The sequence below is a fragment of the Mycolicibacter hiberniae genome (genome assembly GCF_010729485.1).
GTDB classification, from domain to species: Bacteria; Actinomycetota; Actinomycetes; order Mycobacteriales; family Mycobacteriaceae; genus Mycobacterium; species Mycobacterium hiberniae.
In genome coordinates, this window is sequence record NZ_AP022609.1 from 2113751 (window position 1) to 2227082 (window position 113332).

General features: G+C 69.0%; 109 protein-coding genes and 2 pseudogenes (2 of these 111 cut by a window edge). 31 read left to right on the plus strand and 80 right to left on the minus strand.

Annotated elements, in window-relative coordinates; all coding sequences use genetic code 11:
• On the minus strand, positions 1-845 hold the 5' portion of the coding sequence (locus G6N14_RS09950; protein ID WP_085137220.1) for a lipase family protein. Its footprint begins 427 nt before the window's first position; only the first 845 of its 1272 coding nucleotides appear in the window; it begins with the start codon at positions 843-845; its stop codon lies off the left edge, out of view.
• A gap of 618 nt (positions 846-1463) precedes the next feature.
• Between G6N14_RS09950 and G6N14_RS09955 the strand changes: the two genes are divergently transcribed.
• Genes G6N14_RS09955 through G6N14_RS09970 form a run of 4 tightly spaced genes read left to right on the plus strand, consistent with a single transcriptional unit; the run spans position 1464 to position 6163 of the window.
• Positions 1464-2678, plus strand: coding sequence for an acyl-CoA dehydrogenase family protein (locus G6N14_RS09955; protein ID WP_085137218.1), 1215 nt, complete (start codon positions 1464-1466; stop codon positions 2676-2678).
• The gene (locus G6N14_RS09960; protein ID WP_085137216.1) at positions 2678-3817 is read left to right on the plus strand and encodes an LLM class flavin-dependent oxidoreductase; all 1140 of its coding nucleotides are present in this window, start codon (positions 2678-2680) and stop codon (positions 3815-3817) included. The genes G6N14_RS09955 and G6N14_RS09960 overlap by 1 nt, the downstream gene beginning before the upstream one ends.
• Before the next feature lie 13 nt (positions 3818-3830).
• Positions 3831-4961, plus strand: a complete 1131-nt coding sequence (gene sfnG / locus G6N14_RS09965; RefSeq protein ID WP_085137214.1) for a dimethylsulfone monooxygenase SfnG — start codon at positions 3831-3833, stop codon at positions 4959-4961.
• Positions 4958-6163 carry an acyl-CoA dehydrogenase family protein gene (locus G6N14_RS09970; protein ID WP_085137213.1) on the plus strand — a complete coding sequence of 402 codons (1206 nt, stop codon included), beginning with the start codon at positions 4958-4960 and terminating at the stop codon, positions 6161-6163. The genes sfnG and G6N14_RS09970 overlap by 4 nt, the downstream gene beginning before the upstream one ends.
• A 13-nt stretch (positions 6164-6176) precedes the next feature.
• Here G6N14_RS09970 and G6N14_RS09975 read toward each other — a convergent pair whose 3' ends face one another.
• Positions 6177-6728 carry a DUF1802 family protein gene (locus tag G6N14_RS09975; protein ID WP_085137211.1) on the minus strand — a complete coding sequence of 184 codons (552 nt, stop codon included), beginning with the start codon at positions 6726-6728 and terminating at the stop codon, positions 6177-6179.
• A gap of 33 nt (positions 6729-6761) precedes the next feature.
• On the opposite strand from G6N14_RS09975, the gene G6N14_RS09980 reads away from it, so the two are divergent.
• A complete protein-coding gene (locus G6N14_RS09980; protein ID WP_085137209.1) occupies positions 6762-7517 on the plus strand; it encodes an enoyl-CoA hydratase in 756 nt (251 codons plus the stop codon).
• A gap of 16 nt (positions 7518-7533) precedes the next feature.
• Entirely contained in the window at positions 7534-7926 is a 393-nt protein-coding gene (locus tag G6N14_RS09985) for a hypothetical protein (RefSeq protein WP_133054954.1), read from the plus strand.
• Between the two features lie 51 nt (positions 7927-7977).
• Here the strand turns inward: G6N14_RS09985 and G6N14_RS09990 are convergent, their stop codons facing one another.
• From G6N14_RS09990 to rimP, 7 genes are all read right to left on the minus strand, one after another.
• A complete protein-coding gene (locus tag G6N14_RS09990) occupies positions 7978-9294 on the minus strand; it encodes an MATE family efflux transporter (RefSeq protein WP_085137206.1) in 1317 nt (438 codons plus the stop codon).
• A 45-nt stretch (positions 9295-9339) separates the two neighbouring features.
• Positions 9340-10338, minus strand: a complete 999-nt coding sequence (locus tag G6N14_RS09995; protein ID WP_085137204.1) for a DHH family phosphoesterase — start codon at positions 10336-10338, stop codon at positions 9340-9342.
• Entirely contained in the window at positions 10316-10795 is a 480-nt protein-coding gene (rbfA, locus tag G6N14_RS10000) for a 30S ribosome-binding factor RbfA (RefSeq protein WP_085137202.1), read from the minus strand. The genes G6N14_RS09995 and rbfA overlap by 23 nt, the downstream gene beginning before the upstream one ends.
• Before the next feature lie 2 nt (positions 10796-10797).
• Positions 10798-13581 carry a translation initiation factor IF-2 gene (gene infB / locus G6N14_RS10005; RefSeq protein ID WP_163787121.1) on the minus strand — a complete coding sequence of 928 codons (2784 nt, stop codon included), beginning with the start codon at positions 13579-13581 and terminating at the stop codon, positions 10798-10800.
• Positions 13582-13681: 100 nt separating this feature from the next.
• The gene (locus G6N14_RS10010; protein ID WP_234809041.1) at positions 13682-13939 is read right to left on the minus strand and encodes a YlxR family protein; all 258 of its coding nucleotides are present in this window, start codon (positions 13937-13939) and stop codon (positions 13682-13684) included.
• 160 nt (positions 13940-14099) lie between these two features.
• Positions 14100-15143, minus strand: a complete 1044-nt coding sequence (gene nusA / locus G6N14_RS10015; RefSeq protein ID WP_085137839.1) for a transcription termination factor NusA — start codon at positions 15141-15143, stop codon at positions 14100-14102.
• A 31-nt stretch (positions 15144-15174) separates the two neighbouring features.
• Positions 15175-15708 (minus strand): ribosome maturation factor RimP, encoded by a 534-nt coding sequence (rimP, locus tag G6N14_RS10020; protein ID WP_085137895.1) that lies wholly within the window; start codon positions 15706-15708, stop codon positions 15175-15177.
• Positions 15709-15901: 193 nt separating this feature from the next.
• Here rimP and G6N14_RS10025 point away from each other — a divergent pair, with 193 nt between their 5' ends.
• Together G6N14_RS10025 and G6N14_RS10030 are read left to right on the plus strand one after the other, a co-directional pair.
• Positions 15902-16402, plus strand: coding sequence for a hypothetical protein (locus G6N14_RS10025; RefSeq protein WP_109559937.1), 501 nt, complete (start codon positions 15902-15904; stop codon positions 16400-16402).
• Positions 16399-16857, plus strand: a complete 459-nt coding sequence (locus G6N14_RS10030) for a ferritin-like domain-containing protein (protein ID WP_085137838.1) — start codon at positions 16399-16401, stop codon at positions 16855-16857. Before G6N14_RS10025 ends, G6N14_RS10030 begins: the two co-directional genes overlap by 4 nt.
• Before the next feature lie 42 nt (positions 16858-16899).
• On the opposite strand, the gene G6N14_RS10035 is transcribed toward G6N14_RS10030, so the two are convergent.
• The 5 genes and pseudogenes from G6N14_RS10035 to mqo form a co-directional block, all read right to left on the minus strand.
• Positions 16900-18645 (minus strand): proline--tRNA ligase, encoded by a 1746-nt coding sequence (locus tag G6N14_RS10035; protein ID WP_085137836.1) that lies wholly within the window; start codon positions 18643-18645, stop codon positions 16900-16902.
• Positions 18646-18730: 85 nt separating this feature from the next.
• Positions 18731-20224: an MFS transporter gene (locus G6N14_RS10040; RefSeq protein WP_085137834.1), complete on the minus strand. Its 1494-nt coding sequence runs from the start codon at positions 20222-20224 to the stop codon at positions 18731-18733.
• A gap of 53 nt (positions 20225-20277) precedes the next feature.
• Positions 20278-21687: an MFS transporter gene (locus G6N14_RS10045; protein ID WP_407663165.1), complete on the minus strand. Its 1410-nt coding sequence runs from the start codon at positions 21685-21687 to the stop codon at positions 20278-20280.
• 193 nt (positions 21688-21880) lie between these two features.
• A pseudogene (cobA, locus tag G6N14_RS10050) lies at positions 21881-23106 on the minus strand (uroporphyrinogen-III C-methyltransferase).
• Positions 23107-23214: 108 nt separating this feature from the next.
• Complete coding sequence (gene mqo / locus G6N14_RS10055; RefSeq protein ID WP_085137829.1) at positions 23215-24684, minus strand: malate dehydrogenase (quinone); 1470 nt, start codon at positions 24682-24684, stop codon at positions 23215-23217.
• An 84-nt stretch (positions 24685-24768) separates the two neighbouring features.
• On the opposite strand from mqo, the gene mtr reads away from it, so the two are divergent.
• From mtr to G6N14_RS10070, 3 genes are all read left to right on the plus strand, one after another.
• Positions 24769-26148 (plus strand): mycothione reductase, encoded by a 1380-nt coding sequence (mtr, locus tag G6N14_RS10060; protein WP_085137827.1) that lies wholly within the window; start codon positions 24769-24771, stop codon positions 26146-26148.
• Positions 26149-26159: 11 nt separating this feature from the next.
• Positions 26160-27956 (plus strand): acyl-CoA dehydrogenase, encoded by a 1797-nt coding sequence (locus G6N14_RS10065; RefSeq protein ID WP_085137893.1) that lies wholly within the window; start codon positions 26160-26162, stop codon positions 27954-27956.
• A 143-nt stretch (positions 27957-28099) separates the two neighbouring features.
• Positions 28100-29365, plus strand: a complete 1266-nt coding sequence (locus G6N14_RS10070) for a cytochrome P450 (protein ID WP_085137825.1) — start codon at positions 28100-28102, stop codon at positions 29363-29365.
• 117 nt (positions 29366-29482) lie between these two features.
• Here G6N14_RS10070 and G6N14_RS10075 read toward each other — a convergent pair whose 3' ends face one another.
• The 15 genes from G6N14_RS10075 to G6N14_RS10145 all read right to left on the minus strand — a co-directional run bounded on the left by G6N14_RS10075 (position 29483) and on the right by G6N14_RS10145 (position 45444).
• A complete protein-coding gene (locus G6N14_RS10075) occupies positions 29483-30259 on the minus strand; it encodes a 3-oxoacyl-ACP reductase (RefSeq protein ID WP_085137823.1) in 777 nt (258 codons plus the stop codon).
• Positions 30256-31620, minus strand: coding sequence for an aldehyde dehydrogenase family protein (locus tag G6N14_RS10080; protein ID WP_085137821.1), 1365 nt, complete (start codon positions 31618-31620; stop codon positions 30256-30258). The genes G6N14_RS10075 and G6N14_RS10080 overlap by 4 nt, the downstream gene beginning before the upstream one ends.
• Positions 31617-32366, minus strand: a complete 750-nt coding sequence (locus tag G6N14_RS10085; protein ID WP_234809054.1) for a gamma-glutamyl-gamma-aminobutyrate hydrolase family protein — start codon at positions 32364-32366, stop codon at positions 31617-31619. The genes G6N14_RS10080 and G6N14_RS10085 overlap by 4 nt, the downstream gene beginning before the upstream one ends.
• A 97-nt stretch (positions 32367-32463) precedes the next feature.
• On the minus strand, positions 32464-33828 hold the full coding sequence (locus tag G6N14_RS10090) for a glutamine synthetase family protein (protein ID WP_085137819.1): 1365 nt from the start codon (positions 33826-33828) through the stop codon (positions 32464-32466).
• Positions 33829-33889: 61 nt separating this feature from the next.
• Complete coding sequence (locus G6N14_RS10095) at positions 33890-35626, minus strand: AMP-binding protein (RefSeq protein WP_085137817.1); 1737 nt, start codon at positions 35624-35626, stop codon at positions 33890-33892.
• 90 nt (positions 35627-35716) lie between these two features.
• Positions 35717-36280: an alpha/beta fold hydrolase gene (locus G6N14_RS10100; protein ID WP_085137815.1), complete on the minus strand. Its 564-nt coding sequence runs from the start codon at positions 36278-36280 to the stop codon at positions 35717-35719.
• A gap of 80 nt (positions 36281-36360) precedes the next feature.
• On the minus strand, positions 36361-37218 hold the full coding sequence (gene map / locus G6N14_RS10105) for a type I methionyl aminopeptidase (RefSeq protein WP_085137813.1): 858 nt from the start codon (positions 37216-37218) through the stop codon (positions 36361-36363).
• Positions 37219-37240: 22 nt separating this feature from the next.
• The gene (locus G6N14_RS10110) at positions 37241-37822 is read right to left on the minus strand and encodes a DUF1707 SHOCT-like domain-containing protein (protein WP_085137811.1); all 582 of its coding nucleotides are present in this window, start codon (positions 37820-37822) and stop codon (positions 37241-37243) included.
• Positions 37823-37883: 61 nt separating this feature from the next.
• The gene (locus G6N14_RS10115) at positions 37884-39704 is read right to left on the minus strand and encodes a penicillin-binding transpeptidase domain-containing protein (protein WP_085137810.1); all 1821 of its coding nucleotides are present in this window, start codon (positions 39702-39704) and stop codon (positions 37884-37886) included.
• Between the two features lie 95 nt (positions 39705-39799).
• On the minus strand, positions 39800-40651 hold the full coding sequence (locus G6N14_RS10120; RefSeq protein ID WP_085137808.1) for a GNAT family N-acetyltransferase: 852 nt from the start codon (positions 40649-40651) through the stop codon (positions 39800-39802).
• A gap of 45 nt (positions 40652-40696) precedes the next feature.
• Positions 40697-41848: a flavodoxin-dependent (E)-4-hydroxy-3-methylbut-2-enyl-diphosphate synthase gene (gene ispG, locus G6N14_RS10125; protein WP_085137806.1), complete on the minus strand. Its 1152-nt coding sequence runs from the start codon at positions 41846-41848 to the stop codon at positions 40697-40699.
• Positions 41849-41861: 13 nt separating this feature from the next.
• On the minus strand, positions 41862-43079 hold the full coding sequence (locus G6N14_RS10130; RefSeq protein WP_085137804.1) for a M50 family metallopeptidase: 1218 nt from the start codon (positions 43077-43079) through the stop codon (positions 41862-41864).
• Positions 43076-44251 (minus strand): 1-deoxy-D-xylulose-5-phosphate reductoisomerase, encoded by a 1176-nt coding sequence (gene dxr / locus G6N14_RS10135; RefSeq protein ID WP_085137802.1) that lies wholly within the window; start codon positions 44249-44251, stop codon positions 43076-43078. The genes G6N14_RS10130 and dxr overlap by 4 nt, the downstream gene beginning before the upstream one ends.
• 4 nt (positions 44252-44255) lie before the next feature.
• Positions 44256-44651, minus strand: a complete 396-nt coding sequence (locus G6N14_RS10140) for a VOC family protein (RefSeq protein ID WP_085137801.1) — start codon at positions 44649-44651, stop codon at positions 44256-44258.
• Complete coding sequence (locus tag G6N14_RS10145) at positions 44605-45444, minus strand: helix-turn-helix transcriptional regulator (protein ID WP_085137889.1); 840 nt, start codon at positions 45442-45444, stop codon at positions 44605-44607. The genes G6N14_RS10140 and G6N14_RS10145 overlap by 47 nt, the downstream gene beginning before the upstream one ends.
• Before the next feature lie 161 nt (positions 45445-45605).
• Here G6N14_RS10145 and G6N14_RS10150 point away from each other — a divergent pair, with 161 nt between their 5' ends.
• Complete coding sequence (locus G6N14_RS10150) at positions 45606-45860, plus strand: DUF2631 domain-containing protein (protein ID WP_085137799.1); 255 nt, start codon at positions 45606-45608, stop codon at positions 45858-45860.
• Positions 45861-45956: 96 nt separating this feature from the next.
• Here the strand turns inward: G6N14_RS10150 and rlmN are convergent, their stop codons facing one another.
• From rlmN to pyrH, 4 genes are all read right to left on the minus strand, one after another.
• Positions 45957-47066, minus strand: a complete 1110-nt coding sequence (gene rlmN / locus G6N14_RS10155) for a dual-specificity RNA methyltransferase RlmN (RefSeq protein WP_085137797.1) — start codon at positions 47064-47066, stop codon at positions 45957-45959.
• A gap of 24 nt (positions 47067-47090) precedes the next feature.
• Positions 47091-47957: a phosphatidate cytidylyltransferase gene (locus G6N14_RS10160; protein WP_085137795.1), complete on the minus strand. Its 867-nt coding sequence runs from the start codon at positions 47955-47957 to the stop codon at positions 47091-47093.
• A gap of 22 nt (positions 47958-47979) precedes the next feature.
• Entirely contained in the window at positions 47980-48537 is a 558-nt protein-coding gene (gene frr, locus G6N14_RS10165; protein WP_085137793.1) for a ribosome recycling factor, read from the minus strand.
• 65 nt (positions 48538-48602) lie between these two features.
• The gene (gene pyrH / locus G6N14_RS10170) at positions 48603-49352 is read right to left on the minus strand and encodes a UMP kinase (protein ID WP_085137791.1); all 750 of its coding nucleotides are present in this window, start codon (positions 49350-49352) and stop codon (positions 48603-48605) included.
• Between the two features lie 165 nt (positions 49353-49517).
• Here pyrH and G6N14_RS10175 point away from each other — a divergent pair, with 165 nt between their 5' ends.
• Genes G6N14_RS10175 through G6N14_RS10210 form a run of 8 tightly spaced genes read left to right on the plus strand, consistent with a single transcriptional unit; the run spans position 49518 to position 57317 of the window.
• Positions 49518-49859 (plus strand): ArsR/SmtB family transcription factor, encoded by a 342-nt coding sequence (locus G6N14_RS10175; protein ID WP_085137790.1) that lies wholly within the window; start codon positions 49518-49520, stop codon positions 49857-49859.
• Positions 49856-50335, plus strand: coding sequence for an NADH-quinone oxidoreductase subunit B family protein (locus G6N14_RS10180; protein ID WP_085137788.1), 480 nt, complete (start codon positions 49856-49858; stop codon positions 50333-50335). The genes G6N14_RS10175 and G6N14_RS10180 overlap by 4 nt, the downstream gene beginning before the upstream one ends.
• Positions 50332-52284, plus strand: coding sequence for a proton-conducting transporter transmembrane domain-containing protein (locus tag G6N14_RS10185; protein WP_407663097.1), 1953 nt, complete (start codon positions 50332-50334; stop codon positions 52282-52284). Before G6N14_RS10180 ends, G6N14_RS10185 begins: the two co-directional genes overlap by 4 nt.
• Positions 52285-52289: 5 nt before the next feature.
• Positions 52290-53243 (plus strand): respiratory chain complex I subunit 1 family protein, encoded by a 954-nt coding sequence (locus tag G6N14_RS10190; RefSeq protein WP_109559944.1) that lies wholly within the window; start codon positions 52290-52292, stop codon positions 53241-53243.
• Positions 53240-53902: a hypothetical protein gene (locus tag G6N14_RS10195; RefSeq protein ID WP_085137782.1), complete on the plus strand. Its 663-nt coding sequence runs from the start codon at positions 53240-53242 to the stop codon at positions 53900-53902. The genes G6N14_RS10190 and G6N14_RS10195 overlap by 4 nt, the downstream gene beginning before the upstream one ends.
• Positions 53902-55368, plus strand: coding sequence for a proton-conducting transporter transmembrane domain-containing protein (locus G6N14_RS10200; protein ID WP_085137780.1), 1467 nt, complete (start codon positions 53902-53904; stop codon positions 55366-55368). The genes G6N14_RS10195 and G6N14_RS10200 overlap by 1 nt, the downstream gene beginning before the upstream one ends.
• The gene (locus G6N14_RS10205; RefSeq protein WP_085137778.1) at positions 55368-56846 is read left to right on the plus strand and encodes a hydrogenase large subunit; all 1479 of its coding nucleotides are present in this window, start codon (positions 55368-55370) and stop codon (positions 56844-56846) included. Before G6N14_RS10200 ends, G6N14_RS10205 begins: the two co-directional genes overlap by 1 nt.
• Positions 56847-56885: 39 nt before the next feature.
• Positions 56886-57317, plus strand: a complete 432-nt coding sequence (locus G6N14_RS10210) for a MarR family winged helix-turn-helix transcriptional regulator (protein WP_085137776.1) — start codon at positions 56886-56888, stop codon at positions 57315-57317.
• A gap of 30 nt (positions 57318-57347) precedes the next feature.
• On the opposite strand, the gene G6N14_RS10215 is transcribed toward G6N14_RS10210, so the two are convergent.
• The 3 genes from G6N14_RS10215 to rpsB form a co-directional block, all read right to left on the minus strand.
• On the minus strand, positions 57348-58760 hold the full coding sequence (locus G6N14_RS10215; RefSeq protein WP_085137774.1) for an amidase: 1413 nt from the start codon (positions 58758-58760) through the stop codon (positions 57348-57350).
• Positions 58761-58905: 145 nt separating this feature from the next.
• Positions 58906-59721, minus strand: a complete 816-nt coding sequence (tsf, locus tag G6N14_RS10220; RefSeq protein ID WP_085137772.1) for a translation elongation factor Ts — start codon at positions 59719-59721, stop codon at positions 58906-58908.
• Between the two features lie 15 nt (positions 59722-59736).
• On the minus strand, positions 59737-60564 hold the full coding sequence (gene rpsB, locus G6N14_RS10225; RefSeq protein ID WP_046320154.1) for a 30S ribosomal protein S2: 828 nt from the start codon (positions 60562-60564) through the stop codon (positions 59737-59739).
• Between the two features lie 237 nt (positions 60565-60801).
• Between rpsB and G6N14_RS10230 the strand changes: the two genes are divergently transcribed.
• Positions 60802-61296 carry a M23 family metallopeptidase gene (locus G6N14_RS10230; RefSeq protein ID WP_085137771.1) on the plus strand — a complete coding sequence of 165 codons (495 nt, stop codon included), beginning with the start codon at positions 60802-60804 and terminating at the stop codon, positions 61294-61296.
• Here G6N14_RS10230 and G6N14_RS10235 read toward each other — a convergent pair.
• From G6N14_RS10235 to rplS, 12 genes are all read right to left on the minus strand, one after another.
• The gene (locus tag G6N14_RS10235; protein ID WP_085137769.1) at positions 61293-62159 is read right to left on the minus strand and encodes an alpha/beta fold hydrolase; all 867 of its coding nucleotides are present in this window, start codon (positions 62157-62159) and stop codon (positions 61293-61295) included. The two genes, G6N14_RS10230 and G6N14_RS10235, sit on opposite strands and share 4 nt — an antisense overlap.
• Positions 62156-63055, minus strand: coding sequence for a tyrosine recombinase XerC (locus G6N14_RS10240; RefSeq protein ID WP_085137767.1), 900 nt, complete (start codon positions 63053-63055; stop codon positions 62156-62158). The genes G6N14_RS10235 and G6N14_RS10240 overlap by 4 nt, the downstream gene beginning before the upstream one ends.
• 33 nt (positions 63056-63088) lie before the next feature.
• Positions 63089-64249: an alpha-hydroxy-acid oxidizing protein gene (locus G6N14_RS10245; RefSeq protein WP_085130621.1), complete on the minus strand. Its 1161-nt coding sequence runs from the start codon at positions 64247-64249 to the stop codon at positions 63089-63091.
• A gap of 4 nt (positions 64250-64253) precedes the next feature.
• Positions 64254-65123: a siderophore-interacting protein gene (locus tag G6N14_RS10250; RefSeq protein ID WP_085137887.1), complete on the minus strand. Its 870-nt coding sequence runs from the start codon at positions 65121-65123 to the stop codon at positions 64254-64256.
• A gap of 41 nt (positions 65124-65164) precedes the next feature.
• Positions 65165-66301, minus strand: coding sequence for a DNA-processing protein DprA (gene dprA / locus G6N14_RS10255; RefSeq protein ID WP_085137765.1), 1137 nt, complete (start codon positions 66299-66301; stop codon positions 65165-65167).
• On the minus strand, positions 66298-67809 hold the full coding sequence (locus G6N14_RS10260) for a YifB family Mg chelatase-like AAA ATPase (RefSeq protein WP_085137763.1): 1512 nt from the start codon (positions 67807-67809) through the stop codon (positions 66298-66300). Before G6N14_RS10260 ends, dprA begins: the two co-directional genes overlap by 4 nt.
• Positions 67810-68178 (minus strand): YraN family protein, encoded by a 369-nt coding sequence (locus tag G6N14_RS10265; RefSeq protein ID WP_085137761.1) that lies wholly within the window; start codon positions 68176-68178, stop codon positions 67810-67812. It abuts the gene before it with no gap.
• A gap of 151 nt (positions 68179-68329) precedes the next feature.
• On the minus strand, positions 68330-68992 hold the full coding sequence (locus tag G6N14_RS10270) for a GNAT family N-acetyltransferase (protein ID WP_085137759.1): 663 nt from the start codon (positions 68990-68992) through the stop codon (positions 68330-68332).
• A gap of 42 nt (positions 68993-69034) precedes the next feature.
• Entirely contained in the window at positions 69035-69340 is a 306-nt protein-coding gene (locus tag G6N14_RS10275; protein WP_012393608.1) for a DUF2469 domain-containing protein, read from the minus strand.
• Positions 69337-70050: a ribonuclease HII gene (locus G6N14_RS10280; protein ID WP_085130611.1), complete on the minus strand. Its 714-nt coding sequence runs from the start codon at positions 70048-70050 to the stop codon at positions 69337-69339. The genes G6N14_RS10275 and G6N14_RS10280 overlap by 4 nt, the downstream gene beginning before the upstream one ends.
• A gap of 2 nt (positions 70051-70052) precedes the next feature.
• Positions 70053-70859, minus strand: a complete 807-nt coding sequence (gene lepB, locus G6N14_RS10285; protein ID WP_085137758.1) for a signal peptidase I — start codon at positions 70857-70859, stop codon at positions 70053-70055.
• 67 nt (positions 70860-70926) lie between these two features.
• Entirely contained in the window at positions 70927-71268 is a 342-nt protein-coding gene (gene rplS, locus G6N14_RS10290; protein ID WP_046320174.1) for a 50S ribosomal protein L19, read from the minus strand.
• A 382-nt stretch (positions 71269-71650) separates the two neighbouring features.
• Between rplS and G6N14_RS10295 the strand changes: the two genes are divergently transcribed.
• Positions 71651-72547: a serine hydrolase gene (locus G6N14_RS10295; RefSeq protein ID WP_085137756.1), complete on the plus strand. Its 897-nt coding sequence runs from the start codon at positions 71651-71653 to the stop codon at positions 72545-72547.
• Here G6N14_RS10295 and G6N14_RS21470 read toward each other — a convergent pair.
• The 6 genes and pseudogenes from G6N14_RS21470 to G6N14_RS10325 form a co-directional block, all read right to left on the minus strand.
• Positions 72482-72715, minus strand: a pseudogene (locus tag G6N14_RS21470) (gamma-glutamyl-gamma-aminobutyrate hydrolase family protein); the annotation flags it as partial. The gene G6N14_RS10295 and the pseudogene G6N14_RS21470 overlap by 66 nt on opposite strands.
• A gap of 50 nt (positions 72716-72765) precedes the next feature.
• On the minus strand, positions 72766-73455 hold the full coding sequence (gene trmD, locus G6N14_RS10305; RefSeq protein WP_085137754.1) for a tRNA (guanosine(37)-N1)-methyltransferase TrmD: 690 nt from the start codon (positions 73453-73455) through the stop codon (positions 72766-72768).
• 7 nt (positions 73456-73462) lie between these two features.
• Positions 73463-73984 (minus strand): ribosome maturation factor RimM, encoded by a 522-nt coding sequence (gene rimM, locus G6N14_RS10310; RefSeq protein ID WP_085137752.1) that lies wholly within the window; start codon positions 73982-73984, stop codon positions 73463-73465.
• Between the two features lie 11 nt (positions 73985-73995).
• Entirely contained in the window at positions 73996-74238 is a 243-nt protein-coding gene (locus tag G6N14_RS10315; protein ID WP_019736217.1) for an RNA-binding protein, read from the minus strand.
• An 8-nt stretch (positions 74239-74246) separates the two neighbouring features.
• On the minus strand, positions 74247-74738 hold the full coding sequence (gene rpsP / locus G6N14_RS10320) for a 30S ribosomal protein S16 (RefSeq protein WP_046319466.1): 492 nt from the start codon (positions 74736-74738) through the stop codon (positions 74247-74249).
• A 169-nt stretch (positions 74739-74907) separates the two neighbouring features.
• Positions 74908-75327 carry a nuclear transport factor 2 family protein gene (locus G6N14_RS10325; protein ID WP_085130601.1) on the minus strand — a complete coding sequence of 140 codons (420 nt, stop codon included), beginning with the start codon at positions 75325-75327 and terminating at the stop codon, positions 74908-74910.
• 48 nt (positions 75328-75375) lie between these two features.
• Here G6N14_RS10325 and G6N14_RS10330 point away from each other — a divergent pair, with 48 nt between their 5' ends.
• Entirely contained in the window at positions 75376-76245 is an 870-nt protein-coding gene (locus tag G6N14_RS10330; protein WP_085137750.1) for a D-alanyl-D-alanine carboxypeptidase family protein, read from the plus strand.
• 12 nt (positions 76246-76257) lie between these two features.
• Here the strand turns inward: G6N14_RS10330 and G6N14_RS10335 are convergent, their stop codons facing one another.
• Both G6N14_RS10335 and ffh read right to left on the minus strand, forming a co-directional pair.
• Positions 76258-77325: an amidohydrolase family protein gene (locus G6N14_RS10335; RefSeq protein WP_085137748.1), complete on the minus strand. Its 1068-nt coding sequence runs from the start codon at positions 77323-77325 to the stop codon at positions 76258-76260.
• Position 77326: 1 nt separating this feature from the next.
• Positions 77327-78895: a signal recognition particle protein gene (gene ffh, locus G6N14_RS10340; protein ID WP_085137746.1), complete on the minus strand. Its 1569-nt coding sequence runs from the start codon at positions 78893-78895 to the stop codon at positions 77327-77329.
• A 329-nt stretch (positions 78896-79224) separates the two neighbouring features.
• On the opposite strand from ffh, the gene G6N14_RS10345 reads away from it, so the two are divergent.
• Together G6N14_RS10345 and G6N14_RS10350 are read left to right on the plus strand one after the other, a co-directional pair.
• Entirely contained in the window at positions 79225-80070 is an 846-nt protein-coding gene (locus G6N14_RS10345; RefSeq protein ID WP_085137744.1) for a PE family protein, read from the plus strand.
• A 36-nt stretch (positions 80071-80106) separates the two neighbouring features.
• Positions 80107-81303 (plus strand): PPE family protein, encoded by a 1197-nt coding sequence (locus G6N14_RS10350; protein ID WP_085137742.1) that lies wholly within the window; start codon positions 80107-80109, stop codon positions 81301-81303.
• A gap of 956 nt (positions 81304-82259) precedes the next feature.
• Here G6N14_RS10350 and G6N14_RS10355 read toward each other — a convergent pair.
• From G6N14_RS10355 to G6N14_RS10375, 5 genes are all read right to left on the minus strand, one after another.
• Positions 82260-83135, minus strand: coding sequence for a DUF294 nucleotidyltransferase-like domain-containing protein (locus G6N14_RS10355; protein WP_163787123.1), 876 nt, complete (start codon positions 83133-83135; stop codon positions 82260-82262).
• Positions 83136-83253: 118 nt separating this feature from the next.
• Positions 83254-83592, minus strand: coding sequence for a P-II family nitrogen regulator (locus G6N14_RS10360; protein ID WP_046319478.1), 339 nt, complete (start codon positions 83590-83592; stop codon positions 83254-83256).
• A complete protein-coding gene (locus tag G6N14_RS10365; protein WP_085137738.1) occupies positions 83498-84970 on the minus strand; it encodes an ammonium transporter in 1473 nt (490 codons plus the stop codon). The genes G6N14_RS10360 and G6N14_RS10365 overlap by 95 nt, the downstream gene beginning before the upstream one ends.
• A gap of 235 nt (positions 84971-85205) precedes the next feature.
• Positions 85206-86678 carry a hypothetical protein gene (locus tag G6N14_RS21205; protein ID WP_163787125.1) on the minus strand — a complete coding sequence of 491 codons (1473 nt, stop codon included), beginning with the start codon at positions 86676-86678 and terminating at the stop codon, positions 85206-85208.
• A gap of 150 nt (positions 86679-86828) precedes the next feature.
• The gene (locus G6N14_RS10375; RefSeq protein ID WP_234809040.1) at positions 86829-88097 is read right to left on the minus strand and encodes a PE-PPE domain-containing protein; all 1269 of its coding nucleotides are present in this window, start codon (positions 88095-88097) and stop codon (positions 86829-86831) included.
• Between the two features lie 274 nt (positions 88098-88371).
• Between G6N14_RS10375 and G6N14_RS10380 the strand changes: the two genes are divergently transcribed.
• Complete coding sequence (locus G6N14_RS10380; RefSeq protein WP_085137885.1) at positions 88372-89148, plus strand: SDR family NAD(P)-dependent oxidoreductase; 777 nt, start codon at positions 88372-88374, stop codon at positions 89146-89148.
• A gap of 60 nt (positions 89149-89208) precedes the next feature.
• On the opposite strand, the gene G6N14_RS10385 is transcribed toward G6N14_RS10380, so the two are convergent.
• The 6 genes from G6N14_RS10385 to G6N14_RS10410 all read right to left on the minus strand — a co-directional run bounded on the left by G6N14_RS10385 (position 89209) and on the right by G6N14_RS10410 (position 96529).
• Positions 89209-89577: a SpoIIAA family protein gene (locus G6N14_RS10385; protein ID WP_085137734.1), complete on the minus strand. Its 369-nt coding sequence runs from the start codon at positions 89575-89577 to the stop codon at positions 89209-89211.
• Positions 89578-89685: 108 nt separating this feature from the next.
• On the minus strand, positions 89686-90657 hold the full coding sequence (locus tag G6N14_RS10390; RefSeq protein ID WP_085137732.1) for a glycoside hydrolase family 6 protein: 972 nt from the start codon (positions 90655-90657) through the stop codon (positions 89686-89688).
• Between the two features lie 60 nt (positions 90658-90717).
• The gene (gene ftsY / locus G6N14_RS10395) at positions 90718-91971 is read right to left on the minus strand and encodes a signal recognition particle-docking protein FtsY (RefSeq protein ID WP_234809039.1); all 1254 of its coding nucleotides are present in this window, start codon (positions 91969-91971) and stop codon (positions 90718-90720) included.
• 263 nt (positions 91972-92234) lie between these two features.
• Positions 92235-95825 (minus strand): chromosome segregation protein SMC, encoded by a 3591-nt coding sequence (gene smc, locus G6N14_RS10400; RefSeq protein WP_085137728.1) that lies wholly within the window; start codon positions 95823-95825, stop codon positions 92235-92237.
• 19 nt (positions 95826-95844) lie between these two features.
• On the minus strand, positions 95845-96126 hold the full coding sequence (locus G6N14_RS10405) for an acylphosphatase (RefSeq protein WP_085130573.1): 282 nt from the start codon (positions 96124-96126) through the stop codon (positions 95845-95847).
• Positions 96113-96529 (minus strand): OsmC family protein, encoded by a 417-nt coding sequence (locus tag G6N14_RS10410; protein WP_085137726.1) that lies wholly within the window; start codon positions 96527-96529, stop codon positions 96113-96115. Before G6N14_RS10410 ends, G6N14_RS10405 begins: the two co-directional genes overlap by 14 nt.
• Positions 96530-96655: 126 nt before the next feature.
• Here G6N14_RS10410 and G6N14_RS10415 point away from each other — a divergent pair, with 126 nt between their 5' ends.
• Together G6N14_RS10415 and G6N14_RS10420 are read left to right on the plus strand one after the other, a co-directional pair.
• Entirely contained in the window at positions 96656-97285 is a 630-nt protein-coding gene (locus G6N14_RS10415) for a DJ-1/PfpI family protein (protein ID WP_085137724.1), read from the plus strand.
• 18 nt (positions 97286-97303) lie between these two features.
• Positions 97304-98077 (plus strand): PIG-L deacetylase family protein, encoded by a 774-nt coding sequence (locus G6N14_RS10420; protein ID WP_085137722.1) that lies wholly within the window; start codon positions 97304-97306, stop codon positions 98075-98077.
• 22 nt (positions 98078-98099) lie between these two features.
• Here G6N14_RS10420 and mutM read toward each other — a convergent pair whose 3' ends face one another.
• The 4 genes from mutM to sepIVA are packed head-to-tail and all read right to left on the minus strand — an operon-like array spanning position 98100 to position 101057.
• The gene (gene mutM, locus G6N14_RS10425) at positions 98100-98945 is read right to left on the minus strand and encodes a bifunctional DNA-formamidopyrimidine glycosylase/DNA-(apurinic or apyrimidinic site) lyase (RefSeq protein ID WP_085137720.1); all 846 of its coding nucleotides are present in this window, start codon (positions 98943-98945) and stop codon (positions 98100-98102) included.
• A 2-nt stretch (positions 98946-98947) separates the two neighbouring features.
• Positions 98948-99676: a ribonuclease III gene (gene rnc, locus G6N14_RS10430; protein ID WP_085137718.1), complete on the minus strand. Its 729-nt coding sequence runs from the start codon at positions 99674-99676 to the stop codon at positions 98948-98950.
• Positions 99673-100281 carry a YceD family protein gene (locus G6N14_RS10435; RefSeq protein WP_085137716.1) on the minus strand — a complete coding sequence of 203 codons (609 nt, stop codon included), beginning with the start codon at positions 100279-100281 and terminating at the stop codon, positions 99673-99675. The genes rnc and G6N14_RS10435 overlap by 4 nt, the downstream gene beginning before the upstream one ends.
• Before the next feature lie 38 nt (positions 100282-100319).
• Complete coding sequence (gene sepIVA, locus G6N14_RS10440) at positions 100320-101057, minus strand: cell division protein SepIVA (RefSeq protein ID WP_085130559.1); 738 nt, start codon at positions 101055-101057, stop codon at positions 100320-100322.
• Between the two features lie 140 nt (positions 101058-101197).
• Here sepIVA and purU point away from each other — a divergent pair, with 140 nt between their 5' ends.
• The gene (purU, locus tag G6N14_RS10445; protein WP_234809038.1) at positions 101198-102139 is read left to right on the plus strand and encodes a formyltetrahydrofolate deformylase; all 942 of its coding nucleotides are present in this window, start codon (positions 101198-101200) and stop codon (positions 102137-102139) included.
• Between the two features lie 36 nt (positions 102140-102175).
• Complete coding sequence (locus G6N14_RS10450) at positions 102176-102730, plus strand: DUF4334 domain-containing protein (RefSeq protein WP_085137714.1); 555 nt, start codon at positions 102176-102178, stop codon at positions 102728-102730.
• Here the strand turns inward: G6N14_RS10450 and G6N14_RS10455 are convergent.
• From G6N14_RS10455 to G6N14_RS10465, 3 genes are read right to left on the minus strand one after another with little or no spacing between them, the layout of a single operon-like run.
• On the minus strand, positions 102727-104712 hold the full coding sequence (locus tag G6N14_RS10455; protein ID WP_085137712.1) for a 5-oxoprolinase/urea amidolyase family protein: 1986 nt from the start codon (positions 104710-104712) through the stop codon (positions 102727-102729). The two genes, G6N14_RS10450 and G6N14_RS10455, sit on opposite strands and share 4 nt — an antisense overlap.
• Positions 104709-105326, minus strand: coding sequence for an urea amidolyase associated protein UAAP2 (locus G6N14_RS10460; protein ID WP_085137710.1), 618 nt, complete (start codon positions 105324-105326; stop codon positions 104709-104711). The genes G6N14_RS10455 and G6N14_RS10460 overlap by 4 nt, the downstream gene beginning before the upstream one ends.
• Positions 105323-106081, minus strand: coding sequence for a DUF1989 domain-containing protein (locus G6N14_RS10465; RefSeq protein WP_085137708.1), 759 nt, complete (start codon positions 106079-106081; stop codon positions 105323-105325). The genes G6N14_RS10460 and G6N14_RS10465 overlap by 4 nt, the downstream gene beginning before the upstream one ends.
• A 104-nt stretch (positions 106082-106185) precedes the next feature.
• On the opposite strand from G6N14_RS10465, the gene G6N14_RS10470 reads away from it, so the two are divergent.
• Positions 106186-106845 carry a TetR/AcrR family transcriptional regulator gene (locus G6N14_RS10470; RefSeq protein WP_085137706.1) on the plus strand — a complete coding sequence of 220 codons (660 nt, stop codon included), beginning with the start codon at positions 106186-106188 and terminating at the stop codon, positions 106843-106845.
• Between the two features lie 12 nt (positions 106846-106857).
• Here the strand turns inward: G6N14_RS10470 and coaD are convergent, their stop codons facing one another.
• The 6 genes from coaD to G6N14_RS10500 all read right to left on the minus strand — a co-directional run.
• Positions 106858-107337: a pantetheine-phosphate adenylyltransferase gene (gene coaD / locus G6N14_RS10475; protein ID WP_046317394.1), complete on the minus strand. Its 480-nt coding sequence runs from the start codon at positions 107335-107337 to the stop codon at positions 106858-106860.
• Positions 107338-107383: 46 nt separating this feature from the next.
• Positions 107384-107947 (minus strand): 16S rRNA (guanine(966)-N(2))-methyltransferase RsmD, encoded by a 564-nt coding sequence (gene rsmD / locus G6N14_RS10480; RefSeq protein ID WP_264079977.1) that lies wholly within the window; start codon positions 107945-107947, stop codon positions 107384-107386.
• 37 nt (positions 107948-107984) lie between these two features.
• Positions 107985-111368, minus strand: a complete 3384-nt coding sequence (locus G6N14_RS10485) for a pyruvate carboxylase (RefSeq protein WP_085137879.1) — start codon at positions 111366-111368, stop codon at positions 107985-107987.
• An 8-nt stretch (positions 111369-111376) separates the two neighbouring features.
• A complete protein-coding gene (locus G6N14_RS10490; RefSeq protein WP_234809052.1) occupies positions 111377-111985 on the minus strand; it encodes a vitamin K epoxide reductase family protein in 609 nt (202 codons plus the stop codon).
• A gap of 2 nt (positions 111986-111987) precedes the next feature.
• Positions 111988-112746, minus strand: a complete 759-nt coding sequence (locus G6N14_RS10495) for a DsbA family protein (protein ID WP_085137702.1) — start codon at positions 112744-112746, stop codon at positions 111988-111990.
• Between the two features lie 63 nt (positions 112747-112809).
• Positions 112810-113332 carry the 3' end of an alpha/beta hydrolase gene (locus G6N14_RS10500; RefSeq protein WP_085137700.1) on the minus strand. It continues 581 nt past the right edge of the window, so the window shows 523 of its 1104 coding nt (coding positions 582-1104); its start codon lies off the right edge, out of view; it ends in the stop codon at positions 112810-112812.

Sequence of the window (113332 nt, forward strand, 5' to 3'; positions counted from 1 at the left end):
CCGCGCGGGGTCAGCGCATCCCAAATGGCTTGCTCGGTCTCGGGATACGACGCCTGGATGCCGCGGAGCAGATACCCGGCCAGCACGGCCAGGAAGTTGCCGTCGACGGAGGGAATCGCCTCGACCACGTTGGTCAGCGGTGCGTTGGCGTAGCTGCCCACGACATCGAGCTCAGGCGCATAGGTCGACGCCAGCTCGGCAGCCGACAGCGACGCCTGCCCGCCCGACGCCCAACCCCAGAACGCGACCGGACCGTGGGGGTCCAGCGACGTCCCGGGCAGCTTCTGGGCTGCACGGGCCGCGTCGATCAGCGCCGTTCCGGCGGCGACCCGGTTCAAGAACTGGGGCGACTGGGGTCCGTGGGTGCCCAGTCCGACCCCGTCGGTCACCACGATGGCGAAGCCGCGGGCCAGAAGCGTCGCGATGAAGCCCTCTTCGTAGTTGAACGTCAGGTCGAACCCCTGCGAGAAGTGGATGCCCTGGTCGAACAGTCGCGACGGGGCGCACTGCTCACCGACTCCGTACGGGCCGGTGGCATAGGCGATCAGTGGCCGCGGTCCGCTTCCCGGCCAGGGCACGTCGGGCTCGATGTAGGCCCCGGTGACCGCAACCGGATGCGCCTGAGCATCAGTGCTGCGGTACATGATTCGCGTTCCGTTTCCGACGAAGGCGCCCAGCTGGCCAGACGGCTCCAGCACGAGCCGCAGCGGTTCGGTGCGGATCAGATCACCCGGCTTCCCCGCCGGAAGCGGGGCCGGAGGCGTGTAGAAGGCCTCGTATTTGATGTCGTCGGCCTGCGCCACCGGTTCGGCCACCAGGGTGAGTGAACCGGCGGTCAGCGCCATCGCCGCTACAGCCGCCACCGTCCGACGGCCGGATCGCCGACCGGCGGCCGGCGTGCCTGCTGAGCCGGCGGTGTTGCAGTCGGTACGCGCCCGCCGTCGATGTATCACCCTGGACAAGTCACCACGACTAATCGAAAACCTCATTGACTCTTCCTCTTTGGATGCTCGGACTGGCGGCACACCAGGACGCGCTCGATCACCGTGCGTCGGACGGCGATTCAGGACGGAATGAAATGTCACTCCACGACGATTGGCAACAGGCTGCCCACTAGTGATCACAGGTCACAAAGCTGTGAACAGCGGCTTAGCGTTTGATAACAATTAGCTCCACGGCGAGCGGAAATTGTCGCATCGGCAAGATCGTGAGCGGCGCGGTCCACCGTCGCTCTTCCCGCCGCCTGGAAAGGTGCACATCGCGGGGCGGGCTGCCGCGGAGCCAGGCGCGCTTTGGAATCACCTTGCGTTTTAGCGGGCTGGAACGGCATCTGCCCTGCTCAACGCCGATTCATAGGAGTCCTGGCGATCGGCCGTCATGTTGTCTGCGGCAGAGTCCCCCGCGTTGTATCTCGTGGCAGCGCCAGACATCCGGTGCGCCACTTCATCTCCCAAGGAGCCCCCATGACCGTCGTCACGGAGCGACCGGCCGCCAGCAGCCAGGTCCTCGCCAACGTGCTCGCCACCGCTGACCGAGTCGCCGAAGAGTTGCGCGAGACCGCCGCGGAGCGTGACCGGGCGAACGGCACGCCGCGCGCCGAGATAGAGCTGCTGCGCGCCAACGATCTGCTCCAGATCCAGGAGCCGGTCGAATACGGCGGATCCGGGCTGAACTACGCGCAGGCCTCGCAGGTCACCAGGCGAATCGCACGCGGCGACACCTCCATCTCCCACCTGCTGGGCTACCACTACGCCCAGACCCGGGTCGCCAGGCTGTTCGGCACGCCGGAGCAGGCCGACGCCCAGTCGCGTCGCAACGCCGCCGAAAAGCTCTTCTGGGGCGGTATCCAAAACCCGCGTGGCAGCACCGGATTGGTGCTGACCCGCGACGGCGACGGCTTCCGGCTCAACGGCAGCCGCACCTTCGCCAGCGGCGCCAGCACCGGTGACCAGCTCTCGGTCACCGCGCTGCTGGACGGGTCTCAGGTGTTCCTGTCGCTGGACGCCCGCGGCGGCCGGCAGGGTTTCACCTTCCTGGACGACTGGGACAACATCGGCCAGCGCCTCACGGACTCCGGCGGCGTCCGTGTCGTCGACGCCCGGATCGAACATCACGAGGTGCTCGGTGAGGAACCGTTCACCGGAGGCACCCTGAGCCCGTACCAGACCCTGATCACCCCGCACTGGCAGTTGGCGTTCGTGAACTTCTATGTCGGGACCGCCGAGGGCGCGCTCACCGAGGCGCTGAACTGGGCCAAAACCAAGGCCACCCCCTGGGAGTCCTCGGGTGTCGAGCGGGCGACCGACGATCCCTACATTCTGCAGATCGTCGGCGAAGTGGTCAGCCAGGTGCGCGCCGCCGCCCTGCTGGCCGACCGGGCCGGCGAGGCGCTGCAGGAAGCCATCGACATCGGCCCCGCACTGACCGAGGATCAGCGCGCCGACGCCGCGATCGCCGTCTACGAAGCGAAGTACTTCACCACCGAGGTCGGCCTGCAGGCCGCCAGCCGGCTGTTCGAGATCCAGGGCGCCCGTGCCACCACCAGCGCGTACGGCTTCGACCGGCACTGGCGCAACCTGCGCACGCACACCCTGCACGACCCGGTCGCCTACAAGGCGCGGGAAGTCGGTGACTGGGTGCTCAACCACCGGCACCCCGAGTTCTCGCTGTACCGCTGATGGCCATCACCCTGCATTGGTTCCTGCCCACCAACGGCGACTCCCGCAGCGACCTGAGTCTCGGCAACGCCGTTGGTGCGGCAGGCAGCCGCGTGAACCCCTACGGCGCCGACCGCGCACCAGACCTGGACTATCTGCGCCTGGTCGCCGGAGCGGCGGAGAAGCTGGGGTTCGCCGGGGCGCTGACCCCGACCAGCAGCTGGTGTGAGGACGCGTGGGTGTTCACCGCGGCGCTGAGCCAACTCACCAGCCGGTTCAAGTTCTTGGTGGCCTTCCGTCCGGGACTTCAGGCACCGACGCTGGTCGCCCAGGCGGCGGCGACCTTCCAGCGGGTCTCCGGGGGCCGGCTGTTGCTCAACGTCGTCACCGGCGGTGACGACGTCGAGCAACGGCGGTTCGGCGACGACCTGGACAAGGACGCGCGTTACCGGCGCGCCGGGGAGTTCCTGACCGTGTTCCGGCAGTTGTGGTCCGGCGACCCCGTGACGTTCCACGGCGATCACCTGTTCGTCGAGGACGCGACCATCGTGCCCGCATCCACCTGGCCCGAGATCTACCTCGGCGGGTCCTCGGCGGCCGCGGTCGACGTGGCGGCCGAGCACGCCGACGTCTACCTGACCTGGGGCGAGCCGCCGGCGCAGGTCGCCGACAAGCTCGACACGGTGCGCCGGCGGGTCAAGGACCTGGGCTCTGACCGCAAGGCCGCCGGCGATCCGCGGTTCGGGATCCGACTGCACGTCATCAGCCGGCCGACCGCGGCCGAGGCGTGGGCTCAAGCCGATCGGCTGCTGGCCGGGCTGAGCCCCGAGCAGATTCAGCGGGCCCAGCAGATCCAGCGCAGCTCCGGATCCGAAGGCCAGCGGCGGATGACCGAACTGCACGGCGGCCGGACCGACAACCTGGAAGTGTCGCCGAACCTCTGGGCCGGCGTCGGCTTGGTCCGGGGTGGAGCCGGCACCGCCCTGGTGGGCAGCCACGAAGAGGTCGCCGATCGCATCGAGGAGTACTACCGCTTAGGGCTGGACGAGTTCGTGCTGTCCGGTTATCCCCACCTGGAGGAGGCGTTCTCGTTCGGGGAGGGTGTCCTGCCGATTCTGGCCGAACGGGGTCTGCTCGGCCACCCCACACCGACTACCTAAAGGAAGACAGGCAATGCCGACCTACCCCCCCACGCCGCTGAGCTTAGCCTACTGGGTCCCCAATGTCAGTGGTGGACTGGTCACCTCGACGATCGAGCAGCGCACCGACTGGAGCTACGACTACAACGTCGCCCTGGCCCGGATCGCCGAGGAAGCCGGATTCGAGTACGCCCTGACCCAAGTCCGTTACACGGCCAGCTACAGCGCCGAGTACCAGCACGAATCGACAAGTTTCAGCTTGGCGCTGCTGCTGGCCACCCAGCGGCTCAAGGTGATCGCCGCGGTGCACCCCGGGATGTGGCAGCCCGGCGTACTGGCCAAATGGCTGGCGACCGCCGACCACCTGTCGAACGGGCGCGTCGCGGTCAACATCGTCAGCGGCTGGCTCAAAGACGAGTTCACCAAGCTCGGCGAGCCCTGGCTCGAACACGACGAACGCTACCGGCGCAGTGCTGAGTTCATTCAGGCGCTCCGGGCGATCTGGACCGAGAGTCCGGCCAACCTGGCCGGCGACTTCTACCGGATCCGCGACTTCAACCTGGCGCCCAAACCGCTGTCGTGGGAAGGCCGGCCCCACCCGGAGATCTTCCAGGGGGGCAACTCCACCGCGGCCCGCGCCAACGGCGGCCGTTATTCCGACTGGTATTTCTCCAATGGCAACGACTTCGACGGTGTCACAGCCCAACTGGCCGATCTTCGCCGGATCGCGGCCGATTCCGGCCGTGCCGAACCCCCTCGCTTCGGCCTGAACGGTTTCGTCATCGTGCGCGACACCGAGGCCGAGGCCAAGGAGGTGCTGCGGGAGATCATCGCCAAGGCCGATGTACCCGCGGTCGAGGGATTCGGCGCGGCGGTGCGGCAGGCCGGCGCCGCGACCGCAGACCAGCGGGGCATGTGGGCGGACTCCAGCTTCGAGGACTTGGTGCAGTACAACGACGGCTTCCGCACGCAGTTGATCGGTACCGCCGAACAGGTCGCCGAGCGCATCGTCGCCTACCGGAAACTGGGCGTGAACCTGATCCTGGCCGGATTCCTGCACTTCCAGGAGGAGGTCGAGGCCTTCGGCCGCAACGTGCTGCCCTTGGTGCGCGAACTGGAGGCACAAGCCGGCCTGGCGCCCGCACCCGTGCCGGCACTGTCGTGACCGCCGGAACCGCGGTGCGGCTGGCCAACCACGCCGAGGCGGTCGCCGCGGCACAGGCATTCGCCGACGCCGTGCGTCCCGGGGCGGCCGACCGGGACCGGGCCGGAAGCGTTCCGCGTGCCGAGCTGGCCGACTTCGACCGCTCCGGTCTGCCGGCGATCACCGTTGCGGTGGCCGACGGCGGGTCCGGGTTGGGACCGGGAACCCTCGCCGAGGTGATCCGCACGATCGCCGCCGCCGACCCGGCGTTGGCGCAGATCCCGCAGGGCCATTTCCTGGCCGTCGACATCCTGCGTCTGCTGGGCACGCCGGAGCAGCGCAGCCGGCTCCTGCCGGCGGTGACCCAAGGCGGCCGTATCGCCCCGGTCCTGGCCGAACGCGGGGGCACGCACGCCCTCGATCTGAAAACCCGCCTCGTCGCCGACGGCCCGGGATGGCGCTTGGAGGGGGTCAAGTACTACAGCACGGGTGCCATCACGTCGCACTGGCTGGCCGTCAGCGCCCTGGACCCCGATGACCAGCTGGTCCTGGCGTTCGTCGAACGCGAGCGCGCCGGGGTGCGCATCGACGAGGACTGGTCGGCGATGGGACAGCGGTCCACGGTCAGCGGCACAACGACTTTGGACGGCGTCCGCGTCGATGCCGGGCTCGTCCTGCCGTACGGGACGGTGTTCGCCGAACCCCAGTTGCTCGGGGCGCGGGCGCAGTTGGTGCACGCGGCAATCGAGGCCGGGATCGCCGAGGGGGCACTGGCCGACGCCGCGGAGTTCGTCCGCACGCGCAGCCGGCCGTTTTCCGAGGCCTACCGAACCGCCCAGGCGCCGACCGCCGCGGAGGATCCCAACATCCGGTTGCGGATCGGCCGGCTGGCCACCCGCACGCGGGCCGCGGTGCAACTGCTGCGCTGGGCAGCCGCCGTCCTCGACGAGTCGGGTCTGATCCCGGCCGGCCCGGACACCGCGGCGCAGGGGTCGATCGCGGTGGCCCAGGCCAAGGCGTTCGCCAGTGAGGTGGCCGTCGATGTGGCCAGCGAGCTGTTCGCGTTGACCGGTGCCAGCGGGACCGACCTCAAACACGGACTGGATCGGCATTGGCGCAATGCCCGCACGCACAGCGTGCACGACCCCGTGGATTGGAAGTACCACCACATCGGCGCATGGGAGCTGACCGGGGTCCGGCCGCCCAATCACGCGCAGATCTGACCCGGCGGGCTCGTCAGCCGACGCTGTCACGGACCCTGGCGGTCGCCGCGGCGAGCTCGTCGGCGGTGTACACGGGGTCGCCCAGCTCGGGGTCGGCAATCGGCAGCTGAACCCAGCTGGAGCACCCGGCATACTCAGGGCAGCGCGCCAGCCGCACCGGGACCGACAGCGGCAACACCTGGACCACCAGCGCCGTCAGCCGGTGCTTGGGCCGGAAATCCAGCCGGTCGGCACGCACCGATTCCGCGGTCCAGATGTGCAGGTCAGCGATGTCCTCCAGCGCGTCGGGCCGGTCGACCGGCAGCGCCGCAACGACTTTCGCCGCCGCCCGCACCAGTATCTGCTCGGCGGTGGAGTCTTCGGCCGCCGGCGCGAGCAGGTCACGGTGTTCGGGACGGACGCGCTCGGCGTGGCTGTGCACCGAGGTGGGGAACAGCAGGAACTCGTCGGCGCTGACTTCGAATCGCTTCTCGTGAATGCCGCCTTTGCGCAGCAGGATTCGTTGCCTACCGGCCAGCAGCGCCGCCACGACAGCGCTCCACTCCTTCAAGGCCATACCGTGCATTCCCCTGAGCCTAGCCCCGGCTACGGTGAACTGGTGAGCGACGACATTCTCCTGGTCCACACGCAGGACCGCATCCGAACCCTGACCCTCAACCGCCCGCAGGCCCGCAATGCGCTGTCGGCGGCCTTGCGCGACGCCATCTTCAGCGCGCTGGGCGCCACCGATGCCGACGCCGACGTCGACGTGGTGATCCTCACCGGAGCCGACCCGGTCTTCTGCGCGGGTCTGGACCTCAAAGAGTTCAGCGAATCCACGGCGCTGCCCGACATCTCCCCGCAGTGGCCGCCGATGACCAAGCCGGTGATCGGTGCCATCAACGGCGCGGCGGTCACCGGTGGGCTGGAATTGGCCCTGTACTGCGATGTCCTGATCGCATCGGACCAGGCCCGGTTCGCCGACACGCACGCCCGCGTGGGCCTGCTGCCGTCCTGGGGCCTCAGTGTTCGCCTCCCCCAGAAGGTCGGGGTCGGTCTGGCCCGGCGGATGAGCCTGACCGGCGATTACCTGTCGGCGGCCGACGCGCTGCGGGCCGGCCTGGTCACCGAAGTGGTTCCCCACGATGAACTGCTTGCGACCGCACGCGCCGTGGCCGGCTCGATCGTCGGCAACAACCAGGCCGCGGTGCGTGCGCTGCTGGCCTCCTACCACCGCATCGACGAGTCGCAGACGGCCACCGGACTGTGGATCGAGGCGATGGCGGCCAAGCAGTGGCTGCACACCGTGAGTGGCGCCGACGTCGCCGCCAACCGGGCAGCCGTGCTCGAGCGCGGGCGCGCCCAGGTGCAGTGATCGTGGCGCGCCCACGTTGACCCCCAACGGCCCCCCGTACCCCGCAAGTCCGCACGGCGACTTCCGGGCGCCACCACCGCGGCGCCGGCTCCTCGACGTGATCGGCGCGTCGTTGCTTGCCGTGTTGCTGCTCCTGGCGTGCGGCCTGGGCTGGGTGTATTCGATGTTCGCCGGGATGGTGACCACCCAGTGCACGGATGCCCACCAATGCAGTGACAGCCTGATCGGTGCCGCCTACCTGGTGTCTTGGGGCGGTATGGCGGTCGCGATCGTCACCACGTTGGTGGGCATGAGCTACTGCGCGCGGACCCGGCGCACCATGCTCACCTGGCCGGCGCTGGGCTGGGCGATCTTCCTCGTCACCTTCGTCGGCGGTGGTTTCCTGCTGGACGCCGGCGTCGGCGGCTAGGGCCCGCGCCGGCCATCCGGGTGCTGGTCGCCGGCGCGCACCACCGCGCGCCTACGGCTGTCCGGCTCGCACCCACCGACCGGACAGGGCCCGCCACCCGACGAACAGCAGGCGCAGCACGATGAACGTGGTCAATCCGGACCAGATCCCGGCCAGCCCCCAGTTGAGCACCAGGGCCAGCCAGGTCAGCGGAAGGAAGCCGATCAGGGCACTGACCACCGTGGCGGTCCGCATGAACGCTGCGTCTCCGGCCCCCAGCAGCACGCCGTCGAGCGCGAAGACAATTCCGGCAAGGGGCAATTGGGCCACCAGGAACCACCACGGCACGCCGATGGCCGCCAGCACCGCGGCGTCGCCGGTGAACAGCTCCGGCAACACGGCCCGGCCCGCGGCGAACGCCGCGGCCAGCACACCGGCCGCGATCGCCGAGAACGCCGTGACGCGGGCCGCCACCGACCGCGCCTGGCGCGCGTGCCCGGCCCCGAGTGCCGCGCCCACCAGGGCCTGAGCCGCGATCGCCAGCGAATCGAGCACCAGCGCCAGAAACGTCCACAGCTGCAGCACGATCTGGTGGGCAGCCAGGGCCGCCGCGCCGAACCGGGCCGCCACCGCGGCTGCCGAGACGAAGCAGGCTTGAAAAGCCAGCGACCGCACTATCAGGTCCCGGCCCAGCACCAGTTGCCTGCGCAGCACCGCAGCGTCGAGCCGCAGCGACACCTGCTCGGTTCCCAGGGCACGCAGAAACAGCAGCGCCGCAAGCCATTGGCCGGCACAGTTGGCCACCGCCGAACCGGCCAGCCCCCACCGCGGCAGGCCCAGTGCCCCGAACACCAGCAGCGGGCACAGCACCGCCGACAACGCAAACCCGGCCACCACGTAGCGCGGCGAACGCGAGGTGTCCTGCACGCCCCGCAGCCATCCGTTTCCGGCCAGCGACACCAGGATCGCAGGTACCCCCAGGATCGCGATCCGCAGCCAGGGCAACGCGGCCTGGGCAATACTGTCGCGCCCGGCCACCGCCGCGACCAACGGCACCGCGGCGGCCTGCACCACCACCACGACCAGCACCCCCAAACCCAGTGCCAGCCAAGTCGCCTGAACCCCCTCGGCGACCGCCGCAGGTCGGTCGCCGGCGCCGTAGTGGCGCGCCGCACGCGCCGTGGTGCCATAGGACAGAAACGTCGCCTGCGAGCCCACCAGGCCCAGAATCAGCCCGCCGATCGCCAGCCCCGCCAGGCCGAGCGCCCCGAGCCGGCCGACCACCGCGGTGTCGAACAGCAGATAGAGCGGCTCGGCTGCCAGCACCACCAGCGCCGGCATTGCCAGCGCCGCGATCTGACGGCCACCGGCGGCAGTGCTGTCGTGCATAGCCACCATCTTGGGGCAGATCGGGACGGCTCCCGACCTCGGGGACTAGCCCAGGGCGGTGACCAGGGACCCGACCACGCCGTCGATGTCCCCGGTCGCGGTGTAGCCGGCTGCCAGCCGGTGTCCGCCACCACCGAACCCGCACGCCACCGCCGAGAGGTCCACCGTCGCCTTGGCCCGCAAAGACACCGCCCAGCGCCCCGGTTCGGTCTCCTTGAACACCGCGGCCACCTCGGCTTCTGCGGTGGTGCGGACGATGTCGACGATGCTCTCCACTTCCTCGGGCCGGGCCGTGGTCCACTCGGGATGGTCGACAACTGCATAGACCAGCCCGCGCCCGCCCGCGGCATCTCCGAGCAGCCGGGCTTTGGCCAGCACCCGCGACAGCATCGTCAGCCAGCCGAACGGATGGGTGTCCATCACCGCGCGGGTGATCGCCGCATTGTCCACTCCGGCATCCACCAGTCGCGCCGCCAGCCGGTGCGCGCGAGCACTGGCCCACCGGAACGATCCCGTGTCGGTGGCCAGCCCGGCATACAGGCAATGCGCCACGTCCACATCGATCGGCTCGCCCCAGGCATCGATCAGTTCCGCGACCATCATGGTCGTCGAATCCGCAGTCGGGTCAACGAAATTGGCGGTTCCGAACAGCTGATTCGAGGCATGGTGGTCGATCACCAGCAGTTCGGGCGCGGCAGCGGCCGGCTCCTGTAGATCTCCGAGCCGATCAGCACTGGAGACATCGACGGTGACCACCAGATCGGCGTCGCGGCGCAGCGCATCCGGGCTGACCAGCAACTCCCCACCCGGCAAGGACTGCAGCGACTGCGGCAGCGTGGCGGGGCGGGCGAAACTGACCTGGACAGTCTTGCCGCGCCGGCGCAGGACCGTCGCCAGCGCCAGCCCGGCACCGATGGTGTCGGCATCGGGGTGCACATGACAGATCACCGTCAGCGTGCTCGCGCCCGACAGCAGTTCCACGGCTGCAGCGGCATCCACCCGCCGACCCGTGGGCAGCGGATCAGTCGCCCGACTGCTCACCATCACCGCTGTCGTCGGCGCCCGCTGATCCGGGCACCTCCCGATACGGGTTCGGGTCTCCGACCGGTTGCTTACCCTCCCGGATCCGGGCCAGGTCGGCGTCGGCGGCCTGTGCTGCGGCCAACAGTTCCGCCATCCGGTGCGCCGCATCGGGCACGGTGTCCCGGACAAACGTCAGGGTGGGGGTGAACCGCACCCCGGTTCCTGCGCCGACCTTGGACCGCAGCACGCCCTTGGCCCCCTCCAAGGCGGCTGCCGCGCCGCCGTAGTTGGGGTCGTCGTCCAAGGAGCGGCCGAGCACCGTGTAGTACAGGGTCGCGTCGTGCAGGTCGGCGGTGACCTTCGCGTCGGTGATCGTCACGCCGGCCAGCCGCGGATCCTTGATCTCGTACTCGATAGCCGAGGCGACGATCGTCGAGATCCGCTTGGCCAGCCGGCGTGCGCGTGCCGGGTCAGCCATGGTTAGGTCCGTGCCTTCTCGACGAGCTCGTAGGCCTGGATGACGTCGCCTTCCTTGATGTCGTTGTAGGTCAGCGTCAGACCACACTCGTAGCCGTCGCGGACCTCGGTGACATCGTCCTTCTCCCGCCGCAGCGAGGAGATGGTGACGGTCTCGGCGACCACCACGTTGTCACGCAGCAACCGCGCCTTGGCGTTGCGGCGGATGAGACCGGAGGTGACCAGACAACCCGCGATGTTGCCCACCTTGGAGGAGCGGAACATGGCGCGAATCTCGGCACGCCCCAGCTCCTTCTCCTCGTAGATCGGCTTGAGCATGCCCTTGAGCGCGCTCTCGATCTCTTCGATGGCCTGGTAGATGACCGAGTAGTACCGGATCTCCACACCCTCGCGGGTGGCCAGCTCGGTGGCCTTGCCCTCCGCACGCACGTTGAACCCGATGATGATCGCGTCCGACGCCGATGCCAGGTTGACGTTGGTCTCGGTGATGCCACCGACACCGCGGTCGATCACCCGCAGCTGCACCTCGTCGTCGATCTGGATTCCCATCAAGGCCTCTTCCAGCGCCTCGACGGTACCGGCGTTGTCGCCCTTGAGGATCAGGTTCAGCTGGCTGGTTTCCTTCAGCGCCGAGTCCAGGTCCTCCAGCGAGATCCGCTTGCGCGAGCGAGCCGCCAGCGCGTTGCGCTTACGCGCGCTGCGCTTGTCGGCGATCTGGCGAGCAATGCGGTCCTCGTCGACCACCAGCAGATTGTCGCCGGCGCCCGGCACCGAGGTGAACCCGATGACCTGGACGGGCCGCGACGGCAGCGCCTCTTCCACGTCGTCGCCGTGCTCGTCGACCATGCGCCGCACCCGGCCGTAGGCGTCGCCGGCGACGATCGAGTCGCCGACCCGCAGCGTGCCGCGCTGGATCAGCACGGTGGCCACCGGACCGCGACCGCGGTCCAAGTGAGCCTCGATCGCCACACCCTGAGCCTCCATGTCGGGGTTGGCCCGCAGGTCCAGAGCGGCGTCAGCGGTCAACAGCACCGCCTCTTCCAGGGCCGCGATGTTGGTGCCCTGCTTGGCGGAGATGTCGACGAACATGGTGTCGCCGCCGAAGTCCTCGGCAACCAGTCCGTACTCGGTGAGCTGCCCCCGGATCTTGGCCGGGTCCGCACCTTCCTTGTCGATCTTGTTGACCGCCACCACGATCGGCACGTCAGCAGCCTGGGCGTGGTTGATCGCCTCCACCGTCTGAGGCATCACACCGTCGTCGGCGGCCACCACCAGGATCGCGATGTCGGTGGCCTTGGCACCACGGGCACGCATGGCGGTGAACGCCTCGTGACCCGGGGTGTCGATGAACGTGATCAGACGTTCGGAACCGTCGAAGTCGACCGACACCTGGTATGCGCCGATGTGCTGGGTGATGCCACCGGCCTCGCCCTCACGGACGTTGGCCTTACGGATGGTGTCCAACAGTCGGGTCTTGCCGTGGTCGACGTGACCCATGACGGTCACCACCGGCGGCCGGCTCTGCAGGTCTTCCTCGCCGCCCTCGTCCTCGCCATAGGTCAGGTCGAAGGACTCCAGCAGCTCGCGGTCCTCGTCCTCAGGGGAGACGACCTGCACCACGAAGTTCATCTCGCTGCCCAGCAGCTCCAGCGTCTCGTCGCCCACCGACTGGGTGGCGGTGACCATCTCACCGAGGTTGAACAGCGCCTGCACCAGGGCAGCCGGGTTCGCATCGATCTTCTCGGCGAAGTCGCTCAGCGATGCGCCGCGTGCCAGCCGGATGGTCTCACCGTTGCCGTGCGGCAACCGCACACCACCGACGACCGGCGCCTGCATGTTCTCGTACTCGGCGCGTTTCGCCCGCTTCGACTTGCGACCCCGCTTGGGTGCGCCGCCGGGACGGCCGAAGGCACCGGCCGCGCCGCCGCGCTGACCCGGACGACCGCCACCGCCACCGCCACCGCCGGGACGGCCGCGGAAACCTCCAGCTGCGGCGCCCGCGGGACCGCCACCGCCACCGGGACCGCCGGCCCCGCCGGCCCCGCCGCCGCGGTAGTTACCACCGGGACCACCGCCGGGACCACCCGGACGGCCACCGGGCGCACCCGGACGGCCGCCGCCGCCGGGACGTGGCGGACCACCGGGACGCGCCGGGCGTCCCTGCGCGCCGAAATTGCTGGAGCGTCCGGGCATATTGCCCGGTGTCGCGCCGCCGCCAGGCCGGGGCATGCCGGGCCGGGGTGCTCCGCCCGGGCGGGGTGCCTGCGGGTGCGGACGCGGAATGGCGCGCTCGACCGGCTGCGCCGAGGAGAACGGGTTGTTGCCGACACGCGGTGGACGCGGAGCACCGGGCTTGGGCCCCGGGGTTGCCGGGCGCGGGCCGGGAGCGGGCGGTGCCGCCGGTGCGGGTACCGCGGCTGCCGGCGGGGGCGTCTCGGCGACGGGCGCTGCCGGAGCAGCCGGTGCCGCCGGCTTGGCCGGGGCGGGTGCGGCGGGCTTGGGGGCCTCGCCGTTGCCGGTGGCCGCCGGTGCCGCCGGCTTCGCCGGGCCGGGAGTCGCCGCGGGGGCTGGGGCGGCGGCCTTGGGGGCCGCCGGGGCAGCGGGTGCCTCGGCCTGCGGCGCGGGCTTGCCACCGCCGAAGGACTCGCGCAGCCGGCGCGCGACGGGGGCTTCCACGGTTGAGGATGCCGACTTGACGAATTCGCCCTGTTCGCTCAGGCGGGCGAGAACTTCCTTACTGGTGACACCGAGTTCCTTGGCCAACTCGTGTACGCGGGCCTTTGCCACTACTTCTCCTGTCTATGAGGCGACAGCGGTGGTGGGCCGCGCCTCGGGTTTAGCTATGACGCATTGTCATCGGGACTTCACGGTTTGCTCATGTTCTTCGCTACCTGTTCTGTTGACCGGAGTGGTTGAGCTGGTCTTCCAATCCCTCGAAGTACTCCTCCACCCCGGATACATCCGGAGAACCGCTGATCCGCAGCGCCCGCACGAAAGCCCGTCTCCGAATCGCCGCGTGCAAGCACTCCGGTGCGGGATGCAGCCATGCCCCCCGCCCCGGCTGGTTGCCCGCCTGGTCAACGATCACGGCGCCATTGCCGTTCTCGGTTGACACCGCGACCATCCGAAGCAATTCGACGGTCAACGCCCGTGTCCGGCACCCGACACACGTGCGCACCGGTCCGTCTGGGCAACGGTGCGTCCGCGAGGCGGCTGTCGAAGTCTCGCGCTGGATCACGGCTCAGTCTACCCATAGAACGGCGATCACCCGAACCAATGGAATTCGAACCCGGTGCTGCGCTTTCTCAGGTCTCCCGCGCCACACCCTGACCTGCTGCGCGCTCGGCTTCCTCGGCACCGGGTTCCGGGGTGTCGCTACGGATATCGATGCGCCAGCCCGTGAGCCGGGCCGCCAGCCGGGCGTTCTGGCCTTCCTTGCCGATGGCCAGGGACAACTGAAAGTCCGGGACCACCACGCGCGCCGCCCGGGCGACCGGGTCAATCACCGTGACCGAGACCACCTTGGCCGGCGACAGGGCGTTGCCCACGAAGCGGGCCGGGTCCTCGTCGTAGTCGATGATGTCGATCTTCTCGCCGGCCAGTTCGCTCATCACATTGCGCACCCGTTGCCCCATCGGACCGATGCAGGCGCCCTTCGCGTTGAGCCCGGGGACCTTCGAGGCCACCGCGATCTTGGATCGGTGCCCGGCTTCGCGGGCGACCGCGACGATCTCCACCGAACCGTCGGCGATCTCGGGAACCTCCAGGGCGAACAGCTTGCGCACCAGGTTCGGGTGGGTGCGCGACAGTTCGATCCGTGGCTCGCGCAGTCCGCGGGTCACCCCGATGACGTAGCAGCGCAGGCGGTCGCCGTGCTCGTACGCCTCGCCGGGGGCCTGCTCCGCGGGCCGGATCACCCCGTCGAAACCCTTGGCCTCGGTCCCCAACCGCACCACGATGACACCGCGGGCGTTCTCCCGGGCGTCGCGCTGCACGACGCCGGCGACGATGTCGCCCTCGCGGGCGGAGAACTCGCCATAGGCCTTCTCGTTCTCGGCGTCGCGCAGCCGCTGCAGGATCACCTGACGCGCCGTCGTGGCCGCGATCCGGCCGAACCCCTCCGGAGTGTCGTCGTATTCGCTGATCACGTTGCCGTCGGCGTCGGTCTCGCGCGCCAGCACCCGCACCACACCGGTTCTGCGGTCGATGTCGATCACCGCGTCGGCCTGGTGACCTTGGGTGTGGCGGTAGGCGGTGAGCAGAGCCGACTTGATCGTGTCCACGACCACATCGACCGAGATGCCCTTGTCGGCCTCGATCGCGTGCAGCGCCGCCATGTCGATGTTCATAAGCGCCACTCCTCTTCGTCGCCGGCGCGGGTCATGCGCCGGCCTCCGTTCCGGTGTCCCGGGCCTGCAGGCCCGCTAACTCCAACTCACGCGCGCTCGGCGGCGAGAACTCGACTTGTACCACCGCCCGGCTGATGTCACTCAACGGCAGGCGGCGCAGGTTCCAGTCCCGGCCGGCGCGCACGACCAGCGTCACGACGGCATCGGCGACCACGCCCATCCGGCCGGTCAGGGTGCTCCCGTCGGACAGCGTCAGCTCAACTTTGCGGCCATGTGCCCGACGGAAATGTTTCGGGGTGGTCAGCGGCCGGCCCACCCCGGGCGAGCTGATCTCCAGCACGTACTGGCCGTCGAAGCCCAAAGCGTCGAGCAGGGCCGAGGCCGAACGCGACAGCGCGGCGGCGGTGTCCAGATCCAGCGGGGTGTCGCCGTCGGCCACGACGGTGATGCGCGGCAGCGGATCGCGCTCGTCGACGAGGACCTCTTCGATCTCATACCCGGCACGGCTGAACTCAGCATCGAGCAGCTCGATCACCTGTGTCTGGGAAGGTAGCCCGGTGGGCACGGCGAGCTCCTCATCTTGAGTTGTCCAGTCGGCGCGTTCCCACGCGCCGGGCGCGGCCAGGAACCAGTCATCAACGATACGCCGTGGGAAACACAGCCACAGCAAACCGGCAAAAGCGCGAGTCAGAGTATCGCGGGCCGTTGGCGGCCACGTCACGTCCCCCGGATACGGGCGTGGTGGCAGGATGTCTTAAATGCCCAGCCCCCCATCCGCCATCGGCCGACGGCGCGTGCTGACCGGGGCCGGAATGCTTGCCCTGCTGGCGGTCGTGACGCCGGCCTGCGGTTCGGCCCCGACCCCGCCCGCCATCGGCGAGCTGGAGGCGCAACGCCAGCTCGCGCTGCGCGACAGTGCGCTGGCGGCCGCTGCGGCCGCGGCGCTGACCGACCCGGACGCCAAGGCGCTGAACGCCGCACTGGATCAGGTCTCGCAGGAGCGTGCCGAGCACGCCCGCTCGCTGGCCGCCGAGATCACCCGCACCACCGGAAAGCCCATCCCCGACGACTCGCAGGCCACCACGGCGCCGGATGGCTCCGGTCCGACGGTTTCGCAGGTGACCAGCGCTTTGCGGGAGGCGGCCGAGGGTGCCGGCGCGCTGGCCGTCGCGTCGTCGGGGTACCGGGCGGGACTGTTGGCCTCGATCGCCGCCGCCTGCACCGCCTCCTACGCTGTCGCCTTGGTGACGCAGGCATGACATCTCCCGAACCCGGCCCGGTCTCCGGGCCCGATGCCGCGCTGCGAGCTGCGCTGACGACCGAATACGGCGTCGTCTACGGCTACGGCCTGGTGTCGGCGTACTCGCTGCCGGAGTTCAACGGCCTGGTGGTCACCGCCATCCGCCGCCACCGCGAACGCCGGGACCGCACCATCGCGCTGTTGACCGGCCGCGGCGTTGCGGTGCCGCCCGCCGCCGCCGGCTATCAGGCGCCCACTCCGGTGACCACCTCCGATGACGCGTTGCGGCTGGCGGTCCGCATGGAAAACGACACCGCGACAGCCTGGCGTGCGGTGGTCGAGCAGGCCCACGAGGCCGGCGATCGGGAGTTCGCGGCGACCGCGCTGGGCCAGAGCGCGGTGCTGGCCGCACACTGGAGCCGCGCACTGGGAGACTGGCCGATCACCCAGGCCTTCCCCGGCGGCGCGGACTAGCCGACGGCGGGCGGCCTGCTGGGTCCGCGGACCCAGTCCCGGTCAGCGCCCGAGCGCCGCCAAGACCTGCTGGGCCAAGTCCGCACCCGCGGCCAGCTCTCGGGCCTGCCCGGAGAAGCGGTCCCGCAACTCGACGACACCGTCGGCCCAGCCGCGTCCGACAACCACGATCCACGGCACGCCGAGCAACTCGGCGTCCTTGAACTTCACCCCCGGTGAGGCCTGCCGGTCGTCGAAGAGCACCTCCAGACCGAGACGGTCCAGCCCGGCAGCCAGCTCGGTCGCACCGGCACGCGCCGCGTCGTCTTTGTTCGCGATCACCACGTGCACATCGAAGGGGGCCACCTGCGACGGCCAGCGCAGGCCCAGTTCGTCGTGCTGCTGTTCGGCGATCACCGCGACCAGCCGCGACACCCCGACACCGTAGGAGCCCATCGTGAGCCGCACCGGGCGGCCGTCCTCGCCGAGGACGTCGACGCCGAAGGCGTCGGTGTACTTGCGGCCCAGCTGGAAGATATGGGCGATCTCGATGCCCCGCGCGCTGACCAGCGGACCCGCCCCGTCCGGCGAGGGATCGCCGTCGCGGACCTCGGCCGCCTCAATGGTGCCGTCGGCGACGAAGTCGCGCCCGGCCACCAGCCCCACCACGTGCCTACCGGGCGCGTCGGCACCGGTGATCCAGCTGGTGCCGTCCACCACTCGTGGGTCGACCAGGTAGCGGACACCGTTGTCCAACAATGCCTTCGGCCCGATATAGCCCTTCACCAGGAACGGGTGCTCGGCGAAATCCTTGTCATCGAGCAGGGTGTACTCGGCGGGTTCGAGGGCTGCCCCGAGCCGCTTGTCGTCGATCTCGCGGTCCCCGGGCACCCCGATGCCCAACAGTTCCCAGTCGCCGTCGGGTTGGCGGACCTTGAGCAGGACGTTCTTGAGGGTGTCGGCGGCGGTGACGGTGCGGTCGAGGGCCCCGTTGGCCCAGTCCACCAGGGTGGCGATGGTCGGTGTGTCGCCCGTGTCGTGAATCTGCGGCTCGGCCAAGCCGTCCAGCGGCAGCGGCTCGGGGCGGGCGGTGATCACCGCTTCGACGTTGGCGGCGTAGCCCGACTCCACACAGCGCACGAAGGTGTCTTCACCGACGGCGCTCTCGGCGAGGAACTCCTCGGAGGCCGATCCGCCCATGGCACCGGATACCGCCGAGACGATCACATAGCGCACGCCGAGCCGGTCGAAGATCCGCTGGTATGCCGCGCGGTGCGCGTCGTAGGCGGCGGCCAGGCCCGCTTCGTCGACGTCGAAGGAGTAGGAGTCCTTCATCACGAACTCGCGGCCGCGCAGAATCCCGGCCCGGGGCCGCGCCTCGTCACGGTATTTCGGCTGGATCTGGTACAGCACGACCGGTAAGTCCTTGTACGAGCTGCACTCCCCCTTGACCGTCAGGGTGAACAGTTCCTCGTGGGTGGGGCCGAGCAGGTAGTCGTTGTCGCGTCGGTCCTTCAACCGGAACAGGCCGTCGCCGTATTCGGTCCAGCGGTTGGTCGTCTCGTACGGCGCGCGCGGCAACAGCGCCGGGAACAGGATCTCCTGGCCGCCGATGGCGTTCATCTCCTCGCGCACCACCCGCTCGATGTTGCGCAGCACCCGCAGTCCCAGGGGCAGCCAGCTGTACAGACCGGGGGCGATCGGCCGGATGTAGCCGGCCCGCACCAGCAGCTTGTGGCTGGGAACCTCGGCATCGGCGGGGTCGTCGCGCAGGGTGCGCAGGAACAGTTCGGACATCCGGGTGATCACAGCGGGAGAGCCTATCTTTTGCGACGGGCGGACGCCGACTCGCACCGTGGAGCCCGCCGGGGCTGCCGGTGCCGCCACCGGCCGGCTACAGCTTTCCGGCCTCCACCGCCTCAAGGGTGTGCTGGGCGCGGGCGATCTGACCGGCGGAGAACCCGATGAGCAGCGCCGCACCGCCCACCAGCAGGGCGATCGCGGCCACCCACAGTAATGAATAGGTGTAGCCGTGCCCCAGCGCATCCAGCTGGGCGGGTGTCATGTTCTTCACCGGACCGCCGGTGCCGCCGAGGTAGAGCGTGCGCGAGGTTTGCACGGCCTGGATGACGACCAGCACCACCGGACCGCCGAGGTTGTAGACCATCAGGGTGATCGCCGAGACGGGACCGATCTCGCGGGGACCGACCTCGGCCAGGGCGCACAGCGGCAGAATCACCGCGATCATCCCGATGCCCAGGCCGCCCACCACGATGGGCATGAACAGATCCGGGAAGTACGGAATGTCGCGGGTCAGCGTGGACCCGTACAGCATGGCACCCAAGACAAGCGCTCCGCCGCCGATGACCAGCCAGCGTGGTGCGATCAGCGGCGCCATCCGGGCCGCCAGCACGGTGCCGAGGCCGAATGCCACCGCGAACGGGATAAAGCAGATGCCGGCCCGCAACGCCGAGTAGCCCAGCACGTCCTGCACCAGGAGCGCGATCATCACCGTCAACGTCAGCATCACCCCGCCGGCCATAAACAGCGCGACGAACGTCATCACCCGATTGCGGTTGTCGAACACCGCCGCGGGAACCAGCGGGTTGACCGCGACACGTTCGACCAGAAAGAACCCCGCGAAGAACACCACCGCAGCCGCTGCCGAGCCGAAAACCAGGGGGCCGGTCCAGCCCTGCGGCGGGCCCTGCGTGAACACCAGCACCGCGGCACTGCACCCGGCGGTGGCCAACAGCGCCCCGGGCAGGTCGAGGCGTAACCGCTCGCGGTAGGTCTCGCTCACCCGCGCCGCCGCGACCGCGATGATCGCGATCCCGATCGGGATGTTGATCAGGAAGGCCAACCGCCACGACACCACGGTCAACGCCCCGCCGAGCACCAGGCCCAGCACCGACCCCGCGCCCTGCATGGCGGCCGAAACCGCCAGCGCCTGATTACGAGCGCGCCCGGGGGCGTAGGTGGTGGCGATCAGCGCCAGGCCGGTCGGTGCGGCGACTGCGGCACCGATGCCCTGGACAGCCCGCGCGGCGATCAGGGTGGCGGTGTCGGTGGCCAACCCGCAGACCAGCGAGGCGAGCGTGAACAGGCCAACCCCGGAGATGAACGCTCGCTTCTGCCCGATGGCGTCGCCCACCCGGCCGCCGAGCAGCAACAGGCCGCCGAAGCTCAGGACGTAAGCGGTGATGACCCAGCTCTTGGCGGCATCGGACAGGTTGAGGTCGGCCTGCATCCGCGGCAACGCCACCACGACGATGGTGCCGTCCAGCGTCGACATCAACTGCATGCCGGTGATCGCCAGCACGGCGATCCCGAGCACGCTCGTCGACAGTGAGCGGCCAGCCGACTGGGCATCCCCCCGCGCCGCCATAGCTGGCCAGCTTAGCGACAGCGGACCCGCTCAGCCGGGCATTCGGGGTGAAGTCAGAGAGTGCCGGCGCCGAAAGCGTCCTGCACGTCCTGGGCGTGCGCCACCTGCTTGGCGGTGTACCCGATCAGCAGGGAGATCGCGCCGACCAGGACCGCCACCGCGGCAATCCACAGCAGTCCGTAGGTGTAGCCGGAATCCAACGCGGCGATCTGCGCGGGGTTCATGGTTTTGACCGGCATGTTGGTGCCGCCGAGGTACAGGGTGCGCGAGGTGATGACGGCCTGGACGACCGCCAGCACGATCGGTCCGCCCAGGCTTTGCAGCATCAGGGCGATTGCCGAGGTGGGGCCGATCTGGTCGAAGCCCACGCCGGTGATCGCCGACAGGGTCAGCGGCACCACGATCACGCCGATCCCGAGCCCACCGAGCACGATCAACGTGACGAAGTTCGGGAAGTACGGGAGGTTCCGGTTGATCGTCGAGCCGTAGATCATCGCGCCCAGCAACACGACGCCACCGGCGATCACCAGCACCCGGGGCGGGAACCGGCGCACCAGCTGCGAGGATGCCGCCAGGCCCACCCCCAGGCCGATCACGAACGGGATGAATCCGACGCCGGCGCGCAGCGCCGAATAGCCCATCAGATCCTGCACGTACAGACCGATGGTCACGGTCAAGGTGAACAGCACGCCGCCGGCGAGGAAGATCGCCGCGAAGGTCAGCAACCGGTTGCGCTCCTTGAACAGGCTGAACGGCACCACCGGGTTCTCGGCGGTGCGTTCCACCACGGCGAACGCGAGCAATGCCACGATCGCCAGCGCGCCCGAGCCGATGGTGACGACCGAGACCCAGCCCTTCTCCGGACCGATCGTGAAGGCGAACACCGCCGCCGTGCAGCCCAGCGTCGCCAGCAGCGCGCCGGCGGCATCCAGCTTCATCCGCTCCCGGTGGGTCTCGGTCAGCGCGGTACGGGCCAGGTAGATCATCAGCAGGCCGATGGGCACGTTGATCCCGAACGCCAGGCGCCACGACACCTCGGTCAGCGCGCCGCCGATCACCAGGCCCATCACCGACCCGATAGCGGTCATCGCGCCGAATATCGCGGTGGCGGCATTGCGGGCCGGCCCCTTGGGGAAGGTGGTGGCAATCAGCGCCAGTGCGGTCGGCGAGGCGATGGCCGAGCCGACGCCCTGCAGGAGCCGCGCGATCACCAGCGTGGGGGCATCCCAGGCCACGGCACACAAGACAGACGCGATGGTGAACAGCGCCACCCCGCTGATGAAGGTGCGCTTCCGCCCGATGGTGTCCCCGAGTCGGCCGCCGAGCAGCATCAGGCCGCCGAACGTCAGAACGTAGGCGCTGATCACCCAGCCCCGGCCCGCATCCGACAGGCCCAGGTCATCCTGGATCCTCGGAAGCGCGACGATCGCGACGGTGCTGTCCATGGTGGCGAGCAGTTGCATGCCACCGATGGCGATCACGGCGTAGATGAAGCGACGAGACGGCAGCCGGGAGGCGACATATTTGCTGGTCCAGCTCACAAGATCAGAGCCGGACCGCCCCGCGGGAACCGATCCGCCAGCGTCTTCGGACCGCTGTGAGGTCGCCCGCCCTGCATCATCGAGTGCAGTCATAACCGGCTACCCTACAGTAATATTAAGAGCTGTTTAAACCCCGAAGTCCGCGACCGCCCCGATAATCACGATCGCTGGAGGTCGGATGCCCTCCGCACGGATTTTCTCGGGCGCGTCGGCCAAGGTCGCACGCAGCGTGTGCTGGGCGGGCGTGGTGCCGTGTTGCACTACCAGAACCGGAGTATCCGCAGGTCGACCACCCTTTTGCAGCACCGCGCTGAACTGTTCGATACGTTCGATCGCCATCAGCAGCACGATGGTTCCGCGCATCGCAGCCAGGGCGTCCCAATTCACTAACGATTCGGGATCGTCGGGGGCAACGTGGCCGCTGACCACCACAAACTCGTGGTTCACGGCGCGATGAGTGACGGGCACACCGGCCAGGGCCGGCACCGCTATGGCACTGGTCACACCCGGCACAACCGTCACCGGAATACCGGCCTCGACGCAGGCCTGAACCTCTTCGTATCCGCGGGCGAAGACGAACGGGTCGCCCCCTTTGAGCCGCACCACGAATTTGCCGGCCTTGGCGCGGTCGATCAGCAGCGCGTTGATGGCGTCCTGGGCCATCGCCCGGCCGTAGGGGATCTTGGCCGCGTCGATGACTTCGACGTTCGGCGACAGTTCGGCGAGCAGCTCGGGTGGGGCCAGCCGGTCGGCCACCACCACGTCGGCGTGGAAGAGCATGCGGCGCCCGCGCACCGTGATCAGCTCCGGATCGCCGGGGCCACCGCCCACCAATGCCACGCCGCCGCGCACCACATCGGCGGCGGCCTGCGCCTCGGTGATGGTGCCGTCCTGCAGCGCCTCCCGGATGGCCGAGCGAATAGCCGCCGACCGGTTGTGCTCGCCCCCGGCCAGCACGCCCACCGACAAACCTGAGTACCCGAAGGTGGCCGGGGTGACCGCGGACCCGTCGACGGCCCGATCGGCACGCACACAAAAGATCTGACGCCGGTCGGCCTCGGCCACGACAGCCACGTTGACCTCCGGGTCGTCGGTGGCGGCGATCGCGTACCACGCCCCGGCCAGATCCCCGTCGCGGTAGGTGCGCGAGACCAGCGTGATGCCGGGCCGGCGCCCGTCCAGCGCTTCGACGGCCGGGGTGGCGTTGGGTGCGATCACCGTCACCTCGGCACCGCTGTCCACCAACAGCGGCAGCCGGCGTTGCGCAACGCTGCCCGCGCCCACGATGACGACTTTGCGGCCGGCCAGCCGCAAACCGGCCAGGTAGGGGTTCTCGGTCACCCGGTAACTCTAGTGGCGACCGCGAGCGCGGCGAAGCCGGGCACAGCGGGTCGCCACCAGCGAAACCCGCGGCGACCGCGAGCGCGGCGAAGCCGGGCACAGCGGGTGTCAGGTGAGCTGAAGCTGTCGGCTGCCCCACTCCCACACCTGCTCGAACAGCGCGGGCTGGTCGGCGAGCCGGGTCCCCAGCGAGGGCACCATCTCGGTGAGCACCGTCCGCCAGGCGGGGAATTTCGCGGGGAAGCAGCGCTGCAGGACCTCGAGCATCGCCGGCACCGCGGTCGAGGCACCGGGCGAAGCGCCGAGCAACCCGGCGAGGCTGCCATCGGCGGCGCTGACGATCGTGGTGTCGAATTCCAGACGCCCAGCACGGATCACCTGCACCCGTTGGCCTGCCCGGATCTCCTGCCAGTCCGCGTCCTGGGCGTGGGGCAGGAACTCTCGCAGCGCATCGACCCGGGCGCCATGCGTGCGCCGAAGCTGGCCGAGCAGGTAGCCGACCAGTGCGCGCTCCCGGAAGCCAGCGCTCACCAGCGATCTCGCGTTGCCGGCGCGGACCGACCGCGGCAAGTCCGTGAGTCGACCGTGCTTGAGAAACCTCGGCGACCAACCGGCAAAAGGGCCGAACAGCAGCGAAGCGGCGCCGTTGACCGTCCGGGCGTCCAGGTGCGGGGCGGTCGTCGACGGCGCGCCAGCGGCCGGGGCGCCGTACACCTTGGCGCGGTGTCCAGCGGTGAGCCGGTCGGCCCCGCTGCGCAGGAAGACCCCGCTGATCGGGAAACCGCCATAGCCGCGGGCTTCGGGGATCCCCGAGCGCTGCAGCAGTCCCAGCGTCGCTCCCCCGGCGCCGAGAAAGACGAAGGCCGCCTTGAGCCTTCGCGTCTCGCCGGTGCGGCGGTTGCGAAGATCCAATATCCAGCCGCCGTCTGACGCTCGGTGCAGCGAGCGCACCTCGTGGCCGAACAGCGCAGCGCTGCCGTGGCGCGTCCCGTAGTCGATCAGCTGGCCGGTCAGCGCCCCGAAGTCGACGTCGGTGCCATGCTGAGCCCAGTCGAGGGCCACCGGGATGGCGGGATTTCGGCCTGCGGCCATCGCCGGCAGGCGTGCGGCGAACTCCCCGAATTCGGTGATGAACTCCATCCCCCCGAACATCGGATTGCCGGCCAGTGCCTGGTGCCGCCGTCGCAAGTAGTCCACGCCGGCGGCGCCGCGCACAAAGCTGACGTGCGGAATCGGATGCACGAAATCCCGCGGCCGCCGCAGAAGGCCGTTCTGCACCGCGTACGCCCAGAACTGGCGGCTCACCTGGAACTGCTCGTTGACCCGAATCGCCTTGGCGACGTCGATCGAACCGTCGGGCAGCTGGGGGGTGTAGAAAAGCTCGCACAGCCCGGCGTGGCCGGTGCCCGCGTTGTTCCATGGGCCGCTGCTCTCGCCCGCGGCGTCCTCCAGCCGTTCGACCACGGTGATCGAGGCGTCCGGCTCCAAACGCCGAAGTATCGCCCCCAAAGTGGCGCTCATGATCCCCGCGCCGATCAGCGCTACGTCGGTCAGCTCGGTCCGAACCGATGTGGCCACGCCGTCAGACTATCCAGGACTGCACCGACCCGCCCCGCCTAGCCCCACCTGCCGTTAGGCGTCCATACCGTCTAGTCTTTCGCAATGGAGAGCTATGACCTCGCGATCATCGGAACAGGTTCTGGCAACAGCATTCTCGATGAGCGCTACGCCGATATGCGGGTGGCCATCTGCGAGCAGCAAACTTTCGGCGGCACCTGCCTCAACGTGGGCTGCATTCCGACCAAGATGTTCGTCTATGCCGCCGAGGTGGCCAACACCGTAGCCCGGTCCTCTCGCTACGGGGTGGACGCCCACATCGATCAAGTCCGCTGGAGCGACATCGTCTCGCGGGTGTTCGGCCGGATCGACCCCATCGCCGCCGGCGGTGAGGAGTATCGCCGCAGCCTGCCCGGTGTCGATGTCTACAGCGAACACACCCGGTTCGGCCCGGTCGGCTCCGACGGACGTTACGTGCTGATCACAGCGAGCGGTGAACAGTTCAGCGCCGAGCAGGTGGTGATCGCGGCAGGGGCACGCTCGGCTATCCCGCCCGCCATCGCCGAAAGCGGCGCGCGTTACTACACCAGCGATGACGTGATGCGCATCCCGGAGCTGCCCGAGCACCTGGTGATCGTCGGCGGTGGTTTCATCGCCGCCGAGTTCGCCCATGTGTTCTCCGCGCTGGGATCGCGGGTCACCATTGTCATCCGCGGGTCGACAATGCTCAGGCACTGCGACGAGACCGTTTCCGAACGCTTCACCCGGATCGCCGCGGCCAAGTGGGAGGTACGCACCCACCGCAACGTCGTCGCGGCACGCGACGACGGGCCAGGCGTCGTGGTGCAACTCGACGACGGCTCCGTGCTGCACGCCGACGCCATGCTGGTGGCAACCGGACGGGTACCCAATGGCGACCTGCTCGACGCCGGGCAGGCCGGAGTCACCGTCGCCGGCGGCCGGGTGAGCGTCGACAAGTACCAGCGAACCACTGCGCGAGGCGTTTTCGCACTCGGCGATGTCTCCTCGCCCTATGAGCTCAAGCACGTCGCCAACCACGAGGCCCGGGTGGTGCGACACAACCTGCTGTGCGACTGGGACGACGTCGACGCGATGCGGACCACCGACCACCGCTACGTGCCATCCGCGGTGTTCACCGATCCACAGATCGCGTCGGTCGGGCTGACCGAAACACAAGCGCGGGCCAAGGGTCTCGACATCTCGGTGAAGATTCAGGATTATCGCGACGTCGCCTACGGCTGGGCCATGGAGGACGAGACCGGATTCGCCAAACTCATCGCCGAACGCGGCACCGGACGGCTGCTCGGTGCACACATCATGGGCTACCAGGCCTCATCGATCATCCAGCCGTTGATCGGTGCGATGAGCTTCGGCGTCACCGCACCGGAGATGGCCCGCGGCCAGTACTGGATCCATCCGGCGCTGCCGGAGGTCGTTGAGAACGCCCTGCTCGGGCTCCAGTGAAAGGATCGGAGATGAAGTCCGCCCTGCTGTCCCGGCAAGACCTCGATTTCCTGCTGTTCGACTGGCTGCGGGTTGAGGAACTGACCGGACGAGACCGGTTCGCCGAGCATTCCCGGGAGACCTTCTCCGACACACTGGATCTGTGCGAACAGCTGGCGACCCGCTATTTCGCTCCGCACAACAAGAAGAGCGACGCCCAGGAGCCCACCTTCGACGGGACGAAAGTCACGATCATTCCCGAAGTGAAGGAGGCACTGGCGGCCTGCGCCGAAGCTGAGCTGACGGGCATGGCCATGGATTACAGCCTCGGCGGCTCACAGCTCCCGGCGACGGTGGCCCAGGCCGGGTTCGCATGGCTGATGGCCGCCAACGTCAGCACCGCCGGATACGCCATGCTGACCATGGCGAATGCGAACCTGCTCGCCAAGTTCGGCAGTGACGAGCAGATCGCCGCCTTCGTCAAACCCATGATCGCCGGCCGCTTCACCGGGACCATGTGCCTGTCGGAAACCCAGGCCGGATCATCGTTGGCCGACATCACCACCCGCGCGGAGCCGCGGGCCGACGGCACCTTCCGGTTGTTCGGGTCCAAAATGTGGATCTCCGGTGGCGAACACGAACTGACCGACAACATCGTCCATCTGGTACTGGCCAAGATCCCCGGCGGTCCAGCCGGCACCAAAGGGATCTCGCTGTTCATCGTGCCGAAGTACCTGGTGAACTCCGATGGCACGCTGGGTGCGCGCAACGACGTCGTGCTGGCTGGACTCAACCACAAGATGGGCTATCGCGGCATCACCAACACCGTGCTCAACTTCGGAGAGGGCATCCACCAGCCCGACGGCGAGCCGGGTGCCGTCGGCTATCTCGTGGGCGACGAGCACCGTGGCTTGAACTACATGTTCCACATGATGAACGAAGCCCGTCTGGGTGTGGGTATGGGCGCGATCGCGCTCGGCTACACCGGCTATCTCAAGTCGCTGGAGTACGCCCGCACCCGGCCACAGGGCCGACCACCGACCGCGAAAGACCCTGCGGCGCCCCAGGTTACGATCATCGAGCACGCGGACGTCAAGCGAATGCTGCTGGCGCAGAAGTCCTATGTCGAGGGGGCGCTCGCCTTGGCCCTGTACTGCGCGCGGCTCGTCGACATCACCCACACCGCCGAATCCGACGAGGAACTCGAACACGCAACGGCCCTGCTGGACATCCTCACCCCGATAGCCAAGAGCTGGCCGTCGCAGTGGTGCCTGGCCGCCAACGACCTGGCGATCCAGGTGCACGGCGGCTACGGCTACACCCGCGAGTACGACGTGGAACAGCACTATCGGGATAACCGCCTCAACCCGATCCACGAAGGCACCCACGGCATCCAGAGCCTGGACCTGCTGGGCCGCAAGGTGGTGCAGCGCAACGGGGCCAGCCTGGCCGCACTGCACGCCGCGATAGCCGAGAGCACCGCGGCGGCCCATCGGGCCGGGGGCGAAGTGGCCGGGTTCGCAACTCAGCTCGACGCGGTGGCCCAGCGGCTGGTGGCGGTGACCGCGGGCATGTTCGCCGCCGGCGACATCGATGCCGCACTGGCCAACAGTGCGATCTACCTGGAAGCCTTCGGTCATGTGGTGATCGCCTGGATCTGGCTGGAGCAGACATTGGCTGCTGAGGGGCGCAGCGGGGACTTCTTCGACGGCAAGCGCCAGGCGGCCCGCTACTTCTTCCGCTACGAGTTGCCGAAGACCGGACCACAGCTGGATCTGCTGGAGAGCCTGGACCGAACGACTCTGGAGATGCGGCCCGAGTGGTTCTGACCCGCATCCACAGGAGGCCTGACCACGGTATTCACCCCCGGGGACCAAAGTCCCCTGGTACCCCGATGTGCACCCACTCCACCGCCTGGTCCAGACTGTGACCTGACACCTGTCAAGTTTTCGATGACCGCGAGGAGTCCTAAGTGAGCGCGCCGACCACCCACCGCAACTCCAGCGAGCACGGCCGAGTACTCGCCGACCCCCAGGCCTACACCGATAATGAGCGCCTGCACAGCTCACTGGCCTGGCTGCGCGCCAACCAGCCGGTGTCGTGGGTGGACGCCCCGCCGTATCGGCCGTTCTGGGCAGTCACCAAGCACGCCGACATCATGGACATCGAGCGCGACAACGAACTCTGGATCAGTGAACCGCGTCCACTGCTGCTGCAGGCCGCGGTCGAGGACCGGGTCAAGGCCGACCAGGAGGCCGGCATCGGACTGCGCACGCTGATCCACATGGACGACCCGCACCACCGGGACATCCGCAAGATCGGTGCGGACTGGTTCCGCCCCAAGGCCATGCGCGACCTCAAGGTCCGCGTCGACGAACTGGCCAAGCGCTACGTCGACCGGATGGCCGAGATCGGCCCGGAGTGCGACTTCGTCACCGAGATCGCCATCAACTTCCCGCTGTACGTGATCCTGTCACTGCTGGGCCTGCCCGAGGAGGACTTCCCGCGCATGCTCAAGCTGACGCAGGAGATGTTCGGCGGCGAGGACGCCGAGCACCAGCGCGGCCAGGGCGGCGCAGACGAGATCATGGCCGTGCTGCTGGACTTCTTCAATTACTTCTCGGCCCTGACCGCCTCGCGGCGGGCCAACCCCACCGGGGACTTGGCCTCGGCCATCGCCAACGGCCGTATCAACGGCGAACTCATGTCCGACATGGACACGCTGTCCTACTACGTCATCGTCGCCAGCGCCGGCCACGACACCACCAAGGACGCCATCTCGGGCGGCCTGTGCGCGCTGGTCGAGCACCAGGATCAGCTCGAGCGTCTCAAGAACGACATGAGCCTGATGCCGCTGGCCGTCGAGGAGATGATCCGCTGGTCCACGCCGGTCAAGCAGTTCACGCGCACCGCCATCCGCGACACCGAGGTGCGGGGCGTGCCGATCGCCAAGGGTGAGGCGGTCCTGCTGTCCTACGTCTCGGCCAACCGCGACGAGGACATCTTCGACAACCCATTCACGTTCGACATCGCCCGCGACCCCAACAAGCACCTGTCATTCGGCTACGGCGTCCACTTCTGCCTGGGCGCGGCTCTGGCCCGCCTGGAGCTCAACAGCCTGTTCACCGAACTGGTGCCGCGCCTGGAGTCCATCGAGTTCGCCGGCACGCCCGAACTGTCGGCGACCACGTTCGTCGGCGGCCTCAAGCGCCTTCCGGTGCGGTACTCGATGCGCTGACACCGGCCGGTAAGTCGGAGTCGGTTGGGGGCTTCCTGCCGTAGACGTGCAGGAAGCCCTCGACCGTGGCGCACACATTCGTCGTAGTCGGCGTCACCAGGGTGCTGAGCTTGGTGTTTACAGCGGCGTGACGTATGCCGAGCTGATTCCGCCGTCCACCAGGAACGTCGACCCGGTGATGAAGGAGGCGTCATCGCTGGCCAGGAACGCTACCGCGGCCGCGATCTCTTCCGGCTCGGCGAACCGGCCCACCGGTACGTGCACCAGCCGGCGCGCGGCGCGCTCCGGGTCGGCGGCGAACAGCTCCTGCAGCAGCGGGGTGTTCACCGGCCCGGGGCACAGCGCGTTGACCCGAATGCCCTGGCGGGCGTACTGGACCCCGAGCTCGCGCGACATCGCCAGCACGCCGCCCTTGGAGGCGGTGTAGGAGATCTGGGAGGTGGCCGAACCCATCACCGCCACGAACGACGCGGTGTTGATGATCGATCCCCGGCCGGCGGGCGCCATGTGCCTCAGCGCCGCCCGGCAGCACAGGTACACCGACTTGAGGTTGACGTCCTGAACCCGTTGCCAGGCAGGCAGTTCGGTGGTTTCGATCAGATCGTCGTCGGGAGGCGAGATGCCGGCGTTGTTGAAGGCGATGTCCACCGAGCCGAAAGTCTGGGCCGCAGTGTCGAACAACGCATCGACCTGGTCCTGATCGGAGACGTCGACCTGAACGAACAGGCCGTCGAGCTCATCGGCGACCGCGGTGCCCGCCGCCTGGTCGAGGTCAGCGACCACGATCTGGGCACCCTCGGCGCGCATCCGGCGCGCAGATGCCAAGCCGATTCCACCACCGGCACCGGTCACCACGGCCACCCGTCCGGACAGGCGTTGGGTCAGGTCGGTCACTGCGTCTCCTTCACTGCGATGAATACGTTCTTGGTCTCGGTGAATGCCAGCGGCGCGTCCGCACCCAATTCCCGGCCCAATCCCGACTGTTTGAAGCCCCCGAACGGCGTGTTGAAACGCACCGAGGAATGCGAATTCACCGACAGATTACCGGCTTCCACAGCCCGCGACACCCGCAGCGCCCGGGACAAGTCGTTGGTCCAGATCGAACCGGACAACCCATAGACGGTGTCGTTGGCCAGGGCGATGGCGTCAGCCTCATCATCGAACGGCAGCACCGTAACCACCGGGCCGAAGATCTCCTCGGTGACGCATCGGTCGGTGGCCGCGGGAGTCAGAACCGTCGGCGGGAACCAGAAGCCGGAGCCGGTTGGTGCTTGGCCACGAAAGGCGACCGGGGCATCGTCGGGAACGTAGGAGGCCACCTTCTCCCAGTGCGGGCGCGACACCAGCGGGCCCATCTCGGTGTCGCGTGATGTGGGGTCGCCGACCACGACACCGGCCACCGCGGGTTCCAGCAACTCCATGAACCGGTCGTAGACGCTCGCCTGCACCAGGATTCGGCTGCGGGCGCAGCAGTCTTGCCCGGCATTGTCGAACACGCCGTAAGGCGCCGTCGCCGCCGCCTGCTCCAGGTCGCAGTCGGCGAACACGATGTTGGCACTCTTGCCGCCGAGTTCCAGTGTTATCCGCTTCACCCCGGCGGCGCCGGCCTGCAGCACCCGGGTGCCGGTGGTCGTGGAACCGGTGAAGACGATCTTGGCCACGTCCGGGTGGGTGACCAGGCGCTCCCCCACGTCGGCGCCACGGCCCGGCAGCACCTGCAGCAGGTCGCGATCGAGCCCCGACTCCACGGCCAGCTCCGCCAGTCGCAGCGTGGTCAGCGGGGTCCACTCGGCAGGCTTGATCAGCACCGCGTTTCCGGCGGCCAGTGCCGGAGCGAAGCCCCATGCGGCGATCGGCATGGGGAAGTTCCACGGGGTGATGATCCCGACGACGCCCATCGGCTCGTGAAAGGTGATATCGAGCCCGCCGGCGACCGGGATCTGCTTGCCGGACAACCGTTCCGGGCTGGCTGCATAGAACTGCAGTACGTCGCGGACGTGCCCGGCCTCCCATTCGGCAGCCGAGATCGGATGGCCGGAGTTGGTGACCTCGATCGCTGCCAGCTCATCGATGTGGTCGCCGACCACGGCGGCGAAGTCCCGCAGCGCGGCGGCCCGCTCGGCCGGGGCACGTTTGGCCCATCGCTTCTGGGCAGCCTGTGCCCGGCGCACGGCGTCGTCGACCGCCGCGGCTTCCAGGTGCTCGACGGTGTCGAACACCGTCCCGGTAGCCGGGTTGATGAGTTCGTGGATCACTTGCTCACCCGCGCCAGCTCGTAGGTGCCCGCCGCCGCCACCAGTGCGGCGAACAGGCGCAGATCCTCTGGGGATTCCTCGGGATGCCACTGAACCGCGAGCACGAAGTCCTCCCCGGGAAGCTCGATCGCCTCGATGACCCCGTCGTCATCGCGCGCACTGACGACAAGTTTCGCACCCACCTCGGCGATGGCCTGATGGTGGTAGCACTGCACCTGGCAGGTCTGGCCCACCAGCCCGGCCAGTCGGGTTCCGGCGACGGTGTGCACCGCCATCGGCGTGAAGACTCCGTTGCCGGCTCGGTGCCCGCTGTTGCCGATCACGTCGGGCAGATGCTGGTGCAGCGTGCCGCCGAGCGCGACGTTGAGCACCTGGGCGCCACGGCAGATGCCCAGCACCGGCATGCCCCGGCGCATCGCCTCGGCCAACAAGGCGAATTCCCATGCGTCCCGGGTCGTGTCGGGCCGATCCGTCTCGGCGTGGGGCTCCTGGCCGTACCCGTCGGGATCGAGGTCCCGGCCGCCGGTGATCACCAGGCCGGCCACGCCGTCGAGCACCCGCGCTGCGATCTGCGGGTTCACCGGTTGCGGCGGCAGCAGCACAGCGGTCCCACCGGCGGCGGTGATGCTCTGGATGTACTGAGCGGGCAGCAGTCCCGCCCGGGCATCCCACACACCGAACTTCGCGCGGTCCAGATAGGTCGTCAAGGCGACTACCGGTCCGCCCTGCTCCTGCGACGGTCCCAGCTTCGCCTCTCCTGCGTCGAGCCTCGCTGAACCGCCCTGCCCCTGCGACGGTCCCAGCTTCGCCTCTCCTGCGTCGAGCCTCGCTGAACCGCCGGGTTCAGAACCGCTCAAAACCCCGGACCCTCTCCCAATCGGTCACCGCGGTGTTGAAGGCATCCAGCTCCACCCGGGCGCTGTGCAGGTAATGCTCGACGACCTCGTCTCCGAAAGCCTTGCGCGCCACCGCTGATTCGGCGAACAGCTCTACCGCACCGGCGAGCGTGGTGGGCAGGCGCGGAAGCGCGGCCCGGTAGGCGTCGCCGTCGACCGGATCGGGCAGCGCCACGTCGTTGTCGATGCCGTACAGCCCCGCGGCGATCAACGCGGCCACGGCCAGATAGGGGTTCACGTCGCCGCCGGGAACCCGGCACTCCACCCGCATCGAGTCACCGTGGCCGAGCACCCGCAGCGCGCAGGTGCGATTGTCCAAGCCCCACGCGATCGCCGTGGGCGCGAAGCTACCGCCGACGAATCTCTTGTAGGAGTTGATGTTCGGCGCGTAGCACAAGGTCAGCTCGGGCAGCGTGGCCAGCACCCCGGCCAGGAAGGCGCGGAACAACGCGGACATGCCGTGCGGTGCGGCCGGGTCGGCGAGCACTGCCGAACCTTCGGTGCTGCGCAGCGACAGATGCACGTGGCAGCTGTTGCCTTCGCGTTGGTCGAACTTCGCCATGAAGGTCAGGCTCTTGCCGTGCTGGTCGGCGATCTCCTTCGCGCCGCTCTTGTAGACGCTGTGGTTGTCGCAGGTCCTCAGCGCATCTTCGTAGCGGAAGGTGATCTCTTGCTGGCCGGTGTTGCACTCACCCTTGACGCCTTCGCAACGCAGGCCGGCGCCGGTCATCCCCCGCCGGATGTCGCGCAGCAGCGGTTCCAGCCGCGTCCCGGCGACCAGGCCGTAGTCGGCGTTGTAGTCCGTTCCCGGGGTCAGGCCCCGGTAGCCGTCCGCCCACGCCTGCCGGTAGCTCTCCTCGAACACCAGAAACTCCAGTTCCGTGGCGGCGTAGGCAACCAGGCCCCGCTCGGCCAGCCGGGCACATTGGGCCGCCAGAATCTGGCGGGGTGCCACCGCGACCGGGCCGCCGTCCGGCCAATGCGCGTCGGCGAGCACGTGGGCGGTGCCGGGCAGCCACGGAATGCGGCGCAGGGTGGCGAAGTCCGGTTTGAGCACCATGTCGCCGTAGCCGGTCCCCCAGTCCGCGATCGAGTAACCGGGGACGGTGTTCATCTCCACGTCGACGGCCAGCAGGTAGCTGCAGACCTCGACGCCGTGTTCGGCGACCTCGGCGATGAAGTGCTCGGCCGCCACCCTCTTGCCGACCAGCCGGCCCTGCATGTCGGCGAAAGCCACCACGACGGTGTCGATCTCGCCGGAGGCGACCAGTTGCCGAAGCTCTTCGGAGGACAGCATCGCAGGCCGGGTCATTGCACTCCTTCGCCGACGATTCCCCTGACATTGAGAGTGCTGTCAGGCTACCCGCCCGCGATCAGTCGTTGACCTCCAGCCGACGGAATTGCGCCGAGCGGTAGCAGTCCGCGCAGGTGGAACGGCGGATCTTGCCGCTGGTGGTGATGGGCAGCGAGCCGGGAGCCACAAGCACCAGGTCAGCGACCCGGACGCCGTGCGACTGGGATACCGAAGCCGCCACGTCTTTCTTCAGGGCGGCCAGCCGGTGCAGCTCCTCCTCGACGGTGCTGCCCCGGGTCTTGACCTCGGCGATCACCACCAGCTTCTCGCCATCGTCGCCGTTCACCGGTACCGCGGCGACGCGGCCGCCGGTGAGCTCCTGCACGGTGGCCTCGATGTCGTCGGGGTAGTGATTGCGGCCGTCCACGATCAGGAGGTCTTTGATGCGGCCGACCACCACCATCTCGCCCTCGTGGATGACGCCCAGGTCTCCGGTGCGCAACCACGGCCCCACCGGTGTGCCGGCAGACGGCGACCGCAGCTGTCCGCCGAAAGTGCGTTCGGTGGCCTCCGCGTTGTGCCAGTACCCGCCGGCGACGTTGGGCCCGTGCAGCCAGATCTCCCCGACCCGCCCGTCGGGCTGCTCGGTGTGCAAGTCGGGGTCGACGATGCGCACCGTGCACGCGCGAGGCGCTCCGATGCTGACCAGTTCGGATCCGCCCGGCACGGCCTCCGCGGTCCCGGCGACCAGGTTCTCGTAGTCGAGCCGCAGGGTCACGGGGCGGTTCGCGCGCGGCGCCGAGGCGACGTAGACCACGGCCTCGGCAAGCCCGTAGGACGGCGCCAGCGCGTTGGCCGGCAGGTTGAACCGCGCGAAGCGTTCGGTGAAGCGGCGGATCGTTGCGGCGTGGATGCGCTCACTGCCGGACAGGATCGTGTGCACGTTGCCCAGGTCGAGACCGGCCATGTCCTCGTCGCGGGTGCGGCGCGCGGCGAGTTCGAACGCGAAATTCGGCCCCGCCGTGAAGGTGCAAGAGTTGACGGCGAGCTGCTCTATCCACCGAAAGGGCTTCTGCAGGAACGCCATCGGGCTCATCAGCACCGTCTGGCGGTCGAGCAGGACAGGTCCCATCACGCCCATCAACAGGCCCATATCGTGGTAGAAGGGCAGCCAGGAGACCAACGTGGTGTCCGGCGGCGGCGCCGCACCGTCGTCGCCGAAATAATCGGCCATCACCTGCTCGATGTTGGCGAACACGTTGCGGTGCGAGACCACGACGCCCCTCGGGGAGCCGGTCGAGCCGGAGGTGTATTGCAGCAGGGCGGTCTTGGTCGTCATCGCGCCGGTACCGGCCCAGCAGACTGGGGCGTCGAGATCGATGAGATCCACTTCGACGACCGTGGGAGACCCACCACCGCTGATGCACCCCCCCATGTCGCCGGCGACGGCCGATGTGGTGAGCACAGCGGCCGGTGCACAGTCCTGCAGCGCCGCGGTGACCCGCTCGTCGCGGCTGCCGAAGGCCGGTACCGGCAGCGGGACCACGATGCAGCCGGCTTCCATCGCACCGAGGAACCCGGCGATGTACTCCAGACCTTGCGGCGCGAGCAGCGCCACGCGATCGCCGGGCGCCGCGACCGCGGCCACCTCGGCCGCGACCGCCTCGGTGCGAGCCAGGATCTGAGACCAGGTCAGGGTCTCGGAATAGCCGCCGGGATCCAGCTCGTAGTCGATGAAGGTGTACGCCGGCCGGTCAGGCCTCTGGCGAGCCCGTTCGCGCAGCAACGCCGGTATCGATTGCCCCCATGACGACATGCCATTCCCCCACGGATATTCGGCCTTTGCCCCCCGCCGACGCTCCCCCGAGCGCCGGCTAGCCGGGAAACTACACCCCGCGGCTTGGCATCACCAGGTGCTGGCGCGCAGCACGATCTCCATCGCCAGTTGTGCGGTGAACTCCTGGGCGCTGCGCCGCCCGGGCAGCGTCACCAGGCGGTGCTCGCCGTAGACGAACCGCTGGCTGTCGCTGGCCACCGACGCCGTGGCCCGGGAACTGACCAGAACGGTGGTGTTGACCTCGACCGGGGGGCAGCGCTCGTCGCGGATCAGCCCGCTCAGGTCCGGTGCGCGCGGATGGCCCCGATCGAGCACCACCAGGCCGGTGAAGCGGTCCGGGCGGGTCGCCGCGAGTTCCCAGGCGTTGTCCGCGCCGGTCCGGTCGCCCACCAGCACACCGCACTGCACGCCCAAGGAGTCGAGGATGCCGATCACCGACTTGGCCGTCAGTCGGGGGTCGGCGCCGATCACGATGGTCCGCAGCGAGGCGGTGTGCAGCCGCTGGCAGAGCGCATCGTAGGCGGTCAGCGGGTGCTGCGCGGCGGCGAGCACCACGACCACGGTGCCGTTTGGCGGGCCTGCGGAATCGACGGGGATCGGGAACCCCTCGATGGTCATCATCGTGCCCGGCATCTAGGCCACGCTACCGCCAATCGGACGGTGCGGGGGCGGTTTTGGGCGCCGTGCGGTGCGCTGCGGACACGGCGCTGCGGTCAGGGCAGCGTGAGAATCTCGGCGCCGGCGTCGGTGACCACGAGGGTGTGTTCGAACTGCGCACTCCATTGGCCGTCGCTGGTGACCACGGTCCAGTCGTCGTCCCAGATGTCGTAGTCCAGACCGCCGAGGTTGATCATCGGCTCGATGGTGAAGGTCATGCCGGGCTCGATGACGGTGTCGACTTCGGGCTGGTCGTAGTGCAGGATCACCAAACCGTTGTGGAACGTCGGCCCGATCCCGTGGCCGGTGAAGTCGCGGACCACGGTGTAGCCGAACCGGTTCGCATACGCCTCGATCACCCGCCCGATCACCGACAGGGCCCGGCCCGGCTTGACGGCCTTGATGGCCCGCATGGTGGCCTCGTGGGTGCGCTCGACCAGGAGGCGGTGTTCCTGCGAGACGTCACCGGCAAAGAAGGTGGCGTTGGTGTCGCCGTGTACTCCGTCGATGTAGGCGGTGACATCGATGTTGACGATGTCGCCGTCGGCGATCACGGTCGAGTCCGGGATGCCGTGACAGATGACCTCGTTGAGCGATGTGCAGCAGGACTTGGGAAAGCCCTTGTAGCCCAGCGTCGAGGGATAGGCGCCGTGGTCGACCATGTACTCGTGGGCGATCCGGTCGAGCTCGTCGGTGGTCACGCCCGGGGCGACGGCCTTGCCCGCCTCGGCCAGCGCGCCAGCTGCGATCCGGCCGGCCACCCGCATCTTCTCAATCACCTCGGGCGTCTGCACCCACGGCTCGGTGCCTTCGGCGGCCGTGGCGCGGCCGACGTACTCCGGTCGTGGGATGGACCGGGGCACCGGCAGCGTGGGCGATATCACGCCGGGGGAAAGCGGGGCTCGAACTGGCATTGGCCCAGCTTAACGGAGCTGGTCAGCGCCGCCAGCGCAGCTTGCGCCGGGGACCCCGGATGTCCACCGAGCCGCACACCACGCGTCCGGTCAGCACCAGGTGCGGAGTTCCCTCGGCAGGCGGGTCGCTCCGGCGGTCGCGGGCACTGCCGCCGTAGACCTCGACGTCGTCGATGGAGGCACTGGCGCCCTCGGGCAATCGGATGTCGACGGAGCCGAAGCGCATGTCGAGTTCGATGACCACCACCGGCCCGGCGAAGCGCGCCTTGGTGAGGTCGAGGTCGACCGAGCCCAGGCGCCGCACCAGGGCCAGCCGGGTCGGCACCACCCACTCGCCGTGGCGTTTGAGCGAACCGGCCCAGCCGCGCAGCTCGACCCGGTCGGCGGCCGAGGTGACGATGGCCCCCGGTCCGGGCAGGTCCCCGATCAGGTTGTCGAGGTCCGAGCGCATCCTGGCCTGCGAGACCTGCGCGGCGCGTTCCTCGAACTCTCCGATGTCGATCAGACCCAGCGAGACGGCGTTGTGCAGACGGCGCAGCGTGCCATTGCGGTCCGCATCCGAGATGCGCAGCAAAGCGGCCACGTTGTCATCGAGACCGGTCATGGTTTCCCAATTTACCGGCGCCGGCCAGGCTGCGCAGTCCACGAACGACGGCGCGCGGCCGCTACAGCAGGAAGTTGTCCGGCAGCGAGTCGAACATCACCTTGGTCATCCGGACGGCGTATTGCGAGCTGCCGCCACCGACGATCAGGGAGGCGAAGGCGAGGTCGCCCCGGTATCCGGCGAACCAGGAGTGCGAGCCCCCGGCGAATTCGGCTTCCCCGGTCTTGCCGAAGACCGGGCCACAGCCCGCGATGTCGCGTGCGGTGCCGTCGGTCACCACCAACCGCATCATCTGGCGCAGGCCGTCGAGGATCTCCGGGTCCACCGGGGCACCGACCGGTCCGTTGACCGTCGTCGGCCGGCCCTCGATCAGTCGGGGCACCGGTGTTCGGCCGGCGGCCACCGTCGCCGCGGCCAGGGCGACACCGAACGGGCTGGCCAGCACCTTGCCCTGACCGAATCCGTCCTCGGTGCGTTCGGCCAGGTCGACGGTCGGCGGCACCGAGCCGGTGACCGTGGTGATGCCGTCGACCAGGTAGTCCACCCCTATCCCGTAGCGGCTGGCCGCCTGCGACAGCGCCCGCGGCGGCATTCTGCTGGCCAGCTCGGCGAAAGTGGTGTTGCAGGAATCGGCGAAGGCGCGCGACATCGGCACCAGTCCGAGGTCGAACCCGCCGTAGTTGGGGATGGTGCGCTGGCCGATGTCGAGTTCGCCGGGGCAGCCCACGATGGAGTTCGGGGTCGCCATGTCCCGTTCGATCGCCGCGCCGGCGGTGACCATCTTGAACGTCGATCCGGGCGGGTACAGGCCGGTGGTGGCGATAAGGCCGTCGGAGTCGGCGGCCGCGTTCTGGGCGACGGCCAGCAGATCGCCGGTCGAGGGCCGGATCACCACGATCATGGCCTTATCGCCGCGGCTGTTGACCGCGTTCTGGGCGGCACGCTGCACCGCGCGGTCCACGCTGATGGTCAGCGACGGCGCCGGCGCCGGGTCCACCTCGTGCAGCACCGCGACGTCGACGCCGTTCTGGTTCTCGCTGACCACTCGCCAGCCCGCGGCGCCCTCCAGTTGGGTTGCGACGGCTTTCTTGACCTCGCTGATGAGCATCGGCGCGAAGTGGTCGTCGGTGGGCAGCAGTTCGGCGTGCGGCGTGACCACCACCCCGGGCAGGGCACCGATGGCCGCCTCAACCCGGTCGTGCTCGGCTTTGCGCAGGGTGATCAGGTCGAGCGGGGTCACCGAGGAACTGGCCTGCTCAGCCAGTCGCTGCGGGTCGCTCAGGTCCGCGTCGTAGCCGCGCAGCGTCTCGACCACCGCCAGCGCGGTCCGCATCAGATTTCTGCCGGCCCGGCTGGCGTCGAGCTGGTAGTTGTACACGTAGCCGGGCACCAGCACGTCGGTGCCGCCCGCCTCGTTGACGGCGGCGCGGCGCGGGGGGTCGGCCCGCAGCGCGAAAGTCTGGTGCTCCCCCAGCTTGGGGTGCAGGTCGGTGGCCGTCCAGCGCACCGTCCAGTGGCCTTCGTTGCGGACCATTTTGAGCTGGCCGTCGTAAGCCCAGCTCCGGCCCTTGGGCAGCGTCCAGGTGTAGCGGTAGGCCACGCTGCCGGTGTCGTCGTTGTAGCGCGAGCTGAGCACCTGGGCGTCCAGGTGCTCAGCCTGCAAGCCCGCCCAGGCGGCGTTGAGCGCGCTGCGCGCCGCGGACGGGTCGTCGCTGAGTTCCGCGGCGGCCCCGGTGTCCCCGGAAGCCAGGGCGGCGAAGAAGCGCTCGGCGACGGGCCCGGGGCCGTCGGGGCGCGGGGTGCAGGCGGCCAGGCCCGCGGCGGTGAGCAGCACGGTCACCAATCCCGTGACGCGTGTGACGAATGAGCTTGCAGTTGTCATTGGGGCTGATGTTAAAGACCGAGACAGTCACGGGCGTGGAGGCGCACCGAGATCAGTTCGTGTCCGCACCGAGATGTGCGTGCAGCATGAGCGTGTCAGTCGAGCAACACGGTCGCGAAGGTGCCGACTTGGGCGAAACCCACCCGCTCATAGGTGGACCGGGCCACCTCGTTGAAGTCGTTGACGTACAGGCTGGCGATGCGCCCGGTGCCCACGATCACCCCGGCCAGCATGGCGGTGCCGCCGGTCCCCAGCCCGCATCCGCGCCGGTCGGGGTGCACCCAGACACCCTGGATCTGCGCCACCGTCGGCGACTGCGAGCCCACCTCGGCTTTGAACACCACCTCGCCGTGGTCGAAGCGCGCCCAGGCCCGCCCGGCCGCGATCAGGTTGGCCACCCGCCGCCGGTAGGCGCGGCCTCCGTCACCGGCGCGCGGATCCACGCCCACCTCACCGATGAACATGTCGACGGCCGCCACCAGGTAGGCGTCGAGTTCCTCAGGACGCACCTGGCGCACTTCCGGGTCCATCGGGCACGCCGGCATGCTCTGCAGCGCCATCAGCGGTTGACTCTCGCGCACGTCGCGTGCGGGACCCCAGGATTCGGCGAGCCGCTGCCACATCGGCAGCACCAGCTCAGCGCGGCCGACCAACGACGAGCAGCGCCGGATCGCACTCGCCGCCTTGTCGGCAAAAGCGGTGAGATCGGCGGGCGTTCCCCGCAGCGGAATCAGGTTGGCCCCGGCGTAGCACAGCGATTCGCCCACACCGCCGCGCGTCCACAGCTCCCCGCCGATCAGCCGCGGATCGACACCGTGGTCGGCCACCCGGGCCGCGACCATGCACGAACCGACCGGATCCTCCGCCAGCACCTGCCAGACCGCTGCGGCGTCACTCACCACAGCCACCCGCCGCTGGGCGAGACGGAAATCGGGTGGAGCCGACATGGTGACTCTTTCTGGCGTACTCAACGGCCGGCGAATCGGCTGTGATCAGCTTACGGCGACGGTGGGCGAACCGCCCGAAGATCCCTCACCCATCTCCGCCGCAAGGCGCATGGCCTCCTCGATCAGCGTCTCGACGATCTGCGCCTCGGGCACGGTCTTGATCACCTCGCCCTTGACGAAGATCTGGCCCTTGCCGTTGCCGGACGCCACACCCAGATCCGCCTCACGGGCCTCACCCGGGCCGTTGACCACACAACCCATCACCGCCACGCGCAGCGGGACGTCGATGCCCTCAAGCCCGGCGGTGACCTCGTTGGCCAAGCGGTAGACGTCGACCTGCGCCCGCCCGCACGAGGGACACGACACGATCTCCAGACCCCGGGGCCGCAGGTTGAGCGACTCCAGGATCTGGTTGCCTACTTTGACCTCCTCCACCGGAGGTGCCGACAACGAAACCCGGATGGTGTCGCCGATCCCGCGCGACAACAACGCACCGAAGGCCACCGCGGACTTGATGGTGCCCTGGAACGCCGGGCCGGCCTCGGTGACGCCCAGGTGCAGCGGGTAGTCGCACTGCTCGGCCAGCAGCTGGTAGGCGGCCACCATCACGACCGGGTCATTGTGCTTGACGCTGATCTTGATGTCGCCGAAGCCGTGTTCCTCGAACAACGACGCTTCCCACAGAGCGGACTCCACCAGCGCTTCCGGGGTTGCCTTGCCGTACTTGGCCAGGAAGCGCTGGTCCAGCGATCCGGCGTTGACGCCGATCCGGATCGGGATACCGGCGGCACCTGCCGCCTTGGCCACCTCGCCGACCCGGCCGTCGAACTCCTTGATGTTGCCCGGGTTCACCCGGACCGCGGCGCAGCCGGCGTCGATGGCGGCGAAGATGTACTTGGGCTGGAAGTGGATGTCGGCGATCACCGGGATCTGGCTGTGCCGGGCGATCTCGGCCAGCGCGTCGGCGTCCTCCTGCCGTGGGCAGGCGACCCGCACGATGTCGCAACCCGAGGCGGTCAACTCCGCGATCTGCTGCAACGTCGCATTGACGTCGTGGGTCTTGGTGGTGCACATCGACTGCACCGCGACCGGATGGTCGCTGCCCACCCCGACTCCGCCCACCATCAACTGGCGGGTCTTGCGCCGCGGGGCCAACGTGGGCGCAGGGGCGGCCGGCATTCCGAGGCCGACGCTCATGTGAGCTCTCCTGTCAAAACAGCCTGATCGGGTTGACCAAGTCAGCGGTCACGGTGAGCAGCATGTAACCGGCCACCACCGCCAAGACTACGTATGTGGCCGGCATCAGCTTGAGATAGTTCACCGGCGCCGCGGCCACCTTGCCGCGGGCGGCTCGAACCATGTTGCGCAGCTTTTCGAACAACGCGATCGCGATGTGCCCGCCGTCGAACGGCAGCAGCGGCACCAGGTTCAGCACGCCCAGGATGAAGTTCAGCTGGGCCAGGAAGAACCAGAACGCCACCCACAGCCCGTGATCGACGGTGTCGCCGCCGATGATCGACGCTCCCACCACGCTGATCGGGGTTTCGGGGTCACGCGGCCCGCTCGGGTGGCCGATGGCGTTCACCAGCGCGCCGACCTTGGAGGGGATGTTGGCCAGCGACTTGCCCAGCAGCACCGCCAGGTCGCCGCTGAAGGTGAACGTCGCCGGGACCGCGGTGACCGGGTTGTACTGCGCGGGCCCGAACTGGGCGGCCCCGACGCCGATCGCGCCGACGGTGCTGGGCACGGCCTCACGATCGGGGCCGTCGGCGATCCAGCGCTGGGTGGGCGCCACGTCGACGTACTTGGTCAGCTCGGCGCCGTTGCGCTCGACGACGAACGGGGTCCGGCCGTGCTGTTTGCGTACCGCCGCGGCCATCTCCTCGAACGTCGACACCGGCGTGTCCCCGACCTTGACCACCACGTCACCGGGCTCGATTCCAGCAAGTGCGGCCGGGCCGGGACCCTCGCAGGCACCCAGTTCTCCCTTGACGACTTCCGGTGCTACACAGTCCGTTTTCCCGATGACGGCGGTGGTGGGTGCGTGCAGGTTCGGCAGGCCCCAGATCACCGCGATGACGTAGACCAGCGCCAGACCGATGACAAAGTTCATGCCGGGACCGGCGGCCAGCACGGCGACCCGCTTCCAGGTCTTCTGCTTGTACATGGCACGGTCGGTTTCGTCGGGCGCCAGTTCTTCCACGGCGGTCATCCCGGCGATGTCGCAGAAGCCGCCGGCCGGGATCGCCTTGAGGCCGTATTCGGTCTCGCCTCGCCGTGTCGCCCACAGCGTGGGTCCGAAGCCGACGAAGTAGCGGCGCACCTTCATGCCAGTGGCCCGCGCCACCCACATGTGGCCGCATTCATGCAAAGCCACCGAAACCAGGATGGCCAGCGCGAACAGCGCGATGCCGACCGCGAACATCATCGAGTGCTTCCGACCTTTCTCGTAGCTGCAGCCTCGACGGCGCGAGCCGCACGCTCCCTGGCCCAGCGCTGCGCGTCGAGTACCTCATCCACGGTAGCGGGTTGCGCGGCCCACTGGTCGGCGGCGCCCAGAACCTCGGCGATGGTGCCCACGATCGCCGGGAAGCCGATCCGGCCGGCGAGGAAGGCCTCTGCCGCCTCTTCGTTGGCGGCGTTGTAGACCGCGGTCATGCAGCCACCGGTCTGCCCGGCGTGGCGGGCCAGCTGCACCGCGGGGAAGACGGCGTCGTCGAGCGGTTCGAACTCCCACGCGGCGGCGGTGGAGAAGTCACAGGCCGCCGCCGCGCCGGGGACCCGGGCGGGCCAGCCCAGGGCCAGGGCGATGGGGAGCCGCATGTCCGGCGGGCTGGCCTGGGCGATCGTCGACCCATCGGTGAACGTGACCATGGAATGCACGATCGACTGCGGGTGCACCACCACGTCGATGCAGTCGTAAGGAACGCCGAACAGCAAGTGGGTCTCGATGAGCTCGAGACCCTTGTTCACCAGGGACGCCGAGTTCAACGTATTCATCGGGCCCATCGACCACGTCGGGTGGGCGCCGGCCTGCTCGGGGGTCACGTGCTCCAACTCGGCGGCGGTGTAGCCCCGAAACGGCCCACCCGAGGCCGTGAGCACCAGTTTGGCCACCTCGTCGGGGGTGCCGCCCCGAAGACACTGCGCCAGCGCGGAGTGCTCGGAATCCACCGGCACGATCTGGCCGGGCTCGGCCGCCCGCATCACCAGCGGGCCGCCGGCGATCAGCGACTCCTTGTTGGCCAGGGCCAGCCGCGCACCGGTCTCGAGCGCGGCCAGGGTGGGCCGCAACCCGAGCGCGCCGACCAGCGCGTTGAGCACCACATCGGCCTCGGTGTCGTACACCAGGCTGGTGACGGCGTCGGGCCCGCGGTAGGGGGCGTCGAGTGCTTCGCCGACCTGCGCGTCGGCGACGGCGATGTTGGCGACCCCGGTCTCGGCCCGCTGCGCTGCGAGCAGCGCCGGGTTACCGCCGCCGGCCGCCAGTCCGACGATCTCGAATCGGTCCGGGTTCGCCGCGACGACCTGCAACGCCTGGGTTCCGATCGAGCCGGTGGAGCCCAACAGCAGAACTTTGATGCGGCGGCCCGTACTCACGCACCTATTGTGCTCCCGCGTAGTTGCCGAAGCTCCAGAGGTTGCCCTCCGGGTCGCGGACCGCGAACTCACGCGCGCCGTAGTCGGTGTCGCTCAGCGGCATGACTACCTCGGCGTTGTGCTCCAGGACCCGTTGGTAGAGGGCGTCGGGATCGCTGGTGACGACGTAGCCGCCCGCGGTGCCCGGTTCGCGGCACCAGTCGTTACCGGGCTTGTGACTGCCGAGCATGATGGCGCCGACGCCCTCCGGCCAGCGCAGTTCGGCGTGCGCGACGGTATCGCCGGTCTCGCCGTAGCGGGCCGTGACGACGAAGCCGAAGGTCTCGACGTAGTAGTCGATGAGCTTCGCGGCGTCATGCGCTTGCAGGGTCAGCCAGACGGTCGGATTCGAAGGTGTCATGCCCCCACTGTGACCGCTGGGCGTGGCCGCCGTCTTGAATGTTTTGGAACTCTTCGGTCAGCCAGGCTCCCGGGGACACGCCGGCGTACCGAACGAACTCGCGGGTCAGATGCGCCTGATCGGCGTACCCGGCCGCGGCCGCGACTCCGGCCAGGTCGACACTGCCGTGCCGGCGGGCCTCGTCGGCCAGTCGGGCGGTCGCGTATTCGAAGCGCATCAGTATGGCCACCGCTTTGGGACTGTGACCGACCTCGCGGCGAAACAGGGTGGCCAGATGCCGCTGACTGATTCCGGTCTGCTCCGCGACCCGTGCCACCGGCATCCTGCCCCGGCTGCGCGCCAACAGCTGCCAGGCGAAGATCAGCTCGGGGCGCACGGCGGCGTCCCGCCGGCGATACTGCTCCGCCAGATAGCCCGAGACGACCCCGAACACCTCCGGCCAGGACTGCACGGCGGCCAGTTGCTCGTGCAGGCGCAGCGCCCGCCGGCCCAGCATCGGTGCGCCGTCGAAGTCGCTGACGCTCAGTTCGGCGGCCGGTACACCGAACAGCGCGCGCGACGCCAGCGGATGCACCGCCAGCTGGACCCCGGCCTGCCCGCTGGTCTGCGCCACCCGGGCCGCGTGGGTCTGCAGCCCGCCGAGTAACACCGGAGCGGGCCGTGCGGCTGCCAAGGCGTCGAGCGACGCGGCAGCGCGCACCCCCTCGTCGAGGCTGACGATGAAGGTCAGCGTCGATGAGGGCATTCCGCGGTGGACGCCGTCGGGGACATCGAACGCGCGATAGCCGACCATCGACGCCACGCCGGGGGCGATGCGGGGCGGGGCAGTCGCGAAATCCCAGATCCGCGGGGCGCGTGCGGAGCGCTCGGCCATGGTGTCCACGGTAGATCGGCTGAATGGGGGTATGCCAGAATGGCGCGCAGTAGTTGCACAGGCGAACTGAAGGAGTCGAAGTGGCCAGTACCGAGGTGGAGCGCCACACCGGGGTCGACCCCGTCGAGGTGCCGTCTGCGGCGTGGGGTTGGAGCGCGATCAACTACCGCACCTGGCACATCGTGGGTTTTGTCATCGTCGGCTTCCTGCTGCTCATGCTGCGCGGAAACCACATCGGCCACGTCGAGGACTACTTCCTGCTGGGATTCGCCGCGCTGACGCTGTTCGTCGTCGTGCGCGACATCATCGGCCGCAACCGCGGCCGGCTGCGCTGAGCGCATCCGCCTGAGCGTCGGTTTCGACTCGGATTACCGCTAGTCGTTCTCGGCCGCCAGCTGGCCGCACGCGGTACTGATTCGCCTGCGCTCCAGCTACCGACCTTCGGCCGCCAGCTGGCCGCACGCGGCAGCAATCTCGCGGCCGCGGGTGTCGCGGACCGTACATTCCACGCCCTGAGCCCGCACGCGTCGCACGAACTCCCGCTCCGCCGGCTTGGGACTGGCGTCCCATTCGCTGCCCGGCGTGGGATTGAGCGGAATCAGGTTGACGTGCACCAGCTGCCCCAGCGCCTTCTGCAGCTTCTTCCCTAACAGGTCGGCCCGCCAGGGCTGGTCGTTGACGTCGCGGATCAGCGCGTATTCCACCGACACCCGCCGACCGGTCACGTCCGCGTAGTAGCGTGCGGCGTCAAGAACTTCGGCGACCTTCCACCGGTTGTTGACCGGCACCAGGGTGTCGCGCAGCTCGTCGTCGGGGGTGTGCAGCGACAGCGCGAGCGTCACCCCGAGGCGCTCGTCGGCGAGCTTGCGGATCGCCGGCGCCAGTCCGACGGTGGACACCGTCACCGATCGTGCCGAGATCCCGAAGCCGTTCGGCGGCGGCTCGGTGATCCGCCGCACGGCTGCCACCACCCGGGCGTAGTTGGCCAGCGGCTCCCCCATGCCCATGAACACGATGTTGGACAGCCGGTCCCCCGCGGGCCGAGTGGCACCCTGTTCCCGTAATGCCACTGCCGCAGCCCGCACCTGCTCGAGAATCTCGGCGGTGGACAGGTTGCGCGTGAGGCCGGCTTGGCCGGTGGCGCAGAACGGGCACGCCATGCCGCAGCCGGCCTGCGAGGAGATGCACACGGTATTGCGGCGCGGATAGCGCATCAGCACCGACTCGAACTTCGTCTGGTCGTGCGCCCGCCACAACGTCTTTTGGGTCTGGCCCGAATCACACTCGATGTGGCTGGCAGCGGTCAGCAGCGTGGGAAACAGGGCCTCTGCCACCGCAGAACGCACCGCGGCGGGCAGGTCGGTCATCTGCTGCGGGTCGGCGATGTGCCTGCCGTAATACTGCTGGGCGAGCTGATTGGCCCGAAACGCCGGCAATCCCAGATCCGCGACGGCCGCTGCCCGACCGGCCGAATCCAAGTCGGCCAGATGGCGCGGCGGCAGGGCTCGTTTGGGCGCGGTGAACACCAACTGTTGCGTCATGATCGGTTCCAGTATGCCGGTGAATCAGGGCAGAACGGCCAGGACGATCCAGGTGACCACCGCCGCCGGCAACAGCGCGTCCAGCCGGTCCATGATGCCGCCGTGACCGGGCAGCAGACGGCCCATGTCCTTGATGCCCAGATCCCGTTTGACCTGAGATTCGATGAGGTCGCCGAAGACCCCGGTGAAGACCAGCAGCAGTCCCAGCGGCAGACCCACCCACCACGGCCGGTCGAGGAACATCGTCACCGCGAACACGGCCGCGGCAGTGCCGGCAACCAGTGAGCCGGCCAGCCCCTCCCACGATTTCTTCGGGCTGATCGCCGGCGCCATCGGGTGCTTGCCGAACAGCACACCGACGGCGTACCCGCCGACGTCGGAGAAGACCACCGGAAACAGCAGGCACAGCACCCGGCCCGGTCCGTTGTCGCGGAAGACCAGCAGGGCCGCGAAGCTCATGCACAGCGGCACCCACACGGCGATCAGGATCATCGCCGACATGTCCCGCAGATAGTTGACCGGGGTGTGGTTGAGCCCGCGATGCACCAGCCGCCAGATCATGCAGATCACGACGGTGGCGCCGAATGCGCCGAGCACTCCCCTGGCCCCGAACGGCAGCGACAGCCACAGCATCGCCTGGCCGCCGAGGGCCAACGGTATGAACGGCACGTCGTAGCCGGCCTCGCGCAGCCGCCTGGTGATCTCGTGCGTGCCGACCGGCGCGGCCACCGCAAGAATCAGCACCCAGAAGCGCGGGGCGAACAGCAGCGTGTAGACCAGTGTCCCGGCCAGCAGCACGCCTACGGCGATGGCCGCCGGAAGGTTGCGTCCGGCTCGGGATTGCTTCGGTTGCGGAACCGCGGCGTCTACGCCGGTCTCATGGTTGGCCACGGTTGTGCCTGCTGGACGGTCCCTAGACCTCCAGCAGCTCGCCTTCCTTGTGCTTGACCAGTTCGTCGATCTGCGTCACGAACTGGTGGGTGGACCTGTCCAGATCCTTCTCCGCCCGGCCGACCTCGTCCTCGCCGGCGTCGCCGTCTTTGCGGATACGGTGCAGCTCCTCCATCGCCTTACGGCGGATGTTGCGCACCGAGACCTTGGCGTCCTCGCCCTTGGCCTTGGCCTGCTTGACCAGCTCCCTGCGGCGCTCCTCGGTGAGCTGCGGCACGGCCACCCGGATCACCGAGCCGTCGTTGCCCGGGTTCAGGCCGAGGTCGGAGTTGCGGATCGCGTTTTCGATGGGGCCCAGCTGCGACGCCTCGTAGGGCTTGATCACCACCAGGCGCGCCTCGGGCACGTTGATGCTGCACAGCTGGGTGATGGGGGTCATCGACCCGTAGTAGTCGATGGCTATCCGCGAGAACATGCCCGGGTTGGCCCGGCCGGTCCGGATGGTCGAGAGATCGTCACGGGCCACCGACACGGCCTTCTCCATTTTCTCCTCGGCATCGAAGAGAGCCTCGTCGATCATGTACCCCGCTCCTCGTTAGCTTCGCTGTGGCACGGCCGCTGCGGGGGCATCCCCCATCGCGCCCGTCAGCTGGTGACCAGTGTCCCGATCTTCTCACCCGCGACCGCCCGCGCGATATTTCCGTCGGTCAACAGGTTGAACACCAGGATCGGCATGCCATTGTCCATGCACAGGCTGAAGGCAGTGGCATCGGCCACCTTCAGTCCCTGCTCGAGCGCCTGGCGATGGGTGATCGAGGTGAGCAGCTCGGCGTCGGGGTGTGTCCGCGGGTCGGCGGTGAACACCCCGTCGACCGCCTTGGCCATCAGCACCACCTGAGCGCCGATCTCCAGCGCCCGCTGCGCCGCGGTGGTGTCGGTGGAGAAATACGGCAGCCCCATGCCGGCCCCGAAGATCACCACCCGGCCCTTCTCCAGGTGCCGCTGTGCCCGCAACGGAATGTAGGGCTCGGCGACCTGGCCCATGGTGATCGCGGTCTGCACCCGGGTGTCGATACCTTCCTTTTCCAGGAAGTCCTGCAACGCAAGGCTGTTCATCACAGTGCCGAGCATGCCCATGTAGTCCGAGCGCATCCGCTCCATGCCGCGCTGCTGCAACTGGGCGCCACGGAAGAAGTTGCCGCCGCCGATCACGACAGCGACCTGCACACCGCCCCGGACCACTTCGGCGATCTGGCGTGCGACCTGGGCAACCACGTCGGGGTCGAGCCCCACCTGGCCGCCGCCGAACATCTCGCCACCGAGCTTGAGCAACACCCGCGAATAGCGGGGGCGACCGTCCTGGTGGCCTTCGTCGGTACTCGTCGACTCCGTCATCAGGCTCCTCCGGGCTGCGCGGATATGACAGCGCCATCGCGGTAAACGTCCGCGACGGCACCCTCATCCTGCCCTACCGGGCAGGTCAAACACAGCGCGGGGTCGCGACACCCGCATCCACCCCTACAGCATATGAAGAACTTTTCAATTGATGCTTTGGTTGGTATGGTTTCGGCTGTGCCGAACTCGCTGCATCAGGTCAAGGCCGAGTTCTTCAAGACCCTCGGGCACCCCGCCCGGATCCGGATCCTGGAGCTGCTGGCCGAACGCGACCACACCGTCGGCGAGCTGCTGCCCGAGATCGAGATCGAGGCCTCGAATCTGTCGCAGCAGCTCGGCGTGCTGCGCCGCGCCGGCGTGGTGACGGCGGTCAAGGACGGCAGCGCAGTGGTCTATTCCATCGCCTCGCCCGTACTCACCGAGCTGCTCGCCGTGGCACGCAAGGCCCTGACCGGACTTCTCTCCGACCAGGTCGCCATCCTCGATGACCTGCGGGCCGGCCAATGAGCTGGCTGACCCGGATCCGTGCACTGGGCCGCATCACCGAACCGGCCGGCGCCCGCCCCCCTGCGGCCACCGACCCGCCGGCCGGCGTCGCGGGATCGTGCCAGGTTCGCCACGTCGACGCCGGATCCTGCAACGGTTGCGAGATCGAGATCGCCGGGGCGTTCGGCCCGGTGTACGACGCCGAACGGTTCGGCGCCCGACTGGTCGCCTCGCCACGGCACGCCGACGCCCTTTTGGTCACCGGGGTGGTCACCCGCAACATGGCCGAACCGCTGCGCAACACGCTGGCGGCCACACCACAGCCCCGCAAGGTCATCGCCTGCGGCGACTGCGCGCTCAACCGGGGCGTCTTCGCGCAGGCCTACGGCACGGTGGGCGCCGTCGGTGAGGTGGTCGACGTCGATGTCGAAATCCCCGGATGCCCCCCGCGGCCCGAACAGATCGTCGCCGCCCTGCGGTCGGTGACCGGCCGGTGAGCACCCCGGCGCCCACCGTGGCCGCACCGCACCGCCAGGCGCTTCCGGCAACCATCAGCGGTGCGGCAACAGCCGGGATCGGCGCCGCCGGAGTCGCGCTCGGCCTGGCAGGCGCCTTCGCCACCGTGCCCGCCATCGGTATCGACTGGCTGGTTCCGCTGCTGGGCGTGCAACTGCGCATCGACGCCCTCGGCGGCTTCTTCATGGCGCTGACCGGCGCGGTGGCCGTGGCGGTCGGCCTGTATTGGATCGGGTATGCGCGTCACGAGCGCTACGGCGCGGTCCCGCTGCTGGGCCTGCCGACCTTCGTCGCCACGCTGCTGGCGGTACCGGCGGCAGGCTCGGTGACCACTTTCCTGCTGGCGTGGGAACTGATGGCACTCACGTCCCTGGTGTTGGTGCTCACCGAACAACAGCGCGCCGAGGTCCGCTCGGCCGCGCTGACCTACGCGGTGATGACACAGTTGGGCTTTGCGTCGCTGCTGGTGGGCATGGTGGTGCTGGCCGCCTATGCCGGTGACTCCTTCACCAACACCGGCGGGTTGCCCGAGCAGGCGCGCAACACCGTGTTCGTGCTGACACTGCTGGGCTTCGGCTCCAAAGCCGGGCTGCTCCCGCTGCACGCCTGGTTGCCCAGAGCGCACCCGGAGGCACCCAGCCCGGTCTCGGCGCTGCTCAGTGCCGCCATGGTCAGCCTCGGCATCTACGGGATCATCCGTGTCGACGTCGTACTGCTCGGGCCCGGCCCGCGTTGGTGGGGTCTGACGCTGTTGATCGCCGGGGGCGCCTCGGCGCTGTACGGCGTGCTGCAGGCGTCGGTGGCGACCGACCTCAAACGGCTGCTTGCCTACTCGACGACGGAGAACGTCGGGTTGATCACCCTGGCCCTGGGCGCGGCCCTGTTGTTCTCCGGTGCGGGAGCGCGTGATGCCGCTGCCGTCGCCGCGGTCGCGGCATTGCTGCACCTGCTCGCCCACAGTGCGTTCAAAAGCCTCGGCTTTCTGGCGGCCGGGTCGGTGCTGGCGGCCACCGGCCTGCGCGACCTGGACCGGCTTGGCGGACTGGCCTCCCGAATGCCGGGCACCACAATGCTCTTCGGGGTGGCCGCGCTCGGCGCCGCCGGCCTGCCCCTGGGCGCCGGATTCGTCAGCGAATGGCTGCTGATCCAGTCGCTGATGCATGCCCGGGCCGCCGACGACGTCACGCTGACCCTGGTGACCCCGCTGGCGGTGGGTGCGGTCGCACTGACGGCCGGCCTGGGGGTGGCCGCCATGGTCAAAGCCTTCGGCATCGGGTTCCTGGCCCGTCCGCGCAGCGATGCGGCGGCAGCGGCCACCGAAGCACCCGCCACGATGCTGGCAGGGATGACGCTTGCCGCCCTGCCCTGCCTGATGCTGGCCGTCGCGCCGGGCACCGTCGGGCCACTGCTGCGCGCGGCGCTCGACACGCTGCCCCTCCCCGGCGCGGCCCCGGACGTCGGAACATTCCTGCGCCTGCCCGGTCTGGACGCCTCGATGTCCCCGGGGCTGCTGGCCACCGCGCTGGCCGCCGCCGCCGTCGTGGTCCTGATCGCTTCCCGCTGGCGTGCGAGCACCCGCCCGAACACCGCCACAGTGCCGCTGTGGGCCTGCGGCGCAGACGAACTGAGCCCGCGTATGCAATACACCGCGACATCCTTCGCCCAGCCGCTGCAGCAGGTCTTCGATGATGTGCTGCGCACCGACACCGCAGTAGAAGTGACCCGCCAAGCTCCGTCGAGCTACTACGTGGACCGCATCGCCTACCGGGCGCGGGTGGCCGATGTCGTCGAAGACCGCTGGTATGCCCCGGTGCTGAGGGGCGTGGCCGCCGCCGCGCAGCTGGTGCGCCGCGCCCACACCGGCAGCGTGCACCTCTACCTGGCCTACGGCGCTGCGGGAGTGCTGATCGCCATGCTGGTGGCGCGATGAACGTCATGGCTTACCTGGCGGGAATCGTCCAGGTCACCGGCGTGATCTTCGGCGCCCCCCTGGTGGTCGGTCTGATGCGCCAGGTCCGGGCCCGCGCCGAGGGTCGCACCGGAGCCGGTATGTGGCAACCGTGGCGTGACCTGCGCAAGCTGCTGGGCAAGCAGAATCTCAAGCCGCTGGGCACCACCTGGGTTTTCGCCGCGGCGCCGGCCGCACTGGCGGCGACCACGCTGGTTATCGCCGCAACCGCTCCACTGGTGGCGACCGGGTCGCCACTGGACCCGGTCGCCGATCTGATTACCGTTGTGGGCCTGCTGTTTTTGGGCACCGTGGCGTTGACCCTGGCCGGTATCGACACCGCGACAGCCTTCGGCGGAATGGGCGCCAGCCGCGAGATCACCATCGCCGCCCTGGTGGAACCGACCATCCTGCTGGCGGTGTTCGCGTTGTCGATCCCGGCGAACTCAGCCAACCTGGGGGCCATCGTCGGCTACACCAGCGCGCATCCGGGTCAGGTGATCTCCCTGGCGAGCGCACTGGCCTTCGTCGCGTTGGTCATCGTGATCGTCGCCGAGACCGGCCGGCTGCCGGTGGACAACCCGTCGACACATCTTGAGCTGACGATGGTGCATGAGGCCATGGTGCTCGAATATGCCGGCCCGAAGCTGGCGATGGTCGAATGGGCGAGCGGCATGCGGCTGACCGTGCTGCTGGCGCTGCTGGCAAACCTGTTCTTTCCGTGGGGCATCGCGGGCGCGGACCCCGCTGCGCTCGACGTCGTCCTCGGGGCGGCGGCGATCGCGCTCAAGGTGGCCGTCCTGGCCGCAGCCATGGCCGGCGTCGAAGTGTTCCTCGCCAAGCTACGGCTGTTCCGGGTACCCGAACTGCTCGCCGGCTCCTTCGTGTTGGCGCTGCTGGCGGTGACGGCGGCGAACTTCTTCACCGAGGCGGCCGGATGAACGACGCGTGGATCGACTACGTCAACATGCTGGACCTGGCTGCCGGTGGCGTGCTGCTGGCCGCGGTGCTGGCCGTCTGGCACCGGGACCTGTCGGTGGTGGTGCGCCGCTTGCTGGTTGCCCAAGGCATCGCGTTGGCCGCCATCCCGGTGATTCGCGGTGTGCACGAGCATGATCGGGCGCTGCTGATGGTGGGTATCGGCGTGCTGGCGGTGCGGGCGGTTGTGCTGCCGGGATTGCTGCACCGAGCGTTGGGGGCCGAACGCCGGGAATCGGCGCCGCTGGTCGGTACCACCGCCGCGCTGCTGATGGTCACCGCGCTGGTGGTGGCGGGCTTCACCATCGCCCAACCGGTGGTCGCGCTCGCGCCCAGCACCTCGACCAACGCCGCCCCGGCGGCCATCGCCACGGTGCTGATCGCACTGTTCATCATGGCGACCCGCCGCCACGCCATCTCCCAGGCGGTCGGGCTGCTGATGCTCGACAACGGGATCGCCGCGACCGCTTTCCTGCTCACGGCCGGCGTCCCCCTGATCGTGGAGCTCGGCGCCTCGCTGGACGTGCTGTTCGTCGTGATCGTCCTGGGCGTGCTGACCGGAGCGCTGCGCAAAGCCTTCGGCGGCGTGGATCTGGACCTGCTGCGGGAGTTGCGCGACTGATGACTGCTCTGATCCTGCTTCCCCTGCTGGCACCGGCGCTGGCGACGCTGTGTGCGGCGACGCTCGGCTGGCGCAGGCTGACCGCCGCCGCCACCGTGGTATCGGCTCTGACCATCCTCGGATGCGGTGCCGCGCTGGGCTTTCAGGTCGGCGACCGGGTCCATATAGCAGTGGACGGCCTGCTGCGCGCCGACGCGCTATCGGCGACCATGCTGATCGTCATCGGCGTCGTCGGCAGCCTGGCCACCTGGGCGAGCATCGGCTACATCGACACCGAGCTGGCGAACGGGCACACCGATGCGCGCGGGGCGCGCCTGTACGGCATTCTGACCCCGGCATTCCTGGCGGCGATGGCTCTTGCGGTGTCGGCCAACAACATCGGCGTGGTGTGGATCGCGGTGGAGGCCACCACGGTGGTCACCGCGTTTCTGGTCGGCCACCAGCGCAGCCGGGCCGCCCTGGAAGCCACCTGGAAATACGTCATGGTGTGCTCGGTGGGCATCACCATCGCCTTCCTGGGAACGGTGCTGCTGCACTTCGCCGCGTTGCACGCCGGGGCAGGCAGCGAGGACGCGTTGAATCTCGACGTGCTGGCCGCCCATGCCGGGTCGCTCGACCCGGCGGTGACCCGACTGGCCGGCGCACTGCTGCTGATCGGCTACGGCGCGAAGATGGGCCTGGTGCCGTTTCACACCTGGCTCGCCGATGCGCACAGTCAGGCCCCGGCGCCGGTGTCGGCGTTGATGAGCGGGGTGTTGCTCTCCGTCGCGTTCTCGGTGCTGATCCGGATCAAGCCGATCATCGATGTCGCCGTGGGGCCCGGCTATCTGCGGACCGCACTGCTGGCCACGGGTTTGGCGACGCTGCTGATCGCAGCCCTGATGCTCACCGTCACAGGTGATCTCAAGCGGATGCTTGCCTACTCATCAATGGAGACGATGGGTCTGATCGCGGTTGCCGCGGCTGCGGGCACGCAGCTGGCCATTACCGCACTGCTGCTGCACGTCGCGGCTCACGGTGTCGGCAAGACCGTGCTGTTCCTAGCCGGCGGGCAGCTGCAGGCCGCCCACGGCACCACGGCCATCAGCGAGATCACCGCTGTACTGGGCCGGTCACGGCTGGTCGGCGGCGCGTTCGCCGCCGGGATGGTGATCCTGCTCGGCCTGCCGCCGTTCGCGATGTTCGCCAGCGAGGTGGCGATCGCGACCTCGCTGGCCGACGCCCGGCTGGCCTGGGCGCTGGGCCTGGCCATGGTGGCGCTGGTAGTGGCGTTCGCCGCGCTGGTGCGCAACACCGGCCGGATGTTGCTGGGCAGCCCATACGCCGGCAGTCCGGCGATCCGGGTGCCGGTGACGGTCGCCGGTGCACTGGTCGCCGGTGTCCTGCTGTCGCTGGCACTCGGGGTGACCGCCGGCCCGCTGTCCGGCCTGTTCGAGACCGCCGCAACCCAACTCGGAGTCCGCTGATGGCACCGATCACCCGCAGGCAGGCGATCACCGCCGACCAGCTTGTCGGTGCGGCGACCGGTCTGCTGGTCGAGGGCTTCCGGCTCGCCCTGATGGCCGCCCACGACGACGGCGACACCCTGCGGGTGGTGTACCTGTTCCTCGCCGGCCGCCCAGACCGCCGTACCGAGCTGACCCTGACCGTGCCCGCGACGGACCCGGGGATCCCTTCACTGGCGCGGCTGTCGTTCCAGGCCGGCCGCTTCGAACGCGAGATACTCGATCTGTACGGGATCACCCCGCTGGGTCATCCCCAACCGCGCCGGCTGGTCCGGCACGCGCATTGGCCTCCGGATTGGCATCCGATGCGCAACGACGCCGGGAACCCGGGCGATTTTGTTGCCGCGGATCACTTTCCCTTCCTGACGGTCGAGGGTGCCGGCGTCTACGAGATTCCGGTCGGTCCGGTGCACGCCGGCCTGATCGAGCCGGGCCACTTCCGGTTCTCGGTTGTCGGGGAGTCGGTGCTGCGACTCAAAGCGCGCCTGTGGTTCGTGCACCGCGGAATCGAGCGACTGTTCCAGGGCCGTACCGCCGGCGCGGCAGTCGATCTGGCCGAACGGATCAGTGGCGATACCTCCGCCGGCCACGCCCTCGCGCACAGCCTGGCCGTCGAGGATGCCCTCGGCGTCGAATTGCCCGATGCCGCGCACGTGCTGCGCGCTCTGCTGATCGAACTCGAGCGTCTCTACAACCATGCGGCCGATCTGGGTGCGCTGGCCAACGATGTGGGTTTCGGACTGGCCAACTCCCACGCCCTGCGGGTCCGCGAACTGGTGCTGCGCATCAACGACCAGGTGAGCGGCCACCGGCTGCTGCGCGGCGCGATCAGCCCCGGAGGCGTTGCGCTACAGGCGCTCCCCGATCCGGATCGGCTGCAGGAGCTGGCCGACGACATCGCGGAGATCGCCGAGCTGACGCTGGGCAACTCGACCATCTACGACCGGTTCGCCGGGACCTCGGTGTTGCACCGGGAAGACGCCCTGGCGATGGGCACCCTCGGGTACGTGGCGCGGGCCAGCGGACTTGTCACCGACGCCCGCCTGGACCACCCCACCACCGAGCTTCCGATCACCGAGGTAACGGCGACCGGCGGCGACGTACTGGCCCGCTACACCGTTCGCCGCGATGAATTCGCGGCGTCAGTGGCGCTGTGCCGAACACTGATCGACAACCACACCGGCCCGATCGTGGTGCGCGAACCCCTTCCCCCGGTGACGGGCACCGGCAGCGGGATCGGCATCGTCGAGGGCTGGCGCGGCAGCATTGTGCACCGCGTGGAGGTCGGGTCCGACGGCCTCATCCGCCGCGCGAAAATCGTGGACCCGTCCTGGTTCAACTGGCCCGCACTGCCGGTGGCAATGGCGGACACCATCGTCCCGGACTTCCCGCTGACGAACAAGAGCTTCAACCTGTCCTATGCCGGAAACGATTTATAGCTGCTGGGCGCAGAGCCCCTGTATGTCAGGATATTTGACATGATCGACGTGGACAGCGCCCCGCTGGGATACCTGCTGTATCGGGCCAGCTCAGCGCTGCGCCCGCAGGTGACCGCAGTACTGGGACCGCTGGGGCTCACGCTGCCGGAGTTCGCCTGCATGCGGATGTTGTCGCTGCGCCCCGGGCTGTCCAGTGCCGAACTGGCCCGCCACGCCGGAGTCACCCCACAGGCGATGAACACCGTGCTGCATCGGTTGGAGAACCGGGGAGCGGTGAGCCGCCCGGATTCGGTGCCTTTCGGTCGCGCGCTGCCGGCGACGCTGACCGAGGCCGGCCAAGATTTGCTGACCGAGGCACAACAAGCCGTGCGCGTCGCCGACGGCCGGGTTCTGGCCGCGTTGAGCACATCCGAGCAGCACCGGCTGCGGGAGATGCTGGAGCGGATCGGCGCGGAGTGCTCGCCGGGTTGATGGCGGCGCCCCCGCGCTTGCGGTCGCCGCTCAGGCGCGTTCGGCGATCGTGTGCCAGGGTTTGGCGGCCTCGAGCTCATAGGCCAGCTCCAGCAGGCGCGCGTCCTGCCCGACCGGGGCACTGAACATCATGCCCACCGGCAACCCGGCAGCGGACTCGGCCAGCGGCAAGGAGATCGCCGGCTCACCGGTCACGTTCTGCAGCGGAGTGAACGTCACCCAGGCCATCAGCCGGTCGATGATCTGCTCGTAGTCCGCGGTGGGGTCCAGGTGCCCCACCCTCGGTGTTTCATGGGCGAGCGTCGGGGTGAGCGCAACGTCGTAGTCGCCGTACAGCCGCGAGGTGTGCCGCCGGCGTACCGAGGCCAACCGGGCGACCGCCAGGGGCAGCCGGTACAGCTGGCGGGTGGCATGGCGATCCAGTCCCAGCGTCAAATTGTCCAGCCGGGTGCGGTCGAAGCTGGGGCCGAACATCCGTCGGCCGCCCTTGACCAGGGCCGTGGACAGGAATGCCCAGTAGAGCAGGAAGTCATCGGCGAAGCTCGCCGGGACCGGCGGCTGGTCCAGGTATTCGACATGGTGGCCGAGTTCCTCGAGCAGCGCGGCGGTCTTCAAGGTGAGCTCGCGCATCTCCGGCGACGTCTCCCGGGCGATCGACTGGGCGGTCACCGCGACCCTCAGACGCTGGGTGCTCGGCCCCCGGACGTCACCGATCGGCGCCAGCCCGGTGTTGCGCGAGATCCGTTCGGCCTCTGCGTAAAAGGCTGCCGTGTCCCGAACCGAACGCGTCACCACCCCGTTGAAGACGATCCGCAGCGGCATGGCGCGCAGGTCCTTGTCCAGCGGCAGCCGGCCCCGCGACGGCTTGAGCCCGACCAGGCCGTTGCAGGCCGCCGGGATGCGGATGGACCCGCCGCCGTCGTTGGCATGGGCGATCGGCACCACGCCGGCGGCGACGAATGCCGCCGACCCCGATGACGATGCCCCGGCCGTGTAGTCGGTGTTCCACGGGTTGCGTACCGCGCCGAGCCGGGGATGCTCGGCCGAGGCGCTGAATCCGAACTCGCTCAGCTGTGTTTTGCCCAGGGCGATCAGACCGGTGTTGCGGTACAGCTTGGCGAAGTCGCCGTCGGCTGCGGCGGGGTGCGGCTGCCAGGCGTCGGTGCCCTGCATGGTCGGCATTCCGGCGACGTCGACGTTGTCCTTGACGAACGTCGGCACACCCTGGAAGCGCCCCGAACCACCCCGTTTGGCGGCATCGCGGGCCTGGTCGAACGCCCGGTAGGCCAATGCGTTGAGTTCGGGATTGACCGCTTCGGCGCGCGCGATAGCGGCCTCGGCGAGTTCGACGGGCGATACCTCGCCCGATTGGAGTCGTTCGACCAGACCGAGCGCGTCGGAGTTGCCGAGCGCGTCGTCGCCGAAGGCGTGCACAAGTTGCATGCCGGTGACACTAGCCGACGGGCCGGGCGACGCTGTGCCGACTCGGCACTCCCCCGGCTCCGGCGGCCGGATGTGCTTATGCCCCAACGAAAATCGCCGCCATGCCCGGAAACGGGCGTGGCGGCGATTTTCCTACGGCCGAAAATCAGGCCTGGCCGACCTCGAACCGCACGAAGCGGGTCACGGTCACGCCTGCCTCTTCCAGCAGCGCCTTGACGCTCTTCTTGGAGTCCGACACCGAGGACTGCTCCAGCAGCACGACGTCCTTGAAGAAGCCGGTGACCCGGCCCTCGACGATCTTGGGCAGGGCAGCCTCGGGCTTGCCCTCCTCCTTTGCCGTCTCCTCGGCGATCCGGCGCTCGTTGGCGACCAGGTCGGCGGGAACGTCGTCACGCGTGAGGTACTTGGCCTTGAGCGCGGCGATCTGCAGCGCCACGGCGTGTGCCGCCTCGGTGTTGGAGCCCTCGTACTCGACCAGGACGCCCACGGCCGGCGGCAGGTCGGAGGCCCGCTTGTGCAGGTAGGTCTCCACGTTGCCGTCGAAGTAGGCGACCCGGCGCAGCTCGAGCTTCTCGCCGATCTTGGCCGACAGCGCCTCGATCGCCTCGCCGACGGTGCGGTCGCCGGCCTTGGCGGCCTTGAGCACCTCGACGTCGTCGGTCTTGGCCGCGGCGGCCGCGGTCACGACCTCCTCGGCCAGCGCCTGGAACTCGGCGTTCTTGGCGACGAAATCGGTCTCGGAGTTCAACTCGATCAGGGCGCCGTCCTTGGCGGCGACCAGGCCTTCGGCGGTGGCGCGCTCAGCGCGCTTGCCGACGTCCTTGGCGCCCTTGATGCGCAGCACCTCGACGGCCTTGTCGAAGTCGCCGTCGCTCTCGGCCAGCGCATTCTTGCAGTCCATCATGCCTGAGCCGGTGAGTTCCCGAAGCCGCTTGACGTCGGCAGCGGTGTAGTTCGCCACTGTGGTGTGCCTTTCCTACGATGCGTCGGTGGTGGTGTCGGCGCCGGCGGCGGCGTCGGGTGCAGAGGTGGTGGCGCCGGCCAGCAACTCCTGCTCCCACTCGGCCAGCGGCTCAACCGCGTCGGCCTCAGCCTTGCCCGCACCGTTGCCCTGACCTGCCCGGGCCTGCAGCCCCTCGGCCACCGCGGAAGCGATGACCTTGGTCAGCAGAGCCGCCGAGCGGATCGCGTCGTCATTGCCCGGGATCGGGTAGTCGACGAGGTCGGGGTCGCAGTTGGTGTCCAGGATCGCGATGACCGGGATGCCCAGCTTGCGGGCCTCGCCGACGGCGATGTGCTCCTTGTTGGTGTCGACGACCCAGATGGCCGAGGGCACCTTGGCCATGTCGCGGATACCGCCGAGGCTGCGCTCCAGCTTGTTCTTCTCGCGGGTCAGCATCAAGATTTCCTTCTTGGTGCGTCCCTCGAAACCGCCGGTCTGCTCCATGGCCTCGAGCTCCTTGAGGCGCTGCAGACGCTTGTGCACGGTGGAGAAGTTGGTGAGCATGCCGCCCAGCCAGCGCTGGTTGACGTAGGGCATCCCGACCCGGGTGGCCTCGGCCGCGACCGACTCCTGCGCCTGCTTCTTGGTGCCGACGAACATTATCGAACCGCCGTGGGCGACGGTCTCCTTGACGAACTCGTACGCCTTGTCGATGTACGTCAGCGTCTGCTGCAAGTCGATGATGTAGATGCCGTTGCGGTCGGTGAAGATGAACCGCTTCATCTTGGGGTTCCAACGACGGGTCTGATGCCCGAAGTGGGCGCCGCTGTCGAGCAGCTGCTTCATGGTCACTACGGCCATGGCTGTATCCAGCTTTCTTAGTGTCGGTTGTCGCCCGGCGTCGGGTGAGGCCGGGCCCTGGTGCCTGCTGAGATACCGGACCCCTGTCGGGGACCATCCGGCATCCGATTGTGGTGCAGACACGCGAAGTCAGTCCGCTTGACGCGAACTGCGTAGCCGAGTTTACACCGTCCCAACAGGTGCTTTGTCCACAGCGGTGACTGGCCGGTTTCGGGGCCGCCGGAGTGCACTGGGGGCATGCGATTTGCGGCGTTGTTACTGGCCGCCAGCTTACTGCTCGCCCCGCCGGCTGTGGGCAGCCCGATCCGGCTGGATTGGCCGCTGCGACCGCGCCCGGCGGTGGCGCGGCCGTTCGACGCACCTCGCCCGGACTGGCGGCGCGGTCACCGGGGCGTGGACCTGGCCGCCGAGCCGGGCCAGCCGGTGTACGCCCCGGGGGCCGCGACAGTGGTGTTCGCCGGGCGGTCCGGTGGACAGCCGGTGGTGTCGCTGGACCATCCCGGCGGGCTGCGCACCAGCTACCAGCCGGTTTCGGCAAAGGTGCGGGCCGGGCAGCTGCTGGCCGCGGGATCGGTGCTCGGCACGGTGGAGCCCGGCCATCCGGGCTGCGCCGCGCCGGCCTGCCTGCATTGGGGCGCGATGTGGGGTCCGGCGTCGCGCGCCGACTACGTCGACCCGCTGGGGTTGCTGGCCTCGACGCCGATTCGGCTCAAGCCGCTGTCGAGCGGCTAGGACGCCAGCACCCGGCGCAGAAAATCGGTCATCACGGCAACGACGGCCTCGGGCTGGTCCCGTTGGACCCAATGGCCGGCACCGGCGATGACTTTCAACTCGGCGTGCGGGATCAGCGCAGCGGCCGCGCGCGCACGCGCCACCGGCACGCCGACATCCCGGTCGCCGTGCACGATCAGCACCGGCCGCGCGATGTCCGCCAGTCGCTTGGTGTAGTCGGTTCTCAACCGGTTCCACAACATCTCATTGCGCTGCCATTGCTCGAAAGCGGTGAACCCGGGCTGGCGGGCTGCCGCGACGATCTCCGCGACCAGCTCCGGGGTGCGTTGCGCCGGGTCGCGGATCAGGGATTTGAGGCTCCAGGCCAAGGCCGCACTGTTGGTCGCCATCGCGCGGGTGGCCAGGTCGAGCGCACCGGTGCGCTGCATCGCCCAAGCCAGCACCTGTCGCCCGCCGGGCAGCCGCGGCATCAACCCATAACTGTCCAGCAGCACCGCCCCGGCGACGCGTTGCGGCCGTGCCAGCACATGGCCGATGGTCAGTCCCCCGCCCAGCGACAGGCCGCCGATGGCGTAGCGGTCCAGGCCGAGCGCGTCGACGAACTCCCCGACGTAGGCCACCAGCCGTTGCTGCGTCACCCGCCAGTCGGGCAGCGGACTGGCACCGCAACCCGGATGATCGGGCGCGACGACCCGAAAGCCGCCGGCGGCCAGCCGCGGTCCGACAGCACCCCAGGACAGCGCCGCGTTGTCGGTCCCGCCGCCGTGCAGCAGCACCACGGTGCCGGCCGGCGGGTCGTCGGGGCGGAAGTCGAGGTAGGAGACCCGCGCTGAGGGGAGGTCGACGAATTCCCGCACGGTCACGCTCGCGGATGGGCCTGATCGTGCACGGCACGCAGCCGGGCAACCGTGACATGGGTGTAGAGCTGGGTGGTGGCCAGGCTGGAGTGCCCGAGCAGTTCCTGCACGATCCGCAGGTCTGCCCCGCCCTCCAGCAGGTGCGTGGCCGCGGTATGGCGCAGGCCGTGGGGACCCATGTCTGGTGTGCCACCCACCGCGGCGACGGTCTGGTGCACCACGGTGCGGGCCTGGCGGGGATCAAGGCGCCCGCCGCGGGCGCCGAGCAGCAGCGCCGGGCCGGATTCGGCGGTCGCCAGCGGCGGTCGCCCGCGCCCGAGCCACGCCTGCAGGGCTTCGGCGGCGGGCTCCCCGAACGGAACGGTCCGTTGCTTGTTGCCTTTGCCCACGACCCGCAGCACCCGACGGGAGCTGTCCACGTCATCGATGTCGAGTCCGCACAGTTCGCTGACCCGTACCGCTGTGGCGTAGAGCAACTCGGTGATCAATCTGTCCCGTAACGCTAGCGGATCTTCTTGTTGTGCACCGGATTTCGCGGCATCCATCACTTCTTGAGCCTGGTCGCGGCGCAGCACCGCCGGCAGTGTGCGGTGGGATTTCGGCAGCTGCAGACGAGCCCCGGGATCCGATGTCAGCAGTCCGCGGCGCGCCGCCCAGGCGGTGAAGGTCTTGACCGTCGACGTGCGCCGTGCCAGCGTGCTGCGGGCGGCGCCGGCGCCGGCCTGCGTGGCCAGCCAGCTGCGCAGCAGCGGAAGGCTCAGCTCATCGATGCGACTATGTCCGCGTTCGGCGAGAAACCCGAACAGCGATCGCAGGTCGCCGAGGTAGGCGCGCCGGGTGTGGTCCGACCGGCCCCGCTCCAAAGCCAGGTACTGGTCGAACTCATCGAGAATCGCGTCCACCGGGCCACGCTCTCAGACCGGTTGCCCGCAGCCTCAGGTGACGCGCCGCAACGTTTCCGGGGTGAGATCAACCCGTGACGGATACCCGTCCACCGCCATGATGAGGTCGGCCTCGGCCAGCAGCGAGCGCAGCACGTGCACGATTCCGGCGGTCCCGCCCAGCGCCAGTCCATAGGCATAGGGCCGGCCGATGCCGACCGCGGTCGCCCCCAGCGCCAGGGCCTTGATGATGTCGGCGCCGGTTCGGACGCCCGAATCGAAGAGCACCGGCATCCCGTCGGCGGCCGCCACCACATCGGGCAGGCAGTCCAGGGCGGGTAGTCCCCCGTTGGCCTGACGACCGCCGTGCGTGGAGCAGTACACGCCGTCCACACCGCCGTCGCGGGCGCGCCGCACGTCGTCTGGGTGACAGATGCCCTTGACGATCAGCGGCAGGTCGGTCAAGGACCGCAGCCACGGCAGGTCAGCCCAGGTCAGCGGATTGCCGAAGGTCTGCACCCAGGACAGGATCGCGGCTTGCGGGTTCTCCTCCGGCGGCTGGGCCAGGCTTGCGCGGAACACCGGGTCGGAGAAGTAGTTGGCCAGGCAGTGACCCCGCAGCTGCGGGAAGTTCGAGGTGGCCAGATCCCGCGGTCGCCAGCCCGGAACCCACGTATCAAGGGTGACGACGATCGCCCGGTAGCCCGCGCCCTGAGCGCGCTGCACCAGACTGGCGGCCAGCTCCCGGTCCTTGGGGGTATACAGCTGGAAAAAACCCGGGGTATCCCCGAATTCGGCGGCGACGTCCTCAAGCGGGTCGGCGGTCAGGGTGGACACCATCATCGGCACGCCGGTAGCGGCCGCCGCGCGCGCACTGGCCAGGTCACCGTGTCCGTCCTGGGCACAGATGCCGATGACGCCGATCGGAGCCATGAAGACCGGCGCCGGCAACCGCAGTCCGAACATCTCGACGGACAAGTCCCGCTCGGCGGCGCCGACGAACATCCGCGGTATGAGCCCCCACTTGTCGAAAGCCGCGACGTTGGCTCGCTGAGTGCGCTCGTCACCAGCGCCCCCGGCCACATAGGACCACACCGAGGGGGAAAGTGCAGCAGCAGCTTTGGCCTCCAACTCGGTGTAGGTCATCGGAAGCGACGGCAACACCCCGGCCAGGCCCTGCAGGTAGATCTCGAACTGGTAGTCCCCGAATGCCATGGCCTCAGGCCCTGCGCTCTGCGCCGGCGGCCTCGGCAGCTTCTGCGGCGGCGAGTTCCTTCTTCCACTGCCGGAAGGTCTCCTCGGTGCGCCCACGCCGCCAGTAACCGGAGATCGACGCCCACTTGGCGTCGACCCCGCGCTCCTTGCGGATATAGGGCCGAAGGTTGTGCATGACCGCCTGGGCCTCGCCGTGGATGAAGACCTGAACCCGGCCCGGCAGCCACGCGGCGGTGGTGACCGCCTCGATCAGCGGGTCGTTGTCCCCGGCCCGTTCCTGGCCCACCAGGTCGGCACGTGCGCCCCGGTGCAGCCAGATGAGCTCGACTCCTTCCGGCGCATCCAACACGATCTCGTCTTCGGGGCCGGCCACTTCGATGAACGCCTTGCCGACCGCACCGGCCGGCAGGGCCTCCAGCGCCGCGGAGATCGCCGGCAGAGCACTCTCGTCACCGGCCAGCAGGTGCCAGTCGGCGCTGGGGTCGGGCGCGTAGGCGCCATTGGGACCCATCAGGTACACCGCATCGCCGGGCTGCGCACTGCGGGCCCACGGGCCGACCACACCGTGGTCACCGTGCACCGAGACATCGATGGCGATTTCCCGGCTCAGCGAATCGGCCCGCCGCACCGTCAGGGTGCGGATCACGGGGCGGTGCTCCTCGGGCAGGCGGTCGAAGCTGTCCAGCGTCAACGGGCGCGGGAGCGCGTCCACGTCGACCTCATGGCGCACAAAGAGCACCTTGACGTACGAATCTGTGAAAACGCTGGGCGTAAATGTGTCAAACCCACTGCCGCCCAAAACCACTCGAATCATGTGTGCCGAAGCATGTTCGGTTCGGACAACTTCGAAAGTGTGAACCGGTCGCCCCGCCACGCTGCCTCCGTTCATCGGCCTGCCCCAGCCGACTATACGAGCTACCGGCGGCCGCGGACGATCCCCCAGCTGCCGTCGCGCCGTTGCACCAGACCGGCGAGCTCCAGCATCGCCAGCGGCGCGAGCACCTGCGCCGGGGCCAGCCCGGCTGTTTTGGCGACCTGATCGACGGTGACCACACCGCGGCCGGGCAACGCCTCATAGACCTGACGCTGGTCGGCGCTGAGGCCGTCCAGCGGCGTGACCGGCCGGGGCGGATCCTCGGCCAGCTCGCCGACGCGGCCCGCCAGCTCGATCACGTCACCGGCCCGGGTCACCACCTCGGCACCGCCGCGCAGCAGCACGTGACAGCCTGCTGAGGCCCCGCTCGTGACCGGCCCGGGAACCGCGGCAACCGGCCGGCCCAGCCGCCGTGCCCACGCGGCGGTATTGGCCGCGCCGCTGCGTATCCCGGCCTCCACCACCACCGTCGGTCCGGCCAGAGCCGCCACCAGGCGGTTACGGGTCAGAAACCGGTAGCGGGCAGGGCGGACCCCGGGTGGGTATTCGGTGACCAGCAGACCGGCCGCACCGATCCGCTGCAGCAACGCGGAATGACCTGCCGGATAGGCGATGTCGACTCCCCCGGCCAGTACCGCCAGCGTCGTTCCGTCCGCGGCCAGCGCGGCGCGGTGGGCTGCCCCGTCGATTCCATACGCGCCGCCGGACACCACCGCGACGCCGCGTTCGGCCATTCCGGCGGCCAGGTCCGCGGCCACCGCTTCCCCATAGGACGTTGCCGCTCGGGTTCCGACGATCGCCACGGCCCGCTCCGCGACGGTCTCGAGGCGGGCCGGGCCCACCGCCCACAGCACCAGCGGCGACCGGCAGTCCGGGGTAGCCGGGACGCCGGCGCCGCGGAATGCGGCAAACGCGAGCGTCGGCCACTCGTCGTCGTCCGGGGTGATCAGGCGGCCTCCGCGCCGGGCCAGCACCTCCAGATCCTCGGAGGCGATATCGAGATCACGCCGGAACTCGCTGTGCCGGGCCAGTTCCGGTTCGACCGCGCCACGACGGATCCGCTCTGCCGCCTCGACCGGGCCGACCCGGCCGACCAATGCCGCCAGGTCCGCGCGCGGTGGCTCAGCGACCCGGGACAGGTATGCCCAGGCCCGCGGCACGGCGCCCGCGGTGCTCATCGGCCCCGGCCCGGCTGACGAAAGCTCAGGGCGGCGCAGACCTCGTTGGGCCCGGGCACGGTCCGCCCCGCCAGATCGCTCAGGGTCCACGCGACCCGCAGGGTGCGGTTTGCCCCCCGGATCGACAGCAGCCCGCGGTCGAGCGCCGTGCGCAACGGCTCCATCGCCTGGCTGCTGAGCCGAAACCTGCGTCGCAGCAACGCCCCACTGACCTCGGCGTTGGTGCGAAAGCCGTGCGGTCCCCAGCGCTGGGCGGCCGCGGCACGCGCGTGGGCCACCCGCGCCCGCACCGCCGCCGTCGACTCCCCGTCGTCGGCCGAGAACGCACCCGCCCGGACCGGATGCATCTCCACCCGCAGATCGACCCGATCCAGCAGCGGACCCGACAACCGGCCGAGGTAGCGCCGCTTCTCCATCGCCTTGCAGGTGCAGTCCCGGGGATCGGCCGGTGCGCACGGGCACGGATTGGCCGCCATGACCAATTGGAAGCGAGCCGGATAGCAGGCCACTCCGTCGCGCCGGGCGAGCCTGATCTCGCCGTCTTCCAACGGTGTTCGCAGCGCTTCCAAAGCGCTGACCCGGATCTCGGCACACTCGTCGAGGAACAGCACCCCTCGATGCGCACGGCTCACCGCGCCGGGCCGAGCCATGCCGGAGCCCCCTCCCACCAGTGCCGCGACGCTTGAGCTGTGGTGCGGCGCGATGAAGGGCGGCCGGGTGATCAGCGGTGCGCTGTCCGACAGCATGCCTGCAACTGAGTGGACGGCGGTGACCTCCAGCGACTCGCTTTCGGTCAAAGGTGGCAGCAGGCCGGGAAGACGTTGGGCCAGCATGGTTTTCCCGACTCCGGGCGGCCCGGTCAGCAGCAGATGATGCGAGCCGGCGGCAGCCACCTCGACGGCGAACCGGGCCTGGGCCTGACCGACCACGTCGGCGAGGTCGGCGGCCGGCTCGGCCACCGGAGTCGCCGTGGCGACGCGTTCCCGCAGCCGTGCCGCCCCCCGCAGCCAGCCGTAGAGTTGGCGCAGCGTCGCCACGCCGTAGACATCGATGCCGTCCACCAGGCTGGCTTCGGCGAGGTTGTCCACCGGGACCACCGCAGCAGCCCAGCCGTCGTTTTTGGCGGCCAGCACCGCCGGCAGCACCCCGTGGACCGGCCGCACTCGCCCGTCGAGCGCGAGTTCCCCGAGAAGTACGGTCTTGTCCAGCAGTGACCACGATGTTTTGCGTTCCGCGGCGAGCACCGCCGCGGCCAGCGCGACGTCGTAGACGGAGCCCATCTTGGGCAGCGTCGCCGGCGAGAGCGCCAGGGTGAGCCGGGCCGCGGGCCAACGCTGGCCGCTGTTGGTGATCGCCGCCCGCACGCGATCGCGTGACTCCTGCAGCGCGGCGTCGGGCAGGCCCACCAGGTGCACCCCGGGCAGCCCCGAGGTGATGTCCGCTTCGATCTCCACGATCAGCCCGTGCAGGCCGCGCACCGCGACCGAGAACGCCCGTCCCAGCGCCATTCAGCACACCCCCTGCAGATGGGTGATCTGCGCTCCGTTGCCCGGCCCGACCCGCACCCTGATCACGTCGAGGCGGACCGCTTCCCACCGGTATGGCTGGCCCACCATCCAGACGCCGGCCAGCCGGCGCAGCCTGCGCACCTTCTCCGGCGGCACGGCGTAGGCCAGCCCGCCGAAGCCGTCACCGCTGCGGGTTTTCACCTCGATGAAGACCACAGCGCGCGCCGCAGGATGGTGTGCGACGATATCGAGTTCGCCATACCTGCAGCGCCAGTTGCGGGCCAGAATCGACCACCCCTGGCCGATCAGGTAGTCGACGGCAGCTTGTTCTCCGAGCGCCCCCAGCGCGGCGCGAGTTCTGGTTGTCATGGCGGTCAGGGTGGGTCGACACCCCGACAGCGTCGAGCCCGCCGGATGCCAAATCCGCTGTCTCAGCCGCGGTTATCCCCAGTGCCGGCTTCATCCACAGCGACGAGCAGGGCCCTCGTCGGTAGGGCGACCGGGCGGCGCATCGGCCGGCTTATCCGGCGTGGGCTCCCGGTGCGCGCACGATCAGCGGTACGCCGGGAAAGTAGGCGGCCATCTCGCTGCGGGCACGGCGCAACGCGGCGGTGCCGTAACCCTTCTTGCGATGCTCGGGGTGGATCCAGATCCGCACATTGACCTCGTTGTGGTGCAGGTCGCCGAAGACCATGCCCACCTTCTGCCCACCGGCGACGGCGACGAGCCAGGCGGCGTCCTCGTCGTCGACCCGCGACAAGCCCGAGTTGATCTCGTCGTCCAGACCGCCGGCCGGACCGCCGAACCCGTCTCCGCTGGCGCCGACGTCGGCGGTGCGCAAGGCGAAGATGTCGCGATCGTCGCCACCGAACGGCCGCAGCTGGAGGGAGTCCGAAGAACTCGCCGGCCGGTCTCCGAGGATGAACGTCAGCTCGTTGTTGAGGTCGTCGAGTTCGTCGGCGATCCGGCTCCGCGAGTCCTTGGTCAGCTGGTCCAAGCACATGCCGATGACCGCTTCGCAGCCCAGCGGCGAGACGCCGAGCAGCTCCGCGATGGCCTGCACGGCCGAACTGCGGTCGTCGGATTCGACGATCACATCGAGCACTTCGTGGCGGCGCTCCATCGCCTTGAGCAGGGCGTCTGTGATTTCGCGGCGGGAGACGGCACGGTCGACAGCGGTCATGCGAGTCAGCGTAGACCCAACTCGGCGGGACCGCTGCGGTGTTTACTCCGGAAGCCGCAGCTCGGGCTTTTCGACCTCTTCGATGTTGACGTCTTTGAAGGTGACCACCCGCACCTGCTTGACGAACCGGGCGGGCCGGTACATGTCCCAGACCCAGGCGTCGGCCAGTCGAAGCTCGAAATACACCTCGCCGTCGGCGTTGCGCGGCACCATCTCGACGCTGTTGGCCAGGTAGAAGCGCCGTTCGGTCTCCACGACGTAACTGAACTGCCCCACGATGTCCTTGTATTCGCGGTACAGCGAGAGTTCCATCTCGGTTTCGTACTTTTCGAGATCTTCGGCACTCATCTGCTCAGCCGTCCTTCTGCTCGGTTCGTCCCCATTGTCCCAGTCGCCGCTGCGCCGGCCATCGCCACGTTCCGCACGTTGACGTACGAGAAACGATGCTGGCTACACGGTCCCAACGCTGCCAGCGCCGCGGTGTGCGCCGCAGTGGAATACCCCTTGTGCTCGGCGAATCCATAACCGGGATGGTCGGCATCCAGGGTGGCCATGTACCGGTCCCGGCTGACCTTGGCCAGCACGCTCGCCGCAGCGATGCACGCCGCGGCACCGTCGCCCCCGATCACCGGAAGCGAGGGCATCGGCAGCCCCGGCACCCGGAACCCGTCGGAGAGCACATAGCCCGGTCGCAACGCCAGGCCCGCCACCGCGCGGCGCATTCCCTCGATATTGGCCACATGCACCCCACGCGCGTCGACGTCGGCGGGTTCGATGAACACCACGTGGTAGGCCAGCGCGTACCTGCAGATCAGCGGAAACAGCTGTTCGCGGGCCTTTTCGGTGAGCTTCTTGGAGTCGTCGAGCGCTGCCAGTGCCGCAGGCTTGCCCGGCCCGAGCACGCAGGCGGCCACCACCAGCGGACCGGCACAGGCGCCCCGACCCACCTCATCGACACCGGCGACCGGACCGAGCCCACTGCGGTACAGCGCCGACTCCAGTGTGCGCAGCCCCGGCGAGCGACGGATCACCGGGCGCGGTGGCCAGGCCGGAGCCATGGTTAGGGATCCTGCTGCGGGTTCGTCGCTCGGACCAGTCCCCAGCGCGACGGCGGCCAGGCGATGAACCTGGTCTTACCGATCACGTTGGCCACTGGCACGGTGCCGGCATCGACGTCGTCTCCGGTGCACAGGATCCGGCGCTGCATGTCGGGCTGCGCCTGCACGGAGTCACAGTGCGCACGCGAGTCCGACGAATGGGTGCGGTTGTCACCCATCACCCACAACCGCCCCTCGGGAACGGTCACCGGACCGAACTCGTTGCCCAGGCAGGGATAGACCATCGGGTCGACCATGAGGGTGGCCGGGTTCAGGTAGGGCTCGTGGAGCGGCTTGCCATCGACGGTCAGACCGGTGTCGTTGCGGCACTGGACGGTCTGACCGCCCACCGCAATAACCCGCTTGACCAAGTCGTTCTCATCCGGCGGCACGAATCCGATGAAGGACAGCGCGTTCTGGACCCAGCGCACCGGTGTGTTGCTCGATCGGATCGATTTGTAGCCCACGTTCCATGACGGGGGCCCGCGGAACACGACGACGTCGCCCGGCTCCGGGGTGGTGAACCGGTAGGTGACCTTGTCCACCATGATGCGGTCACCGACGCAGCCGTGGCAGCCGTGCAGCGTCGGCTCCATCGACTCCGAGGGAATCAGGTAGGGACGCGCTACGAAGGTCAGCGTCAGGTAGTACAGCACCAGCGCGATCGCGATCAGCACCACCGACTCGCGCAGTGCGCTGTGCTTGCCGTCCTCGGCTGCTTCAGCTGCCTCGGGAGAACTCTCGGGTGACGGACCCGTGGTTTCGGTCACGAGATCAGCGTAATGACCGCGTCAGCGGTGCCCTTGACCGACCGGAGAAAGCCCCGCGCGGGCAAGATCAGCGCTTTTCCTTGATCTTGGCCTTCTTGCCGCGCAGCTCACGCAGGTAGTACAGCTTGGCGCGCCGGACGTCGCCGCGGACCAGGACGTCGATGTGGTCGACGTTGGGCGAGTGCACCGGGAAGGTCCGCTCCACACCGACGCCGTAGCTCTCCTTGCGGACGGTGAACGTCTCGCGAACGCCGCCGCCCTGCCGGCGGATGACCACACCCTTGAACACCTGGATGCGCTCCTTGGAGCCCTCGATCACCTTCACGTGCACGTTGACCGTGTCGCCGGGGGCGAAGGCCGGGATGTCGTCGCGCAGCGACGCCTTGTCGACGATGTCCAGCGTGTTCATTGCGGAAACACTTCCTCGCAGGTCGCGGCTGCGGACCGACCGCGCGCTTCGTGCGCATACGGACGGCTACCGAGCCGATGGGTTCGGGCATATTGTCGCACCGTGCGGAGACCGGGACGCCAGGACCCCGCTGCAGAACCAACGGGCGACAACTGCTCAATTGTGCCAGACGCGGCGCAACCAGTGAAATCGCGCAAATCACCGCTGGTCGTTGTGCGCCGAACCACCGTAACCGTGATAATTCTGAAGGCGACCGAACTGCGCGCGCCGAACGTCCACGCGGTAACCTATCCGCCGGGCCGATGGCAGCAGTGTGGCAAGCCCGCAACCCGATGTCGGTGTCATTACGCGTCAAGGAGGCCTACCAGCCGTGCGGCCATCGATGCTCCTGCTGACCGTCGTCATGGTGATCTCCACGGTCGTGTTCGGCTGCGACGAGAAGGTCTATGGCGCCGACGCGGTGCGGCCGACGCCGTACAGCGCGCCTGAGGTGGCCCCGGTGGCCACCATGATCGACGTGCCTCGGGCGCCGGCGATTCCGCCGGCCGCGGTGGTCGACGGACTCGCGGCGCGCATGCAGGAGGCCACCGACGACGCCGCCAAGGTCGGCGCCAACATCTCGGTGGCCGTGCTGGACCGGATCACCCACCAGCTGGTCACCAACGGCAACACCCGCCCGATCGCCACCGCCTCGGTCGCCAAGCTGTTCATCGCCGACGACCTGCTGCTGCACCAGCCGGAAGGCGGCCTGTCGGCCGACGACCGGGCCGCGCTGGATTCCATGCTGCGCGCCTCTGACGACGGGGCCGCCGAGACGTTCTGGAACGAGAACGGGCGCAACGCGATCATCACACGGGTGGCCGCCCGCTATGGACTGGCCGGCACCTCGCCGCCGTCGAACGGCGCCTGGTGGAACACCATCAGCACGGCACCGGATCTGGCGCGTTACTACGACATGCTGCTCAACGGCTCCGGCGGCCTGCCCCCGGCCCAGGCCAGCCTCATCCTGAGCAACCTCGCACTGTCCACCCCGAGCGGGCTCGACGGCTACCCGCAGCGGTTCGGGATTCCAGAGGGTCTCTACGAAGAGCCGGTGGCGGTGAAGCAAGGCTGGATGTGCTGCATCGGCAATAACTGGATGCACCTGTCGACCGGCGTGGTCGGACCGGACCGGCGCTACATCGTGGTCGTCGAGGCGCTGCAGCCCAGCGACGATGCCACGGCGCGCAACACGATCACCGAAGCCGTCAAGACCATTTTCCCGGGCGGGCGGATCTAAAGGCGATCGCAAGCGCGGCGAAGCCGGGCGCAGCGGGTCGCCGTGGGGGCCTCCGCGATCGCAAGCGCGGCGAAGCCGGGCGCAGCGGGTCGCCGTGGGGGCCTCCGCGATCGCAAGCGCGGCGAAGCCGGGCGCAGCGGGTCGCCGTGGGGGCCTCCGCGATCGCAAGCGCGGCGAAGCCGGGCGCAGCGGGTCGCCGTTTAGGCCCAGCGCGTCTGCTACGGGTCCAGCAGATCCGGACGGCGTTCGCGGGTCCGTGCCACGGCGGCCTCGTGGCGCCACGCATTGATCCGGGCGTGGTCACCGGAGAGCAGGACCTCGGGTACTTCCAGGCCGCGCCAGCTCGGCGGGCGGGTGTAGCTCGGCCCCTCCAACAGCCCGGCGCGATCCGGGGAATGCGAATCGTCGCGTTGTGAAGCCGGATTGCCCAGCACCCCGGGCATCAGCCGCAGCACCGCCTCCAGCATCACCAGGACCGCGGGCTCGCCGCCGGCCAGCACGTAATCGCCGATCGACACCTCTTCAACCCGCATCCGCCGGGCCGCATCATCGGCAACCCGCTGATCGATGCCCTCATAGCGGCCGCAGGCGAACACCAGATGCTGCTCCAGGCTCCAGCGCTGCGCGGTGGCCTGGTCGAACAGTCGTCCCGCCGGGGTCGGAACGATGAGCAGCGTCTGCTCCGAACAGATTTCGTCCAGCGCTTCACCCCAGACCGGCGCCTTCATCACCATTCCGGGGCCGCCACCGTAGGGGGCGTCGTCGACTGAGCGGTGGACGTCGTGAGTCCAGCGCCGCAGATCGTGCACCCCCAGCTCCACCAGGCCGGTCTCGATGGCCTTGCCGGGCAACGACTGCCGGATCGGATCGAGATACGACGGGAAGATCGTCAGGACGTCAACTTTCACGCCGCGCCTATCCCTCCAGGTCGAGCAGACCCTCAGGCGGGTCGATCACCAGCGTCTGCTCGGCCAGCGACACCGTCGGCACGAACGCGGCGACGAACGGCACCAGCAGTTCCCGGCCGTCGGTCCGCTTGATGGCGAGCAGCTCGCCGGCGGCGGTGTGCAAGACCTCGGTGACGGTGCCCACCGGCTCCCCCGCCGTGTCGCGGACCGCCAGCCCCTCGAGCTGGTGGTCGTAGAAGGTGTCCGGCTCGGTGATCGGCGGCAGCTCCGCGGTGTCGACCACGAACAGGCTGCCGCGCAACGCGTCGGCACCGTCACGATCACCGACCCCGACCAGCCGCAGCAACATGCGTGCGCCGTGCGGACGCGCCGCTTCCACGACGTAGTCGCGTTGCGGCGCACCGGACTTACGGGCATGCAGCGTGGCGCCCGGAGCGAATCGCAGCTCGGGGTCGTCGGTGCGAACCTCGACGACGAGTTCGCCGCTGATGCCGTGGGCCTTGACCACCCGGCCGACTGTCAGCTCCATGAGCCGGCCTGCTACCGGTCGGTGTCCACCACGTCCACGCGGATGCCGCGTCCGCCGATACCGGCGACGAGGGTGCGCAACGCAGTGGCGGTGCGACCGCCCCGACCGATCACCTTGCCCAGGTCGTCGGGATGCACGTGCACCTCGACGGTACGGCCACGGCGGTTGGTCACCATGTCGACCCGCACGTCATCCGGGTTGTCGACGATGCCGCGCACCAAATGCTCGACGGCGTCTGCCACCACGGCACTCATAGCCGCGGTCAGCTCTCGCCGGCCGACTCGGCGGCCTCGGCAGCGGGGGCCTCGGCAGCCTCGGCAGGAGCCTCAGCCTTTTCCTCAGCCTTGTCGGCTGCCTTCTTGGCCGGTGCCTTCTTCTTCTTGGCGGTGGTGGCCTCGGTGGTCGGACCACCCTCGGCCTCGGCCAGCGCGGCGTTGAACAACTCGAGCTTGCTCGGCTTGGCCGGCTTGACCTTCAGGCGGCCCTCGGCGCCGGGCAGGCCCTTGAACTTCTGCCAGTCACCGGTGATCTTCAGCAGCTTGAGCACGGGCTCGGTGGGCTGGGCACCGACCGACAGCCAGTACTGGGCGCGCTCCGAGTCGATCTCGATCAGGCTCGGCTCTTCCTTCGGGTGGTAGCGACCGATGACCTCGATGGCGCGGCCGTCCCGGCGGGAGCGCGCGTCGGCAATCGCGATGCGGTACTGCGGATTGCGGATCTTGCCGAGGCGGGTGAGCTTGATCTTGACAGCCATGAATAACTCCTGCGATATCACGCTGCAATTCAGCGATGCGGGCGGGATTGCCCACATCCGGTTTTGCCTCGCGTGTTGGTGTCACGCCACGCGGAAACCCGACAGGATCGCGTCGCAGGGCGGACAGCGCTCCATTGTGCCAGAAGCACGGCGGTCAGCAGAAATCGCCTCAGGGCATCTTCTGGAAGCACTTGGTCTCGGAGCGCCGGCTCATCCGCCAGCCGTCGGCGGTACGGACGAACGCATCGTCGTACCACAAGCCCAACAGCATGGTGGGGTCGTTGTCCGCGCGGAACACCATCGGGTTGAAGCAGAAGGTCCGCGCGGTGGCGGTGTCACCGTCGACCTGGATGGCCGGCAGGCCGAGCATGTGGGAGTAGCCGGCGAAATTGGGCAGAACCTCGGTCAGCCAGGCCTTGACCTCCGGGAAGCGTCCCTCGATGCCACCGAACGCCCGGTAGTCGATGTAGGCGTCGGGGGTGAAGACGGCGTCCAGACCGTCGAAGTTTCCGGTGTCGATCGCGGTCGAGTAGTCGACCAGCAGTTGCTGGATCTCCCAACGGTCCGAAATTTCCTGTTGGCTCAGCATCCCCCGATTCAACACTGCGGCCGGTCGGGGCCGGTAAGGTATGCCGCCATGCGGAAAATCCTGGCCGCAATCGCGGCTTTCGCGACGGTGTTCGCCGCTCCCGCGCTCACCGCCCACGCCGATACCGCGCAGCCCGTCGGCTCGGCACCGGTGCCGGCCGGCCCGGCACCGAACTGGCTCATCGCCGACCTGGACTCCGGCCAGGTGCTCGCCGAGCAGAACGGCTACGCCGTGACACCTCCGGCAAGCACAATCAAGGTCTTGCTGGCATTGGTCGCCCTCGACGAGTTGAACCTCGAGGACACCACCGTGGCGACCGTGGCCGACACCCAGGTGGAGTGCAACTGTGTCGGAGTCAGGCCCGGCCGCAGCTACACCGCGCGTCAACTGCTCGAAGGCCTGCTTCTGGTGTCGGGCAACGACGCCGCCAACGCACTGGCGGACATGCTCGGGGGTCCCGAGGAAGCGGTGGCGAAGATGAACGCGAAGGCCGCTGCGGTCGGCGCGACGGCCACCCATGCCAGCACCCCCTCTGGGCTGGACGGCCCCGGTGGTCCGGGAGCGAGCACCCCGCATGACTTGGCGGTCATCTTCCGGGCAGCGATGGCCCAACCGGTCTTCGCCGAGATCACGGCGCAGCCCGCGGCGGCCTTCCCCACCGACTCCGGGGAGCGTCCGATCGTGAACATGAACGAACTGCTGGCCCGCTATCCCGGGGCGTTCGGCGGCAAGACCGGCTTTACCGACGCCGCCCGCAAAACCTATGTCGGCGGAGCGGCCCGCGACGGCCGCCGGCTGGTGGTCGCACTGATGTACGGATTGATCCGCGAGGGCGGCCCCACCTACTGGGACCAGGCGCAGGCGCTGCTGGACTGGGGCTTCGCGCAGTCCCCCACCTCGGGTGTCGGCAGCCTGTAGTCGGCAGCGCCGCTAATACAGCCGGCCGCGCAGCATCACCACATCGGGACGCCTGAGCACTTCGGGGCCGCTGCGCGGGTCGTCGGCGAAACACACCAGATCGGCCGGTGCCCCGTGCTCCAGCCCCGGTGCCCCCAGCCACCGCCGGGCGTCCCAGCATGCCGCGCCCAGCGCCTCGGTTCGGCTCAGACCCACCCCGGTCAGGGCGTTGACCTCATCGGCGATCCGGCCGTGGGCCACCATGCCACCGGCATCGGTGCCGGCGTAGACGGGCACGCCGGCCTCCCGCGCCGCACCGATGCGCGATCGAAAGCTGGCGTGCAAGGCGCGTATGTGCGCGGCGTAGGTCGGGTACTTGGCCGCCGAGTCGGCGATGCCGGGGAAATTGTCGATGTTGATCAGTGTCGGCACCAGCGCGGTGCCGTGGTCCAACATCATCGCGATGATGTCGTCGGTGATCCCGGTGCCGTGCTCGATGCAGTCGATCCCGGCGTTGATCAATCCCGGTAGCGCGTCCTCGCCGAAGACGTGCGCGGTGACCCGTGCGCCGTGGGCGTGCGCGGCCTCGATGGCCGACTTCAGCACCTCGTCGGACCACAGTGGCGCCAGGTCGCCCACCGCCCGGTCGATCCAGTCGCCCACCAACTTCACCCAGCCGTCGCCACGAACGGCTTGGGCAGCAACGGCTTCGGGGAGCTGATCCTCGTCGTCAACGTTGATCGGCAAGCCGGGAATGTAGCGCTTGGTCCGGGCGAGGTGCTGGCCGGCGCGGATGATCCGCGGCAGGTCGCCACGGTCGTCGAATCCGCGGGTGTCCACCGGTGAACCCGCGTCACGGATCAGCAGGACACCGGCCCGGCGCTCGGCCTCCGCCTGGCGCACCGCCTCGCCGACGTCCACCGGACCTCCGGGCCCGATGCCGACGTGACAGTGCGCGTCGACCAGGCCCGGGATGATCCAGCCGTCGGAGAAGACCGTCTCGGCGCCGTCGACCGGCTCAAGGCTGATGGTGCCGTTGACGATCCAGAACTGCACCGGTTCTTCGTCGGGCAGCCCACGGCCCCGTACGTGCAGCGCCAAGCTACTTCTGGCCCGGGAAGTTCAACTTGGACAGGTCGAAGTCGGCCAGCCCGGGCGGAAGTTCGTTGAGGCCCTCGGGCATCTGCGACAGGTCGGGGAACCCGGCGGGCATGCCCGGTCCGCCGGGGCCGAACAGGCCGCGTACCTTCGGCGGTGTCGGGCCGCGGTTCTTGCCCTTCTTACCGGCTTTGCCCTTGCCGCCCTTTGCCTTACGGGTGGCGCTCTTGCGGCCCATGCCGGGCAGACCCAGGCCGCCCATCATCGACGACATCATCTTGCGGGCCTCGAAGAACCGGTCGACCAGCTGGTTGACCTCCGCAACGGTGACACCCGACCCGTTGGCGATGCGCAACCGCCGGGAGGCGTTGATGATCTTCGGGTCGGCCCGCTCGGCGGGCGTCATGCCGCGAATGATGGCCTGCAGACGGTCCAGGTGGCTGTCGTCCACGGCGGCCAGCGCGTCCTTCATCTGGCCGGCGCCGGGCAACATGCCCAGCAGGTTGCCGATCGGACCCATCTTGCGGATCGCCAGCATCTGCTCGAGGAAGTCCTCCAGGGTCAGCTCCCCGGAGCCGATCTTGGCGGCCGCCTCTTCGGCCTTGCGGGCGTCGAAGACCTGCTCGGCCTGCTCGATCAGGCTGAGCACGTCGCCCATACCCAGGATCCGGCTGGCCATCCGGTCGGGGTGGAAGACGTCGAAGTCCTCCAGCTTCTCGCCGGTGGACGCAAACAGGATCGGCGCCCCGGTGACTTCGCGCACCGACAGTGCCGCGCCACCGCGGGCGTCGCCGTCGAGTTTGGTCAGCACCACCCCGGTGAAGCCGACGCCTTCGCGGAACGCCTCGGCGGTGTTCACCGCGTCCTGGCCGATCATGGCGTCCAGGACGAACAACACCTCGTCGGGCTGCACGGCATCGCGGATGGCGGCGGCCTGCGCCATCATCTCCTCGTCGATGCCGAGGCGCCCGGCGGTGTCGACGACGACCACGTCGAAGTGCTTGGCCTTGGCTTCGGCCAGACCGGCAGCGGCCACGGCCACCGGGTCACCGGGCGCACCGGTGTCACCGGCAACCGAGGTGCCCGGGTGTGGGGCGAACACCGCCACCCCGGCGCGCTCCCCCACGACCTGCAGCTGGTTGACCGCCCCGGGGCGTTGCAGATCGCAGGCCACCAGCAGCGGGGTGTGTCCCTGGCCGCGCAACCAGGTGGCCAGTTTGCCGGCCAACGTGGTCTTACCCGCACCCTGCAGGCCGGCCAGCATCACGACCGTGGGCGGGGTCTTGGCGAACGCCAGCTGGCGGGTCTGGCCGCCGAGGATGCCGATGAGCTCCTCATTGACGATCTTGACGACCTGCTGAGCCGGGTTGAGCGCACCGGAGACCTCAGCGCCTTTGGCACGCTCCTTGATCCGCCCGATGAACGCGCGCACCACCGGCAGCGAGACATCGGCCTCCAGCAGGGCCAGCCGGATCTCCCGGGCGGTGGCATCGATGTCGGCGTCGGTCAGACGCCCCTTGCTGCGCAGCCCCTGCAGGGCCCCGGTCAACCGGTCGGAGAGCGATTCAAACACGCCGCCAGCCTATATCTGGTCCTACGCAGGGGGTGGGCAGGCGAAGGAGACAGCCGTGCACGCCGAGGCCGGGACGGCTCCAGATCCGCCGGACCAATTGTAACGGCAATGTTAGATAAATCGCACAGTTAATGCCGTGATTCCCATTCGTTAAACCGCTGTTTCCGAGCATTCACACCCCATGGATATCGGTTAAAGATTCACACTCAACTGCTAAGTAATCGTTACCGACCACCGCTTTAGCTCAGATTTCTGCCAAGCTTTGGCCATCGAAAGCCAGCCCGCCGATAGCTCAACAAAAGCGATTCGGCCTCTTGCGAGGAGGACGCATGTCGTCGTTCGTTAAAGCTCTCCCCGAAGCCATGACGCACGCTGCAGGGCAATTGGCAGGCATCGGTGAAGCGCTGGCTACTGAGAATAGTGCCGCAGCGATCCCGACCACCGTTATTGCCCCCGCCGGCTTGGACCCGGTGTCGGCACTGCAGGCCGCGGTGTTCACGACTTACGGGACGCTTTACCAGTCGGTCAGCGAGCAGGCCCAAGCGGTCCACCAGCAGTTGGTGCAGGTCCTCGGGCTCAACGCCACTGCATACAACACCGCCGAGGCCACCAACCAGGCCACCGCGCAGGCCGACTCGGTCATGGACTGGATCTTGCACACCTTGCTCGGAGTTCCGGAGAGTGGCAGCAGTTCCATCTTGTCGAGCAACGCGGCCAACATCGGCAATATCGGTGTGGGCAACTGGGCCTCGGCAGGTTCGGCGGTCCTGGGCCTGGCCGGTGGTGGTCTGCTCGACTTCCCGGAGGAGATCGCCGCCGAAGGCGCCGCGGGCCTCATGGGGTACGAAGCACCCGTGGTGACGCCGATGGGCGCGCTGCCCGTGGCGGCCGGCATGGGACAGGCCACCACCGTCGGCGCCCTGTCTGCACCGCCCGCCTGGGCCGCTGAGACCGCAGCAGCCTCGGCGGCCTCCAGCGCTGCCGGGCCCGGCCGTTTGGCTGCGGCAGCGGCGGCGAGCAGCGTGGCTGCCCCGCACGGCATGTCTGGCATGCCCGTCATGGGGGCCGTGCCGGCAGCCATGGCCGCCGCCGGAGCCGGCCATGCGGCCGGGAAGTTCGGCGCCCCGCGCTACGGCGTCAAGCACACCGTCATGCCCAAGCCCAAGGCCGTTTAGCAAACCTGCCCCACCGACGAGAATGGGATTACGTATATGTCTTTTGATTTCGGAGCGTTACCCCCGGAGGTCGTCTCGACCTGGATGTACACCGGAGCAGGTTCTGCACCTCTGATGTCGGCCGCAGGGGCGTGGAGCACCCTGGCCGCTGAGCTGGAGGCCGCGGCGGCATCGGCCCAATTGGTGATCGCCGAGCTGGTCGGCGAGGACTGGACCGGGCCTGCGTCGGCAGCGATGGTCAGCGCCGTCGAGCCGTATCTGACCTGGCTGCAGAGCACTGCGGCGGCCGCCTTCCAGGCCAGCTCGCAGGCGATGACCTCAGCGGGAGCGTTCGAAGCCGCCCGCGCGGCCGTCGTGCCTCCGCCGGTGGTCGCCGCGAATCGGGCACAGCTGGCTGCCCTCGTCGCGACGAATTTCCTGGGCATCAACACCCCGGCGATTCTGGCCACCGAAGCCGCCTATCTGGAGATGTGGGCGCAGGACACCATGGCCATGCTCGGCTACACCACCGCATCGTCCAGCGCCTCGGCGCTCACCCCGGTGGCTCCGGCACCCCAGACCAGCAACCTGGCCGGCGCGGCGCTTGCCACTGCTGGCTCGGCCACCGGTGGGGTCCAGCAGGAGTTGAATCACACTCTCGGCTCGCTGCAGGGTGTGCTGTCGGGGCTCGCCTCGCCCTTCGCGGGGTCGGCCCAAGCGACGGGCGACCTGGCGAATGCGGTCGACCTGTTTCTCGGCACTCCCTTCTTCGCCAATATCATCAACAGCGGCGTGAACACCGCGGCCTGGTTCACCACCACCGCTATCCCGACGGCGATATCGCTGGGCCACACGGTCGCTCTTGCCGGCCCGGCCGCCCTGGCATCCGACGTCACCGGCGTCGACGGCCTCGCAGCCGGTTTGGGGTCAGGGGTTCTGGCAGGCATGACTACGCCGGTGGGCGCGGCTGCTGCCGGCGGGGCTCCCGTCCTGGCCGGCCTGGGACAGGCCACCAACATGGGCGGATTGTCGGTGCCGGCCAACTGGTCGACCGCAGCCGGAGCGGCCAGCTCTCAGGCCTCGGCGCTCGGCGGCTCGGGTTGGACCGCCGCCGCCGACGAAGCGGCTGGGGTGCACGCGGCACCTGCCGGAATGGTCCCGGCGGGCGCCGGTGGGCGCGGCGGCCTGGGCTCGGGCGGCACGCCGCGCTACGGCGTGAAGCCTACGGTGATGCCCAAGCAGGTGTTTGCGTAACGACCGGGGCGATGGCCTGATCGCTGGAAGCAGCGGGAGAGTCACTGTCCAACCGCACCTCAGGTGCAGGCTTGACCGGCCTCCGCCGGTCCCCTGGACAAGTCCGGTAACGGATGCATCCACAGTTGAGGCCGATAATGCAGGCCTGGGGACTGGCGGGGGCCACTTGCGGTGCGGGGGCCATGACGCCCGCGGGGGGCGCCGCGACAGCAGTACCCAGCGACAAAGATTCAGCGCCGGTCAATCCGGCTGTGAAGGCCATTCCTACAGCGCCCAACAGTGTGGCGGTCTTCCTTCCGAAACGTCCCATCGCCCTCGCCATCCCTATGTTTCGTCCGTGTTTTCCATGTTTCGCCTGTGTTTCGCCTCGCTCACACGGTACGCGCAAATCCTTACAGCTGGCTGATCTAAAATGCTCCTTCACGCCGTAGTAGCTGTATGTCAACGAAGACGAAACTGGCAACCAGAGAACCGCTGAAACGGTCTCTACCAGCTATGACAGCTCGACGCTGGACCCGCACCTTCAGGAATGGCGGCCAGAAACGGGCAACTTACCAGAGGTAACTCCTAAAGGTTTCTTTGACAACTGCTGGATTTACATCAGGTTTCGTGAAGCTCACAGCCGCCGCTTCATGCGCTCCTCGCCGGCGCCCGCCAGCGGTGTAAGCGCCGCCACCGCCCCGCTCGGAAGACCCGATGTGGGACCCCTCAGAGGCCCGCTCTCGGCTAAATACGGGTTATCGCCAGGGTGGCGGCACCGCCAGGAGAAAGACAATTCTGTCGATAAACCGACAGCGCTTTGTAGAGAAATACACCGACGTCCGGATAAATGGCGTCTACATCCCCCGAACCGGACTAATTGCAGCGAAACGCTGTGCCAAGCGCCGGCCGGATATGCCGAAGCGGCGCCGGGTGACTCCCGGCGCCGCCAGCAAAGATTTCTATTCCGCGGAGCGTTACACTCGAACAGCCGGAGTAACGCGACCCGAGATGGCGTCCGCGGCCACCCGTAGGGCGGTGTCGACGCGGTGGCTGATCTCGCGCGCCGCATCGAACAGCCGGCTCGTCAGGTCGCGACTGTCCCCGATACCCAGCACCGCACTGATCTCGTCGGTGTAGCGAGCCGACAGCAGATCGTCGCCCCGGCCGCAGACCCGGTGCAATTCTGTCCGCACGTCCAGCACGGTGCGATACGCACCGCGCAGCGAGCACCTGCGCAGGCTTGGCCTCCGCGGCCCCGGGGGCTCGACAACACCTGCGACCGTCAGCGCATCGAACAGCTGCACATCACGCAAACCGCCGCGGCCACCCTTCAAATCGGGTTCGGGGCTGTCGGCGATCTCACCGCTGCGCTGCCACCGCGCCTGTGTCACGTCGAGCAACTCGCCGTAGCGGGAATCGAATCCCTGGCGCCATTGCCGGTGGACGCCGGCGGTCAGGCGCGACGTCAGCAGCTCGTCGCCGGCGATGTGGCGGGCGTCGAGCATGGCCAGGGCGACGAGCATGTCGGAGTCGGCGACCTGAAGTGCCTGCGGAACCGTGCGCACACTGTGGTCGAGTCGAACGTTGGCGTCCCACAGCGGATACCACAGCTGATCCGCCACCTGCGCTACAGCGCCGGGCGCCATGTCGTCGTGCAACAACAGCAGGTCCAGGTCGGAGTGCGGAAGCAACTCACGGCGGCCCAGCGAACCGGTTGCGACAATCGCGAATCCGCTGCCGGGAACCAGGCCCACCTCGCGTGATTTGGCGACCAGCCACGCCTCGTGCACATTGCGCCAGGCGGTGCGCAGCGCCGCAGAATCCCATTGAGCCGGGCTGGCGCACCGCAAAGCCGCCCGAGCGGCGGCTAAGTCGTTGCACCGCAACCGACTTAGCCGCCGCTCAGGGCTCGTGGCTGGTCCCCTGCCGTTCATGACGGCCTAGACCGACCCCGACCGCAACGCAGGGTCAAACCGCGTCGGCACCGCGTTCTCCCGTCCGCACCCGGACAACGGATTCCACCGCGCTGACCCACACCTTGCCGTCTCCGATCTTCCCGGTCCGGGCTGCCCGAACGATGACGTCGACGATCTTGTCCACCGCGAAGTCATCGACCAGCACCTCGACCCGGACCTTGGGGACGAAGTCGATGGAGTACTCCGCACCTCGGTAGACCTCGGTGTGACCCTTCTGCCGTCCGTAGCCCTGGACATCACTGACTGTCATCCCCAGCACTCCGGCCTCTTCCAGGCCAGTCTTGATGTCCTCCAACGTAAACGGCTTCACGATCGCGGTGATCAGCTTCATCTTCTCTCCGTTCTTCAGTCGAGTGAGCAAGGACCGCACCTCCGGTACCCACGAGGTCGTACCCGCTTTGCAGGTGCTCGGCCTCGTCGATTCCCGAGACTTCATCCTCAACGTCCACCCGCAGGCCGAGGGTGTATTTGAGAATCAAGGCCAGGATCGCCGTTCCGACGGCCGAGTACAGAGCGACGCTGGACGCACCGATCGCCTGGCGCCACAGCTGGTCGAAACCGCCCCCGTAGAACAATCCGGGCGTAACCCCTCCCTCAATGTCGACGGCGGCGGTGGTGGGCGCAGCGACCAGGCCCACCAACAGCGTCCCGACAAGTCCTCCGACCAGGTGCACGCCCACGACATCGAGCGAATCGTCAAAGCCGAACCGGTATTTCAGGCCCACCGCCAGTGCGCAGGCCACCCCGGCCACGGCTCCGACAACCAACGAGCCGACGACATCGACCGACGCGCACGACGGCGTGATCGCCACCAGTCCGGCCACAATGCCCGACGCCGCGCCCAAGGGGGTGGCGTGACCGTCGCGAATCCGCTCTACCAGCAACCAGCCCAGCATCGCCGCCGCTGTGGCGACCGTCGTGGTGACGAAGGTCGATCCGGCAACGCCATTGGCGCTCGCCGCCGAACCGGCGTTGAATCCGTACCAGCCGAACCACAGCAGGCCGGCGCCGAGCATCACCAGGGGCAGATTGTGCGGCCGCATCGGAACCGGCCAACCTTTGCGTTTGCCCAGGACGATCGCCAACACCAAAGCGGCCATACCGGCGTTGATGTGGACCGCGGTGCCGCCCGCGAAGTCGACCGCGTGCAGCTTGTTGGCAATCCAGCCACCGTGCGGGGCAGTTCCGTCATCGAACGCGAAGACCCAGTGCGCCACCGGAAAGTACACGAAGGTGACCCACAGGGCGGAGAACGCCAGCCAGCTGCCGAACTTCATCCGATCGGCTACCGCTCCGGAGATCAACGCGACTGTGATGATCGCGAACATCAGCTGAAAACCGACGAAGACCGTGGCCGGCATCGTGCCCACCAGTGGAATCTCCACTGCCGGTGCACCACTGACCGGATCGGCGGCGACCGCGTCGGAGCCGATCAGCCCCTTGAGTCCCCAATAGTCGGTAGGGTTACCCGCCACGTTGCCGACATCATCGCCGAAAGCGAGCGAGAAACCGTAGAGCACCCACAACACCGTCACCACTCCCATGGCGCTGATGCTCATCATGATCATGTTCAAGACACTCTTGACGCGAACCATGCCACCGTAGAAAAACGCCAAACCGGGCGTCATCAACATCACCAGTGCGGCACTAGTCAGCATCCAGGCAGTGTCACCCGTGTCGGGTATTCCCATCGTCGGGAATTGATCCATGCACAAACCTCCTCCACAGCGACCGGTTGCCGTTGAACCAGGCTGGTCTTAACCATGCGCAACGGTTGTTTCGGCGTTAAAGCCGCTCCGTTGCGGATATGTGACCACCTGCTCACACCGGCCGGTTACCTGAGGATTCGATCACCGCGGAGTCGCGCCGGTACCCGGATGCCGGGCCCGCCGAACCGCTGGCGGTGCCGGTGCGCAAGTCGGCACCGGCGTGCGAACGAGGCCGCTAGCCGGCCGCGCCCGGGGAACCGCCGCGACCGCCCGCACCACCGGTTCCGGCGACGTTGGCACCGCCCGACTGGCCCACACCGCCGGGGTAGTTGCCGGTTGCTCCCCCGGTGCCGCCCCTACCGCCGTCGCCGCCGTCACCGACCGAGCCGTTGCCGCCGGCCCCACCGTTGCCGCCACGTCCCCCGGAGCTGCCGGTCTGCTGGGCAGCGGCACCGCCGTTCCCGCCGTCGCCGCCATCACCACCGATGCGGCCACTGCCCCCGGCGCCGCCCGCTCCTCCGACGCCGCCGATGCCACCGCTGGAACCGAAGCCCGCGGCCCCTCCCGATCCGCCGTTGCCGCCGTCGCCCCCGACGCCGACCGGGTTGGTCAGACCTGCGCCGCCCACACCACCCGCACCGCCGTTGCCGTCTCGGCCGGCCTGCCCGATCGCACCGATCCATCCGGCGCCGGCGCCCGCGGCACCGCCTCTGCCGCCGTCGCCGCCGTCACCGCCGTTGCCGCCGTTGGGCTGGCTCGCCGTGCCGACGCCCCCGGCCGCCCCCACGCCGCCGATACCGCCGGCACCACCGTTGCCGCTGAAGCCCAACAGCCACCCGGCGTTGCCGCCGACGCCACCGTTGCCGGCGCCGCCGCCGTGCAGGGCGGTCACATTGGGGCCGTTGACGCCGGCCCACCCGGAGCCGCCGCGACCGCCCGTTCCGCCGAAGCCCCACCCGGCCACGGCGTCACCGCCGAGACCACCGTCGCCACCGGGGTGCGAGACCAGCGATGAGCCGTCGAAGGTGTCATAGAAACCCGTGCCGCCCTGGCCGCCGGCGCCGCCGTCACCGAACCACAGACCGCCGGAACCGCCTTGGCCGCCCGCGCCGGCTTCGATCACCACCCCACCGGGGCCCAGCGAGGCCGCCGCGCCCTGACCACCGGCGCCCCCGTTACCGAACAGTCCGGCGTCGCCGCCGGCGCCGCCCGCACCGTCGTTGACTCCGGCCACGCCCGCCGCGCCGCTTCCGCCGTCGCCGAACAGGTACCCGCCGTCACCCAGGTCCCCGAAGCCCCCCATCCAACCGAACAGCGAGATGTTGGGACCTTTGAAACCATCGATGCCGTCGCCGATCAGGTATCGGCCGAACGTCAGCACCCAGGGCGTGTTGATCAGATCGATCATCAGCTGGTTGCCGGCACTGTGCAGGAAGCTCTGCAGGGCGCCATGGAGCGGCAGATAGAAGCTTTCCTGGTAGAGCTCGGCCCAGTCTGGGGAGACAATCCCGGTGAGGTCGAGCCCCCACACATCGGAGGGGTCGAAGGCTGCTGCCGATCCGATCTCAGCAGGGTCGAAGGCCGCTGCCGATCCGATATCGCCGGGGTCGAAGCCGGCCGGATCGATCTCGGGGACGTCGAACCAGGTGCCGGGGTCCAGGAAATCGAAATCCGCCTGCGCCGCGGGCGCGGCCGAAAGGGGCGCCAAGGCGAGCGCCAGGGCCGAGACGGCACCGGTCGTCGCGCGACTCCACCCGCCCGATGTGTCTGCACCCCGCTGTCGGGCGCTGCGGCGAAGACGACGATTCATTTCCATATACCTTTCTAAGGCTATTCGGAGGATCGTATAAACGCAGACTCAGATACTGCCGAGCAGGTCAAGTCCGAGCAAATCGGACAGCCAGGACATACCGAGATTTCCCTCCAGCGCGGCCCCCACAGTGGCGGCAAACTCCGAGGAATCCCCGGGGTCGCTGGCCACTGCCGAACCACCGAACAGGCCACCGAACATGGGGCCCGGGTCTTGAATATCGAAAAGGACGCGTTCGGCCGCGTTCCACAGCGTGGTGAACGGCTCTTGCTCCAAAAACGAGCCGAACACGTAGTTGGCCGGATTCTGCAGGGCGCGAATCGAGGCTTCGACGCCTTCGGACCATGCCTGCGACAGCGCGGCGTTGAGTTCGTCGGGACTGATGTGACTCGGCAGAAGCTCCAAGCTGAACGACGTGAGCTCGTTGGCCGGCCCCTGGTTCCAGCCTTCGGTGAGGCTGCCGTAGCCCAGGTTGACCAGGATGCGCAGGCTGGGCTCCAACAATTCGGCCAGCGGCACTCCCCACACAGGATTCACGCGCAGCAGATCGGTGAGCGGCAGCGTCTCACTCGGAATGATGTAGTAATTCGTAAGGCCGTCGCCGGTGGTTTCCAATGGAATTGCGTTAGCAATATCATCGGCGGTTACACCAAAATATCCGATATGCACCGTAAACATTCCCAGAATGGCATTGAGATCGGCCAGCAAATTCAAGGGATAACGCGGAAAGTCGGCATATCCGTCGTATTCCATCGTGTACACGTCGGTGGTGAAGTAGTCCGGGGTCGGATGCCCCAGGGTCATCCCGTTCCAGAACGTGAGGTCGCCGCCCCAGAAGTTCAGCAGCTGCAGCAGACCGCCGTTGGGGTTCGCCGAGTTGCCGACCAGCACGAAATGAACATCCTCGGGGGACACACCGTGATGACGCAGCTGATCCATCGTCATGGACGACATCGCCGAACTCTGCGAGTAGCCGAACACGTACACCGGGTTCTCGGAGTTCACTGCGCCACCGGCGATCTCCTTCTCGATGGCATCGGCCAGGATCTGAGCCCCTTGCACCATCGAGATGTTGCCGGGGAAGGACAACTGGGGAGTGAACAGCGACTGAGGCGTTCCGGTAAAGCCGTGCGGCTGCAGATATAACAGGTTCGCGGCGTTGACGTAGCCGGGCGAGGGCAACGGGATACCGCTGCCGCCCATCACGAACGCGACATCGCCTCCGGTCAGCGCCACGTCGGCAGACACCGCGGCCGCCGATCGCGGCGCCGGCGCGGCAAGCCCGGACACGCCCGCGAAGAAGACAAGAATACTCACTACTGCTACAACTGCACGTCCACGGCGGCGCGAACGCCCCCCTCGTGGAGCGGTCATCGCGGCGACACCGGCCATCGAAACCCCTTGAAATGCCCTTCACGCCCGCCGAGCGCGGAACCCCACCCAAAATTAGATCATCGAACAATAGTATTAGTCAGCCGTTCGGCGGAAAGCCAGCCAGGTTGACATAATTTTCCTTATTGCCGGCCGGCTAACGACATCTTTCGCCTTGCCGAATCACGGCGTGGGCCGGCGTCCAAGTAAAGTGGCCGGCGTGGATATTAATGGAGCAAGCGCGATCGTCACCGGTGGCGCATCAGGAATCGGCGCGGCGACTGCCCGCCAGCTGGCCGACAAGGGCGCCCGGGTCGTGGTCGCCGACCTGCAGGCAGACAAGGGTGAGGCGCTCGCCCACGAGATCGGCGGCGTCTTCGTCTCGGTGGACGTGACCAGCACCGAGCAGATCATCGACGCCGTCAACACCGCGACCGACCTCGGTCCGCTGCGGGCGCTGGTGAACTCGGCCGGCATCGGCTGGGCGCAGCGCACCATCGGCAAGGACGGCGAGTTCGACTCGGCGCACAGCCTGGATGCCTACCGCAAGGTGCTGGAGATCAACCTGGTCGGCACGTTCGACTGCATCCGGATCGCCGCCACCGCGATGAGCCGCAATGAGTTCACCGCCACCGGCGAGCGCGGCGCGATCGTCAACCTGACCAGCGTTGCGGCCTTCGACGGTCAGATCGGCCAGGCCGCATACTCGTCGTCCAAGGGCGGCGTGGTGGGCATGACCCTGCCGGTGGCCCGCGACCTGTCGGCGGCGGGCATCCGCGTCAACACCGTGGCACCCGGCCTCATCGACACCCCGATCTACGGCGAAGGCGAGGCCTCGGAAGCCTTCAAAGCCAAGCTCGGCCAGTCCGTGCTGTTCCCGCACCGCCTCGGCAAGCCGGAGGAACTGGCGTCGATGGTGGTGGAGCTGCTCACCAACTCCTACATGAACGCCGAAGTCGTCCGGGTGGACGGCGGCATCCGGATGCCACCGAAGTAGTCGACTACCGATCGAGAAGGCCCCCGGCGACCGGGGGCCTTCTTCGTCGGTGCCCACCTTTCAGCCGGCGGCCCATCGCTTGGCCTGCTCGAGCTCATCGAGACCGAACACCGCCAGCTCCCCGGGGATCATCCACTCCAGCGCGTGCAGCACATGGGCGACCCACTCTTTGTCCGACACCACCGCAATGCGTTTGAACGCGGAGTGATGCGGCAGCACGGTACCCAGGCCGAGCTTGAGGTCTGCGGCCAACCCGCCCGGCCCGAAACCCTCGTAGTCGGAATCGATGATCTCGACGATCCGAATGTCACCCTCGCACAGCAATTCCTGCAGCGAGGGCTTGATCTCACGGAGCTCGTCACCGCGCAGCCGGCCCGCAACGCGGATACCGGTCACTCCCTGCGGCATGTCGGGCAGCAACTCGATCATGCCGAAACCCCCTTGCAGCCGTTGCCGCCACTGTAGTCCGGCTCGCCGGCTTGTCGGCGGAGTTGCCCCGGTGCTCGCGCAGGGGATTTCGGGACCGCTGGTGTCGTCCTAGCCGCCGTTGCGCGCCAGGTTGATGGCGTACTCGCTGACGAAGTGCCCCGCCGCGGGCTCACCGGCACCGCAGCTGCCGTCGGACTCCCCTACCCGCTTGACCCACAGGTAGGCATCGGCGTGTGCGCCGGCGGTGTCGGCGGTGGGCGCGGCGCCCAGCGCCCGTCCGCTGGGGTTGCACCAGCCGAACGGATCGCCTTCAGCCGGCCCGTTTCCGTTGCGGGAGGTGTCGATCACGTAATGCGCGCCGCCGGTCATCCCGGAGATCTCTTCGCCGTACCCGATCTCTTCCTCGGTGCTGAAATAGTTCGTGGAGTTCAGCGCAAAGCCGCGCGCGCGGCCCACCCCGGCCTGGTTGAGCCGGTTGGCCATTTCGCCGGCACTGACCCAGCGCGAGTGCCCGGCGTCGACGTAGACCGCGGTCGCCGGGTTGCGGGTCAGCGTGTCGACGGCGTAGCTGATCAGGTCGAAACGCTCCTGGCGCTGGTCCCCGGAGAGGCAGTCGGCCATCGCCAGCGCATCCGGTTCCAGGATGATCGCGGCCGGGTTACCGCCGATCCCGTCGGCGACGCTGTCGACCCAGGCGCGGTAGGACGCCCCCGAGGAGAACCCGCCGGCGGCGTAGCTGCCGCAGTCACGGTGCGGGATCGCGTAGAGCACCAGCACCGGCATGGCACCGGCCGCCGCTGCGGCGCCGGTGTGCCTGGCCACCGTCGCCCCGACGGATCCCGCCCCGAACGCCTGGTCCAGCCAGTACGCCTGCGGGGTGTTGGCCACCCGCGCCAGCTCGGCGCTCTCCGGCTGCGCGTTGGAGGCGTGCATCGCCTTGGAGATGGGGTCCACATAGAAGGGCCGCCCGGCCAGGGGGTTGTCCCCGTCGGCGTGGGCGGGGCCCGCACCGGCCAGGGCCGCCAGGGCAAGGAGGGGCGTGAGGCAGCGCGCAACGACACCAAATACTGAGGGGATCACAGGGAAAAATTACCTCATGGCCCGCACGGAGGTCACAGGAAGGTCACGGCCCGCCAGGGCTCAGCCCAGCAGCGCGTCGACGAAGGCCGCCGGCTCAAACGGCGCCAGATCGTCGGGCCCCTCACCGAGCCCCACCAGCTTGACCGGCACCCCCAGCTCCTGCTGCACCCGGAAGACGATTCCGCCCTTGGCGGTTCCGTCCAGCTTGGTCAGCACCACGCCGGTGATGTCGACGACGTCGGCGAAGACCCGGGCCTGCGCCAGGCCGTTCTGCCCGATGGTCGCGTCGAGGACCAGCAGGACCTCATCCACGGCCGCGCGGCGTTGCACCACGCGCTTGACCTTGCCGAGCTCGTCCATCAGGCCAGTCTTGGTGTGCAACCGTCCCGCGGTGTCGATGACCACGACGTCGACCCCCTCGGAAATCCCTTTGTCGACGGCGTCGAAGGCGACCGAGGCCGGATCGGCTCCCTCGGCACCGCGCACCACGTCGGCGCCCACACGCGCCGCCCAGGCCTGCAGCTGATCGGCCGCCGCGGCCCGGAAGGTGTCGGCCGCACCCAGCAGCACCCGGCGGCCGTCGGCCACCAGCACGCGGGCCAGCTTGCCCACCGTGGTGGTCTTGCCGGTGCCGTTGACGCCCACCACCAGCAACACCGACGGGTGATCGTCATGCGGCAGGGCCCGGATGGTCCGGTCCAGAGCAGGCTCCAGTTCGCCGATGAGCACCTCGCGCAGCACGGCACGAGCCTCGGCTTCGGTGCGGAACTGCCCACCGGCCAGCCGTTCGCGCAGCGCAGTCACCACCGACTCGGTGACCACAGGGCCCAGGTCGGCCACCAACAGGGTGTCCTCGACGTCCTGCCAGGAATCGTCGTCGAGGTCGCCGCCGCCGAGCAGGCCGAGCATGCTGCGCCCCAGCGTGTTCTGGGACTTGGCCAGCCGGCCCCGCAATCGCTGCATCCGTCCTTCGACGGGCTCGATGTCCGGCGCGACAGTGTCCGGCGCCGGTTCGGGAACGACTTCGGGGGGCGCCTCGGGCAGCTCGACGTCGGTGATCGTGCGCCGCGGGGCGTCGCGCGGGACAGTCGCGTCGTCGCCGATGACCGGGGCCGGCGGCTCCGCGGTTTCGGTTCGGCTGAAGGAGATGCCCGTGGAGGCGCTGTAGCCGCCGGAGCGGTCCAATCCCTCGCGTTCCGGCGCGGACAGCTTGATCCGGCCCCGCCGGTGCCGCACCAGGCCCCAGACCAGCACACCGATCAGGACCACCGCGACAACGACCGCCGTGGCGATCAAGAGAGTTTGAGACGACACGACCGTCATTGTCGCAGCAGGGACTTACGCCGGGTTAATGCGGCGCTCCCAGCTTCACCTCGCCTCCGGCGAGCCTCGCTGAACCGCCGGGTTAATGCGGCGCTCCCAGCTTCACCTCGCCTCCGGCGAGCCTCGCTGAACCGCCGGGTTAATGCGGCGCTCCCAGCTTCACCTCGCCTCCGGCGAGCCTCGCTGAACCGCCGGGTTAATGCGGCGCTCCCAGCTTCACCTCGCCTCCGGCGAGCCTCGCTGAACCGCCGGGTTCATGGCTGGCTGGAAACGAGTTCTTCGCCCCGGATGCGCTGCGAGATCACCGCGGTGATCCCGTCGCCCTGCATGGTCACCCCATAGAGCGCGTCGGCGACCTCCATGGTCGGCTTCTGGTGGGTGATCACGATGAGCTGCGAGCGGGCCCGCAGCATCTCGAACAGCGCCAGCAGGCGGCGCAGGTTGGTGTCGTCCAGCGCGGCCTCCACCTCGTCCATGATGTAGAACGGCGACGGGCGGGCCCGGAAGATCGCGACCAGCATGGCAATGGCCGTCAGCGACTTCTCGCCGCCGGACAGCAGCGACAGCCGCTTGACCTTCTTGCCCGGCGGGCGGGCTTCGACGTCGACGCCGGTGGTCAGCATGTCGCTGGGATCGGTCAGCAGCAGCCGCCCCTCCCCGCCGGGGAACAGCGCCGCGAACACCTCGGTGAACTCGCGCTCCACGTCGGCATAGGCGTCGGTGAACACCTGCAGGATGCGCGTGTCGACTTCGGAGACCACGTCGAGGAGGTCTTTGCGGGCCGCCTTGACGTCCTCGAGCTGGGTGGACAAGAAGTTGTAACGCTCCTCGAGAGCCGCGAACTCCTCCAGCGCCAGGGGGTTGACCCGGCCCAGTTCGGCGAGCTCACGTTCGGCCCGTTTGGCCCGGCGCTCCTGGGTCGCACGGTCGAAGCGCAACGGGGCGGGCGCGGTCACCAGCTCGCCGCGGTCGCGGGCCTGCTCGTACTCGGCCATCTCCAGCTCGGTCGGTGGCAGCGCAACATCGGGACCGTATTCGGCGATCAGGTCCGCCGAACTCATGCCGAACTGTTCGAGCACCGTCTGTTCGAGCTGCTCGATGCGCAGCGCGGCCTGCGCCTTGGCGACCTCGTCGCGGTGCAGCGACTCGGTGAGCGCGGTGAGCCGGGTGCTCAGCGAGTTCACCTCCTCGCGAACCGCCACCAGCGCGGCGGCCCGCTGCTGGCGTTCGCCGGCGAGTCCGTCGCGGATTCGTGCCGCGGCCGTCACCACATGCGCCAGCCGCTGGGCCAGCGAACTGCCGGCGTCGGCCACCGCGGCGGCCGTGGTCGCCGCGCGGGCACGTGCGGCGCGGGCCTGCTCGGCGCGGACCCGCGCCTCGCGTTCCGCCGCTGCCGCGCGGCGCAGCGAGTCCGCCTTCCCGCGAACGGCGTTGGCCCGTTCCTCGGCGGTGCGCACCGCGAGCCTGGCTTCCACCTCGACGCTGCGGGCGGCTTCTGCGGCGGCCGCGATCTGCTGGCGGTCGACCGGTTCCACCGCCTCGGCGGGCTGGTCGGCTTCGGCGTTGCGCAGCCGGGCCTCGATCTCGCTCAGCTCGGTGACGGCCTGCGCCCGGCCGACCTCCAGCTCGTCGCGTTCGCGCAGCTGACGGCGCCACTGCGCCTCGGCGGCGCGGGCCTCCTGGCCCAACCGGCCCAGCTGCTCGTGGGTGGCGGCGATGGCGGCATCGGACTCGTTGAGCGCCGCGAGCGCCTGTTCGGTGGCGTCCCGGCGCGCAGTCTGCTCGGCCAGGGCTCCAGAAAGCGCCGCGCCGAGCTCGCCGGCCTGGGTCTGGGCGGCAGCCAGTTCCGCGCGCGCCTTGTCGATCTCGCTGTTGATCTCCAGGGTGGAGGGCTTGCGGTCGGATCCGCCGCTGACCCAGCCGGCACCGACCAGGTCGCCGTCGCGGGTGACCGCCCGCAGGCCGGGGTGCGCGGCCACCAGGTCCAGCGCGTCGGCCAGCTCGGCGACCACCACCACCGACGCCAACATGGCCGTGAGCGCGCCGCGCAACCGGTCGGGGGCGTCGATGAGCTCCAGTGCCCACAGCGCCCCGTCGGGCAGCGCCGCACGCTGTTCGGGCGCCGACAGCGGCCAGTCCCCCAGCACGATCGCTGCCCGGCCGCCGTCGGCGTCCTTCAGCGCGTTCAGCGCCGAGCGGGCCGCGCCGGCATTCTCGGCGGCCAGCGCGTCGGCCGCCGAGCCCAGGACCGCGGCCAGCGCCGCCTCGTACCCCGAGCGCACCTTGACCAGCTTCGCGATCGAGCCGAACAGGCCGGGACCGCTGTGGTTGGTCGCCAGCCAGGCGGCACCGTCTCGGCGTTCCAGACCCATCGACAAAGCCTCGATACGCGCGTGCAGCGAAGCCACCTGCCGTTCGGCGGCCCGTTCGGCGGCCTGCAGCTCGGCCACCCGCTGGTCGGCCAGGCGCAGCGTCGCCACGGTCCGCTCATGGTGGTCGTCGAGACTGACCTCGCCCTGGTCGAGCTCGACGACCCTGCTCTGCACCGTCTCGAACTCCGCCTGCGCGGCCTGGGCCCGACCGGCCGCCTCCTCGATGCGGGCCGAGAGCTGGCCCACGTGGGTGTCGATCGACTCGACGCGGGCCCGGATGGTCTCCACCTGGCCGGTCAGCCGGGCCAGGCCCTCGCGCCGGTCGGCTTCGGCGCGGACCGCGGCCAGATGTGCGCGCTCCGCCTCGGTGCTGCGGCGTTCACGCTCGGCCAGCTCGGCGCGGGCCGCCTCCAGCCGGAGACCGGCCTCGGCCAGTTCGGCGAGCAGTTGCTGCTCGGCGGCGGCCACCTGTTCGGCCTCGGCTTCCAGCGCGTCCGGGTCGACTCCGCCGGTGGTGATCGGCTCCTCGTCGAGATGCTGCGCGCGCTCACTGGCGATGCGCACGGTGGCGCTGACCCGCTCGGCCAGGGCCGACAGCGAGAACCAGGTCTGTTGGGCGGCCTCGGCCCGCTGGGTCAAGGTGGCGACTGCGGACTCGTGGGCGGTCAGTTCATCGGCGGCCACCGCCAGACGCTCGGTGATCTGGTCGTGTTCGCGACGCAGCGCCGCCTCGGCGTCGGTGGTCCCGGCGAACTCGGCCTGCCTGTTCACCAGATCATCGGCGGTCAGCCGCAGCCGGGCGTCGCGTAGGTCGGCCTGGATGGTGGCGGCGCGCCGCGCGACCTCGGCCTGGCGCCCCAGCGGTTTGAGCTGGCGGCGCAGTTCGGTGGTCAGGTCGGTCAGGCGGGCCAGGTTGGCCGCCATCGCGTCCAGTTTGCGGACCGCCTTCTCCTTGCGCTTGCGGTGCTTGAGCACCCCGGCGGCCTCTTCGATGAACGCCCGTCGATCTTCCGGTCGCGACTCCAGGATCTGGGCCAGCCGGCCCTGGCCGACGATGACGTGCATCTCCCGGCCGATACCCGAGTCGCTCAGCAGCTCCTGGACGTCCATCAGCCGGCAGCTCGCGCCGTTGATCTCGTATTCGCTTGCCCCGTCGCGGAACATCCGCCGGGTGATCGACACTTCGGCGTACTCGATCGGCAGGGCGTTGTCGGAGTTGTCGATGGTGACGGTGACCTCGGCGCGGCCCAGCGGGGCACGCGACGACGTGCCGGCGAAGATGACGTCCTCCATCTTTCCGCCACGCAGGGTCTTGGCGCTGTGCTCCCCCATCACCCAGGCCAGGGCGTCGACCACGTTGGACTTGCCCGAACCGTTGGGCCCGACCACCGCGGTGATGCCCGGCTCGAAGCGCAGAGTCGTCGGCGCTGCGAAGGACTTGAAGCCCTTCAGCGTCAAACTCTTGAGATGCACGGGGTCTGAGACTACCGGTCTAGCGTTCGGCGAATCCGTCGATCGGGTCCCCGGCGTCCGCCCAATCGGCGACGACGGTGTCCACCCGGCCGGGCGTCGTCCCGCCCTGCAGCAGCTCCAGCAGGCGCTGGCAATCGGCCCGCGGACCCTGGGCGACGACGTGTACGCGCCCATCCGGGCGGTTGGCGGCGTACCCCGTCAGCCCCAGTTCCAGCGCCCGCGAACGGGTCCACCACCGAAAGCCGACCCCCTGGACCCGCCCGTGCACCCAGGCGGACAGGCGGACGTCAGGCCCGGTCACCGGAGTCGACGGCAAAACGCACCTCGGTGCCCGATTTGAGGGTGCGGCCCACCGTGCAGACTTGGTCGATGGCCCGAGCGACGACGGTGAGCAACCGCTGCTTTTCGGCCTCGTCGAGACCCGACAGGTCCAGCTCCAGCGTCTCCTCCAGCAGCGGGTAGCGCTCCTGTTCGCGATCGGCGGGCCCCGAGACCCGGATCGTCGCCGCATAGTCGTCGCCGAGGCGGCGGGACAGCGGCGCGTCACTGGCCATGCCGCTGCACGCGGCCAGCGCGATCTTCAGCAGCTCTCCGGGAGTGAAGACGCCGTCGACGTCTTCGTTGCCCACCAGCACCTGCGCCCCCCTGGAACTGTGTCCGGTGTAGCTGCGGACTCCTGTTCGTTGAACCCATAGTTCCGTCATGAGGACATCTTGGCAGCCGCGGGCCTTCCCTCGCCGAACGTGTACTCAGCCCGATAAAACCGCCGATTTCCCGGACCCATTACACGCTCGGTGAACCGTGGCGCGGCGCGTAGTGTCGTCTGGGTCATGCAGGTAGCGATTCCACTGTTCCCGCGCTACACCGCGCTCGACGCGATCGGGCCGTATGAGGTGCTGCAACGGATCCCCGACGCCGAGGTGATCTTCGTCGGGCACCGCCGCGGCGAGGTGCGCAGCGACAACGGAATGCTCGGGATCATCTGCGACGCCCGGTTCGACGAGCTGCCGCGCCCGGATCTGCTGGTCGTACCCGGGGGGATCGGGACGCGCGCCCTGCTCGGCGACACCGAGTTGCTCGACTGGGTACGCGAGGCCCATCTCCATACCCGGTTCACCACCTCGGTGTGTACCGGTTCGCTGCTGCTGGCCGCAGCGGGCCTGCTGGACGGGTTGACCGCGACCACCCACTGGGGCGCCGTCGAGCTTCTGGAGCATCTCGGCGCCCGCTATGTGGATCAGCGCGTGGTCGAACACCTGCCGCGCCGGATTGTGACCTCCGCGGGGGTCTCCAGCGGGATCGACATGGCGCTGCGGCTCGTCGAACTGCTACTGGACGCCGAGACTTCCTGCGCCGTACAGCTTTTGATCGAGTACGACCCGCAGCCACCGTTCGACTGCGGCTCCCGGGCCAAGGCCGCCGAGGCTGTTCGGCAACGGGCGGCGCAGCTGCGGCGCTGACGGGCATACTGATTCGGTATGGCCACCGTGGTCGCGTTTCACGCCCACCCCGACGACGAGGTGATCCTGACCGGGGGCACGCTGGCGCGGGCCGCCGCCGAAGGGCACCGCGTGGTGATCGTGGTGGCGACCGACGGACGCGTCAGCGACGACGACGCGGACCGGCTGGGCGAACTGCGCTCGAGTGCGGCAATCCTCGGCGCCCACCGGGTCGAGTGCCTCGGATACGCCGACAGCGGGTTCGGCCCCGAGTTTCCCGCCGACCCGCCGGGGCGGGTCCGATTCGCCCGCGCCGACATTGCGGAGGCGGCCCGGCGGCTGGCGGACATCCTGACCGAGGAGCGCGCCGAACTGCTGTTGAGCTACCAGTCCAACGGCGGCTACGGCCACCGGGATCACGTACGGGTTCACCAGGTCGGCAAACAGGCGGCGCAGATCGCGGCGACGCCGCGGGTGCTCGAGGCGACGATGCCCCGCGAGATGCTGGCCCGGATCGCCGAAGCCGCACGGTGGGTTCGGCTGCCGGCCCCCTACCACCGCGATGTGGTGCGCACGGCCTACGCGCCACGGGCGCACATCACGCACCGGATCAATGTGTTCCGGTTTGCCCGGCAGAAGCGCGATGCCCTGGCCGAACACCGTTCTCAGATCAGCGCGAGCCCCGCCGCGGCACGGCTTGTCGCGTTGCTGATGCGGCTGCCTCCCCAGGCGGCGGGGGTGATGTTCGGGCGGGAATGGTTCATCGACCCGGATCGGGAACCGGGCCCGGTGTACCGCGACATCTTCGCCTGAGCGCGGACGCGTAAATCGGTTGTCAGCGTTGGCACTGCGGGCAGAAGTACGACGAGCGGTTCATGAATTTGGCGCGGCGAATCGGTGTTCCGCAACGCCGGCACGGCTCGTCCTGACGCCCGTAGGCGTCCAGCGACCGGCTGAAGTAACCGGATTCACCGTTGACGTTGACATACAGCGAATCGAACGAGGTGCCTCCGGCGGCCAGCGCGTCGCGCATCACCTCGGCGGCGGCCGCCAGCAGCGCCCGCAGCCGCGGCCGGGACAACCGGTCGGCCGTCCGGGTGCCACGGATTCCGGCTCGCCACAGGGCTTCGTCGGCGTAGATGTTGCCGATCCCCGACACCACGGTCTGGTCGAGGAGCTGCCGCTTGATCTCGGAGTGCTTGCCGCGCAACACCTCGACAACCGATTCGGCGTCGAAGCGCGGGTCCAGCGGGTCGCGGGCGATGTGCGCGACCGGCACCGGCAGTAGGCTGCCGTCCACCTCGACGAGGTCGGTGAGCTGCCACCCGCCGAAGGTCCGCTGGTCGACGAAGCTGACCTTCGTCCCGTCCTCGAGCACCGCGGCGATCCGCAGGTGCCGGGTGTCGGGCAGGTCCCCCAGCAGCATCTGGCCGCTCATCCCCAGGTGCACCACGAGCGCCTCGTCGGCGGTGGATCCGTTCAGCAGCAGCCACAGGTACTTGCCCCGCCGATCGATGCCGGTGATCCGGGCGCCCAGCAACCGCCCGGTCAGGTCGGCCGGGCCCGCCTCGTGCCGGCGCACCGCCCGCGGATGGTGCACCCGCACCGCGGTGATGGTGCGCCCCACCACATGCTCTGCCAGGCCGCGCCGGACCACCTCGACCTCGGGAAGTTCCGGCATCGTCAGCCCTGCGGTGCTTCGTCCACCGCGTCCGAGTCGTCCGAGTCGTCCAGGGCGTGCCAGGCCGCCGCCGCGGCCTTCTGCTCGGCTTCCTTCTTGGTCCGGCCGACGCCGCTGCCGTAGGCGGTATCGGAGACGACGACGGTCGCGGTGAACTCGCGGTCATGGTCGGGCCCGGTCGAGGTGACCCGGTAGGACGGCACGCCGACCCCGCGGGCGGCCGTCAGTTCCTGCAGGCTGGTCTTCCAGTCCAGACCGGCGCCCAGGGTCGCCGCGGTGTCGAGCAGCGGACCGAACAGGCGCAGGATCACCTCCCGGACGACGTCGATGCCGTGCTGCAGGTACACCGCTCCCAGCAGCGATTCCATCCCATCGGCCAGGATGCTGGACTTGTCGGCGCCGCCGGTGTTCACCTCGCCGCGGCCGAGCAGCAGATGAGCGCCCAGACCGTCTTCGGTCAGGCCGCGCGCCACACCGGCCAGGGCGGAGGTGTTGACCACGCTGGCACGCAGCTTGGCCAGATCGCCCTCCGGGCGGTCCGGGTGCCGGTGGAACAGCTCATCGGTGATGGTCAGCCCGAGTACGGCGTCGCCCAGGAACTCCAGGCGCTCATTGGTGGGCAGCCCGCCGTGCTCATAGGCATAGCTGCGGTGGGTGACGGCCAGCGTCAGCAGGTCGTCGGGCAGGTCCACGCCGAGAGCATCGAGCACGGCTTGACGGGGACGGCTCACCGCCCACCGTCATCGCCGCGCGGGTTCTCCTCCTGGGCCGCAAGAATTCCCGTCAGCTTCGACCAGCGCGGGTCGATCTTGTCGTGGTGGTGTCCGGGTCCCGCGGAAGCCAGCAGCGCACCGCAGTCCGGGCACAGGCCCGGGCAGTCCGGATCGCACAGCGGTGACAACGGCAACGCCAGGCAGACCGCGTCGACGATGGCCTGTTGGAGGTCCACGCCGTCATCGACGACGCGGCCCATCTCGTCGTCGTCGGTGGTGGCGTCGGTGGCGCTTTCGGGGTAGGCGAACAGCTCAGTCAGCTCGACCTCGACGGCCCCGGTCAGCGGTTGCAGGCAGCGCGCGCATTCGCCGGCGGTGGCGGCCGAGACCGTGCCGCTGACCAGCACGCCCTCCGAGACCGACTCCACCCGCAGATCGAGGTCCACTGCGGTGTCCGGCGGAATCGCCACCAGGTCCAGCCCGATACGGGTGGGACTGACCCGCTGCTCGCGCAACGGCATCAGCGCGCCGGGGCGTCGCCCGAGCCGGGAGACGTTGACCAGGAACGGTGCAGGCCGTGCCCGCTGTGTGCGCTGCGTGCCTGCGCCGGGGTGCCTCGCCATGCCGCGATTCTACGCAGCCCTCAGACGGCGTTCGCCGGTCAGCGGGTCGCGTAGTCGTGGGTGCCCGCCGCGGTCCGCAGTTGGTGACGACCGCGGTTGATCGAGCGCAGGGTGCCGTTGAGGAAGTCCTCGAACTCGGCCAGCTTGGCGTCGACGTAGATGTCGCATTCGCCGCGCATCCGGTCGGCCTCGGCGTGCGCCGAGTCGATCAGCCGGGTGGATTCGGCACGCGCGGCGGTGACCACCTCGTTCTGCGACACCAGGCGCTGCTGTTCCTTGATGCCTTCCTGCACGGCCTTCTCGTAGGCGGCGTTGCCGCTCTCCACCAGCCGGTCGCATTCCGCCTGGGCGCGGCTGGTGGCGGTCTCGAACTCCCGCTTCGCGGTGGCGCTGAGCCGGGCCGCCTCCTCGCGGGCTTCACCGACCATCCGCTCGCTGTGGGCACGCGCCTCGGCCACCATCCGGTCGGCCTGGCCCTTGGCGTCGGCCAGCAGCCGGTCGGCTTCGGCCCGGGCGTGGCTGATCAGGGAGTCCGCTTCTGCGGTGGCCGAGCTGACCATGGACTCGGCGTGCTCCTTGGCCTCACCGAGCACCGAGTCGCGGGCGTCCAGCACGTCTTGGGCGTCGTCGAGTTCGCCGGGGATGGCGTCCCGGATGTCGTCGATCAGTTCCAGCACGTCACCGCGGGGTACCACACAGCCTGCCGTCATCGGCACGCCACGGGCCTCTTCGACAATGGAGCCAAGTTCGTCAAGGGCTTCGAACACTCGGTACACGGCAGCACCCTCCAGACATAGTTGTTGTTACTAGTGTGCCCTGTGTTACGTGTGTGACTGGGTTAGTCGCCCGGTGTGTCGGATTCTGGTCCCCTGCACCGGTAGCCTGACCCGTTGAAGTCCAGATCGGAAGGGTGGCCATGACGAACGGTTCTGGGGGCCACGGGGGCGCCGCGAGACCAGGGCAGGCTCCGCAGGGCTATCCGCAGCAGTCCGGCGCGCAGGCGACCACCGATATCGGCCGGCTGCTGCTGCGATGCCGGGACAATCACGGGATCATCGCCGCAGTCAGCGCCTTTCTGGCCGACGCCGGCGCCAACATCATCTCGCTGGATCAACACTCGACGGCCCCCGAAGACGGGACATTCGTGCAGCGGGCGATCTTTCACCTGCCCGGCCTGCCGGCTGCCCTCGACGGGCTCCAGGAGAGATTCGGCGCCACAGTCGCCGAGCGGTTCGCGATGGACTACCGGTTCACCGAGGCCGCCAAGCCCAAACGAGTGGCGATCATGGCGTCCAAGACCGACCACTGCCTGCTGGACCTGTTGTGGCGCAACCGCCGCGGGGAGCTGGAGATGACGGTGGCCATGGTGATCTCCAACCACCCGGACCTGGCCGACCAGGTGCGCCCGTTCGGCGTGCCGTTCTTCCATATCCCCGCGACCCGCGACATCCGCGCCGAGGCAGAACAGCGTCAGCTCCAGTTGCTCTGCGGCAACGTGGACCTGGTGGTGCTGGCGCGCTACATGCAGATCATCACCGGCGATTTCATCGAGGCGGTGGGCTGTCCGCTGATCAACATCCACCACTCGTTCCTGCCCGCGTTCATCGGCGCGGCGCCTTACCAGCGGGCCCGGGAACGGGGCGTGAAGCTGATCGGCGCCACCGCGCACTACGTGACCGAGGTGCTCGACGAGGGCCCGATCATCGAACAGGACGTGGTGCGGGTGGACCACACCCACAGCGTCACCGATCTGGTGCGACTGGGCGCCGATGTGGAGCGGGCGGTGTTGTCGCGGGCGGTGCAGTGGCATTGCCAGGACCGGGTGATCCGGGTGGGCAACGAGACGGTGGTGCTCTAGCGGCTCGCGCCGTCGGCCTCGAGTACCGTGGTCCGCATGCTCGTCGAGGACCTGTTTCCCACCGTGCCGACGACCGCCGCCGAGGCTTTGGAGATCTTCGATGCCGCGGAGGCAGTCGATCCCGATTTCATGATCGGAACCTGGCACGGCGCGGAGCTTCCGACCGGCCACCCCCTGGACGGTCTGCTGGCCGCCAGCGGCTGGTGGGGCAAGCAGTTCGTGGATGCCGAGACCGTGCATCCGCTGTTGTTCCCCACCCGGGACGGGTCCGCGCTCTGGGCCTTCAACCCGGTACTGGCGTTCAGTGTCCTGGGGCTGGCGACGAAGCTGCCGGCGATGAAGAACCGGGCGGTCGGCGGGCGGATCACACTGCTGGCGCCGTTGGTGCGAACCCGGTCCCCCAAAGCGCGGTTGCGCACCACGCGGTACCGCGGAGTCGACACCGCGACCATGATCTACGACCAGGCCCCGGTCAACGACGTCTTCCGGCGCCTGTCCGATGACGCGGTGCTGGGGGCGATGGACCTGCGCGGTTCGGCGCAGCCGTACTTCTTCGTGCTCTACCGCGACGATTCGCTCGCCGTGGCTTAACCGCCGGCGATTTCGCCTGAGCGGCGCCACGCGGCACGCTCGGCGGCGAACGCTGCCGTCTGTCTGCTCCGGAATGCGGCGATGCCGGCGGCGTTGGCGTCCAGGAAGCTGCGGTAGGCCGGCAGCGAGAACTCGCCGTCGCAGATCTGCACCCGGCCTCGTCCAGCTGCCATGTCGGCCCGCAGGTCGAGCAGCTCGGCAGCGCTCACCGGATAGAAGCTGATGCGGTCGAAGTGCCGGAGTAACCACGGCGTTCCCGGATCGAACAGACCGGCGGCCGCGTGCCGGTGATTCCACACCTGGGTGGTGCGTCCGACGAACTGGTAGCCGCCGGGACCCTCGATGCCGTAGATGCACAGGTAGGCGCCGCCGATCCCGACGGCGTTCTCTGGGGTCCAGGTCCGTGCCGGGTTGTATTTGGTGGTCACCAGCCGGTGCCGCGGATCCAGCGGGGTGGCCACGGGCGCCCCGAGATAGATGTCGCCCAGACCCAACACCAGATACTGCGCGTCGAAGACGATGTCGTAGACCTCGCGGATGTCGTCAAGACCGTTGATGCGCCGGATGAATTCGATGTTCGACGGGCACCACGGCGCGTCGGGCCGCACGCCGTACATGTAGCGGCGAATGGCTTCGCCGGTGGCGGGATCGTCCCAACTCAACGGCAGTCGCACCGAGCGGCTGGGCACCACGAGCTGGTCGCAGGGCGGCAGCGCGTCGTCGATGGCGGCGACCTGTTCGATCACCTCCGGCACCGAGGTCTGTGCGGTGTCTAACTGGATCTGCAGTGACCGCACGCCGGGCGTCAGCTCCTGCAGCCCGGGCAGCGACCGCTCACGGAGCCGGTCGTAGAGCACCTGAATCCGGGCCCGCAGCGCCAAATCCAATGTCATCGGGCCGTATTCGAGCAGGATCGCATCGTCTCCGGCGCGTCGCACGGTGACGGCGGTCCCGCCGGCGTTGGTGTAGCGCTGCAGCACGCCGTCGTCGCCGTCGCCGGAGCTGGAGACCACGACGGGCCAGGCAGCGCGCCGCTGCACATTCAGTGCCGCCGGCGGCGGGGCGTGCCGAGCACGGATCGGCACCAGCCGCACCGTGTCGCCGGGCGCGAGCTGGCCCAGTTTCCAGCGGTCGGCGCGGACCACCGTCACGGGGCATACGAAACCACCCAGACTGGGGCCGTCGGGCCCGAGCAGAATCGGTGTGTCACCGGTGAAGTCCAGTGCGCCAACGCAGTAGGCGGTGTCGTGGATGTTCGACGGGTGCAGGCCGGCTTCACCGCCGTCGGGCCGAGCCCACCGCGGCTTCGGCCCGACGAGCCGCACGCCGGTGCGGTCGGAGTTGAAGTGCACGCGGTAGTCGGTGCCCGTCAGGGCGGCCATGTCGGCACGGGTCAGGAATTCCGGTGCCGCGTGCGGCCCTTCGGTGACCGCGAGCTCCCAGTGCCGGCCGATACTGGGCCGGCACTGGCTGGGTACGCGACCGAGCAACGGCGCCGCACCGTCGCCACCGACGGCGCTGAGCTGATCGGACTCCCGCAACGCCCGGCCATGATGACCGCCGGCCATACCGTGGGTGAACGTTGCTGCGCTGCCGAGGAATTCCGGCTCGGAGATCCCTCCTTCGACCAGCAGGTAGCAGCGCAGCCCGGGTCCGGCGACCGTGCCGATCTCCAGGCGGCCACCGGCGGGCACCCGCACCGGCTGCCACTGCCCCACCGGGGCGCCGTCCAGGTGCACCGGCACCGGAGCACCGGTGACGCACACCCACGCGGGTTCGCAAAAGCGCAGCGCGGGACCGGCCTTGGTGCATTCCAAGCCGGCTGCGCCTTCGGGATTGCCCAGGACCCGGTTGCCGAGCCGAAACGACACGTCGTCCATCGGCCCGGACGGCGGCACCCCGACATGCCAGTAGCCGACTCGTCCGGGCCAGTCCTGCACGGTGGTGAACATGCCCGGGGAGAGCACCTCGATGCCGATCATGGCCGGGTGATCACCATCCGGACCGGGGTCGGGTCGAATCCGTTGCACGGGTTGTTGATCTGCGGGCAGTTGGAGACCAGGACCAGGGTGTCGATCTCGGCGCGCAGTGTCACGGCCTTGCCCGGGGCCGAGATGCCGTCGACGATCCCGAGGGTGCCGTCGGATTCGACCGGGACGTTCATGAACCAGTTGATGTTGGAGACGATATCGCGCTTTCCCAGGCCCCAGCGGGCCCCTTCGGCCAGGAAGTTCTCGACGCAGGCGTGCTGGTGGGCGGTGTGATGTCCGTAACGCAGCGTGTTGGACTCCTGCGAGCAGGCTCCGGCGATCGTGTCGTGATTGCCCACGTCGTCGGCGACGACGGTCATCAGGGCGGTTCCGTCGGCTGCGCGCAGCACCGATCCGGTGCTCAAGAAGATGTTGCGCGCGGCGGAAACGGTGGCCTGGGCGCTGTAACGGCGGGTGTGGTCGGCCGCGTCGTAGAGCAGGCAGTCCACCGCCTGGTTGCCGTGCAGGTCGATGATCTGCAACTGCTCTCCGGTACGCACCACCGCCGACCAGGGCGCCCGGGCCGCCACCTGCTGGTCGGAGACGATCTGCGATGGACCGGTCATGAGCGCTCCCCCGCTGCTGCGGCCCAGGCCGCCTCGGTGTTGTGCACGGCGCGTTGGTATTCCGGGTCCTGATTGGCCAGGTCTGCCAACTGCTCGCCGGCCCGCCAGGCGAGCACGTCCAGTGCGGTGGACGGCGGGTCGGGGTCCAGCGGGTGTGCGGCATTGGCGGCTATCAGCAGCACCGGAAGGTGGATCAGCAGGTCGACAGCGGCGCCGGGACCTGTGGACCCGGTGAATTCCAGTGCGCCGCTGCCGGGGTCGACGCGCACTCCGCGGAAAAGCGACACCGACGGGGCGACGTCGCGAATGTCCAGGCCGTGCTTGAGCGCTCCCAGCAGGAGCAGTCGGCGGCCGGTGGCCTCGGGGCCGCAGAGCAGGTCGTGTCGTCCCGACGAGTCGGCGACAACGGTGGCCAGCACCCGGCCCTGGTCGGACAGCAGGGGGTGGCCGACACCGAGATAGGCCTGCCACGGAACTTTCATGGTGTCGGCGACATTGAGCCGTTCCCACGGCGCCTCGGCCCGGTAGAGCAGCAGGTGCGCGCAGGCGCCGCCCGCGACGTCGATCAACCGCAGCCGGCTACCGCGGGCCAGCACCTTGGTGGCATAGCCACCCGCCGGAATCGACTCTGCCCAGGTCAGCCTGCCCGGATCCACGTCGTCGGGCGTCGCCGGGATACGCATCGACGCGTGCTGCACCTGAGCGCGGGCATGGGAGCGGGCCCCGTCGGTGGAATCGGTGCGTAGGTCGTCCATGCCGGGACGCTAGCACAGTTTCTATCAAGTGATAGTTTTTAGCGCGCGTGGTCCGCCTCCCGTGATCGGTAACGGGGCTGGGCAATCGTGATAGGCAATAAGGCGTGCAGATCGATCGCCGAGGACGTCCCAGGCTCCTAGCCTCCAGCCGGCCCGGGCGCAGCGCCCGCGACGAAATCCTTGATGCCGCGGCCGAGCTGTTCACCACCGTCGGCTACGCGGCCACCTCCACCCGACGCATCGCCGCCAGCGTCGGCATGCAGCAGGCCTCGCTGTATCACCACTTCGCCGCCAAAGACGACATGCTGGACGCACTGCTGGCCGGCACCGTCGACACCTCGGTACAGCTGGCCGCCCAGCTGCTGGCCGAGGACGGTCCCAGCGCTGCCCGGCTGCACGCCCTCGTCGTCGCCGACACCGCCCAATTGTGTGGCGGTACCTGGAATCTGGGCACGCTCTATCTACTGCCCGAGCTCCGCTTGGAGCGTTTCGCCGCCTTCCGCCGGCAACGCGAGACGCTGCGCAGCCACTATCAGCAGCTGTCGCAGGCAGTGCTCGCCGAACACCGCGGCCCCGCCGACGCCGTCGACCTGCCCTTCCGGCTGGTGGAGTCCGTCATCAATCGCCGTTCCGACGACGGCTCCTGCCCGCCGGACTATCCCTGGACCACTGCCGAGGCGGCGCTGCGCGTCCTGGGCGTCACCCGGGGACTTTCCGGCATGCGCGCGGCGACCGCGCGCCGTTTGGGGTTGGCGCCGACGTAGGCCGCGGTCGTCTCAGCGGCCGGCCAATTTGGCCGCCAGGCGCCGGTTCACCGGTTCGGGCAACAGGTCGCTGACATCTCCGCCCATCGAGGCCACCTCTTTGGCCAGCGACGACGACACGAATGAATAGCGCGGCGTGGTCGCCACAAAAAACGTGTCGACGCCGGCGATGTGCTTGTTCATCTGGGCCATCTGCAGCTCGTACTCGAAGTCGGTGCCGGTGCGCAGGCCTTTGACGATCGCGGTCAGCCCCCGCTCCCGGACGAAGTCCACCACCAATCCCCTGCCGGACTCGGCACGCACGTTGGGCAGATGCGCGGTGGCTTCGGCGATCATCTCGAGGCGCTCGTCGAGGGTGAACATCCCCTGCTTGGCAGGGTTCACCAGCACCGCGGCCACCACCTCGTCGAACTGGGCGGCAGCGCGCTCCAGGATGTCCACATGTCCCAGGGTCACCGGATCGAAGGAACCGGGGCAAACGGCGCCGCTCATAGGCGTCGACGCTACACGCCCGGCTTCGAAACGCCTGCGTTCGCCGCTACTCCCGTTCGGCCAGATCCAGGCGAGTGTCGCCGTACCGGCGAGACGGCCAGGCCTGCCAGCCCTGCGGCCAGCTCACCGCCGGGCTGCCAGCAGCACGCTCGATCACCACGACAGTGCCTGCAGCAGCCCAACCCCCGGCGGTCAACAGCCCTGGCAGCGCGTCGATTTCGGAGGCCTCTACTTCATACGGCGGGTCGGCCAGCACCAGATCGACCGGCGTCCCGGTCCCCGTGGCGAGCACCGCAGCCACTGTCCCGCGGCGCAACACCGCACCGGCCAGTCCCAGCGATGCGATGTTTGCCGCCAGCACATCGCCTGCGCGACGGTCGGATTCGACGAACATCGCCGTCGCAGCGCCGCGAGACAGCGCTTCCAAACCCAACGCTCCAGACCCGGCGTACAAATCCAGCACCGCCATGTCGGTGAGGTCCATCCGGGCATCCAGCATGTTGAACAGGGCCTCGCGCACCCGATCGGTGGTGGGCCGGGTACCGCGCGGCGGCACGGCGATGCGCCGCCCGCCCGCTGCGCCCCCGACGATGCGGGTCATGACCGCCACCTGTGCGCACAGCTGCGCTGGGCATCCGCACCGGCGATCAGCTCAACACCACCAGCAGGTCGCCGCCTTCGACCTGGGCGGTGGCCGCCACCGCCACCCGGGCGACGGTTCCATCGGTGGGCGCCGTGATGGCCGCCTCCATCTTCATCGCCTCGATGGTGGCGACGGTCTGTCCCGCGCTCACCTGCTGCCCCTCGGCCACCCCGATCGTGACCACGCCGGCAAACGGTGCGGCGATATGGCCGGGCTTGTTCCGGTCCGCCTTCTCCGCGACCGGCACCACGCTGGCCACGCTGCGGTCTCGCACCTCGACCGGCCGCAACTGACCGTTGATGATGCACATCACCGTGCGCATGCCCCGTTCATCCGGCTCGGAGATGGCCTCGAGCCCGATCAGCAGCTCCACCCCGCGCTCCAGCCGCACCCGGTGTTCCTCGCCTTGGCGCAAGCCGTAGAAGAACTGGTTGGCCGACAGTCTCGAGATGTCGCCATAGAGTTCCCGATCCGCCTCGAAATCCTTGGTGGGGCCGGGGAACAGCAGGTGATTGAGCCGGGCCTGACGTGGCGGTCCGGACTTGCCCAGCACGGCCTCGTCGTCTGCCGAGAGCTGCTGGACCTCCCGCGGGGCGCCCCTGCCGACCAGTGCCTTGGCGCGCAACGGTTCCGGCCAGCCGCCGGCCGGCTCGCCCAACTCGCCGCGCAGGAAACCGATCACCGAATCCGGGATGTCGACCCGGGACGGGTCCGCGGCGAACTCCTCGGCGCTCACGCCTGCTCCGACCAGCGCCAGCGCCAGGTCTCCGACCACCTTCGAACTGGGGGTGACCTTGATCAGCCGGCCGAGGATGGCATCGGCGGCCGCATAGTTGACCTCCACGTCCTCGAACCGGTCTGCCAGCCCCAGCGCCTTGGCCTGCTGGCGCAGATTCGACAGCTGGCCGCCGGGTATCTCATGGCGGTACACCCTCCCGGTCGGCGCTGCCAGACCGGACTCGAACGGCGCGTACACCTTTCGCAGCGCCTCCCAGTACGGTTCCAGGTCACAGGCCGCGTCCAGTGAGATCCCGGTGTCGTAGCCGGTGTGGGCCGCGGCGGCGATGATCGAACTCAACGATGGTTGACTGGTGGTTCCCGCCAGGGGCGCAGCCGCACCGTCGACGGCGTCCGCTCCGGCCTGCCATGCGGCGACGTAACTGGCGAGCTGACCACCGGCGGTGTCGTGAGTGTGCACGTGGATAGGCAAGTCGAAGCGACTGCGCAGCGCGCTCACCAGGGTGCTCGCCGCTGCGGGACGCAACAGTCCCGCCATGTCCTTGATCGCCAGCACATGCGCCCCGGCACCGACGATCTGTTCGGCGAGCCTCAGGTAGTAGTCCAGCGTGTAGAGCTTTTCGTCCGGGCTGGCCAGATCCCCGGTGTAGCACATGGCGACTTCGGCTACCGCACTGCCGGTTTCCCGCACCGCGTCGATGGCGGGAAGCATCGAATCGACGTTGTTGAGCGCATCGAAGATCCGGAAGATGTCAATGCCGGTTTCGGCTGCCTCCTGCACGAACGCCGAGGTCACCAGCTCCGGGTAGGGCGTGTAACCGACGGTGTTACGGCCGCGCAGCAGCATCTGCAGGCAGATGTTGGGCAGCGTCTCGCGCAACGCGGCCAGCCGCTCCCAGGGGTCTTCCTTCAAAAACCGCAGCGCGACATCGTAGGTCGCTCCGCCCCAGCACTCGACCGAGAGCAGCTCGGGCATGGTGCGGGCCACGTAAGGCGCCACCTTGACCAACCCGCTGGTGCGCACCCGGGTGGCCAGCAACGACTGGTGGGCGTCCCGGAACGTGGTGTCGGTGACGCCCAAGGCCGGTGAGTCCCGGAGCCAGCGGGCGAAACCCTCCGGCCCCAGCTCGACCAGTCGCTGCTTGGAACCCGGCGGCGGTGGCACCGTCAGGTCCAACTCGGGCAGCTTGTCACGCGGGTAGACCGTCGACGGCCGGGTGCCGTGCGGACTGTTGACGGTGACATCGGCCAGGTAGTTCAGGATTCTCGTGCCACGGTCGGCCGAGGCACGCGCGGTGAGCAGTTGCGGCCGCTCATCGATGAACGAGGTGGTGACGTGCCCGGCTGAGAAGTCCGGGTCGTCGAGCACCGCCTGCAGGAACGGGATGTTGGTGGCCACCCCGCGGATGCGGAACTCCGCGATGGCCCGGCGGGCCCGCTTCACCGCGGTGGGAAAATCCCTTCCCCGGCAGGTCAGTTTGACCAGCATCGAGTCGAAGTGGGCGCTGACCTCCGCACCCAGGTTGGTACCGCCGTCCAGCCGGATGCCGGCCCCGCCCGGACTGCGGTAGGCGCTGATTCGCCCGGTGTCGGGTCGGAAGCCGTTGGCCGGGTCCTCGGTGGTGATACGGCATTGCAGCGCCGCACCGTGCAGCGTGATCGAGTCCTGCGACAACCCGAGGTCCGCCAGCGACTCGCCCGCTGCGATCCGAAGCTGCGACGACACCAGGTCCACATCGGTGATCTCTTCGGTGACGGTGTGCTCCACCTGGATCCGGGGATTCATCTCGATGAACACATGGTGACCGCGTTCGTCGACGAGGAACTCCACCGTGCCAGCACAGGTGTAACCGATATGGCGTGCGAAGGCGACGGCGTCGGCGCAGATCTTCTCGCGCAGCGCGGGATCCAGATTCGGCGCCGGCGCCAGCTCGACGACCTTCTGATGCCGGCGCTGAACGCTGCAGTCGCGCTCGTAGAGGTGGATCACGTTGCCGTGGTTGTCGGCCAGGATCTGGACCTCGATGTGGCGCGGGTTCACCACCGCCTGCTCGAGGTAGACGTGGGCGTCCCCGAACGCCGAATCCGCTTCGCGGCTGGCGGCCTCCACGGCTTCTGCCAGCGCGTCGGCGTCGGCGACACGGCGCATACCGCGCCCGCCACCGCCGGCCACCGCCTTGACGAACAGGGGGAAGGTCATGTCCTGGGCCGCGGCGAGCAACTGCGCCACCGATGTCGACGGCGCCGACGATGCCAGCACCGGCAGGCCCGCCTCCCGCGCGGCTGCCACCGCGCGAGACTTGTTCCCGGTCAGTGCCAGCACCGCGGCACTGGGACCGACGAAGGTGATGCCGGCGTCCGCGCACGCCTGGGCCAGCCGGGGATTCTCGGAGAGAAACCCGTAGCCCGGGTACACCGCGTCGGCGCCGCAGCGGATCGCGGTGCCGACGATCTCGTCGACCGACAGGTAGGCGCGGACCGGATGGCCCTCTTCGCCGATCTGGTAGGACTCGTCTGCCTTGAGCCGGTGCAGCGAGTTGCGGTCCTCGTAGGGATAGACGGCCACGGTGCCGACCCCGAGTTCGCAGGCGGCACGGAAGGCACGGACAGCGATCTCCCCGCGGTTGGCCACCAGCACTTTGGAGATCACATCCACCCCTACAACAGCGTTATCCAGTAGTCCTGAAACCGAATAAATATCAACAGGAATAACGCGATAAACCATAACGCAGCCACGGTCCAGCGCCACCGGTGCAAATATTGCAAATTGTTGCGTATATCGCTCTGCTCATATGCCAGGGCTGCGAACATCACCAGCAGGCACAGCGTGACCGCCCAGACCACCATGCAGTACGGGCACAGCGCTCCGATGCGGTACAGGCTCTGAAAGATCAGCCAGTGCACGAAACCCGCCCCCGCCAGGGTGCCCAGTGCCAGCCCGTTCCAATACCACCGGGGCAGTGGAACTTTCCCAACAGCCAGCACACCGGTGACGATCACCACGGTGAATGCGATGATGCCCAGCAGCGGGTTGGGGAAGCCCAGCACGGAGGCCTGCGGGGTGACCATCACCGACCCGCACGACAGCACCGGGTTGAGGTTGCACGACGGCACGTACCCCGAGTCCAGCAGCAGCTTGATCTTCTCGACGGTCAGCGTGACCGAGGCGGCCAGCCCGATGACTCCGCCGATCAGCACCGCCCAGGCCCGCGACGCGGCGAGCGGCACCGCCTGCTGCTCGTGCGGTTCTACCGCCGAAGCGGTGATGGTCACGACTCCGGGGCCGCGGGCACCGACATGCCCGGCAGGTCACCGACGATCTCGCGGATCTTGGAGACCAGGGCCTCTGGGGTGGAGGGCCGGTAGTCCTCGCCGTTGATCCGCAACGTGGGGGTGGCGTGGATGCCGCCGGCCGCAGCCATACCGCCCACCATCTTGAGGTATTTGCCGCTGTTGATGCACGCCGGAACGGTCCCGGCAGCCCCGGCCTGGCGGGCCAGCTCGATGAGGCGCTTGTTGTCCGGGAAGTCGGTCCCGATCTCCGACGGCTGAAGCTGCTCGGTGTAGAGCGCGGTGTGGAACCGGCGGAAGGCGTCGTTGTTCTCGTCGGCGACGCAGTAGGCGGCGGCACCGGCACGCGACGAGTAGTTGTCGTTCTGCGGCCGGTCCAGGATCGCGACCATGTGGTAGTCGGCGGCGATCGCCCCGCTGTCGATCAGCCGGGACACGGTGGGACCGAAGGCCCGCTCCAGGTTGCCGCAGGCCGGGCAGAGGAAGTCCTCATAGAACGTCAGCACGGCCTTGGGCTCGTCGGTGCCCTCCTTGGTGACCAGCTTGCTCGAGGTGACCCGGACCGCCTCGCCGGCACTGGCGCCCTTCTTGTGGCCGTTGGACACCACGATGTAGCCGATCAGACCCACCGCGAAGACCACCACGATGGCGACCAGCCCGATCTGCATGGCGAGATTGCGTTTCTGGTCGCCGGCCTTCAAGCCGGAGGCGCCGGGGCGTTTGGGTTTGCTGGCCACAGTCGGTTGGTCCTCGTCTTCGGTGGTCGGTTGTGCGGCTCTACAGTACCGGCGTGAGCGGCCTCAGCCGCGGCTGAGGTGGGCGCGCAGCGCCGAGATCAGCTCACCAGTGGCAGTCGCGCTGCCGCCGCCCAGACCGAACAGATTGATGAACGCGTGTGTCAAGGTCGGCATCCGCCGCAGGTCGACGACGACTCCGGCCTCGCGCAGGGCCGCAGCGAACTGCTCGCCCTCGTCGTAGAGCGGATCGAAACCCGCCAGCGCCATCAGTACCGGCGGCAGTCCCGACAGGTCGTCGGCCAGCAGCGGAGACACCCGCGGGTCACTGGGGTCGAGCTGCGATCGGCCCACATATTGCTCGGTGAACCAGTCGATGTCGTGCTTGGTCAGCAGGAAACCCTCCCCGTAGAGGGTGCGCGAGCGGGTCTGGGCGGTGCTGTCGGCCACCGGGTAGATCAGCCACTGCAGCACGGGCGCCGGCCCGCCCTCGTCGCGGGCCCGCAGCGCCACCCCGGCGGCCAGGTTGGCGCCCGCGCTGTCCCCGCCGACAGCGACCCGGCCGGTCAGTCCGCCCAGTTCGGCGGCG

Bases quoted from the DNA above. Each gene is read 5' to 3' on its own strand.
- G6N14_RS09955 (WP_085137218.1), top strand. From the start codon at position 1,464: ATGACCGTCGTCACGGAGCGACCGGCCGCCAGCAGCCAGGTCCTCGCC.
- G6N14_RS09960 (WP_085137216.1), top strand. From the start codon at position 2,678: ATGGCCATCACCCTGCATTGGTTCCTGCCCACCAACGGCGACTCCCGC.
- sfnG (WP_085137214.1), top strand. From the start codon at position 3,831: ATGCCGACCTACCCCCCCACGCCGCTGAGCTTAGCCTACTGGGTCCCC.
- G6N14_RS09975 (WP_085137211.1), bottom strand. From the start codon at position 6,728: ATGCACGGTATGGCCTTGAAGGAGTGGAGCGCTGTCGTGGCGGCGCTG.
- G6N14_RS09990 (WP_085137206.1), bottom strand. From the start codon at position 9,294: ATGCACGACAGCACTGCCGCCGGTGGCCGTCAGATCGCGGCGCTGGCA.
- G6N14_RS09995 (WP_085137204.1), bottom strand. From the start codon at position 10,338: ATGGTGAGCAGTCGGGCGACTGATCCGCTGCCCACGGGTCGGCGGGTG.
- rbfA (WP_085137202.1), bottom strand. From the start codon at position 10,795: ATGGCTGACCCGGCACGCGCACGCCGGCTGGCCAAGCGGATCTCGACG.
- nusA (WP_085137839.1), bottom strand. From the start codon at position 15,143: ATGAACATCGACATGGCGGCGCTGCACGCGATCGAGGCCGACAAGGGC.
- G6N14_RS10025 (WP_109559937.1), top strand. From the start codon at position 15,902: ATGCCCAGCCCCCCATCCGCCATCGGCCGACGGCGCGTGCTGACCGGG.
- G6N14_RS10030 (WP_085137838.1), top strand. From the start codon at position 16,399: ATGACATCTCCCGAACCCGGCCCGGTCTCCGGGCCCGATGCCGCGCTG.
- G6N14_RS10040 (WP_085137834.1), bottom strand. From the start codon at position 20,224: ATGGCGGCGCGGGGGGATGCCCAGTCGGCTGGCCGCTCACTGTCGACG.
- G6N14_RS10045 (WP_407663165.1), bottom strand. From the start codon at position 21,687: ATGCAACTGCTCGCCACCATGGACAGCACCGTCGCGATCGTCGCGCTT.
- mtr (WP_085137827.1), top strand. From the start codon at position 24,769: ATGGAGAGCTATGACCTCGCGATCATCGGAACAGGTTCTGGCAACAGC.
- G6N14_RS10065 (WP_085137893.1), top strand. From the start codon at position 26,160: ATGAAGTCCGCCCTGCTGTCCCGGCAAGACCTCGATTTCCTGCTGTTC.
- G6N14_RS10090 (WP_085137819.1), bottom strand. From the start codon at position 33,828: ATGACCCGGCCTGCGATGCTGTCCTCCGAAGAGCTTCGGCAACTGGTC.
- G6N14_RS10095 (WP_085137817.1), bottom strand. From the start codon at position 35,626: ATGTCGTCATGGGGGCAATCGATACCGGCGTTGCTGCGCGAACGGGCT.
- G6N14_RS10100 (WP_085137815.1), bottom strand. From the start codon at position 36,280: ATGCCGGGCACGATGATGACCATCGAGGGGTTCCCGATCCCCGTCGAT.
- map (WP_085137813.1), bottom strand. From the start codon at position 37,218: ATGCCAGTTCGAGCCCCGCTTTCCCCCGGCGTGATATCGCCCACGCTG.
- G6N14_RS10110 (WP_085137811.1), bottom strand. From the start codon at position 37,822: ATGACCGGTCTCGATGACAACGTGGCCGCTTTGCTGCGCATCTCGGAT.
- G6N14_RS10115 (WP_085137810.1), bottom strand. From the start codon at position 39,704: ATGACAACTGCAAGCTCATTCGTCACACGCGTCACGGGATTGGTGACC.
- G6N14_RS10120 (WP_085137808.1), bottom strand. From the start codon at position 40,651: ATGTCGGCTCCACCCGATTTCCGTCTCGCCCAGCGGCGGGTGGCTGTG.
- ispG (WP_085137806.1), bottom strand. From the start codon at position 41,848: ATGAGCGTCGGCCTCGGAATGCCGGCCGCCCCTGCGCCCACGTTGGCC.
- G6N14_RS10130 (WP_085137804.1), bottom strand. From the start codon at position 43,079: ATGATGTTCGCGGTCGGCATCGCGCTGTTCGCGCTGGCCATCCTGGTT.
- G6N14_RS10140 (WP_085137801.1), bottom strand. From the start codon at position 44,651: ATGACACCTTCGAATCCGACCGTCTGGCTGACCCTGCAAGCGCATGAC.
- G6N14_RS10145 (WP_085137889.1), bottom strand. From the start codon at position 45,444: ATGGTCGGCTATCGCGCGTTCGATGTCCCCGACGGCGTCCACCGCGGA.
- rlmN (WP_085137797.1), bottom strand. From the start codon at position 47,066: ATGACGCAACAGTTGGTGTTCACCGCGCCCAAACGAGCCCTGCCGCCG.
- frr (WP_085137793.1), bottom strand. From the start codon at position 48,537: ATGATCGACGAGGCTCTCTTCGATGCCGAGGAGAAAATGGAGAAGGCC.
- pyrH (WP_085137791.1), bottom strand. From the start codon at position 49,352: ATGACGGAGTCGACGAGTACCGACGAAGGCCACCAGGACGGTCGCCCC.
- G6N14_RS10175 (WP_085137790.1), top strand. From the start codon at position 49,518: ATGGTTTCGGCTGTGCCGAACTCGCTGCATCAGGTCAAGGCCGAGTTC.
- G6N14_RS10180 (WP_085137788.1), top strand. From the start codon at position 49,856: ATGAGCTGGCTGACCCGGATCCGTGCACTGGGCCGCATCACCGAACCG.
- G6N14_RS10190 (WP_109559944.1), top strand. From the start codon at position 52,290: ATGGCTTACCTGGCGGGAATCGTCCAGGTCACCGGCGTGATCTTCGGC.
- G6N14_RS10195 (WP_085137782.1), top strand. From the start codon at position 53,240: ATGAACGACGCGTGGATCGACTACGTCAACATGCTGGACCTGGCTGCC.
- G6N14_RS10200 (WP_085137780.1), top strand. From the start codon at position 53,902: ATGACTGCTCTGATCCTGCTTCCCCTGCTGGCACCGGCGCTGGCGACG.
- G6N14_RS10205 (WP_085137778.1), top strand. From the start codon at position 55,368: ATGGCACCGATCACCCGCAGGCAGGCGATCACCGCCGACCAGCTTGTC.
- G6N14_RS10210 (WP_085137776.1), top strand. From the start codon at position 56,886: ATGATCGACGTGGACAGCGCCCCGCTGGGATACCTGCTGTATCGGGCC.
- G6N14_RS10215 (WP_085137774.1), bottom strand. From the start codon at position 58,760: ATGCAACTTGTGCACGCCTTCGGCGACGACGCGCTCGGCAACTCCGAC.
- rpsB (WP_046320154.1), bottom strand. From the start codon at position 60,564: ATGGCCGTAGTGACCATGAAGCAGCTGCTCGACAGCGGCGCCCACTTC.
- G6N14_RS10230 (WP_085137771.1), top strand. From the start codon at position 60,802: ATGCGATTTGCGGCGTTGTTACTGGCCGCCAGCTTACTGCTCGCCCCG.
- G6N14_RS10245 (WP_085130621.1), bottom strand. From the start codon at position 64,249: ATGGCATTCGGGGACTACCAGTTCGAGATCTACCTGCAGGGCCTGGCC.
- dprA (WP_085137765.1), bottom strand. From the start codon at position 66,301: ATGAGCACCGCGGGCGCCGTGCCGCGGGCCTGGGCATACCTGTCCCGG.
- G6N14_RS10260 (WP_085137763.1), bottom strand. From the start codon at position 67,809: ATGGCGCTGGGACGGGCGTTCTCGGTCGCGGTGCGCGGCCTGCACGGG.
- G6N14_RS10265 (WP_085137761.1), bottom strand. From the start codon at position 68,178: ATGACAACCAGAACTCGCGCCGCGCTGGGGGCGCTCGGAGAACAAGCT.
- G6N14_RS10270 (WP_085137759.1), bottom strand. From the start codon at position 68,992: ATGACCGCTGTCGACCGTGCCGTCTCCCGCCGCGAAATCACAGACGCC.
- G6N14_RS10275 (WP_012393608.1), bottom strand. From the start codon at position 69,340: ATGAGTGCCGAAGATCTCGAAAAGTACGAAACCGAGATGGAACTCTCG.
- G6N14_RS10280 (WP_085130611.1), bottom strand. From the start codon at position 70,050: ATGGCTCCGGCCTGGCCACCGCGCCCGGTGATCCGTCGCTCGCCGGGG.
- rplS (WP_046320174.1), bottom strand. From the start codon at position 71,268: ATGAACACGCTGGACATCGTCGACAAGGCGTCGCTGCGCGACGACATC.
- G6N14_RS10295 (WP_085137756.1), top strand. From the start codon at position 71,651: ATGCTCCTGCTGACCGTCGTCATGGTGATCTCCACGGTCGTGTTCGGC.
- rimM (WP_085137752.1), bottom strand. From the start codon at position 73,984: ATGGAGCTGACAGTCGGCCGGGTGGTCAAGGCCCACGGCATCAGCGGC.
- G6N14_RS10315 (WP_019736217.1), bottom strand. From the start codon at position 74,238: ATGAGTGCCGTGGTGGCAGACGCCGTCGAGCATTTGGTGCGCGGCATC.
- rpsP (WP_046319466.1), bottom strand. From the start codon at position 74,738: ATGGCTGTCAAGATCAAGCTCACCCGCCTCGGCAAGATCCGCAATCCG.
- G6N14_RS10325 (WP_085130601.1), bottom strand. From the start codon at position 75,327: ATGCTGAGCCAACAGGAAATTTCGGACCGTTGGGAGATCCAGCAACTG.
- G6N14_RS10330 (WP_085137750.1), top strand. From the start codon at position 75,376: ATGCGGAAAATCCTGGCCGCAATCGCGGCTTTCGCGACGGTGTTCGCC.
- G6N14_RS10345 (WP_085137744.1), top strand. From the start codon at position 79,225: ATGTCGTCGTTCGTTAAAGCTCTCCCCGAAGCCATGACGCACGCTGCA.
- G6N14_RS10350 (WP_085137742.1), top strand. From the start codon at position 80,107: ATGTCTTTTGATTTCGGAGCGTTACCCCCGGAGGTCGTCTCGACCTGG.
- G6N14_RS10360 (WP_046319478.1), bottom strand. From the start codon at position 83,592: ATGAAGCTGATCACCGCGATCGTGAAGCCGTTTACGTTGGAGGACATC.
- G6N14_RS10365 (WP_085137738.1), bottom strand. From the start codon at position 84,970: ATGGATCAATTCCCGACGATGGGAATACCCGACACGGGTGACACTGCC.
- G6N14_RS10385 (WP_085137734.1), bottom strand. From the start codon at position 89,577: ATGATCGAGTTGCTGCCCGACATGCCGCAGGGAGTGACCGGTATCCGC.
- G6N14_RS10410 (WP_085137726.1), bottom strand. From the start codon at position 96,529: ATGACGGAACTATGGGTTCAACGAACAGGAGTCCGCAGCTACACCGGA.
- G6N14_RS10415 (WP_085137724.1), top strand. From the start codon at position 96,656: ATGCAGGTAGCGATTCCACTGTTCCCGCGCTACACCGCGCTCGACGCG.
- G6N14_RS10420 (WP_085137722.1), top strand. From the start codon at position 97,304: ATGGCCACCGTGGTCGCGTTTCACGCCCACCCCGACGACGAGGTGATC.
- mutM (WP_085137720.1), bottom strand. From the start codon at position 98,945: ATGCCGGAACTTCCCGAGGTCGAGGTGGTCCGGCGCGGCCTGGCAGAG.
- G6N14_RS10435 (WP_085137716.1), bottom strand. From the start codon at position 100,281: ATGGCGAGGCACCCCGGCGCAGGCACGCAGCGCACACAGCGGGCACGG.
- purU (WP_234809038.1), top strand. From the start codon at position 101,198: ATGACGAACGGTTCTGGGGGCCACGGGGGCGCCGCGAGACCAGGGCAG.
- G6N14_RS10450 (WP_085137714.1), top strand. From the start codon at position 102,176: ATGCTCGTCGAGGACCTGTTTCCCACCGTGCCGACGACCGCCGCCGAG.
- G6N14_RS10455 (WP_085137712.1), bottom strand. From the start codon at position 104,712: ATGATCGGCATCGAGGTGCTCTCCCCGGGCATGTTCACCACCGTGCAG.
- G6N14_RS10460 (WP_085137710.1), bottom strand. From the start codon at position 105,326: ATGACCGGTCCATCGCAGATCGTCTCCGACCAGCAGGTGGCGGCCCGG.
- G6N14_RS10465 (WP_085137708.1), bottom strand. From the start codon at position 106,081: ATGGACGACCTACGCACCGATTCCACCGACGGGGCCCGCTCCCATGCC.
- coaD (WP_046317394.1), bottom strand. From the start codon at position 107,337: ATGAGCGGCGCCGTTTGCCCCGGTTCCTTCGATCCGGTGACCCTGGGA.